107 protein-coding genes and 1 tRNA gene (2 of these 108 cut by a window edge) are annotated in these 112,379 nt (G+C 64.9%); 54 read left to right on the top strand and 54 right to left on the bottom strand.

The genetic code is table 11. The features are described 5' to 3' along the window. Positions 1-1,109: the 3' portion of a threonine ammonia-lyase gene (locus CO669_RS23730; RefSeq protein WP_097662354.1), read on the top strand. 136 nt of this gene lie to the left of the window's left edge; the window shows 1,109 of its 1,245 coding nt (coding positions 137-1,245); its start codon lies off the left edge, out of view; the stop codon is at positions 1,107-1,109. 17 nt (positions 1,110-1,126) lie between these two features. Here the strand turns inward: CO669_RS23730 and CO669_RS23725 are convergent, their stop codons facing one another. The 5 genes from CO669_RS23725 to CO669_RS23705 all read right to left on the bottom strand — a co-directional run bounded on the left by CO669_RS23725 (position 1,127) and on the right by CO669_RS23705 (position 5,858). Beyond that, positions 1,127-2,305: an aminotransferase class V-fold PLP-dependent enzyme gene (locus CO669_RS23725; RefSeq protein WP_097662353.1), complete on the bottom strand. Its 1,179-nt coding sequence runs from the start codon at positions 2,303-2,305 to the stop codon at positions 1,127-1,129. Positions 2,306-2,380: 75 nt separating this feature from the next. After that, a complete protein-coding gene (locus CO669_RS23720; RefSeq protein ID WP_198964231.1) occupies positions 2,381-2,953 on the bottom strand; it encodes a CAP domain-containing protein in 573 nt (190 codons plus the stop codon). Positions 2,954-3,048: 95 nt separating this feature from the next. After that, a complete protein-coding gene (locus tag CO669_RS23715; protein WP_198964225.1) occupies positions 3,049-4,143 on the bottom strand; it encodes an AMP-binding enzyme in 1,095 nt (364 codons plus the stop codon). Positions 4,144-4,150: 7 nt separating this feature from the next. Continuing rightward, a complete protein-coding gene (trmFO, locus tag CO669_RS23710; protein WP_097662351.1) occupies positions 4,151-5,578 on the bottom strand; it encodes a methylenetetrahydrofolate--tRNA-(uracil(54)-C(5))-methyltransferase (FADH(2)-oxidizing) TrmFO in 1,428 nt (475 codons plus the stop codon). Between the two features lie 127 nt (positions 5,579-5,705). Continuing rightward, positions 5,706-5,858, bottom strand: a complete 153-nt coding sequence (locus tag CO669_RS23705) for a DUF1127 domain-containing protein (RefSeq protein ID WP_007590701.1) — start codon at positions 5,856-5,858, stop codon at positions 5,706-5,708. Positions 5,859-6,494: 636 nt separating this feature from the next. Between CO669_RS23705 and CO669_RS23700 the strand changes: the two genes are divergently transcribed. After that, positions 6,495-6,803 (top strand): hypothetical protein, encoded by a 309-nt coding sequence (locus CO669_RS23700; protein WP_198964224.1) that lies wholly within the window; start codon positions 6,495-6,497, stop codon positions 6,801-6,803. Between the two features lie 76 nt (positions 6,804-6,879). On the opposite strand, the gene CO669_RS23695 is transcribed toward CO669_RS23700, so the two are convergent. Beyond that, positions 6,880-7,704, bottom strand: coding sequence for a lytic murein transglycosylase (locus tag CO669_RS23695; RefSeq protein WP_097662349.1), 825 nt, complete (start codon positions 7,702-7,704; stop codon positions 6,880-6,882). A gap of 130 nt (positions 7,705-7,834) precedes the next feature. Further along, complete coding sequence (locus CO669_RS23690; RefSeq protein WP_097662348.1) at positions 7,835-8,743, bottom strand: DUF2189 domain-containing protein; 909 nt, start codon at positions 8,741-8,743, stop codon at positions 7,835-7,837. 336 nt (positions 8,744-9,079) lie between these two features. Between CO669_RS23690 and CO669_RS23685 the strand changes: the two genes are divergently transcribed. Further along, on the top strand, positions 9,080-9,478 hold the full coding sequence (locus tag CO669_RS23685) for a DUF3597 domain-containing protein (protein WP_181769987.1): 399 nt from the start codon (positions 9,080-9,082) through the stop codon (positions 9,476-9,478). A 64-nt stretch (positions 9,479-9,542) separates the two neighbouring features. On the opposite strand, the gene CO669_RS23680 is transcribed toward CO669_RS23685, so the two are convergent. Beyond that, entirely contained in the window at positions 9,543-9,812 is a 270-nt protein-coding gene (locus CO669_RS23680) for a GNAT family N-acetyltransferase (protein ID WP_097662346.1), read from the bottom strand. 104 nt (positions 9,813-9,916) lie between these two features. Between CO669_RS23680 and CO669_RS23675 the strand changes: the two genes are divergently transcribed. Further along, positions 9,917-10,852 (top strand): tetratricopeptide repeat protein, encoded by a 936-nt coding sequence (locus tag CO669_RS23675; protein WP_097662345.1) that lies wholly within the window; start codon positions 9,917-9,919, stop codon positions 10,850-10,852. A 195-nt stretch (positions 10,853-11,047) separates the two neighbouring features. Further along, positions 11,048-11,443: an SPW repeat protein gene (locus tag CO669_RS23670; RefSeq protein WP_198964223.1), complete on the top strand. Its 396-nt coding sequence runs from the start codon at positions 11,048-11,050 to the stop codon at positions 11,441-11,443. Between the two features lie 49 nt (positions 11,444-11,492). On the opposite strand, the gene CO669_RS23665 is transcribed toward CO669_RS23670, so the two are convergent. From CO669_RS23665 to CO669_RS23655, 3 genes are all read right to left on the bottom strand, one after another. After that, positions 11,493-11,768 (bottom strand): GNAT family N-acetyltransferase, encoded by a 276-nt coding sequence (locus tag CO669_RS23665; RefSeq protein WP_097662344.1) that lies wholly within the window; start codon positions 11,766-11,768, stop codon positions 11,493-11,495. Between the two features lie 11 nt (positions 11,769-11,779). Beyond that, positions 11,780-12,295 carry a DUF3828 domain-containing protein gene (locus CO669_RS23660; protein ID WP_097662343.1) on the bottom strand — a complete coding sequence of 172 codons (516 nt, stop codon included), beginning with the start codon at positions 12,293-12,295 and terminating at the stop codon, positions 11,780-11,782. A 97-nt stretch (positions 12,296-12,392) separates the two neighbouring features. After that, positions 12,393-12,848: a hypothetical protein gene (locus CO669_RS23655; protein ID WP_245444452.1), complete on the bottom strand. Its 456-nt coding sequence runs from the start codon at positions 12,846-12,848 to the stop codon at positions 12,393-12,395. Between CO669_RS23655 and CO669_RS23650 the strand changes: the two genes are divergently transcribed. The 3 genes from CO669_RS23650 to CO669_RS23640 all read left to right on the top strand — a co-directional run bounded on the left by CO669_RS23650 (position 12,847) and on the right by CO669_RS23640 (position 15,927). Beyond that, positions 12,847-13,344 (top strand): hypothetical protein, encoded by a 498-nt coding sequence (locus CO669_RS23650; RefSeq protein ID WP_097662341.1) that lies wholly within the window; start codon positions 12,847-12,849, stop codon positions 13,342-13,344. The genes CO669_RS23655 and CO669_RS23650 overlap by 2 nt on opposite strands. Positions 13,345-13,449: 105 nt before the next feature. Continuing rightward, positions 13,450-15,057 (top strand): acyl-CoA synthetase, encoded by a 1,608-nt coding sequence (locus CO669_RS23645; RefSeq protein ID WP_097662340.1) that lies wholly within the window; start codon positions 13,450-13,452, stop codon positions 15,055-15,057. A 9-nt stretch (positions 15,058-15,066) separates the two neighbouring features. Beyond that, on the top strand, positions 15,067-15,927 hold the full coding sequence (locus tag CO669_RS23640; RefSeq protein WP_097662339.1) for a PCC domain-containing protein: 861 nt from the start codon (positions 15,067-15,069) through the stop codon (positions 15,925-15,927). 49 nt (positions 15,928-15,976) lie between these two features. Here the strand turns inward: CO669_RS23640 and CO669_RS23635 are convergent, their stop codons facing one another. Then, positions 15,977-18,058, bottom strand: a complete 2,082-nt coding sequence (locus tag CO669_RS23635) for a DUF1217 domain-containing protein (RefSeq protein WP_097662338.1) — start codon at positions 18,056-18,058, stop codon at positions 15,977-15,979. Between the two features lie 283 nt (positions 18,059-18,341). Between CO669_RS23635 and CO669_RS23630 the strand changes: the two genes are divergently transcribed. From CO669_RS23630 to CO669_RS23610, 4 genes are all read left to right on the top strand, one after another. Further along, the gene (locus CO669_RS23630) at positions 18,342-19,109 is read left to right on the top strand and encodes an AAA family ATPase (protein WP_097662337.1); all 768 of its coding nucleotides are present in this window, start codon (positions 18,342-18,344) and stop codon (positions 19,107-19,109) included. An 84-nt stretch (positions 19,110-19,193) separates the two neighbouring features. Further along, entirely contained in the window at positions 19,194-19,481 is a 288-nt protein-coding gene (locus tag CO669_RS23625; RefSeq protein ID WP_097662336.1) for a HigA family addiction module antitoxin, read from the top strand. 771 nt (positions 19,482-20,252) lie between these two features. Continuing rightward, the gene (locus tag CO669_RS23615) at positions 20,253-20,834 is read left to right on the top strand and encodes an SRPBCC family protein (protein ID WP_097662335.1); all 582 of its coding nucleotides are present in this window, start codon (positions 20,253-20,255) and stop codon (positions 20,832-20,834) included. Between the two features lie 2 nt (positions 20,835-20,836). Then, positions 20,837-21,790 (top strand): YVTN family beta-propeller repeat protein, encoded by a 954-nt coding sequence (locus tag CO669_RS23610; RefSeq protein ID WP_097662334.1) that lies wholly within the window; start codon positions 20,837-20,839, stop codon positions 21,788-21,790. Positions 21,791-21,839: 49 nt separating this feature from the next. Here CO669_RS23610 and CO669_RS23605 read toward each other — a convergent pair whose 3' ends face one another. From CO669_RS23605 to CO669_RS23580, 6 genes are all read right to left on the bottom strand, one after another. After that, positions 21,840-22,622, bottom strand: coding sequence for a hypothetical protein (locus CO669_RS23605; protein WP_143278713.1), 783 nt, complete (start codon positions 22,620-22,622; stop codon positions 21,840-21,842). A gap of 162 nt (positions 22,623-22,784) precedes the next feature. Continuing rightward, entirely contained in the window at positions 22,785-23,429 is a 645-nt protein-coding gene (locus tag CO669_RS23600; protein ID WP_198964222.1) for an HAD family hydrolase, read from the bottom strand. Positions 23,430-23,633: 204 nt separating this feature from the next. Further along, complete coding sequence (locus tag CO669_RS23595; RefSeq protein WP_097662331.1) at positions 23,634-24,665, bottom strand: hypothetical protein; 1,032 nt, start codon at positions 24,663-24,665, stop codon at positions 23,634-23,636. After that, positions 24,665-25,009, bottom strand: a complete 345-nt coding sequence (locus CO669_RS23590) for a co-chaperone GroES (protein WP_097662330.1) — start codon at positions 25,007-25,009, stop codon at positions 24,665-24,667. The genes CO669_RS23595 and CO669_RS23590 overlap by 1 nt, the downstream gene beginning before the upstream one ends. Before the next feature lie 186 nt (positions 25,010-25,195). Next, a complete protein-coding gene (uvrA, locus tag CO669_RS23585) occupies positions 25,196-28,174 on the bottom strand; it encodes an excinuclease ABC subunit UvrA (RefSeq protein WP_097662329.1) in 2,979 nt (992 codons plus the stop codon). 280 nt (positions 28,175-28,454) lie between these two features. After that, positions 28,455-29,147 carry an outer membrane protein gene (locus CO669_RS23580; protein WP_097662328.1) on the bottom strand — a complete coding sequence of 231 codons (693 nt, stop codon included), beginning with the start codon at positions 29,145-29,147 and terminating at the stop codon, positions 28,455-28,457. Positions 29,148-29,791: 644 nt separating this feature from the next. On the opposite strand from CO669_RS23580, the gene CO669_RS23575 reads away from it, so the two are divergent. Together CO669_RS23575 and gyrA are read left to right on the top strand one after the other, a co-directional pair. Beyond that, complete coding sequence (locus tag CO669_RS23575) at positions 29,792-30,283, top strand: single-stranded DNA-binding protein (protein WP_097662327.1); 492 nt, start codon at positions 29,792-29,794, stop codon at positions 30,281-30,283. 356 nt (positions 30,284-30,639) lie between these two features. Beyond that, positions 30,640-33,384 (top strand): DNA gyrase subunit A, encoded by a 2,745-nt coding sequence (gene gyrA, locus CO669_RS23570; protein ID WP_097662326.1) that lies wholly within the window; start codon positions 30,640-30,642, stop codon positions 33,382-33,384. Positions 33,385-33,591: 207 nt separating this feature from the next. Here gyrA and CO669_RS23565 read toward each other — a convergent pair whose 3' ends face one another. Both CO669_RS23565 and CO669_RS23560 read right to left on the bottom strand, forming a co-directional pair. Then, on the bottom strand, positions 33,592-35,445 hold the full coding sequence (locus tag CO669_RS23565; RefSeq protein WP_097662325.1) for a potassium transporter Kup: 1,854 nt from the start codon (positions 35,443-35,445) through the stop codon (positions 33,592-33,594). Between the two features lie 200 nt (positions 35,446-35,645). Next, positions 35,646-35,903, bottom strand: a complete 258-nt coding sequence (locus CO669_RS23560; protein ID WP_097662324.1) for a hypothetical protein — start codon at positions 35,901-35,903, stop codon at positions 35,646-35,648. A gap of 259 nt (positions 35,904-36,162) precedes the next feature. On the opposite strand from CO669_RS23560, the gene coaD reads away from it, so the two are divergent. The 5 genes from coaD to queA all read left to right on the top strand — a co-directional run bounded on the left by coaD (position 36,163) and on the right by queA (position 39,372). Beyond that, positions 36,163-36,660, top strand: coding sequence for a pantetheine-phosphate adenylyltransferase (gene coaD, locus CO669_RS23555; RefSeq protein WP_097662323.1), 498 nt, complete (start codon positions 36,163-36,165; stop codon positions 36,658-36,660). A 36-nt stretch (positions 36,661-36,696) separates the two neighbouring features. Next, positions 36,697-37,260 carry a peptidylprolyl isomerase gene (locus tag CO669_RS23550; protein ID WP_097662322.1) on the top strand — a complete coding sequence of 188 codons (564 nt, stop codon included), beginning with the start codon at positions 36,697-36,699 and terminating at the stop codon, positions 37,258-37,260. Between the two features lie 8 nt (positions 37,261-37,268). Continuing rightward, entirely contained in the window at positions 37,269-37,694 is a 426-nt protein-coding gene (locus CO669_RS23545; protein WP_097662321.1) for a UCP034077 family protein, read from the top strand. Further along, positions 37,691-38,155, top strand: a complete 465-nt coding sequence (locus CO669_RS23540; protein ID WP_097662320.1) for a peptidylprolyl isomerase — start codon at positions 37,691-37,693, stop codon at positions 38,153-38,155. The genes CO669_RS23545 and CO669_RS23540 overlap by 4 nt, the downstream gene beginning before the upstream one ends. Positions 38,156-38,298: 143 nt before the next feature. Further along, on the top strand, positions 38,299-39,372 hold the full coding sequence (gene queA / locus CO669_RS23535; RefSeq protein ID WP_097662319.1) for a tRNA preQ1(34) S-adenosylmethionine ribosyltransferase-isomerase QueA: 1,074 nt from the start codon (positions 38,299-38,301) through the stop codon (positions 39,370-39,372). Between the two features lie 106 nt (positions 39,373-39,478). Here queA and CO669_RS23530 read toward each other — a convergent pair whose 3' ends face one another. The 4 genes from CO669_RS23530 to CO669_RS23515 form a co-directional block, all read right to left on the bottom strand. Beyond that, positions 39,479-40,516, bottom strand: coding sequence for an aspartate-semialdehyde dehydrogenase (locus CO669_RS23530; protein ID WP_097662318.1), 1,038 nt, complete (start codon positions 40,514-40,516; stop codon positions 39,479-39,481). 290 nt (positions 40,517-40,806) lie between these two features. Then, a complete protein-coding gene (locus tag CO669_RS23525; RefSeq protein WP_198964230.1) occupies positions 40,807-41,412 on the bottom strand; it encodes a PepSY domain-containing protein in 606 nt (201 codons plus the stop codon). 253 nt (positions 41,413-41,665) lie between these two features. Next, complete coding sequence (locus CO669_RS23520) at positions 41,666-42,412, bottom strand: TetR/AcrR family transcriptional regulator (RefSeq protein ID WP_097662316.1); 747 nt, start codon at positions 42,410-42,412, stop codon at positions 41,666-41,668. A 135-nt stretch (positions 42,413-42,547) separates the two neighbouring features. Beyond that, on the bottom strand, positions 42,548-43,729 hold the full coding sequence (locus tag CO669_RS23515; RefSeq protein WP_502694509.1) for a patatin-like phospholipase family protein: 1,182 nt from the start codon (positions 43,727-43,729) through the stop codon (positions 42,548-42,550). Positions 43,730-43,946: 217 nt separating this feature from the next. Between CO669_RS23515 and tgt the strand changes: the two genes are divergently transcribed. After that, positions 43,947-45,092, top strand: coding sequence for a tRNA guanosine(34) transglycosylase Tgt (tgt, locus tag CO669_RS23510; RefSeq protein WP_198964221.1), 1,146 nt, complete (start codon positions 43,947-43,949; stop codon positions 45,090-45,092). 12 nt (positions 45,093-45,104) lie between these two features. Here the strand turns inward: tgt and CO669_RS23505 are convergent, their stop codons facing one another. Further along, entirely contained in the window at positions 45,105-45,323 is a 219-nt protein-coding gene (locus tag CO669_RS23505) for a hypothetical protein (RefSeq protein ID WP_094890388.1), read from the bottom strand. A 222-nt stretch (positions 45,324-45,545) separates the two neighbouring features. Between CO669_RS23505 and cysK the strand changes: the two genes are divergently transcribed. Both cysK and CO669_RS23495 read left to right on the top strand, forming a co-directional pair. Continuing rightward, the gene (gene cysK, locus CO669_RS23500; protein ID WP_097662313.1) at positions 45,546-46,523 is read left to right on the top strand and encodes a cysteine synthase A; all 978 of its coding nucleotides are present in this window, start codon (positions 45,546-45,548) and stop codon (positions 46,521-46,523) included. 3 nt (positions 46,524-46,526) lie between these two features. Next, a complete protein-coding gene (locus tag CO669_RS23495; protein WP_097662312.1) occupies positions 46,527-46,769 on the top strand; it encodes a BrnA antitoxin family protein in 243 nt (80 codons plus the stop codon). A 102-nt stretch (positions 46,770-46,871) separates the two neighbouring features. Here CO669_RS23495 and CO669_RS23490 read toward each other — a convergent pair whose 3' ends face one another. Both CO669_RS23490 and CO669_RS23485 read right to left on the bottom strand, forming a co-directional pair. Next, positions 46,872-48,308 carry a caspase family protein gene (locus tag CO669_RS23490; RefSeq protein ID WP_097662311.1) on the bottom strand — a complete coding sequence of 479 codons (1,437 nt, stop codon included), beginning with the start codon at positions 48,306-48,308 and terminating at the stop codon, positions 46,872-46,874. 201 nt (positions 48,309-48,509) lie between these two features. Further along, positions 48,510-49,385, bottom strand: coding sequence for a DMT family transporter (locus CO669_RS23485; RefSeq protein ID WP_097662310.1), 876 nt, complete (start codon positions 49,383-49,385; stop codon positions 48,510-48,512). Between the two features lie 164 nt (positions 49,386-49,549). Between CO669_RS23485 and CO669_RS23480 the strand changes: the two genes are divergently transcribed. Next, positions 49,550-49,948 (top strand): RidA family protein, encoded by a 399-nt coding sequence (locus CO669_RS23480; RefSeq protein ID WP_097662309.1) that lies wholly within the window; start codon positions 49,550-49,552, stop codon positions 49,946-49,948. 50 nt (positions 49,949-49,998) lie between these two features. Here the strand turns inward: CO669_RS23480 and CO669_RS23475 are convergent, their stop codons facing one another. From CO669_RS23475 to CO669_RS23465, 3 genes are all read right to left on the bottom strand, one after another. After that, complete coding sequence (locus CO669_RS23475; RefSeq protein ID WP_198964220.1) at positions 49,999-50,544, bottom strand: hypothetical protein; 546 nt, start codon at positions 50,542-50,544, stop codon at positions 49,999-50,001. Beyond that, a complete protein-coding gene (locus CO669_RS23470) occupies positions 50,489-50,839 on the bottom strand; it encodes a hypothetical protein (RefSeq protein WP_097662307.1) in 351 nt (116 codons plus the stop codon). The genes CO669_RS23475 and CO669_RS23470 overlap by 56 nt, the downstream gene beginning before the upstream one ends. A gap of 172 nt (positions 50,840-51,011) precedes the next feature. After that, positions 51,012-51,599, bottom strand: a complete 588-nt coding sequence (locus CO669_RS23465; protein WP_097662306.1) for a formyltransferase family protein — start codon at positions 51,597-51,599, stop codon at positions 51,012-51,014. Between the two features lie 297 nt (positions 51,600-51,896). Between CO669_RS23465 and CO669_RS36420 the strand changes: the two genes are divergently transcribed. From CO669_RS36420 to CO669_RS23450, 3 genes are all read left to right on the top strand, one after another. After that, positions 51,897-52,076: a hypothetical protein gene (locus tag CO669_RS36420; protein WP_245444451.1), complete on the top strand. Its 180-nt coding sequence runs from the start codon at positions 51,897-51,899 to the stop codon at positions 52,074-52,076. 338 nt (positions 52,077-52,414) lie between these two features. Continuing rightward, positions 52,415-52,633 carry a hypothetical protein gene (locus tag CO669_RS23455; protein ID WP_097662305.1) on the top strand — a complete coding sequence of 73 codons (219 nt, stop codon included), beginning with the start codon at positions 52,415-52,417 and terminating at the stop codon, positions 52,631-52,633. A 146-nt stretch (positions 52,634-52,779) separates the two neighbouring features. Continuing rightward, the gene (locus CO669_RS23450; RefSeq protein WP_097662304.1) at positions 52,780-53,112 is read left to right on the top strand and encodes a hypothetical protein; all 333 of its coding nucleotides are present in this window, start codon (positions 52,780-52,782) and stop codon (positions 53,110-53,112) included. A 27-nt stretch (positions 53,113-53,139) separates the two neighbouring features. Here the strand turns inward: CO669_RS23450 and CO669_RS23445 are convergent, their stop codons facing one another. From CO669_RS23445 to CO669_RS23435, 3 genes are all read right to left on the bottom strand, one after another. Beyond that, positions 53,140-53,442, bottom strand: coding sequence for a hypothetical protein (locus CO669_RS23445; protein WP_097662303.1), 303 nt, complete (start codon positions 53,440-53,442; stop codon positions 53,140-53,142). 92 nt (positions 53,443-53,534) lie between these two features. Then, positions 53,535-55,583, bottom strand: coding sequence for an acetoacetate--CoA ligase (locus CO669_RS23440; protein ID WP_097662302.1), 2,049 nt, complete (start codon positions 55,581-55,583; stop codon positions 53,535-53,537). A 106-nt stretch (positions 55,584-55,689) separates the two neighbouring features. Continuing rightward, a complete protein-coding gene (locus CO669_RS23435) occupies positions 55,690-55,917 on the bottom strand; it encodes a hypothetical protein (protein WP_097662301.1) in 228 nt (75 codons plus the stop codon). A gap of 255 nt (positions 55,918-56,172) precedes the next feature. Between CO669_RS23435 and CO669_RS23430 the strand changes: the two genes are divergently transcribed. Further along, on the top strand, positions 56,173-56,892 hold the full coding sequence (locus tag CO669_RS23430; protein ID WP_198964219.1) for an outer membrane protein: 720 nt from the start codon (positions 56,173-56,175) through the stop codon (positions 56,890-56,892). Positions 56,893-56,919: 27 nt separating this feature from the next. Here CO669_RS23430 and CO669_RS23425 read toward each other — a convergent pair whose 3' ends face one another. Continuing rightward, positions 56,920-57,144 (bottom strand): hypothetical protein, encoded by a 225-nt coding sequence (locus tag CO669_RS23425; RefSeq protein ID WP_097662300.1) that lies wholly within the window; start codon positions 57,142-57,144, stop codon positions 56,920-56,922. Between the two features lie 142 nt (positions 57,145-57,286). On the opposite strand from CO669_RS23425, the gene CO669_RS23420 reads away from it, so the two are divergent. After that, entirely contained in the window at positions 57,287-58,372 is a 1,086-nt protein-coding gene (locus CO669_RS23420; protein WP_097662299.1) for an AI-2E family transporter, read from the top strand. A gap of 141 nt (positions 58,373-58,513) precedes the next feature. Then, positions 58,514-58,903, top strand: a complete 390-nt coding sequence (locus tag CO669_RS23415) for an NUDIX hydrolase (protein WP_097662298.1) — start codon at positions 58,514-58,516, stop codon at positions 58,901-58,903. Position 58,904: 1 nt separating this feature from the next. Here the strand turns inward: CO669_RS23415 and CO669_RS23410 are convergent, their stop codons facing one another. After that, entirely contained in the window at positions 58,905-59,150 is a 246-nt protein-coding gene (locus CO669_RS23410) for a hypothetical protein (RefSeq protein ID WP_502694507.1), read from the bottom strand. Positions 59,151-59,345: 195 nt separating this feature from the next. Then, positions 59,346-59,585: a hypothetical protein gene (locus CO669_RS23405; protein ID WP_097662296.1), complete on the bottom strand. Its 240-nt coding sequence runs from the start codon at positions 59,583-59,585 to the stop codon at positions 59,346-59,348. A gap of 781 nt (positions 59,586-60,366) precedes the next feature. Here CO669_RS23405 and CO669_RS23400 point away from each other — a divergent pair. The 3 genes from CO669_RS23400 to CO669_RS23390 all read left to right on the top strand — a co-directional run bounded on the left by CO669_RS23400 (position 60,367) and on the right by CO669_RS23390 (position 68,128). After that, entirely contained in the window at positions 60,367-63,468 is a 3,102-nt protein-coding gene (locus CO669_RS23400) for a DEAD/DEAH box helicase (protein WP_198964229.1), read from the top strand. Between the two features lie 335 nt (positions 63,469-63,803). Further along, a complete protein-coding gene (locus CO669_RS23395) occupies positions 63,804-64,475 on the top strand; it encodes a hypothetical protein (protein WP_097662294.1) in 672 nt (223 codons plus the stop codon). Between the two features lie 572 nt (positions 64,476-65,047). After that, on the top strand, positions 65,048-68,128 hold the full coding sequence (locus tag CO669_RS23390) for a S8 family serine peptidase (RefSeq protein WP_097662293.1): 3,081 nt from the start codon (positions 65,048-65,050) through the stop codon (positions 68,126-68,128). Positions 68,129-68,230: 102 nt separating this feature from the next. On the opposite strand, the gene CO669_RS36110 is transcribed toward CO669_RS23390, so the two are convergent. Both CO669_RS36110 and CO669_RS23385 read right to left on the bottom strand, forming a co-directional pair. Then, a complete protein-coding gene (locus CO669_RS36110; protein ID WP_198964218.1) occupies positions 68,231-68,401 on the bottom strand; it encodes a hypothetical protein in 171 nt (56 codons plus the stop codon). A 641-nt stretch (positions 68,402-69,042) separates the two neighbouring features. Next, positions 69,043-69,438, bottom strand: a complete 396-nt coding sequence (locus CO669_RS23385) for a response regulator (RefSeq protein WP_097662292.1) — start codon at positions 69,436-69,438, stop codon at positions 69,043-69,045. A 420-nt stretch (positions 69,439-69,858) separates the two neighbouring features. On the opposite strand from CO669_RS23385, the gene CO669_RS23380 reads away from it, so the two are divergent. Then, positions 69,859-70,377, top strand: coding sequence for a protein phosphatase CheZ (locus tag CO669_RS23380; RefSeq protein ID WP_097662291.1), 519 nt, complete (start codon positions 69,859-69,861; stop codon positions 70,375-70,377). A gap of 85 nt (positions 70,378-70,462) precedes the next feature. Here the strand turns inward: CO669_RS23380 and CO669_RS23375 are convergent. The 3 genes from CO669_RS23375 to CO669_RS23365 all read right to left on the bottom strand — a co-directional run bounded on the left by CO669_RS23375 (position 70,463) and on the right by CO669_RS23365 (position 74,378). Further along, a tRNA-Lys gene (locus CO669_RS23375) sits at positions 70,463-70,538 on the bottom strand. Between the two features lie 350 nt (positions 70,539-70,888). Beyond that, positions 70,889-73,552, bottom strand: a complete 2,664-nt coding sequence (locus CO669_RS23370) for a glycosyltransferase (protein WP_097662290.1) — start codon at positions 73,550-73,552, stop codon at positions 70,889-70,891. Positions 73,553-73,784: 232 nt separating this feature from the next. Beyond that, a complete protein-coding gene (locus tag CO669_RS23365; RefSeq protein WP_097662289.1) occupies positions 73,785-74,378 on the bottom strand; it encodes a beta-1-3, beta-1-6-glucan biosynthesis protein in 594 nt (197 codons plus the stop codon). A 358-nt stretch (positions 74,379-74,736) separates the two neighbouring features. Here CO669_RS23365 and CO669_RS23360 point away from each other — a divergent pair, with 358 nt between their 5' ends. Continuing rightward, positions 74,737-76,296 (top strand): glycoside hydrolase family 17 protein, encoded by a 1,560-nt coding sequence (locus CO669_RS23360; protein ID WP_245444449.1) that lies wholly within the window; start codon positions 74,737-74,739, stop codon positions 76,294-76,296. On the opposite strand, the gene CO669_RS23355 is transcribed toward CO669_RS23360, so the two are convergent. Next, positions 76,256-76,636 carry a hypothetical protein gene (locus tag CO669_RS23355; RefSeq protein WP_097662287.1) on the bottom strand — a complete coding sequence of 127 codons (381 nt, stop codon included), beginning with the start codon at positions 76,634-76,636 and terminating at the stop codon, positions 76,256-76,258. The two genes, CO669_RS23360 and CO669_RS23355, sit on opposite strands and share 41 nt — an antisense overlap. A 136-nt stretch (positions 76,637-76,772) precedes the next feature. On the opposite strand from CO669_RS23355, the gene CO669_RS23350 reads away from it, so the two are divergent. Beyond that, on the top strand, positions 76,773-76,991 hold the full coding sequence (locus tag CO669_RS23350; RefSeq protein ID WP_097662286.1) for a DUF7660 family protein: 219 nt from the start codon (positions 76,773-76,775) through the stop codon (positions 76,989-76,991). A 76-nt stretch (positions 76,992-77,067) separates the two neighbouring features. On the opposite strand, the gene CO669_RS23345 is transcribed toward CO669_RS23350, so the two are convergent. Next, positions 77,068-78,447, bottom strand: coding sequence for a hypothetical protein (locus CO669_RS23345; protein WP_097662285.1), 1,380 nt, complete (start codon positions 78,445-78,447; stop codon positions 77,068-77,070). Between the two features lie 172 nt (positions 78,448-78,619). Between CO669_RS23345 and glmU the strand changes: the two genes are divergently transcribed. After that, entirely contained in the window at positions 78,620-79,987 is a 1,368-nt protein-coding gene (gene glmU, locus CO669_RS23340; protein ID WP_097662284.1) for a bifunctional UDP-N-acetylglucosamine diphosphorylase/glucosamine-1-phosphate N-acetyltransferase GlmU, read from the top strand. A gap of 43 nt (positions 79,988-80,030) precedes the next feature. Then, on the top strand, positions 80,031-80,207 hold the full coding sequence (locus CO669_RS35730) for a hypothetical protein (protein WP_158228785.1): 177 nt from the start codon (positions 80,031-80,033) through the stop codon (positions 80,205-80,207). 8 nt (positions 80,208-80,215) lie between these two features. On the opposite strand, the gene CO669_RS23335 is transcribed toward CO669_RS35730, so the two are convergent. Next, complete coding sequence (locus tag CO669_RS23335; RefSeq protein WP_097662283.1) at positions 80,216-80,434, bottom strand: hypothetical protein; 219 nt, start codon at positions 80,432-80,434, stop codon at positions 80,216-80,218. Between the two features lie 220 nt (positions 80,435-80,654). Between CO669_RS23335 and glmS the strand changes: the two genes are divergently transcribed. The 3 genes from glmS to CO669_RS23320 all read left to right on the top strand — a co-directional run bounded on the left by glmS (position 80,655) and on the right by CO669_RS23320 (position 84,288). Then, the gene (gene glmS / locus CO669_RS23330) at positions 80,655-82,481 is read left to right on the top strand and encodes a glutamine--fructose-6-phosphate transaminase (isomerizing) (RefSeq protein WP_097662282.1); all 1,827 of its coding nucleotides are present in this window, start codon (positions 80,655-80,657) and stop codon (positions 82,479-82,481) included. A gap of 84 nt (positions 82,482-82,565) precedes the next feature. Further along, positions 82,566-83,336 carry a DUF502 domain-containing protein gene (locus CO669_RS23325; protein WP_097662281.1) on the top strand — a complete coding sequence of 257 codons (771 nt, stop codon included), beginning with the start codon at positions 82,566-82,568 and terminating at the stop codon, positions 83,334-83,336. Between the two features lie 103 nt (positions 83,337-83,439). Then, entirely contained in the window at positions 83,440-84,288 is an 849-nt protein-coding gene (locus CO669_RS23320; RefSeq protein ID WP_097662280.1) for an NAD(P)-dependent oxidoreductase, read from the top strand. Between the two features lie 10 nt (positions 84,289-84,298). Here the strand turns inward: CO669_RS23320 and CO669_RS23315 are convergent, their stop codons facing one another. Beyond that, the gene (locus tag CO669_RS23315) at positions 84,299-84,820 is read right to left on the bottom strand and encodes a P-loop NTPase family protein (RefSeq protein ID WP_097662279.1); all 522 of its coding nucleotides are present in this window, start codon (positions 84,818-84,820) and stop codon (positions 84,299-84,301) included. A gap of 142 nt (positions 84,821-84,962) precedes the next feature. Here CO669_RS23315 and panE point away from each other — a divergent pair, with 142 nt between their 5' ends. Then, positions 84,963-85,892: a 2-dehydropantoate 2-reductase gene (panE, locus tag CO669_RS23310; protein ID WP_097662278.1), complete on the top strand. Its 930-nt coding sequence runs from the start codon at positions 84,963-84,965 to the stop codon at positions 85,890-85,892. Here the strand turns inward: panE and recG are convergent. Beyond that, complete coding sequence (recG, locus tag CO669_RS23305) at positions 85,889-87,997, bottom strand: ATP-dependent DNA helicase RecG (protein WP_097662277.1); 2,109 nt, start codon at positions 87,995-87,997, stop codon at positions 85,889-85,891. The two genes, panE and recG, sit on opposite strands and share 4 nt — an antisense overlap. A 184-nt stretch (positions 87,998-88,181) precedes the next feature. Between recG and CO669_RS23300 the strand changes: the two genes are divergently transcribed. The 4 genes from CO669_RS23300 to CO669_RS23280 all read left to right on the top strand — a co-directional run bounded on the left by CO669_RS23300 (position 88,182) and on the right by CO669_RS23280 (position 93,053). After that, entirely contained in the window at positions 88,182-88,472 is a 291-nt protein-coding gene (locus CO669_RS23300; protein ID WP_097662276.1) for an FAD assembly factor SdhE, read from the top strand. Next, positions 88,469-91,987 (top strand): transcription-repair coupling factor, encoded by a 3,519-nt coding sequence (gene mfd, locus CO669_RS23295; protein ID WP_097662275.1) that lies wholly within the window; start codon positions 88,469-88,471, stop codon positions 91,985-91,987. Before CO669_RS23300 ends, mfd begins: the two co-directional genes overlap by 4 nt. 245 nt (positions 91,988-92,232) lie before the next feature. After that, the gene (locus CO669_RS23290; RefSeq protein WP_028144554.1) at positions 92,233-92,442 is read left to right on the top strand and encodes a cold-shock protein; all 210 of its coding nucleotides are present in this window, start codon (positions 92,233-92,235) and stop codon (positions 92,440-92,442) included. A gap of 374 nt (positions 92,443-92,816) precedes the next feature. Further along, a complete protein-coding gene (locus CO669_RS23280) occupies positions 92,817-93,053 on the top strand; it encodes a hypothetical protein (RefSeq protein ID WP_097662272.1) in 237 nt (78 codons plus the stop codon). Positions 93,054-93,080: 27 nt separating this feature from the next. On the opposite strand, the gene CO669_RS23275 is transcribed toward CO669_RS23280, so the two are convergent. From CO669_RS23275 to CO669_RS23265, 3 genes are all read right to left on the bottom strand, one after another. Next, positions 93,081-94,304, bottom strand: coding sequence for a hypothetical protein (locus tag CO669_RS23275; RefSeq protein WP_097662271.1), 1,224 nt, complete (start codon positions 94,302-94,304; stop codon positions 93,081-93,083). Positions 94,305-94,390: 86 nt separating this feature from the next. Further along, complete coding sequence (locus tag CO669_RS23270) at positions 94,391-95,893, bottom strand: class I adenylate-forming enzyme family protein (RefSeq protein WP_097662270.1); 1,503 nt, start codon at positions 95,891-95,893, stop codon at positions 94,391-94,393. A gap of 4 nt (positions 95,894-95,897) precedes the next feature. Then, positions 95,898-97,763: an extracellular solute-binding protein gene (locus CO669_RS23265; RefSeq protein WP_198964217.1), complete on the bottom strand. Its 1,866-nt coding sequence runs from the start codon at positions 97,761-97,763 to the stop codon at positions 95,898-95,900. A gap of 261 nt (positions 97,764-98,024) precedes the next feature. Between CO669_RS23265 and CO669_RS23260 the strand changes: the two genes are divergently transcribed. Beyond that, positions 98,025-98,843 (top strand): invasion associated locus B family protein, encoded by an 819-nt coding sequence (locus CO669_RS23260; RefSeq protein ID WP_097662269.1) that lies wholly within the window; start codon positions 98,025-98,027, stop codon positions 98,841-98,843. Positions 98,844-98,920: 77 nt separating this feature from the next. Here CO669_RS23260 and hspQ read toward each other — a convergent pair whose 3' ends face one another. Beyond that, positions 98,921-99,253, bottom strand: coding sequence for a heat shock protein HspQ (gene hspQ, locus CO669_RS23255; RefSeq protein WP_018317973.1), 333 nt, complete (start codon positions 99,251-99,253; stop codon positions 98,921-98,923). 106 nt (positions 99,254-99,359) lie between these two features. Between hspQ and CO669_RS23250 the strand changes: the two genes are divergently transcribed. Then, the gene (locus CO669_RS23250) at positions 99,360-100,313 is read left to right on the top strand and encodes an AEC family transporter (protein WP_097662268.1); all 954 of its coding nucleotides are present in this window, start codon (positions 99,360-99,362) and stop codon (positions 100,311-100,313) included. 6 nt (positions 100,314-100,319) lie between these two features. Here the strand turns inward: CO669_RS23250 and CO669_RS23245 are convergent, their stop codons facing one another. Beyond that, a complete protein-coding gene (locus CO669_RS23245) occupies positions 100,320-101,504 on the bottom strand; it encodes a UbiH/UbiF family hydroxylase (protein WP_097662267.1) in 1,185 nt (394 codons plus the stop codon). An 86-nt stretch (positions 101,505-101,590) separates the two neighbouring features. Between CO669_RS23245 and pcsA the strand changes: the two genes are divergently transcribed. The 3 genes from pcsA (at position 101,591) to CO669_RS23230 (ending at position 104,140) form a co-directional block, all read left to right on the top strand. Continuing rightward, positions 101,591-102,358, top strand: a complete 768-nt coding sequence (gene pcsA, locus CO669_RS23240) for a phosphatidylcholine synthase (RefSeq protein WP_097662266.1) — start codon at positions 101,591-101,593, stop codon at positions 102,356-102,358. Beyond that, positions 102,355-103,089: a TerC family protein gene (locus CO669_RS23235; protein WP_097662265.1), complete on the top strand. Its 735-nt coding sequence runs from the start codon at positions 102,355-102,357 to the stop codon at positions 103,087-103,089. Before pcsA ends, CO669_RS23235 begins: the two co-directional genes overlap by 4 nt. Positions 103,090-103,165: 76 nt before the next feature. Beyond that, on the top strand, positions 103,166-104,140 hold the full coding sequence (locus tag CO669_RS23230) for a quinone oxidoreductase family protein (RefSeq protein WP_097662264.1): 975 nt from the start codon (positions 103,166-103,168) through the stop codon (positions 104,138-104,140). A 144-nt stretch (positions 104,141-104,284) separates the two neighbouring features. On the opposite strand, the gene CO669_RS23225 is transcribed toward CO669_RS23230, so the two are convergent. Further along, positions 104,285-105,475, bottom strand: coding sequence for an acetylornithine transaminase (locus tag CO669_RS23225; protein ID WP_097662263.1), 1,191 nt, complete (start codon positions 105,473-105,475; stop codon positions 104,285-104,287). A 267-nt stretch (positions 105,476-105,742) separates the two neighbouring features. Next, on the bottom strand, positions 105,743-106,384 hold the full coding sequence (locus CO669_RS23220) for a hypothetical protein (RefSeq protein ID WP_198964216.1): 642 nt from the start codon (positions 106,382-106,384) through the stop codon (positions 105,743-105,745). A gap of 259 nt (positions 106,385-106,643) precedes the next feature. Between CO669_RS23220 and CO669_RS23215 the strand changes: the two genes are divergently transcribed. Then, positions 106,644-107,585, top strand: coding sequence for a hypothetical protein (locus CO669_RS23215; RefSeq protein ID WP_097662261.1), 942 nt, complete (start codon positions 106,644-106,646; stop codon positions 107,583-107,585). A gap of 41 nt (positions 107,586-107,626) precedes the next feature. Here the strand turns inward: CO669_RS23215 and rimO are convergent, their stop codons facing one another. Further along, a complete protein-coding gene (gene rimO / locus CO669_RS23210; protein WP_097662260.1) occupies positions 107,627-108,952 on the bottom strand; it encodes a 30S ribosomal protein S12 methylthiotransferase RimO in 1,326 nt (441 codons plus the stop codon). A 111-nt stretch (positions 108,953-109,063) separates the two neighbouring features. On the opposite strand from rimO, the gene CO669_RS23205 reads away from it, so the two are divergent. The 3 genes from CO669_RS23205 to CO669_RS23195 all read left to right on the top strand — a co-directional run. Further along, complete coding sequence (locus CO669_RS23205) at positions 109,064-109,654, top strand: ANTAR domain-containing response regulator (RefSeq protein ID WP_097662259.1); 591 nt, start codon at positions 109,064-109,066, stop codon at positions 109,652-109,654. Further along, on the top strand, positions 109,651-110,814 hold the full coding sequence (locus tag CO669_RS23200) for a CmpA/NrtA family ABC transporter substrate-binding protein (RefSeq protein ID WP_097662258.1): 1,164 nt from the start codon (positions 109,651-109,653) through the stop codon (positions 110,812-110,814). The genes CO669_RS23205 and CO669_RS23200 overlap by 4 nt, the downstream gene beginning before the upstream one ends. A 336-nt stretch (positions 110,815-111,150) precedes the next feature. After that, a protein-coding gene (locus tag CO669_RS23195; protein ID WP_097662257.1) for a NirA family protein crosses the window boundary here: on the top strand, positions 111,151-112,379 show its 5' portion. It continues 553 nt past the right edge of the window; only the first 1,229 of its 1,782 coding nucleotides appear in the window; its start codon is at positions 111,151-111,153; the stop codon falls past the right edge of the window.

Below are 112,379 nucleotides of genomic sequence, written 5' to 3'. Positions count from 1 at the left end.
GCATCTGCGGCTGCGAGATCTGGCTCAAATTCGAGAACCTCCAGTTCACCTCGTCCTTCAAGGAGCGCGGCGCGCTCAACCGCCTGACCGCGCTGACGGCTGAGGAACGTGCACGCGGCGTCATCGCCATGTCGGCCGGAAACCACGCGCAGGGCGTTGCCTATCACGCCAAGCGGCTCGGCATTCCCGCGACCATCGTCATGCCGGTCGGGACGCCGATGGTGAAGGTCGAGAACACGCGGCATCACGGCGCCGAAGTGGTCGTCACCGGTGCGACGCTGGAGGAGGCGGCGGCGTTCGCGCGCAGCCATGGCGAAGCGAGAAGCATGATCTTCGTCCACCCCTACGACGATCCGCTCGTGATCGCGGGGCAGGGCACCGTCGGTCTGGAGATGATGAGGGCGGTGCCGGAGCTCGACACGCTGGTCGTGCCGATCGGCGGCGGCGGCCTGATCAGCGGCATCGCCATCGCGGCGAAAGCGATCAAGCCGTCGCTGCGGATCCTGGGCGTCGAGGCCTGGCTCTATCCCTCGATGTACAACGCCATCCATGACGGCAATCTGCCGGCGCGCGGCGATACGCTCGCCGAAGGCATCGCGGTGAAATCGCCCGGCAAGATCACCACCGAGATCGTCCGCCGCCTCGTCGACGACATTGCGCTCGTCAACGAAGCCGAGCTCGAGCGTGCGGTAGCGACCCTGATCTCGATCGAGAAGACGGTGGTGGAGGGCGCCGGCGCCGCCGGCCTCGCCGCGCTGATGTCCGATCCGACCCGCTTTGCCGGCCAGAAGGTCGGTCTCGTCCTGAGCGGCGGCAATATCGACACCCGGCTGATCGCATCCGTCCTCACGCGCGAACTCGCGCGCGAGGGGCGGCTGACCCAGCTCTCGCTGGATATCCCCGACAGGCCGGGACAACTGGCCGCCGTGGCCGCGCTGCTCGCCGAAGCCGGCGCCAACATCATCGAGGTCTCGCACCAGCGAACCTTCTCCGAGCTGCCGGCCAAGGCGACGCTGCTGCAGCTCGTCATCGAGACCCGCGATGCCGCCCATCTCGACGAGGTGATGGCCAGGCTTAGCGCATCCGGATTGAGCGCGCGCTGCACCTGAGCACGGCGCGCTTCCCGCTATAGCCGTGCCAGCCCCGCGAGATGTTCGATCAGCCGGTCGACCTCGGCTTCCGTATTGTAGTAGTGCGGCGAGGCCCGCACGAGATTCGGCAATGAACGCATTTCGGCGTCGATGCGGGTGCTCGCAGGATCCGAGATGCCGATCGTGATGCCGGCCGCGGCGGCACTGCGGACGATATCCTCGGCGTCGTACCCTTCCACCGTGAAGCTGACGATCGCGCCCGGCGTGCGTCCGAGGTCGCGAATGGTGGCGCCGCGAATGCCGGCAAGGCCCCCGCGAAGCCGGCCGGCGAGCAGGCGGCAGCGCTGCTCGATCGCGCCGATGCCGATATCGAGGGCGTAGTCGACAGCCGTGCCCAGGCCGAGCCGGCTCGCGTAATTGTTCTCCCAGGTCTCGAAACGGCGGGCGTCGTCTCGCAATTGATAGGTGCCTCGCGAGACCCAGGGCGCCGCAAAATGGTCGATCATCGGCGGCTCGAGCTGTCGCAGCAGCGCGCGGCGGATATAGAGAAAGCCGGTGCCGCGCGGGCCGCGCAGGAATTTGCGCCCCGTGGCCGACAGCATGTCGCAGCCGATCGCTTCGACATCCACCTCCATCTGGCCGACCGCCTGGCAGGCGTCGAGCAGATAGGGGATGTCGTGCGCCCGCGCGATCTTGCCGATCGCTGCCGCCGGATTGACCAGCCCGCCATTGGTCGGAACCCAGGTCACCGCGATCAGCTTGACGCGCTCGTCGATCATGCGCTCGAGCGCGCCGACATCGAGCTCGCCGGTGGCATCGCTGGGCACGACATCGACGACCGCGCCGGTGCGTTTGGCGACCTGAAGGAAGGCGACATAGTTGGCGGCGTATTCCGCCTCGGCGGTCAGGATCCGGTCGCCCTTGCGAAACGGAAGCGAATAGAACGCCATCTGCCAGGCGACCGTCGCGTTCTCCACGAGCGCGATCTCGTCGGGCGCGGCATTGAGCAGGCGTGCCACCGAGCCGTAGACCGCATCGAGGCGGCGCGCCTCACGGTCGGACGCCGCATAGCCGCCGATCTCGCTTTCGAGATCAATGTGGTCCTTCATCGCCGCGACGACCGGTATAGGCATCAGGGCGGCGCCGGCGTTGTGCAGATAGGTGAGGCGGGAGGTGGCCGGCGTGTCGGCGCGAATTCGGTCGAGGTCGATCACTCATGCCTCCGCTGCTTGCGAGCTCGTGCATGAATTAGGCGCGTTGCCGGGCGCGAGCAAGATGGGCTGGCCGCCTCAGATGCAGAGGCTGAGCAGCTTGATGTGACAGCTGGTGGATTTGGGCTTGGATTCGGATTTCGGCTTGCTCGGTGGCGCGGCCTCGCGCTTCACGGCGACGACGGGTTCCTTGTCCTTTTTCCTGTCCTTGCCCTTCGGCTCGTAATCGCCCGCGATGACCATCGCCCAATAGGTGCGCTTGCCGCTGGCGTTCTTGGCGCTGGCGATGCCGACGCGCGAGGCGTTGTGCAGCAACAGGTTCTTGCGGTGCCCGGAGGAGTCGATCCACTGGCCCAGCGTCTTCTCGAAATTGTCATAGCCGTAGGCGATGTTCTCGGCGGCGCGGCCCGCGCCGGCCGGAGCGACGCGCTTGTTGAACGGGCCGAGTGCGTCGTGACTGAGGTCGTCCTTCGCCGCCATGGCGCGGGCCTGGTCCATGGCGATGCGGTCGAGGGTTGAATCTCTGGTGACGCGGACCTCACCGTGCTTGAGGCGGAAGCTGGAGATCAGTTCGGCCGGAGAATCCGCCATCGCGGGCGCAGCCATCAGCAGCAGGACGCCGGCGATCATTCCGCCGACCCCACGACGCATCATCGTCCCCCGAATCCCCATCATCTCCGCCACGCTCGAATGATCCGACCGCTTCTCTATCGCCAATGTGGACGCTTCAAGGCGCTGCCGGCCCGTCAGCCGGTCGGCAGGTCCGCCTCGAAATTGAAGCGGTCGCGCAGGTTTTTGCGCTGCTCCAGGATGTCCTTGAGGAAGGCGCGATCCTGGTCGTTCTTCATCATGGGCTCGATCAGGTCGAGCTGGTTCATGGCGACCAGTTGCAGGATCTCGGTGCGCGGCTTGCCGCTGGTGTCGCGCGGCAGCGCGTGCACGACCTGGATGTGTTCCGGCGGTTTCGGGCCCTTGGCGGCGGCGAGCTCGTTCCGCAACTCGCCCTCGAGCGCGGTCTGATCGGCTTCGACGAAGGCGTAGAGCCCGACGCCGGAGCGGCGGTCGGCAAAAGCGACGATGGCGGTGTCGCGCACGGCCGGATTCTTGCGGATCAGCTCCGCCAGCACCGGCGCGTCGTTGACCAGCCGGCGACCACCGCCTTCGCGGTCGGTGAAATTGAACAGGCCGCGCGTGATGGCACGATAGACCTTCTTGCCGGTGACAAGCCACAGGCTCGCCGCGAACGATTTCTTGGCGAGGATTTTTCGCTCGCGCGGCGTCAGCGCTTCCGGCGCGTAGGAGCGTTTGTGCTTGAGCAGATGGCGCAGATCTTCATAGGCGAGGATCCGATAGAGCCGGCCGCGGCGGTTGAAGCAGGCCGCGAGCTGGAAGTCGGTCACATAGGCGCGGCCGTCGCGGCCGACCAGCCAGTTCTGTTCCTTGGCGAGGTCGTTGTGGCAGATGCCGGCGCCGCGCAGCCGGCGCAAAGCCGCCTTGGCCGAGCGGAAATAGGCGAGGTCACCGTGCGGCTTGGCCAGATGCAGCGCGACACCGTCGACGAAGCCGCGCACCAGCGCGCGGCGTCCGGCCCATAGCAGCTCGGGGCCGACGTTCAGGCCCTTGGCGAGCCGCAGTGCATGCGTCTCGCGGGCGAACAGATGGCGCGCCAGCAGGAATGACCACCACGGCACCTCGTCGAGCCGGCGCAGCACGGCATCGACCTCACCGGTCTCGCCGCGGAAGCGGCCGCGCTCGACGGTCGAGAACACGTCGCGCTTGAGCAGCACGCCCTCGGTCCAGCGCGCCGACAGCGTCGCGGCGTCGTCTTTGGGGAGGCTCATCTTGAACTCACGCAGCCGCGGCAATGCGCAGGTGATCGGCGATCCAGCGATCGAGATCGGCAAGCGCCCGTGCGCTCATCGCCTGCTTCTTGGCCACCGTCTTTTCGTTGCCGCGCAGCCGCGTGCCGTCGGGCTTCTTGGTCGGCACGGTCGCAAGCGGCGGGAACAGGCCGAAATTGATGTTCATCGGCTGGAACGAGCGGGTGCCCGGCTCGATGGTCTCGATATGGCCGCCGGTGATGTGGCCAAGCAGAGATCCCAGCGCGGTCGTCCCCGGCGGGCTCACAAGCGTCTCGCCGCGCGCATCCGCCGCCGCATACAGGCCGGTGATCAGCCCGATGCTGGCGGATTCCACATAGCCCTCGCAGCCCGTCATCTGGCCGGCAAAGCGCAACCGCGGCTGCGCGCGCAGGCGCAACTGACTGTCGAGCAGCTTTGGCGAGTTCAGGAAGGTGTTGCGATGCAGGCCGCCGAGGCGGGCGAATTCGGCCTTCTCCAGGCCCGGAATGGTGCGGAAGATGCGCTGCTGCTCGCCGTATTTCAGTTTCGTCTGGAAACCGACGATGTTGTAGAGCGTGCCCAGCTTGTTGTCCTGACGCAGCTGCACGATCGCGTAGGCCTTGGTGGCGGGATCGTGCGGATTGGTGAGGCCGACCGGCTTCATCGGGCCGTGACGCAGCGTCTCGGGGCCGCGCTCCGCCATCACCTCGATCGGCAGGCAGCCGTCGAAATAGGGCGTGTTGGTCTCCCATTCCTTGAATTCGGTCTTTTCCCCCGCGATCAGCGCGGCGACGAAGCCGTCATACTGCTCCTTGGTCATGGGGCAGTTGATGTAGTCGGCGCCGTTGCCGCCGGGGCCGACCTTGTCATAGCGCGACTGGAACCAGGCCACCGACATGTCAATGGATTCGCGATGAACGATCGGCGCGATCGCGTCGAAGAAGGCGAGCGCATTCTCGTCCGTGAGCGCGCGAATGGCATCGGCCAGCGGGGCGGAGGTGAGGGGGCCGGTGGCAACGATGACGTTGCTCCACTCGGCCGGCGGCAGGCCTGAAACCTCGCCGCGGGCGATCTCAATCAAGGGATGATCGTTGAGGGCCTTGGTGACGGCCGCCGAGAAGCCGTCGCGGTCGACCGCCAGCGCGCCGCCTGCGGGCACCTGGTTGGCGTCGGCTGCGCGCATGATCAGCGAGTCGAGCCGGCGCATCTCCGCATGCAACAGACCGACGGCGTTGTTGGCGGCGTCATCCGAACGGAACGAATTGGAGCAGACGAGCTCGGCGAGCCCGTCGGTGCGGTGAGCCTCGGTCATGCGGTCTGGCCGCATCTCGTGCAGCACCACGGGCACGCCGGCCTTCGCGACCTGCCAGGCAGCTTCCGAGCCGCCAAGGCCGGCGCCGATCACGTGCACACTATTGGAATGGGGTCCTGTCATGGGGCGGACAGGTAGCGCTTTTCGACGGGGAGTGGAATCGCCGAGATCGAGTTTTCTGCCTCCGGAAACGAGAACGCCCGCACGAGGCGGGCGCTATCGGTCCGTTCCGGTGAAGGGCTGAAGGATATCAGCCCTGATACTGGCCGGCGGCAACGCGCGGGATGTCCGAGCGATCGAGGCCGATGTCGGCCAGTTCACGATCGCTGAGCTGGGACAGCTCGGCAACATTGCGCTGATAGTCCCGGAAGGCCTGGATCATGCGGATGAGCGAGAGCAGCATTGGTAGTCTCCTGTAGTTCGATTCAGCCCTTGCCCGGGCCGCATCGTTGAAATGAATATACGTGAGAGTAGTGCAGTGCGAAAGTTCCGATGTTGCGATGCAGCTAAGCGATCAGTGCATAGCGTAGGTAAGAGACGCTTAACCTCTTGGCGATCCCGCCCAGAACCCGCGTCGGGAGTATCAGGTTCGGAGCTAAAGCTCCGTGAAATCACGGGTTTAGCAATGGATATTTGATCTCGATCATCGTGGAAATATGTTGCGCCGCCGTTATCGGCAAGCCGATCATTCAGCTTCTAGACCCAAGTCGTGCATGCGCGAATCGCATGAGAAGATATCACGCAATTGAATATAGATTCATTGGTTGGGTGGTCTTAGCGTCCCCGCAGGGCTGCTCAGTGACCCTTGGCGGGAGCAGATTTCGCGGCGTGAGGCGGCGCTAGGCCGCTCCAGGCTTTGCCCGCAACTCCTCGTGGCCCAGCACGCACGCCAAGCGTGTGACTGGATGACAAGGATGTAATGACAAACAGAGTTTCTGCATGGCGCTCTGTACCTTGTGCAACATCACGCAAATCTCGCGAGGAATTTATTGCGTCAAGTTGCCGCACTCAGAGGAAAGTCAGGTTGCAGAGTCCAGCAATGTCGCTGGGTCTGTCCCAGGAACCAGAGAAGGAAAGTAACATCATGACGAAGTTACTCGGGGTTATCGCCATTGCCGCCGTTGCGTTCGCCGTAGCGCCGGCCCAGGCCGCCAAGCATGCCATGGGCGGCTGCAGCTCGGCCAATCTGGAAAAGACCGAGACCGCGATCGAGAACATGGCCGACGGCGACAGCAAGTTGGTTGCGCAGAAGGAGATCGCGGCGGCTCAGGATTCGCTGCTCAACGGCAAGATGGGCGCATGCGGCGCACATCTGAACAAGGCAATGCATTCCACCATGGGCAAATAGAAACGTCGGGATGTAGACGCACACAAGAGAGGGCCGGTCGCCAGAAGATCGGCCCTACGCGCCTTGTCGAGGGCTGTTACGGCGCGCGTGCCAGCTGGGTGGCAAAATAGGCGACGGTCTTGGAATAGACCTCGCTCTTGTTCCACTGCTGCAGCACCGCGAAGTTCGGACTGCCCGGCTGCCAGTCCTTGCCCTTCTGCCAGCCATAGCCGGCGAGATAATTGGCGGTGGAAGCGAGCACGTCGGGTGCGTTGTGCAGGAGATCGCGCTTGCCGTTGCCGTCGAAATCGACGGCGTATTTCATCCAGGACGACGGCATGAACTGGGTCTGGCCGAGCTCGCCGGCCCAGGCGCCCTTCATTTCGGCGGGTGCGAGATCGCCGCGCTGGACGATACGCAGCGCGTCCAACAGTTCGGCACGAAACTGCTCGGCGCGCCGACAGTCATAGGCCAGCGTTGCCAGCGAGCGGATCGTGGCGAACTTGCCGGTGTTGACGCCGAAATCGGTCTCCAGGCCCCAGATCGCGACCAGGACCTCGCCGGGAACGCCATAGGCCTGCTCGATGCGCGACAGCACCGAGCCGTATTGCTTCATCATGTTGGAGCCGCGCTGCATGCGCGGCGGCACCATGCGGCCGGAAAACTCCTCGAAGGTCTGGGTGAAGACCTTTTGCGACTTGTCGCGGTTGAGCACGCTCTGATCGAGCGTCACGCCGGCCAATCCGGCGGTGATGGCCTGCTGCGAGATCCCCTTGGCCGCGGCGTCGGTTTTGAAATCCGCAAGCCAGGCGTCGAAATTGCCCGAACCGCAGGCAACCGCGGCGAACGCGGGCTGGGCGGACAGGATTGACGCGGAGAGGGCGAAGGCTGCGAGAGCGAGACGAGAAATCGTCGAGGTCATTCGAGGTAATGAATTCCGTGAAGCGATCTGGCCGGCGGGTGCAATCTCGGTTGGAACCGCGGCCAAAGCAAGGCGTGCGAGAAGGTGCGATCCTGCCCGAGCCGGGGCAGGATCGCATGTCACGATATCGTCAGGCGTCCGTCCTGTTACGCCAGGGGAAGAGGTTCGCCGGGAAGTCGGCCGCGGGCTTGCGCGGACGCTGCGGCGGGGGCGGCACCGGACGTGCACCGGGTTCCGAGACGATCACCTTGCGGTAGAGATGCCAGGTGGCATGGCCGAGCAGGGGGATCACCACGGCAAGGCCGAGGAAGGCCGGGATCGTACCGAGCGCAAGCAGCACAGCCACGATCAGGCCCCAGGCCGCCATCGGCACCGGGTTTCTCGCCACAACGCGCAGCGAGGTGCTCATGGCCTCGAACGCGCCGGCATGGCGGTCCAGCATCAGCGGGAACGACACCGCACTGATGCAGAGCGCGGCGAGCGCGAACAGGAAGCCGGTGCCGCAGCCGACCACGATCAGCCACCAGCCTTGCCGCGTCGTCAGCACGCGCGTCATGAAGTCCGACATGCCGCTCACGCCCTCATAGCCGAACGCGGCGACATAGATCGCCTGCGCGGTCGCGACCCAGGTCACGAACAGAGCGAGCAGCAATGTGCCGAGGCCGAGCATCGCCCCGAACGAAGGCGAGCGGAGCACCTCCATCGCGTCCCAAGCGCTGGCTTCTTCATAGCGTTCGCGCCGGCTGGAGAGCTCGTAGAGACCGAGCGCCGCGAAGGGGCCGATCAGGGCGAAGCCCGCGGCCAGCGGAAACAACATTGGCAGCACCGAATAGCCCATCACCACGCGGGCGAGCACGAGGCCGAGCACCGGGTAGATCACGCAGAGGATGATGGCGTGGCTCGGCAACGCCTTGAAATCTTCCCAGCCGCGCCTGAGCGCATCGTGCAGATCGGACAGCTGGATGGTTCGGATCACCGGTCCAGCCGCATCCGCGTTCTGGGCCATCGTGGGGACATTGCCCTGGTAGAGTGTAGCCATGGTCGCTAGCTCCCTTGCCGAGCAGCCGAATCCGGCGCCGGCAAACGGCGCGAGCGGCCGCCATTCTCTGAAGTCCCGCGATCCCAAACAGACGCGAATTCCGGATGGCATCGCGAGCTGAAGCGCGAGCGTACGCCTATTTCCGAGTCCTGTCCCTCACGCTTGGGTGAGATTCGATGCCGCATCGCAACCTCGACGATGTCATTCGGCCGTCATTTCGCCGCAGATAAGCTGATGCTGGTTGACGGTTCGCAGAACTTCGCGGGCGCAACGCAGGAACTTCGTCTATAAGTGCCACTCAAGGCCCTTCCAACGGATCCTTTTCGGGGAGCAGATATGAGCATTTTCGGGAAAATCATGAGCGCGATCTTCGGTAGCCAGCCGGCTTCCGCCGCGCCCGCCGGTGGCGCAGCGCCGGGCAGTGCGCCCGCAGGAGGGGCCGCCCCGGGAGCGCCGGCGTCCGCGCCGATGGCCGCCGTCGATGTGGCTGCGATCGTCGACAAGGCCGTGGCCGCGCACAAGGGCGAGAAGCTCGAATGGCGCACCTCGATCGTCGACCTGATGAAGGCGCTCGACATCGATTCCAGCCTTGCCGCGCGCAAGGATCTCGCCAAGGAGCTCGGCTACACCGGCGACATGAACGACTCGGCCAGCATGAATGTCTGGCTGCACAAGCAGGTGATGTCCAAGCTCGCCGCCAATGGCGGCAAGCTGCCGCCGGAGATCAAGCACTGACGCAAGCACGGACCGGACACCGGTCGTGCCGGAAGGGCCCGCGATCTCGCGGGCCCTTTTGCTTTCAGGCCACCAGATCCGCATCCTCCGGATGCCGGTCGAGATAATCGACGACGAAGCCGCAGCCAGCGATCACCTTCCTGCCGTCGCGACGGATCAGATCCAGCGCGCCCTTGACCAGCTCGGAGCCGATGCCGCGGCCGCGCAGCGCGCGCGGTGTCTCGGTGTGAGTGATGATGACGGCCGACGGCGTCATCCGGTAATTGGCGAAGGCGACCTCGCTGCCGACATCGAGCTCGAAGCGGCTCCTGTCCTTGTTGTCGCGTACCGCCATGCCAAGTCTCCTCGAAGCGCTGTGTCTTGGCTGATCTAGGCGCCTGAACCGGCCCTTGCCAAGGTGCGACCAAGGGAGGTTGCCGCAGAGGAGATATCTCGAAAATGCGTGTCCCGCTCAGCCTCTTTGCGCTGTTCGCTGTACTCGCTTCGACCGCGCCTGTCCCTGCTGCGGCCGAAGGCGGTCCGGCCTGGGAGGCGTGCTTTGCGCCGGCCAGCACACCGGACGAGCGGGTCAAGGCTTGCTCTGCCGTGATCGACACCAAAAGCGAGACCGGCAAGCGGCTCGCCGGCGCCTATTGCAGCCGCGGCCACGGCCTCACCGAGAAACACGAGCTCGAGGCCGCGCTGTCCGATCTCGACGAGGCGGTCAGGCTCGACCCGGACTATGCCTGCGCCTACAACAATCGCGGCCGCGTCTACAGCTTCAAGCGCGACTATGATCGTGCCATTGCCGAGTACGATCAAGCCATCAAGCTCGATCCGTCGCTGGCGATGGCCTACAACAATCGCGGCGAGTCCCGCTTCAACAAGGGCGACCTCGATGGCGCCTTGGCCGATTTCGATACGGCGATCAAGCGCAAACCGAACTACGCCATGGCCCATAGCAACCGCGGTCTCGTCTATTACCGCAAGCGCGACATGGCCCACGCGCTCGCCGATTATACGACGCGGATCAAGCTTGCGCCCGATCTGCTGGCCTATATCGATCGCGGCAACGTCTATCGTGACACCGAACAGCTTGAGCGTGCCGCTGCGGACTATGGCGAGGCCATTCGCGTCGCGCCGACTGACGCGCGCGGCTGGCGCAATCGCGGCATGATCCGTCTCTTCCAGGGGGACTACAAGGGTGGTCGGTCCGACTACGACAAGGCGCTGCAATACGATCCTTCCGACGTCTATTCCTGGAATAATCGGGGGCAGGCCCGCCTGCGGCTCGGTGACAAGCAGGGCGCGATCGCCGATCTCCGGAAGGCGCTGGAGCTGGAGCCCGGCTTGTCGTCCGCGCAGGACTCCTTGCGAAAGCTCGGCGCGCTCTAGCCGCGGTGCGATAGCTCATGACCGCCGAATACCGCTGGTCATCGAAATAATCCTCAAGTCCGGTCTTGCGCCGCCGCCGGCGTTTCCCACGTCCCTTGCAGGACATGCGTCCGAATGCGGCCGGCAGGTCGCTGAGACATTCGGAGTGTCGGGATCGCCAGCCGCCGACGTGTGCCTCTGTCACAGGAGGGTACGATGTCGGACTTTGGTTTCTTGAATACTCATCGGACATGGGAAGACTGGTGCGGGATGCTGCTCGGCGCGGCGATCGTGGCTTCGCCGTGGTTTCCTGTCCAGGAGGCGGCGATCACCGGCGACCAGACGGTGATCCTGAATGCGGTCGCAATCGGCCTGGTCGTCTTTGGCATCAGCCAGCTCGAATATGTCGCCCTGCAACGCTGGCAGGAGGTGACGACGATCCTGGTCGGGCTGTGGCTGATCGGCTCGCCCTACGTGCTCGGCTATTCCGGCGAGGGTTTTCTGCGCATCTATCACACCGGCCTTGGCGCCGTGCTCGTGCTGCTCGGCATGCTGCAGCTGTGGCAGGACTGGGACATGACCGACCAGGACATGCTCAGGCATGGACAATAGGCCGTAGGGATCGGCAGGCCCGTCGGCAGCGGGCGGCGGGCCTGTACGCTCAGTTCGTCACGAGATCCGCATAGTCCGGGTGCTTCTCGATCCACGCCTTTACGAATGGGCATTGCGGGATCAACTTCAATCCGGCGGCGCGGACCTGGTCGAGCGCGCCCTGCACCAGCTTCGAGCCGACGCCCTTGCCGCCGAGCTCCTTCGGCACGTCGGTGTGCTCGAACGTGATGACGTTGCCGTCACGCTTGTAATGCTCGGTCGCGAGGTGACCGTCGACCTCGAGCTCGAACCGGTGATGCGCCCTGTTGTCGATGATTTCGCTCATGTCGTCTCCGCTCAGCTCTTCAGCGAGTCCGTCAGCATCTTACGGATCGACCAGGCCTCGCCGCCGGAGGAGCCCTTGATGTCGTCGATCTTCCAGCCATTGGCCTCGCGCACGAAGTCGTAGCGCACGATCAGGTCGGCGGGTTTCCGGTCGTTGCGATGGCCTGTGATGGTGACCGCGATCGTGGCCTTGTCGGCTTCCATCTTCTCCGCGTCAACCTTGAACGATTTCACGTCCGGTTCTTGCGAATTGGTGACTGGATCGAAATCGACCGGCCCGACATCGCCCTTCGGCGTATGGGCATCCGCCTTGGCCCACAGCGCGACCAGTCCTTTGGAGAGGTATTTTGCCTTCGCAGCCCTGTTCTCGATGATGAAGGCGCCGCCGCCATCGCCCTTGCCCTTGGCCGCGCGGGTGTAGATCGCCGTCAAAATCGCGACGGGATCGCTCGCGGCCGGAGTCTCGGCGAAGGCGGGCGCGATGCCGGCGAACAGAGCGGCTGCGACGAGGGTGCGGCGGGTGAGCATGGAATGTCCTGGAGATGATGTCTTGGGAGGATGCCGAGCGCGACCGCCCGGAGCGGCCGGCGTCTATCCCTGTAGACCGATGTGAACGCAGCTCAGTTCAATCGGCGGCTTTGGCGAGCCTGGAGTCTTCGGGCTGCTGCTGCGGACGCAGGCATCCTCGGCAGATGACGAGGGAGCGGTTGAGCCTGGCATCCTGCTCGGCCTCGTTGGCGTCCTGCGCCTGCCACCATTCCTTCGATTGGGGCTGAAGTCCGGCCTGCGATCGGGTCCCTTCGGATCGGGCCAGATTGCGCGTTGGCTGTGAAGCGGCACGCGGCCGATTGGGATCTTCACCGGCGCCATCCCAGGCATAGCGGCCAGGCTTGAAGGCGGGATCGGACGCCAGATGCGCCTGAGGGCCCACGGCACATCCGGCGAGCGCCAGCGACAACAGGAGGAAGGCGGGCGCTTTGACCATGATGCGGAACTCTGTCGGCGAGAACTGAGCGAGGTTGCGCTGATCATGTTTAAAATTCCCTGAACGGTTGCCGCGGCAGCGGCGACCAACGCCCATGCGCCATCTGATACTTCTGCTCGCCCTGATCGCCTCCGCCGCGCGCGCCGAGGATGCAAAGCCCTTCAATCCGTCCGACCATCCGCCCGGCGTCCAGCAGGCGCTGCGTTACGCCAATGAGGAATGCACCAGCCAGGACGGCGGCGAGGTGACCTTCGCGCCCGGTACGGTGCGCAGGATCGACCTCACCGGTGACGGCCGCGACGACTACATCGTGGATTTCAGCGAGACCAAATGCGGAGATCGCGAGACCACCTATTGCGGGACCGGCGGCTGCGTCATGAACATCCTGGTCACGCTGCCCGATGGCGGCGTGCGCAAGGTGTTTGACGGCTATGTTCGCAGCTACACGATCATGGCCCCGCCGGTGAAGCGCGGGGCCGCGCGAACGGTTCGCTTCGATCTTCATGGCAGCTATTGCGGCGGCTTTGGTGCGCAGGCCTGTGTCAAGCAGAAGGCGATCACGGCGACGCCGTTCGCGTTCGCGCAGCCGTAGAGCAGGTTTGCGGCCGGCGGCCTTGCAGGGGCGCGGGCGATAGCGATAAATGGGCTGCAATGAGCGGATGGCCAGCGCGCTGTCCGCCCTCGAAGAGGAAGCCCGATGCAGCCCCTGCGCATGTCCCGCCGCGTCATGAATCTCGCTTACATGCTGACCCAGAATGCGCGGCGGCACGGTGCGCGTCCCGGCTTCGTCTGGGGTGACAGATCCTGGACCTGGCGGCAGATCGATGCGCAGGTCTCGGCGCTGGCGGCTGCACTTGCCGCGCGCGGCATCGCCAAGGGCGACCGCATCCTGGTCCATTCCAAGAATGGCGACGAGATGTTCTTCTCGATGTTCGCCGCATTCCGGCTCGGCGCGGTCTGGGTGCCCACCAATTTCCGCCTGATGCCGGATGAGGTCACCTATCTCGCACAGGCCTCGGGGGCGAAGGCGTTTCTGTGTCATGTCGATTTCCCCGAGCATGCCGCGGCCGTGAAGGGCGGGGCGCTGGAGTTCACCTGGAGCCTCGACGGCAAGGGTGCGTTTGGCGAGACGTCGGTTGCGGAGGCCATCGCGTCGCGAGCCGGAGAGGTGGTCGACAACGTCGCCGTCGAGCACGACGATCCCTGCTGGTTCTTCTTCACCTCGGGCACGACGGGCCGCTCCAAGGCCGCGGTGCTGACGCATGGCCAGATGGGCTTTGTCGTCACCAACCATCTCGCCGATCTGACACCTGGCGTCACCGAGGACGACGCCTCGCTGGTGGTGGCGCCACTGTCGCACGGGGCTGGCGTGCATCAGCTGGTGCAAACCGCGCGCGGCGTCTGCACTGTTCTCTTGCCGACCGAGAAATTCGACATCAACGAGGCGTTCCGCCTGATCGAGACGCATCGGGTCGCCAATCTCTTCACCGTGCCGACCATCCTGAAGATGATGGTCGAGCACCCCGCAGTCGACACATACGATCATTCCTCGCTGCGTCACGTCATCTATGCGGGTGCGCCGATGTACCGCGAGGACCAGAAGGCCGCGCTCAGGAAGCTCGGCAAGGTCATCGTTCAGTATTTCGGCCTCGGCGAGGTCACCGGCAACATCACCGTGCTGCCGGCGGCGCTGCACGATCCCGAGGACGGCCCGCATGCGAAGATCGGCACCTGCGGCTTCGAGCGCACCGGCATGCAGGTCTCGATCCAGGACGACGAGGGCCGCGAGCTCGCGGCCAACCAGAGCGGCGAGATCTGCGTGATCGGGCCTGCGGTGCTCGCGGGTTACTACGACAATCCCGAAGCCAATGCGAAAGCGTTTCGCAACGGCTGGTTTCGCACCGGCGACCTCGGCCACATGGACGAGGAGGGCTTCGTCTACATCACCGGCCGCGCCTCCGACATGTACATCTCCGGCGGCTCCAACATCTATCCGCGCGAGATCGAGGAGAAGATCCTGACGCATCCGGCGGTCGGCGAGGTCGCCGTGCTCGGCGTGCCCGATGCGACCTGGGGCGAGGTCGGCGTTGCCGTCTGCGTTGCGCGCGAGGGCGAGAAGGCGGTGAGCGAGGCCGAGATGGCGGCGTTCCTCTCGCCCAAGGTGCCGCGCTACAAGATGCCGAAACGTTTCTTCTTCTGGGAGGCCTTGCCGAAGTCCGGCTATGGCAAGGTGCCGAAGCGCATGGTGCGCGACGAGCTCGAGGCGCGCGGGCTGCTCGATCTCGACAAGACCAAGGCCGGCTGAGCGCAGCCGATGCGGAATATCAAGCAGCCGGGCACGCCGATCGTCGAACGTATCCAATGGGTCGAGGCGAGGGGGCGCGCCTTTTCCTTCACGCTTCAGGCGGGCCTGCCGTTGCTGGAGGCCGCGCGGCGCGGCTTTGAAGCCGAAGGCTTTGCGGCCGGTGTGCTGAGATTCGGGCGCGGCGCGCTCGGGCCGTTCGCCTATGTGATGCCGGCCCTGTCGAAGACGGGCGAGAACGCCGCGTTCTACAGCGAGACGTACCGGCCCGGCGGCCTGACGCGCACGAAGCTCGGCAGCATGACGCTCGGCATGCGCGACGGGGAGCCGTTCTTTCACTGCCACGGGCTGTGGACGGAAGCGGACGGCAAGGCCGGCGGCGGCCACATGATGCCTGACGAGACCATCGTCGCCGAGCCGTTCGAGGTCGAGGCCTTCGGCCTTGACGGCGCGATGTTCACCGCAGAGCCGGATCCCGAGACCAATTTCAAGCTGTTCGGGCCGGTGGCCGTCGCGCGCACTGACGCGCGCACGACGAGCCGTGCTTTCGCGCTGCGGCTGCGGCCCAACCAGGATTTTGCCGGCTCGCTCGAAGAGTTCTGCCGCGCGCACGGCATTGCGCGCGCGAGGGTTCACGGCGGTGTCGGCTCGACCATCGGTGCCCGCTTCACCCATGGCGGCGTGACCGAGCCGTTTGCCACCGAGCTGGCGATCACGGCCGGGGCGATCGCGTCCGGACCTGCCGGCACGCTGGAAGCAGCACTCGACGTCGCGCTGATCGACTATACTGGCGGCATCGCGGAGGGCCGTCTGATCCGCGGCGACAATCCCGTGTTGATGACCATGGAGCTGGTGCTCGAGGTGCTGGGCTGAAGCGCGCTGCGCCCTTTTCCGATCATGCTTTGGTATCGGCGAGTGATCGTCAGTGAGCGCGCAATCTGGCGATCGCCATGTACGTGGATTCACTCATGCCCGATAGGCCCGAGCTCGATCCTTGAAACAGGTTGAGCAAGGGAGATTGAGCCTGGCCGGTGCTCTGGTTGTTCTTGACGTCATACATGGCGGAGAAGCGGTTCAGCAGCTTGGCGACTTTCGCAGGGTCGGACAGTTCCTTGATCTTCATGAACTTGTCCACGTACTTGGCCTGCTGGTCGATCGGCATCGCCGCCATCTGATCGGGTAAGTTGAAGGTGGTCCTGAACACCTCCGAAAGAGCCTTGTCGGCGAGGATGTCGTATGCCGACGTGATGTCGCCCGCCTTGCGCTGGAAGTAGAGCGCCAGGCGTACGCCGGGATTGGTGTCGCCTTGCTGCTGCTCGAGGCTTTGCTGGACATAATTTGCCTGTGTGTCCCGCAATTGATCCCGCTTCTGGGGACCCATCATCGGCAGGCGCGCGACGTTGCCCTTGCTGTCGAAATTGAACGACGCCACGATGTCGGCAAAGCGAGGATCGCTCTGCGTGTTGGCGAAGCTCTTGGGATCGTTCAGATCGGAGGCGAAGATCTTCTTGAGAAAATCGGTGCTGACCTTGCTGGGGTTCAAGCCCTTGGCCAGGAGAACCAGGTCGACCATCGGCCTGTTTGCCAAAAGATCGGAAACGCTGTCGATGCCCGCGATCGCTTCCTGATATGCCGTCGCGTCCTTGGCGGCTTGTGCCCGAACCGCGGCCTGCTGCTTGGTGCTCAACGTGCTTGCGCTCTTCACCGCTTGAATGACGTAGTCCCTCGAGATCTGGAGGACCTCCGCCGCGTCCTGCGCCAACAGGGGGGTCGTCAGATTGCCTTTTGCATCGAAGTTGAACGCGCGTGCGAGCTGAACGTATCGATTGTCCTTGAGAGTATACACGTAGCTCTTGGGATCGCCGAGGTCGCTTTCGAGGACAGACTTGATGGTCGCCTGCGAAACCTTTTTGGGGTCGAGGCCGACGGCGCCGAGCGCAAAATCATACACGCTCGACGTCGACACGAACGCGTCGACCGAGTTGAGTTTGAGGATGGCCGTTCTGAATTGATTGATTGCAAAGGCTTCGTTCAGGGGGCTTGCCGCCGAATAGACTGCGGCCTTGCTGTCGTCGAACCGCTTCTTCGTGAGTGCGATATTCGCGGCTGTCTGCGCGGGCGTACCCGCCGGAAGCGACCCGTCGGGCAAGAACGCGAACGCGCCGGCCATATCCACAAATCCGCCGATCGTTGCGATCTGGTCGTCGAGACTGGAGATGCTGCTCCTAGACGTCTCCAGGTGATGCTTCTGGACCAGGATCTGGACTTGGAGCTGAGGCACGTTTGCGCCCGGCTGCGAGAGTTGGGCCGTGTAGTTGGCGATGTTCGAGCTGGCCGTGCTGGCATCTGATTGCGCTTGGGCGCGCGCTGCGTTGAGGCCGCTCAGCTGGGACGCGAAGGTGGTGTTGACGTAGCTGGTTGGATCGGACGGGTCGCTGCGCAGGACCTGGCTGATCGTGGCCGGCGGCCACTTGCTTTCGTCGATCCCGAATGCCGAATAGACATAGTTGCGCAGGCGATCGTTGTTCAGGATGTCGTCGGCGCTGCTGATGTTGCCGATCTGGGCGCTGTAGTAATTCGAGTCGCTGGCGAGTGCATCGACCTGGCTCTTCTTGGTCGCGGTGTACAGGCCGATCATCTCGTCGGTCTGGTTGTCCGACTGGGCAACCGGCCTTGCGGCGTCGTTGAAGGAGAACGCCGCGGCAAACTCCCGGTAGCGTTTGTCGACCAGCTTGTTGACGAAGCTCTTGGAGTCGTTGAGGTCGCTCTCCAGCACCTTCTTCATGAAGGCGTTGGCGTATGCCATGTCTTCCAGACCGTATGCCTTCAACGCATAATGATACAGGCGATAGTCCTTCATCAGGTCGTCGACGGTCTTCACCTTGCCGATGTGGGCTTTGTAGTAGGCGGCCTCCCGAGCGACATCGGGTTGCTGTTCGACCCGGGTCAGGGACTGCTTGAGATTGCGCGTGATGTAGTTGTAACCGAAATACGTTGATACCATCGCGCATTCCTCGCGGCTTCTTAACGTCCCGGACGTCCGTCAATCATTGCGGGGTCGCGGGCAGGGGAGCCGGCCTCATGCCAGCAGGCAGTCTCTCAGTTGCGTTTCCTTCGGGCCGTGTCGGCTTACAATCTGACGTTTCAACGGGCCTGCGGGTAACGCAGGCCGCGTTTGTTTCGAGTTGTTTCCGTATGTTTCCAAGATGCAGCTTACGCGGAGGTTGTGTTCCCTGTATGTTCATGTTCAGATCGAAGGATCGGTCAGAATGGACTCGAGGCGGGGTATGAGCCGAAGAAGCGGTCGAACGATCAATTTGCCGGCGCCTTACCTGAAACGGGTCTGGCTCGACCCGTCGCGCGTCCACGATCGCGAGGTCTATCCGTTCTGCCTGCCCATCTTCCCGGATGAGTTCGAGCTCAACTTCGACGCCGCCATCACCATCATCGTCGGTGAGAACGGCACCGGAAAATCGACGATCCTCGAAGGGATCGCAGCGCTCGCCGGCTACGACGATGCCGGCGGCGGCAAGGGTTACATGCCGGTCGATCATTCCGAGGCGCGCGAGAAGATGGGCGGCCAGCTCGGAAAGGCCCTGCGCGCAAGCTGGCTGCCGAAGATCACCAATGGCTGGTTCTTTCGCGCCGAGAGTTTCTTCTCGGTCGCGCGGTATCTGGACAAGGCCGCGCGCGATGCCAGCCAGGCTGGTCCCGATTTCCTGTCGCACTCCCACGGCGAAGGCTTCCTGCGCTTCTTCGAGGAACGCTGCCAGCGCCAGGGCATCTTCATCTTCGACGAGCCGGAATCGGCGCTGTCGCCGGCGCGGCAGATCGAGTTCCTGAAGCTGCTGCGGCGCATGGAAGCGTCCCGGATCTGCCAGGTGATCATGGCGACGCATTCGCCGATGCTGATGGCTTATCCGAACGCGCGGCTGCTGCGGCTGGCGAAATATGGGCTGGAGCCGGTGACGGTGGAGGAGACGGATCATTATCGGTTGATGCGCGAGTTTTGTGCCGATCCGCGCGGGTTCGTCGAGGCGACGCTGGGGGAGTGAGTGCCGTATTCATTTCTGCTTCGAGTTCACCAAGGGCGACGCCCACGAGGTTGAAATCGTCGACTATCATAAGGGCTGACATCCATGCCTCCTCTCGTGCACCCCGGTCGTTTGCTCAAGCGCGAAATCACGGCGCGTGGGCTTAGCGCCAACAAGCTTTCCATCGACATCGGCGTCCCCTCGGGCCGGATCACTGATATCTTGAACGGGCGTCGCGGTATCTCTGCGGACACGGCGGTGCGTCTCGGACGCTATTTCGGCAACAGTCCCCAGTTTTGGCTGGACTTGCAGGGACAGTACGACATCGGCGTCGTCGAGCGCGAGAAGGGGGCGGAGATCGCGCGTCGGGTGAGGCCGGCCGACGCTGCGTGACGGAGTTTTGGTCCAGGCTTAATCGGAGCAACTTGCGAACGATGTGGACACGGCCTGACCTCCTCGCGGCATGAACTGCCCGAGCTTTGCGGCATTCTCCGCCCTCTGAAGTGCCGAGGGCGCAGGGAAGGCCGGGTGCCGGCTGGCACCCGCGGTCCACTGTGCGAAACCTGCGTGACGAGAAGCTGCACAGCGGCATACAGGTGTAGCCAAACATCCGGCCTTCCCTGCGCAGTGGGTTTACGGCTTATGTCGCGCTCTCCTCGGGGAGCGATGCGCTATTGCCCCCGTCGCCTTCTCGGATAGCTGATGCGCGCGGCCCGGTTGGGCCGCGACATCACCGCAAGGCTTGGCGCACAGACTGCGGGCGCCGGGACCACACGATTTTGCCGTACGGAGGCTGCGCCGGTCGTATGCGCGACACCCTCGCTCACGGTTGCCCGCCCTGCGAAGCCCTTCGCGCCGACGCCGCCTACGTCCACCACGTCCCACCCCGCGTGTCGTGACGATCGCGATGCGCCCCTCGGCCGGGGTGGGATGGCTCTATATACGATAATCCGAAGTTCTGATAAAGAGAAATATTTCGGTTCGGTGGCGTTGACCCGCCCGTGGGTGTTTTGCCTCTCGGGCGGCGCAACAGCTTGTGGGTTGCGCTCAGCTCCGCCGCAACGGCGCCACGAACCGGTCTCCCCTCGGCCCCAAAATGCGCTAGGATGGCCGCAGCGCGCACTCCAAGTCGCGCACGATCAACTGGACGTAAGAGGAAACGAGATGAGGGTGACGATTGGACGGCGCACGGCCGTGGCCGGCGCGCTGGCTGTGTGTGGGGCGGCAGGCTTGACGGCGGCCTTTGGGCCGGTTTTTTCACCGGCCGCCTGGGCGCATGGGCCGACCCGGCAGAAGGTGCGTGAATCCATCGAGATCAACGCGCCGCAGGACAAGGTCTGGGCCGCGATCCGCAACTTTCAGGACATGAGCTGGCTTCCGCCCGTCACCAAGACCACGGGCGAGAAGGGCAACGAGGTCGGCGCGACGCGGACGCTGACCCTGCAGGGCGGCGCCACGGTCGAGGAGGAGCTCTACAAATACGAGCCCGACATGATGAGCTATTCGTACCGGATCACCAAGGTCGACGTGAAGGTGCTGCCGGTCACCAATTATTCCTCGACGCTGACGGTATCGCCGGCTTCGGACGGCAAGGCGAAGCTGGAATGGGCCGGCGCGTTCTACCGCGGCTTTCCCAACAACGATCCGCCGCCGGAGCTGAGTGACGAGGCCGCCAGGACCGCGGTGAGCGGGCTCTACAAGACCGGGCTCGAAGCGCTGAAGAAGAAGATCGAGAGCGGCAGCTGACCGTGCGGGTGCTGGCTCTGGCGGCGCTCGCCGCCAGCCTTTGCCATGCCGGCCTCGGCAGCGCGGCTGCCGAGGAGGCGTTCGTCACTAACCAGCTCAGTGACGATCTGATGGTGGTGGACCTCGCAACCTCGCGCAGCGTCGCGACCATTCCCATCGGCGGCAAGCCGGCGGGGGTGGCCGTCAGCGCGGACGGGCGCTTTGCCTATGTCACGAGCCCCGACGCCAAGGCGGTGACGATCGTCGACGCCGCAACCCGGCAGGTGGCCGGCCGCATCGAGGTCGGCGGCGGCCCGCTCGGCATTGCCGCCGCGCCTGATGGCAAGACGGTCTATGTCGCGGACTGGTATGCGGCGGCGGTGCGGGTGATCGACACCGCCGCGCGCAGCGTCACGGCCAGCATCGCGGTCGGTGCCTCGCCGTCGGGCCTGGCGGTGACGCCTGACGGCAAGCTGCTGCTCTCGGCCGACCGCGACGACGACAGCGTCTCGGTCGTGGACACGACGACGCGTCAGCGCAAGGCGACCATCAAGGTCGGCACCCGTCCGTTCGGCGTCACCATCGATGCCGAGGGCAGGCGCGCCTACACCGCCAATGTCGGCTCCGACGACGTCTCCGTGATCGATCTTGCTGAAGGCAAGGAGGTCGGCCGCGTGAAGGTCGGCATGCGGCCCTATGCAGTGGCGCTGACGCAGGGGCGCGGCTTCGTCACCGACCAATATGGCGGCACGGTCAGCGTGTTCGATCTGGCGAGCCTGACGCCGCTCAAGCGCATCAATGTCGGCGACTATCCGGAAGGCATCGCGGCGACCGCCGACGGCAAGCGCGTCATCGTCGCCTGCTGGGAGAGCAACACGCTTGTCATCATCGATGCGGCCGAGCTGAAGGTGATCGGCGAGGTCAAGACCGGGGACGGCCCAAGGGCATTCGGAGCGTTTCTGCGCAGGACGGAGTAGGGGCGCGGGAACGCCCCCGGATTTCGCTCACGTCATCCGAGCTATGGCGCTAGGCCGGCGTGGTGTTCAGAACCTCCCACAAGGCCATCGGCGCACCAGCCCAATGCCAGAACGAATAGCTCTGATAATCCCGGTCCTTGCAGAGCTGGATGAAGATGGTCGCGCGTTCCGCGCAGGCCTGGGCCGACGCACAGCCGCCGCCATCCCCGACATAACCGGCGCCAACGGGAGCGAAGGGGATCGTGAGATGTGCATTGCCGGTGACCGCGCGATCGATGCGCGACGCGACGCTCGGACTGGAGCCGTAGTAGGTTTGAGGAAAGTTGAAATCGGCGTGCTGAGCGATCTCGGTGAATCGCGGAAGCCAGCCAGTGATGTTCTGCGGGATGTCGTTGCTCGACATTCCCAGGGGTTTGCTCAGCGCGTTCGCCGCCTGCCGCATCGCAGTGCCATAGGCTCTCGCCTCATTGAGGCCGCCGTGAAAGAATTCCGCGCCGCCTTCGGCATCCATGATCATGCCGTCCAGATCGAATTGCTGCGCCAGATTCCTGAACGCCGTCGCTTCGGCCTGAGCAGCCTGCGTCGTCGGGCAATGCGGGACCTGCCAACCCCAGACCTGCAAATTGCTGTCATGGGCCTTGTTGACGAGATTGGTCATCGTGGCGGCCATCGCCCCGGTCACATTGCGGTACGGCGAGGCCCCATCCGCGACCTTGACCCAGATGGCCGAGAGCTTGGCACGGCGCGCCTTCTCGACGAGCTTGTTGACGCCACCTTCAGCTGCGAGAACCGGTTCGAGCTTCCAAATATACATGCTTCGGCTTCGGGACATGCCAAGGCTCCTGAAAATGTTTGCCGGATAATGATTGCGAGATGTAAAGACGCAATCTGAGCATGTGTCCGAGGAAAATCAATCTGTAATTTTTGTCAGTGATCGGCATCCGCACAGATTGCGCGTTCCGCTAGCCCACTGCGTCGAACCGAAACCGGCGTCCTATCGACTAATACTGTCCGTAATTTCATCCATCCGCTCGAACACATGGTCCGGCCCCAGCGCCCGCAGCGCTGCCGGCGCCGCATAACCCCAGCACACCGCGCCGCAGGCGATGCCGACGGCGCGTGCGGCTTCGATGTCGCGCACCTCGTCGCCGATCGCGATGACCTGGCTCGGCGGGACACCGGCGCGGCGGATGACGCGGCGGAATTTCGCGGGCTTGCCGAAGATCGATGCCGCGCAATCGAAATGCGAAAACAGCGCCGCGGCATCCCCGAGCTTCTCGCGCGCATTGGCTTCGCTGTCGGACGTCACCAGCGCGAGCTGCACGTCGTTCTCGGCGAGCGTCCGCAGCATCGCCTCGACGCCCGCGAACAGTGCAATCTCCGCCGCCGCTTCGCCCTTCAACCGCCGCGCATGCCGCGCAATCGCCGGCAGCTTCCACAAGGGTACTTCGAGCCGGGCGAGGATTTCGCGCGTCGATGCGTGCCGCAGGCTCTCGATGTCCTCATCGGCGACCCGGCGAAAGCCGAAGCGGTCGGCGATGTCGTTGATGGTGCGCAGGAACCAGGGGAAGCTGTCGGCGAGGGTCCCGTCGAGATCGAAGATGGCGAGGGTGTAGGGGCATTTGGCGCGAGCAAGCAAAGGTCGATGCCGGTAGTTTTCAAGAACCAAGGTGGGAAGCCCATAGCAGAAGAGTCCGAAGACTGTTGGAGTTGCCTCAAATTCTCCCCCGGTTCCGCTGGCTCTGATCAGAAAGATAAAGTGATGTTGGATTGAGGGTTGCTGGCTTCAGTTTGTTTTTCCGCTTTCAGTAGCTTTCAACGGCTAACAACAATACGGGACTAGCTATCCGTTTTCCTTCTTGTCGTCTTCTACCGAGTCTTTGACGTCTTCCGAGTCTGATTCCGACCCGCCTCCCTCACCCTCGCTCGTCAACACCCGAGGGAAAGCTGAAGGATCCATTGGCTGCGAATAAAGCGCCATCAAACTAAAGGCGGTCCAAAATTCTCGCTGCCGATCGAGCGTATCCGGCAAGCAGTACCCGAGAGTGTTCGCGAGTTTGGGCAACACTAGATCAAAAGCACTTTTCACATGCTCGCCCCACGCTACCGCGCGAGCAATAGCCCCCTCATAGGACAGAAACGAGATGATCCCACATCCGCACGCGCAAACGAGTAGGGACCATTGCATTTCATTAAAGTGGCGATCTCCATAAATACTAAGAGCCAGACGCCCAAGAGCTGAAAACGCGAGGATGAAACTCAAGACAAAAGTGTTCAAAAAGAAGTCCACTTCCGCTCTAGCATCAGCGATCGCCGTAACTAACTGCTTCGGTGCAAGTGCAGCCAATCGTATCCAGGTCGGTATCGAATCCACTCCATATACTATGGGAGGATAGGACTCGAATGCACGAACGGCATTTCCGAAGCGAGTTGGCAGGACTGGGAAGTCTGCGTGCGGATAGTAGGAAGAAAGCGTCTGGTCGATTGAATCGATGCGCTTGCTTAGCAGCGTTCTTGCCTCCAAATCAGGTTCATCCGGCTCCTTTTTGACAAGCTCTTCTCGCTCGTCGATTAGCGCCTTTCGCCGTTGACTGAGTCTCTTGTTTCCAATCCACGCCATTGGACCAGCATAACCCTCGGCTACGCGATACAATTGATGATTTATAAGCATCAATAGCATTGCGAATACCCAGACGCTCAGGGCGAACACAGTGATTTCTTCCCATTTTTTCTCCTTCCATACGGCTTCATAAATCAGCCGAGGAGAATCGAGATCACGAAATATCCACAGTGCGATAAGCGCTGCCAAAAGCGTGGGTACAAAAAATCCGATGATGAAGTTGCGATCAGCGAGCTTAGGCAAACTCGAGAGCATTAGCGGGCTCTGCGCGGTTTCTTAATAAACGGGTCTCCGGGCAGAGCAGTTGCCGACACTCCTAGGACGCCGAGAATATCTGACTCCTTGAGGATGAGGAGCTCTTGTCCGTCGATGTTGATCTCGGTGCCTGACCACTTGCCAAATAGCACGGAGTCGCCAACTTTGAGATCGATTGGGAGGACCTTACCAACCTCATCCCTGCCACCGGGTCCTACGGCGACAACTTCTCCGTGCTGTGGTTTCTCCTTCGCCGTGTCGGGAATGATAATCCCTCCGGCGGTCGTCTCATCAGCCTTGAGTCTGCGGATCACCACGCGATCATGAAGAGGTCGAAATCTCATTCAAATACCCGCTTGGAATTACGACAGTGCAGTACGCCTAAGTTTTCAAAATGGCCGTCAAACTACTTGACGTCAACATCCACTCAACTTCTAGTATAGGGTCAAATCCGTCAATCCGGCAAGGTCAGCTTTGGCGCAAATAGGGGCTCACGTTAAGAGGTGAGTGCATTTTTCCCAAAGGGCCCATCACTCCGCCGCCTCGCTCGTGCTCCTTCGCTTCGGCTTTCCCGCCTTCTTCAGCACCGGCGCCAGGAACTTCCCCGTGTAGCTCCTTGGCGCCTTCGCAATATCCTCCGGCGGCCCCCACGCCACGATCTCGCCGCCGCCGTCGCCGCCTTCGGGGCCGAGGTCGATGACCCAGTCGGCGGTCTTGATGACTTCGAGATTGTGCTCGATGACGACGACCGTGTTGCCCTGCGCGACCAGCTCGTGCAGCACCTCCAAGAGCTTCTTGACGTCATGGAAGTGCAGGCCGGTGGTGGGCTCGTCCAGGATGTAGAGCGTGCGGCCGGTGGCGCGCTTTGACAATTCCTTGGCGAGCTTGACGCGCTGGGCTTCGCCGCCGGAGAGCGTCGTCGCCTGCTGGCCGACATGGATGTAGTCGAGGCCGACGCGGTGCAGGGTCTGGAAGGTTTCGCGCACGCGCGGCACCGCCTTGAAGAACTCGGCGGCTTCCTCGACGGTCATGTCGAGCACGTCGGCGATGCTCTTGCCCTTGAACAGGACTTCCAGCGTCTCGCGGTTGTAGCGCTTGCCCTTGCAGACGTCGCAAGTGACGTAGACGTCGGGCAGGAAGTGCATCTCGATCTTGATGACGCCGTCGCCCTGGCAGGCCTCGCAGCGGCCGCCCTTGACGTTGAAGGAGAAACGGCCGGGTTCGTAACCGCGCGCCTTGGACTCCGGCAAGCCGGCGAACCATTCGCGGATCGGCGTGAAGGCGCCGGTGTAGGTGGCGGGGTTCGAACGTGGCGTGCGGCCGATCGGCGACTGGTCGATGTCGATGATCTTGTCGATGTGCTCGAGGCCCTCGATGCGGTCGTGCGGGGCGGCGCCTTCGCTGGCATTGTTCAGCTTGCGGGCGATCGCCTTGTAGAGCGTGTCGATCAGCAATGTCGACTTGCCGCCGCCGGAGACGCCGGTGACGGCGGTGAACAGGCCGAGCGGAATCTCGGCAGTGACGTTCTTGAGATTGTTGCCGCGTGCGTTGACCACCTTGATGGTGCGGCGATGGTTCGGCGGGCGCCGCTCCGGCACCTCGACCTCGAGCTCGCCGGTCAGGTACTTGCCGGTGAGCGATTTCGGATTGCGCATGATCTCGGCGGGCGTGCCTTCGGCAATGATGTTGCCGCCGTGCATGCCGGCGCCGGGGCCGATGTCGAGCACGTGGTCGGCGAGCAGGATGGCGTCCTCGTCATGCTCGACCACGATCACGGTGTTGCCGAGGTCGCGAAGGCGCTTGAGGGTGTCGAGCAGGCGGGCGTTGTCGCGCTGGTGCAGGCCGATCGAGGGCTCGTCGAGCACGTAGAGCACGCCGGTCAGCCCCGAGCCGATCTGCGAGGCCAGGCGGATGCGTTGGCTCTCGCCGCCCGACAGCGTGCCGGAGGAGCGGGACAGCGTGAGATAGTTGAGGCCGACGTCGAGCAGGAAGGTGAGGCGCTCGCGGATTTCTTTCAGGATGCGGCCGGCGATCTCGTTCTGTTGCGTGTTCAGCGCCGCAGGCACGGTCTCGAACCATGCGCCGGCGCCCTTCACCGACATCTCCGAGATCTCGCCGATGTGCTTGCCGCCGATCTTGACGCAGAGCGCTTCGGGCTTGAGCCGGAAACCGTGGCACGCCTCGCAGGGGACGTCGTGGAAATACTTCGCCAGCTCCTCGCGCGCCCATTCGCTCTCGGTCTCGCGGTAGCGGCGGTTGATGTTGGTGATGACGCCTTCGAACGGCTTCTTGGTGTCGTAGGAGCGCACCCCGTCCTCGTAGGAGAACTTGATCTCGTCCTCGCCGGAGCCGTGCAGGATCGCGTTCTGCGTCTTCTTGGCCAGATCCTTCCACTTCGTGGTCAGCGTGAACTTGTAATGCTTGCCGAGCGCGGTCAGCGTCTGCACGTAATACGGCGACGACGACTTGGCCCAGGGCGCGATCGCGCCCTTGCCGATGGCGAGCTCTTTGTCGGGAATGACGAGGTCCTCGTCGACATGCTGCTCGACGCCGAGGCCGCCGCAGGCGGGGCAGGCGCCATAGGGATTATTGAACGAGAACAGCCTGGGCTCGACCTCGGGGATGGTGAAGCCGGAGACCGGACAGGCGAACTTCTCCGAGAACAGGATGCGCTCGGGGCCGCTCTTGTCGTGGATTTTTGCGGTCTTCTTCTTATCTTCGGCAGACGCCGCAGCAGCCGGCGCGTCGGCATACTCGATGACGGCAAGGCCCTCGGCGAGCTTCAGCGCGGTCTCGAAGCTCTCGGCGAGGCGCTGGCCGATGTCGGCGCGCACCACGATGCGGTCGACGACGACGTCGATGTCGTGCGGGAATTTCTTGTCGAGCGTCGGGGCTTCGGCGAGCTCGTGGAAGGTGCCGTCGACCTTGACGCGCTGAAAGCCCTTCTTGAGCCATTCGGCGAGCTCCTTGCGGTACTCGCCCTTGCGGCCGCGCACGACCGGCGCAAGCAGATAAAGGCGGGTGCCTTCCGGCAGCGCCAGCACGCGGTCGACCATCTGCGAGACGGTCTGGCTCTCGATCGGCAGGCCCGTGGCCGGCGAATAGGGCACGCCGACGCGCGCCCACAAGAGGCGCATGTAGTCGTAAATCTCGGTGACGGTGCCGACGGTGGAGCGCGGATTCTTCGAGGTGGTCTTCTGCTCGATCGAGATCGCCGGCGACAGGCCGTCGATCTGGTCGACGTCGGGCTTCTGCATCATCTCCAGGAACTGGCGCGCATAGGCCGACAGCGATTCGACGTAGCGGCGCTGGCCCTCCGCGTAGATGGTGTCGAAGGCGAGCGAGGATTTGCCGGAGCCGGAGAGGCCGGTGAACACCACGAGCTTGTCGCGGGGAATCTCGACGTCGATGTTCTTGAGGTTGTGCTCGCGCGCGCCACGGATCGTGATTGCGCGCAGGCTTGAGCCTGCGTTCTGTTGTTGGCGCTTCGCCTTGATCACTTCATCCATCCGAGTTGCCCTCAAGGAAGCCCATGGGTGCGCGACCGCGCCAGCAAGAGAGGCGCGCTTCGCCCGGAACCGGGATCGGCGCCGATGGGGTTGACAGCGAACGTAGGAAGAACGGGGGCGGATTTCCAGAGGGAGATGCGACTCGTCAACGGAATGTTGGCGCGCTGGCGGCATCTGGCAGCAGGAGGGTGAGGAACTGCGGAACGCGTACGGCCAGGGCCAAACAGAAAGGCCGGCGCGAGGCCGGCCTTTCGTAACGCTGATGCGTAGGAGCTAAAGCTCAGTACTTGGCGACGACGGGCGCGCCGAAGTGATAGTTCACGCCGACCTGCACGGTGTGGAAGTTGAGCGTGCCGGTGGGCACAGCGCCCGAGAAGTAGGTCTCGCCGCCGAGGCTGCGATAGAGGTACTCGCCCTTGACCGACCACTGCGGAGCGAAGAACGCCTCGACGCCAGCGCCGACGGTCCAGCCCGAGTGGAACTTGCTGTCGGAGGCCGAGAGGCCGCCGAGGGTGGCGGTGATCTTGTTGTCGATCCAGGCGTAACCACCGGTGCCGTAGAGCAGCACGTTGTTGACGGCCCAGCCGATGCGGCCGCGCACGGTGCCCATCGCATCGGTCTTGGAGCTCACCGAAGCCGGGATGCCACCGACGCCGGGGACGAAAACCACGCCAGCGGCCGAAGCGCTGACGTCAGCCCAGGCGCCATCCGCCTCGAGGCCGAACACGACGTTGCCGGTCTGCCAGTTGTAGCCGGCGGTGCCGCCGACGAAACCACCCTGCATCTTCGGATCACCCGACGAGGCTTCCCAGGCGCCGCCACCGACGATACCGAGATAGAAGCCGGTCCAGTTGTAGACCGAAGCCATCGGAGCGACGGGAGCCTTGGTGTAGGGGCGCGCTGCGAGGTCGGCCGCCGAGGCGGGCGCAGCGAGAGCGAACAAACAGGCCGAAGCCAACAAAACCTTTTTCATCTTACTTAATCCCAGTCCCAGTTTCTGTTGTTGCCTTCCGTGACCGGAAGGGCAGCGGACTCAACGGCCCAACTAATGCCGTGCTTACACCACTGAAGCCGCAAGTTGTGTCTCCGAGAAGCCACAGTGGCCGAAAAGGTGATGGTTGCTGACTTGTTAATCGCGTCAACATGGCGCCAAAAGCGAAAGGCCGGCACACCGCCAGTAAGTTTAAATAGTACAATGATATCAAATAGATATCAGTATTTTTCACCAATCAGCCGCCAAGGCGGCCGTTCACGCGGATCACCCCGATATCGACGCCCCCCGCTGATGCGCTCGGAGCGTGTGACTGCGCCCAGCGCGGCCGCCGCAAGGTTCCCCGAACAGATGAAGGGCATGGTGCGGTTGGAGGAAGAAGTGGCCGTACGCGAAGCCTACGGTCCGGTTCGGCGCCAGCCCGAAACGGACGCCGGCGCCTATGGTCGCGCAAGAACAAATCTGGAACGAAGCGGACGTCGATGCTATATATGTTGATAACCTTGAGGGTGACGGGCTGAGCAGTGCCTGCAAGCGTATAGGGTCGCCTCGACAGGGCACCGAGGAACGCGGGCAGCGCGCTCGGCCTTTTTGAAATTCAGTGGCATTCGGAGTGGAGAGCGGCGATGGCGGGAAGCGTCAACAAGGTCATTCTGGTTGGAAATCTCGGCAAGGACCCTGAAATCCGCCGCACCCAGGACGGGCGGCCGATCGCGAATTTGAGCATCGCCACCTCGGAGACCTGGCGCGACAAGAACAGCGGCGAGCGCAAGGAGAAGACCGAGTGGCATCGCGTCGTGATCTTCAATGAGGGCCTCTGCAAGGTCGCCGAGCAGTACCTGAAGAAGGGCGCCAAGGTTTATATCGAGGGCGCGCTCCAGACCCGCAAATGGACCGACCAGAGCGGCGTCGAGAAGTACTCGACCGAGGTCGTGCTCCAGGGCTTCAATTCGACGTTGACGATGCTCGATGGCCGTGGCGGAGGCGGCAGCTTCGGCGACGAGCCCGGCGGCGATTTCGGCTCCTCAGGTCCGGTCAGCAGCGCACCGCGCCGTCCCGTTGCCGCTGGCGGCGGTGGTGGCCGCAACAACGACATGGACGACGATATCCCGTTCTGAGGACGGACGGGACGATAAGCAGGGCGCTGCCGTGTTGAGCAGCGCCTTCCATGTCGTGTCAGCAAACTTTACTAATCGACGGGAAGCGCTCGGGATTCCGGGCCCTCTTCATGTTCGGGGTGAACTCGGATTGCGCCTTGCGAGGTGGCCGATTGGGCGCCTGCGCGGGTGATTTAACGGGAGCCGCTGAGGCGGTTTCGCAGGGCCGGTTCCAGGCTCATCCAGGATGCTCGCTGCAGGGCCTTAAGTTATTGGAAAAATAGACGGAAAAAGCGCTTCCCAGCTTCCGCCAAGGGTGGTTATCAGGGGCACGATGCGCTATATGATTCCCAGACAAGAACTCACCGGATTCCCCCTTGGCTGACGACGACAACAAGCCCGGCGACCAGCCGGCGCAACCCTCGGACATTCGCCCCGTCTCCATCTTCGAGGAGATGAAGAAGTCGTACCTCGACTACGCCATGAGCGTGATCGTGGCGCGCGCGCTGCCCGATGCCCGGGACGGCCTGAAGCCGGTGCATCGCCGCATCCTGTACTCGATGAACGAGCAGGGGCACACGCCCGACAAGAAGTACGTCAAGTCCGCCCGCGTGGTCGGTGACGTCATCGGTAAGTATCACCCGCACGGCGACCAGTCGATCTACGACGCCATGGTCCGCATGGCGCAGGACTTCTCGATGCGGGTGCCGCTGATCGACGGCCAGGGCAATTTCGGCTCGGTCGACGGCGATCCCGCGGCTGCCTATCGTTACACCGAAGCGCGGCTGACGAAGGCGGCGCTGGCTCTGCTGGCCGACATCGACAAGGACACCGTCGACTTCCAGCCGAACTACGACAACAACGAGACCGAGCCGTCGGTCCTGCCGGCCAAGTTCCCGAACCTGCTCGTCAACGGCGCCGGCGGCATCGCGGTCGGCATGGCGACCAACATCCCGCCGCACAATCTCGGCGAGGTCATCGACGCCTGCGTCGCGCTGATCGACAACCCCGCGCTCACCATCGACGAGCTGATCAACATCGTCCCGGGACCGGATTTCCCCACCGGCGGCGTCATTCTCGGACGCGCGGGCATCCGCGCCGCCTACCACCTCGGCCGCGGCTCGGTCGTCATGCGCGGCAAGGTCGCGATCGAGACCATCCGCAAGGAGCGCGAGGCGATCATCGTCACCGAGATTCCCTACCAGGTGAACAAGGCGACGATGGTCGAGCGTATCGCCGAGCTGGTGAAGGAGAAGAAGATCGAGGGCATCGGCGACCTGCGCGATGAATCCGATCGCGAAGGCTACCGCGTCGTCATCGAGCTGAAGCGCGATGCCGTGCCGGATGTGGTGCTGAACCAGCTCTACAGGTTCACGCCGCTGCAGACGAGCTTTGGCGTCAACATGGTGGCGCTCGACAGCGGCCGTCCGCGGATCATGCATCTGAAGGACCTGCTGGCGATCTTCGTCGACTTCCGTGAGCGGGTCGTCACGCGCCGCACCAAGTACCTGCTCGCCAAGGCGCGCGATCGCGCCCATATCCTGGTCGGTCTCGCAATCGCGGTCGCCAATATCGACGAGATGATCCGCGTTATCAGGACTTCGCCGGATCCGACCACCGCCCGCGACACCCTGATGTCGCGCGACTGGCCGGCCCGGGACGTCCAGGACATGCTGACGCTGATCGACGATCCGCGCCACCGCATCAGCCCTGACGGCACGATCCGGCTGTCGATGGAGCAGGCGAGGGCCATTCTCGACCTGCGGCTTCAGCGCCTCACCGCACTCGGTCGTGACGAAATCCGCGACGAGCTCGACAAGCTCGCCGGCGAGATTGCCGATTATCTCGACATCCTGCGCTCGCGCGAGCGCGTGCTCGGTATCATCAAGTCCGAGCTTGCCGAGGTGAAGGCCGAGTTCGCCACGCCGCGCCGCACCGTCATCATCGAGCAGGAAGGCGAGGTCGAGGACGAGGACCTGATCCAGCGCGAGGACATGGTCGTCACCGTCTCCCACGCCGGCTATGTCAAGCGCGTGCCGCTGTCGGCCTATCGCGCCCAGCGCCGCGGCGGCAAGGGCCGCGCCGGCATGCAGACCCGCGACGAGGATTTCGTCTCGCGCTTGTTCGTGGCCTCCACCCACACGCCGGTGCTGTTCTTCTCCTCGCGCGGCCAGGTCTACAAGGAAAAGGTCTGGCGTCTGCCGATGGCAGCTCCCAACGCGCGCGGCAAGGCGCTGATCAACATCCTGCCGCTGGAGCAGGGCGAGCGCATCACCACCATCATGCCGCTGCCCGAGGACGAATCGACCTGGGGCGAGCTCGACGTGATGTTCGCGACGACCGGCGGCAACGTCCGGCGCAACAAGCTGTCCGACTTCGTCGACGTTCGCCGCTCCGGCATCATCGCGATGAAGCTCGACGACGGCGAAGCGATCGTCGACGTGCAGATCTGCACCGAGCGTGACGACGTGCTGCTGACCGCCTCCGGCGGCCAGTGTATCCGCTTCCCGGTCACCGACGTGCGCGTGTTCACCGGGCGCACCTCGATGGGCGTGCGCGGCATCGCGCTCGGCGACGGCGACAAGGTGATTTCGCTCGCGATCCTGCGTCACGTCGAGACCACCTCGGACGAGCGCTCGGCTTACTTGAAGATGCGCCGGGCCGTGGCCGGCGAAGCCGCGGCTGAAGAGGCGCCGGCGGATGCCGAGGCCGAGGAGACGTCAGGCAGCTTCCAGCTCCCGCCGGAGCGTTATGTCGAGATGTCGGCGGCCGAGCAGGTCGTGCTGACCGTCTCCGTCAACGGCTACGGCAAGCGGACCTCGTCCTACGAGTACCGCACCACCGGCCGCGGCGGCAAAGGCATCGTCGCCATGAGCGTCAACAACCGCAACGGCAATCTGGTGGCGTCCTTCCCCGTGGAGGATGCCGATCAGATCATGCTGGTGACCGACAAGGGCCAATTGATCCGCTGCCCGGTCGAAGGCATCCGCATCGCCGGCCGCTCGACCCAAGGCGTCATCGTATTCGACACCGCCGAGGACGAGCACGTGGTGTCGGTCGAGCACATCACGGAAGAAGCGGAGAGCGGCAACGGGACGAATGGCGAAGCGAACGGGGAGTGACCGCTACCCCCGTAGCCCGGATGGAGCGCAAGCGAAATCCGGGACCTCTGTACGCCCGGCAAGAATCCCGGATTACGCTTCGCTCGATCCGGGCTACGAACGCGGCTAGAGCCTTTTCCGTTGCGATGGAATCGGAACGGGGCTCTAGACTCTAGTTGTGACGCGTTTTCTTGACGCGAACCGGTCCCCATTTCGCTCGAAAACGCTCTAAATCTCCAGCTCCGTGCCGAACTCCACGACCTGCTTGGTCGGCACGCCGAAGAACGCGGCGGAGCGTTCGGCGTTGCGCTGCAGGAAGGCGAACACGCCTTCGCGCCAGACCCACATGCCCGGAACGTCCTCGCGCGGGATGATGGTCTCGCGGCCGACGTAATAGGTGATGTCGGAGAGGTCGATGCCGGGCAGCTTGCTTTGGCGGCAGACGAGGTTCAGTCCGTCATAGATCGTCGGGTTCTGCATGAAGCCGTAATGCAGGATCACGCGGGTGATGCCCGGGATGATCTCGATCACCTCGGCGCGGTCCTCGTCGGCGATGTGGGGAAGCTCCTCGATCAGCACGGTGACCAGCAGCACGCGTTCGTGCAGCACGCGGTTGTGCTTGACGAACTGGGTCAGCGCGAGCGGCACGCCGCGCGGTGCGGACGCCAGGAAGACGGCGGTCCCGGGCAGCCTTGCGCTGCATTTGTTGACCGCGGTCTCGATCAGATCTTCCTCCGGCTGGCGCAGCCGCGCGCGCGCCGCCTCGACCAGCTTCACGCCGGCGCGCCAGGTCAGCATCAGGAAGGCGACGAGGCCAGCGAGCAGCAGCGGAAACCAGCCGCCCTCGAACAGCTTGACCGAATTGGCCGAGAAGAAGATCAGATCGATCACGAAGAAGAAGCCGTTCACGGCAACGACAAGCCAGGGCGAAAAGCCCCACTGAATCGCGACCAGCGCGGCCAGCAGCGTCGTGATCGCCATCAGCAGCGAGACCGCGATGCCATAGGCGCCGGCAAGGGCGTCCGAGGAGCCGAAGCTCACGACGGCGCCGAGCGTGGCCGCCGCAAGCAGCCAGTTGACCAGCGGCACGTAGATCTGGCCGATCGCATCGCTGGTGGTGTGGCGGATCTGCATGCGCGGCAGGAAGCCGAGCTGGATCGACTGCTGGGTCAGCGAGAACACGCCGGAGATGATCGCCTGCGAGGCGATCACGGTCGCCACGGCCGAGAAGGCCACCAGCGGGTAGTGCAGGGCGTCAGGGCAGAGCTGGAAGAACGGGTTCTCGATCATCGTGGGATCGGTGATCAAGAGCGCGGCCTGGCCGAAATAGTTCAGCACTAGCGCGGGCAGGCAGATGGCGAACCAGGCAAGGCGGATCGGCAGGCGGCCGAAATGGCCCATGTCGGCATACATGGCCTCGCCGCCGGTCACCGCGAGGAAGGCCGCGCCGAGAATTCCGAAGGAGACGTGGAAATCCTGATGGATCAGGAAATTGAACGCATAAAACGGGCTGAGCGCCGCCAGCACCGCCGGCGCCTTGACGATGCCGTGGATGCCGAGCGCGGCGAGCACGACGAACCAGGCCAGCATCACCGGTCCGAAGATGCGACCGATGAAGCCGGTACCCTGCTTCTGCATCATGAACAGGCCGATCAGGATGGCGACGGTCAGGGGCACGACCACGGGGGCGAGCGATGGGGCGTCGACCTTGAGTCCCTCGATGGCTGAGAGCACCGAGATGGCCGGCGTGATCGCGCCGTCGCCATAGAGCAGGGCGGCACCAATGAGGCCGACCACCAGGAGATGGGCGCGCCAGGTGCCGGGCTGGGCATGGCGGGCATGGAGCAGGGCGAGCAACGCCACGATGCCGCCTTCGCCGCGGTTGTCGGCCCGCAGGATCAACAGGGCATATTTCAGCGAGATGATCAGCAGCAGCGCCCAGAGGATCAGCGAGGCGACCCCGAGGACCGCGTCATGATGAAGCGTGCCGCCATGGGCAGCCGCCTTGGCGGCTTCCTTGAGGGCATAGAGCGGGCTGGTGCCGATATCGCCATAGACGACCCCGAGGGCGCCCATGGTCATGGTCAGCGGGAGTGGATCGGGATGGTGGCCGGAAGCGGCTGCTTGTGTGCTGGACAACGGCACCCCCAATGGGATCGCGCCCGACGGGCCATTCCGACGGGCGCGACCAACACTCAGTCTGCGACGGGACGTCGCAAATTTCCATGGGATTCCGATCCGGAGTCCGCTTGGGGAAGCTGACGCGGACCTGACAGGCCCGACTACGGGGTGCGGTTCGCAGTGACGAGGCGTGCCTCGCGGACATCCGCCTTGGTGCCGGCCTTGCGCAGGCAGGAGGCCTCGAAATTCGGCCAGGCCTGATGCGAGCAGTCCTTGCCGATGGCACGGATATCGAGCCGGTCGCTCTTGGCCAGCGGCTGCGGCACGCTGGCCTCGACGCTCGGGGCAAAGCCGGGCAGCAGGGTGAGGGCGGCGGCGACACACGCAGACAGAGCGATCGCTGAAAGAGCCTTGATCATTTGACAGTCCCCTGTGATGCGGCCGCCTACGCCCAGTGTGCGGCCCGTCATTCGTTGGCTGGATTAGTAACCATGGCCAGTTTCCGGACGTCTTCGCCGGCACGGGAAATGGTTTCGTGTCCGCGCCCATGTGTTTCATCGGCTCCCGAGGGACGAAACAAACCGGCCATCGCCGACCGGCCGACGGGGCATTTTGCCGGAAATTGCCGGGGAACCCGTCCGGCTTGCCGGGCTGCGCCGGGCGCGGTAGGAGGGGGCCATGCCGCGCATCGCCTTTTACCCCGGTTCCTTCGACCCCATCACCAACGGCCATCTGGACGTGGTCCGGCACAGCGTTTCGCTGTGCGACCGGCTCGTGGTCGCCATCGGGGTCCACCCCGGCAAAAAGCCGCTGTTCTCGACGGAGGAGCGGCTCAAGATGCTTCATGACGTCTGCGGCCCGATCGCGGCGCAGGCCGGCTGCGTTCTGGAAGCGGTGACCTTCGACGATCTGGCCGTCACCGCGGCGCGCAAGCACGGCTCCACCATCATGATTCGAGGCCTGCGTGACGGCACCGACCTCGACTACGAGATGCAGCTCGCGGGCATGAACGGCACCATGGCACCCGAGGTGCACACCGTCTTCCTGCCGGCCTCTCCCATGGTTCGCCCGATCACCGCCACTTTGGTGCGCCAGATCGCCGGCATGGGCGGGGACGTCTCGGCCTTCGTCCCGCCGCAGGTTGCGGCACAGCTCAAGGCAAAATTCGCCGGATAACGGCGCACGCTTTCTCTCATCTGATCCGGAGTTGTCATGATCCGAATTCTCGCAGTTCTTGCCGCGCTCGTGTTCGCGGTGCCGGCGGTGGCGCAGCAATTGCCGGCCAATCTCGACAAGGCCAACGCCATCGTCATCGACAGCACCAAGGGCCGCATCGTCATCAAGCTGCGCACCGACATCGCGCCCCAGCATGCCGAGCGCATCAAGCAGCTCGCGCGCGAGGGCTACTACAACAACGTGCCGTTCCATCGCGTCATGGACGGCTTCATGGCTCAGACCGGTGACGGCCAGAATTTCAACGGCACCGGCGGATCGAAATATCCGAACCTGAAGCAGGAATTCTCCAAGGTGCATTTTGCCCGCGGGATCGTCGGCATGGCCCGGCGCGGCGACAGCGTCGACAGCGCCAACTCCCAGTTCTTCATCATGTTCGCCGACGGCGGCAGCCTCGACGGCCAGTACACCGTGGTCGGCGAGGTCGTGCAGGGCATGGACGTCGTCGACAAGCTCAAGAAGGCACCCCCTGGCTCCGCCGGCGGCGCCGTGACCGATCCCGACAAGATGGTGAAGGTGCAGGTCGCCTCCGACATCAAATAGGAGCCGCGATGGCGCGCTGTGGCGACAAGCTCCTGCTGGTTGCCGCACTGCTGCTGCTCGGTACCTCGGGCGCGGCCGCCGAGGACGGGCCGGTCAACACCATCCAGGACGTGTTCCGGCACCTGCGCACCTGCTGGAGACCGCCGCCGCCTTCCAAGGCACGCCCACTCGACATCACCGTCGTCGTGAGCTTTAACCGCTCCGGCGACATTCTGGGCCATCCGAGGATCTCCTATGAGTCTCAGGAGGCCTCCGACAATGACCGGCTGCAATACCGGATCGCGGTGATGGAGGCGTTGCAACGCTGCACGCCGATGCCATTTACCGATGCAATGGCGGGCGCTGCCGCGGGACGTCCATTCGCGATCCAGTTCCGCAACCGCAAAACGTCACCCGACAAGACTTCACCTCCAACGCAAGAGAGACGAGCATGAGCGTCACCGAAAACACCCTGATCCTCGAGACCACGCAAGGCCCCGTCACCATCGAGATGCGTCCTGACCTCGCGCCCGGCCACGTCGCGCGCATCAAGGAACTGGTCCGTGAGGGCTTCTACGACGGCATCGTGTTCCACCGTGTGATCGAGGGCTTCATGGCGCAGACCGGCTGCCCGCAGGGCACCGGCACCGGCGGCTCGGGCAAGAAGCTGAAGGCCGAGTTCAACAAGGAGCCGCATGTGCGCGGCACCACCTCGATGGCGCGCGCGGCCAGCCCCGATTCCGGCGACAGCCAGTTCTTCATCTGCTTCGACGACGCGCGCTTCCTCGACAACCAGTACACGGTGTGGGGCAAGGTCACCGACGGCATGGAGAACGTCGACAAGATCAAGCGCGGCGAGCCGGTGCAGAACCCCGACAAGATCGTCAAGGCGCGGATGGCGGCTGACAAGGAATAGGGACACAACCCTCATCCTGAGGAGCGCGGAACGCGCGTCTCGAAGGATGAAGGCCCCGCTGCTGCAGTTCGGCCTTCATGGTTCGAGACGGCGCTACGCGCCTCCTCACCATGAGGGTCTGACTGTGCGGCGCTGAGCCCGACATGCGCACCGATCTCTTCGATTTCGATCTGCCCGCCGAGCGCATCGCGTTGCGCCCGGCGAGCCCGCGCGACTCCGCGAAGATGCTGGTCGTCGAGAACGGAGGCTTGCGCGACCAGACCGTCGCCGAGCTGCCGTCATGGCTGAAGCCGGGCGACCAGCTCGTCGTCAACGACACCAAGGTGATCGCAGCGCAATTGAAAGGCCGCCGCATCGGCCGCGAGACCGAGCCCAGAATCGAGGCGACGCTGATCAAGCGGCTCGACGGCTCGCGCTGGCAGGCGCTGGTGAAGCCCGCGAAGAAACTCGTCGCCGGCGATCGAATCCGCTTCGGCAATGAAGGCAAGGTCTGCCTGCTCGGCCATCTCGATGCCGAGGTCGAAGCCAAGGGCTTCGAGGGCGAGGTGACGCTGTCGTTCTCGTTCCATGGCCCGGCGCTCGACCAGGCCATCGCCGATCTCGGCAGCCCGCCGCTGCCGCCCTACATCGCGTCCAAGCGCACGCCGGACGATCAGGACCTCGCCGACTACCAGACCATGTTCGCCGCGAACGAAGGCGCGGTCGCCGCGCCGACCGCGGGCCTGCATTTCACGCCCGCGCTGGAGCAGGCGCTGCACGCGCGCGGCGTCGGTCTCAACCGCGTCACGCTGCATGTCGGGGCAGGGACCTTCCTGCCGGTGAAGGTGGACGACACCGACGGCCACAAGATGCATGCCGAGTGGGGCACGATCTCGGCCGAGACGGCCGAGCGGCTCAACAGCGCGCGGAAGAACGGCGGCCGCATCGTCGCCGTGGGCACCACGTCATTGCGTCTGCTGGAAAGCGCGGCGAGCGAAGACGGCACGATCGAGCCATTCACCGCGGAGACCTCGATCTTCATCACCCCCGGCTATCGCTTCCGCGCGGTGGATGTCCTGATGACGAACTTCCATCTGCCGAAGTCAACGCTGTTCATGCTGGTGTCGGCGTTCTCGGGGCTCGATACGATGAAGCAGGCCTATGCGCACGCCATCGCGAACGGCTATCGCTTCTATTCGTATGGCGATGCGTGCCTGTTGTTTCGGGCAGTGCCGTAGGGTGGGCAAAGCGAAGCGTGCCCACGTCTTTCTTGATGAGGGGTGAGAGTGGTGGGCACGGCGCTTGCGCGCCTTTGCCCACCCTCCGACACCCGTTGCTGCGCCGTTACGCCATCACCCGCTGCGGCAACAGCTCGGCGATCTGCACGGCGTTCAGCGCCGCGCCCTTCAGCAGCTGATCGGCCGCCACGAACATCGAGATCGAATGGCCCGAGGGATCGCTGAGGTCCTTGCGGATGCGGCCGACCAGCACGTCGTCCTGGCCCGAGGCGTCGATCGGCATCGGGAAGTAGTTCCTGGCGCGGTCGTCGACCACCTTCACGCCGGGCGCCTGCGCCATGATGGCGCGGACCTGGTCCTCGGTAATCGGCTTCTCGCATTCGAAGGTGATGGCCTCGCAATGCGCGCGCAGCACCGGCACGCGGACGCAGGTGACGCCGATCGCGATCTTCTCGTCCTCGAAGATCTTGCGGGTCTCCTTGATGACCTTGGTCTCTTCGTCGTTGTAGCCGGTCTCGGGATCAACAGCGGTGTTGTGGTTGAAGAGGTTGAAGGCGTAGGGGTGCGGCATCACCTTGGGCGTATAGACCTGCCCGTTGAGATTGGCGCGGGTGGATTCGACCAGCTCCTCCATCGCGGCGGCGCCGGCGCCGGACGCGGCCTGGTAGGTCGAGATGATCACGCGCTTGATGCGGTTCTTCTGGTGGATCGGCCACAGCGGCACCAGCGCGGTGATCGCGGCGCAGTTCGGATTGGCGATGATGCCCTTGTGATCCCTGATGCGGTTCGCGTTGATCTCGGGGATCACCAGCGGCACGTTCGGGTCCATGCGGAAGGCGGAGGAATTGTCGACCACGACCGCGCCCGACTTGACCGCGATCGGCGCGTACTTCTTCGAGATGCTGCCGCCGGCGGAGAACAGGGCGATGTCGACGCCCTCGAAGGAACGCTCGGTCAGCTCCTCGATCACGACCGGCTGGCCGCGGAACGATACCGTCTTGCCGGCCGAGCGGGCGCTGGCGAGCGCCTTGAGCTTGCCGACGCGAAAGCCGCGCTTGTCCATGGTGGCGATGAATTCGGCGCCCACCGCACCGGTGACGCCGACAATCGCGACGACGGGATCGTTACTCACTTTGTCCTCCATTCCGTTTCAGTTGAGCATGATCTGATCGGAAAACCGGATTCCACTTTTCCGGATCATGCAGTTGCGATTCAGACAACAAAAAAGCCCCGGACCATCGAGGGCGGGGCTTCGGTAGAGATGATGCGTTTAAGTCGACGACCTACGCGCGCACGCCTCCCCGGGCCCCTGGGGCCGTGGTGGTTTTGGTCGTGCGTTTGGTGGTCGTGAACATGGCGGCGACTTATGCGGGAGAGTCTGGCAGCCGTCAATGGCTTTTCGCCCCGGTCAATGCCGGGGACCGAGTCCCGTTGCTATCTCGCCCGCGCGCCGGGCGGCTCCAGGATGACCTCCTTGAGGTCGTCCCCGCTGATCACGACGATCGCAAAATTGAGCCGGCCGCGTTCGCGCACGAGGCCACCGCTGATCGCCTTGCCGGAGGCGGCGCGTTCGGCGACCTGGACGGCGTCGGCGAGGCGGTGCCTGATCGCGCCGAGCGCTGCGAGGTTGTCGCGGTCCTCGTGATCGAGCTCGGCAAGGGGGAGGGCGGCCTCTCCGCCGACGAACTCGCCGGTCGCAGCATTGATGGTGTGGCGCCAGATCCGGTCGTTGTGCAGGGTCTTCACCCGATACACCGGCACGCCGGCGGCCCCGTCAAAACTCACATCCGCCGTGGTGGCGCCGGCGTGCCGGCCTTCGGCAATTGCCATGGCCTGGCTGATCGAGATCGACGAACTGCGGAAGCGTTCGATCTCGCGGCTGACGGCCTGGCGGTCAGCCGCGGCGTCACCATCCGTTTCGCTGTGCAGGGCGGCCGGCGTGCTGCCCGCGGTCACGATCGCCTGCGCGGGCGCCGCGAGGAGCAGCGCGGGCAAGGCGATTGCCAGCAGTCCTGAGGTCCATCGTTTGGCTGTCGTCATGCTCGAAACCCTCGGCCAGCGAGTGTGCCGGATGATCGTAAAGAATTCGCGGCCGGCCTTGGGCATCGGCCGGCCGCGGAGCGCCGCCCCGGGCTGTACCCGGTGCGGCGATCTCAGCGGGACGGGCCACCTTTGGGGCTGGTGAAAAAGGGCAGCCCGTATCGCTTATAACTAAACCATACCGTATCGTTTTATTTCGGTCAATGGAGCCGGCGGCGTCCCCCGCGGGGAAAGCGGGCATCTCACGGAATTGTCAGCGGGCGGGGCGCCGGCGTGGCGCGGCTTTGGCGGCGCTTTGGACGCGATCGGCAGGTCCCAGAGCACCGGCGAGGAACAGCTTGATGGCCGTGCGCATGCGCTTTTCCGCGGCCTTCATCTCGAGTGCCGTTCCGAACGTCGCCAGGCGGTGGGTGTGACCGACGACGACGTCGAGGAACACTTCCGCTGCGATGGTGGTGTCCTCGATGTCGAGCGCGCCTTGCGCCACCAGGCGGTCGAAGAAGCGTGCCGTGGTGGCGACGGCCTTGAGCCAGCCTTCCTCCTTGCCGAGCTTGGCGACGTCGGGGAAGTTGATGGCCTGCGACGTCATCATGCGGCTGAAGGCGACGGCATCGGGACCGCAGGTGAAGGTCAGCATCTCGCGTCCGATCTCGATCAGCCGCTGCTCGACGGAGATGTCCGAGGCACTGGAGAGTTGCGTCTCCGCCGCCGCCGAGAGCGGCGCAAGCCAGCGCGCGATCTCGCGCCGGAGCACGGCGGCGAACAGGCCGCGCTTGTCGCCGTAGCGGGAATAGACGGTGGGCTTGCTGACCCGCGCCGCTTCCGCCACCGCGTCGAGCGAGGTGGCGTCGAAACCGCGATCCAGGAACAGGCGGGTGGCGACCTCGATCAGCCGCTGGTCGCGCTCGATGGCTGCGGATTTCGTCGGCCGGCCGCCGCGCGATTTCTGCACCTCGCGCCGCGGCGCTGCCGGTCTCGTCCTGGTCGCAGTCAATCCCATGCCCAATGATTCGTGCGCGTTTCCGACAGTCGTCATTCGCTCTATATCGCGCAGGAGGCGAGGCGTCATCGCGAATCTGGCCGAACTGGCCGTATCGTCAACGGTTTCAGCAGACCGGCGTTCCTCCACCAAACCTCACGGCACCGTGGAGGTCCAGGCCTGCCCGGACGCGGCCTTGTCATATCCGTATTGATAGAGCGCCCGCATATAGGCGGTGTCGAACCCTTCCGACGGCGGCGCCGGATATTCGCGCGCGATGTAGGAAAGATGAAAGCCGAGACGGTTTCGCTTGGCGAAATCGTAGGTCGAGTAAATGATCGAGCGCGTTTGCGATTGCGTGATCGCCGACAGGCTGCGCGAGGCGACGTCGATGGTGCCGTTGGAGACGAGCTCGAAATTGCGTTCGATCTTTTTGTTGACGAGGATGTAGATGTCCATCTTTGCGCTGCCCGGCAGTCGGCTGCCCTGGAAGAGCAGGGCTTCCGGCAGCGTCAGCACCGGCGCGGTCACGCCGCCGTCGACATGCATCTCCTGAAACTTGCGGCCCTCGCCCTCGGCGTCGATCATGATCGGCGGAAACACCAGGGGAATGCTGGCAGAGGCCGCCATCACGTCGCGAAACAGCTTGAGCGCCTCGGGCGTGCCGACGGCGGCGATCTTGCCCATGTCCCAGATCGCGGTGCGCTGGGTGTCGAGATCGGTGGTCACGATCAGCAGCTTGCGTCCCTTGGCGTTCTCGCGCGCGACCTGCGCCAGGATCTCAGACCCGACATAGCGGGCGACGAGCTCGCGCAGCCGCGTGTTGCCGAACAGGCCGGATCCGAACAGCACGCGCATGATGCTGGGGTCGCTCAGCAGGCTTTCGGCGATGCCGCTGGTGTAGACCTCCTTCAGCGTGTCGTCGTATTGCGGGCCGAGAAACGCGAACGGCGCGATCAGGCCGCCGGTGCTGACGCCCGAGACGACGGAGAAGGCGGGGCGGGTTCTCGCCGCGGTCCAGCCGTTGAGCACGCCGACGCCGTAGGCGCCGTCGGCACCGCCGCCGGAGAGCGCCAGATAGGACCTGGTCGCGGTGCTGGTGTCCTTCTCGAAGCTGAACTTGGTGACGGGGTCGTCGGCGTAACGCCTGAGGCCATCGATCGCGAGCACGCGCGACGTGCTGGCCTCGGCGGCGGTGTACGGCGTGCGGGGCAGGGACGTACAGGCGCCGAGCGCGAGGCTCACGGTCAGGGCCAGGGCTGCGGTCAGCCGGCGGGCCGGTCTGATCCGGTCCTGCAAATGGCCGAAGGCGTCAGTCGAACACGAAGGCAGAGGCATTGTCGGTGGCTGGCGATCACGCAATTCCCGCCGCCGGCAAACCTCGCCGCGGCATCTCGTCCAACCCCTGTGATAAAACTACACGGTATCGTTTTGTTTAACAAGGGCGGAGGCGCGGATATCCGCCGCGATTGTGTCCCAGTCTGAGGCAGAAGCCGGCTCGCGGCACGACATGGGCGGGTTGATCGGCCTCTTCCAACACGCAATAAGCACCGCCATGACTCCCGACAATGACCTTCCCAATCACTTTGAGTTGCTCGCCACCGATGGCGCCGCGCGCACGGGGCGCCTGACCACACCGCATGGCGTGGTTCGGACGCCAGCCTTCATGCCGGTCGGCACAGCCGGTGCCATGAAGGGCATGCACTGGCGCGAGGTGCGCGATGCCGGTGCCGACATCGTGCTCGGCAACACCTATCATCTGATGCTGCGCCCGAGTGCCGAGCGGATCGCAGCGCTCGGCGGCCTGCAGAAGTTCACCGGCTGGAACGGCCCGATGTTGACGGATTCCGGCGGCTTCCAGGTGATGTCGCTGTCGGACCTGCGCAAGGTCACCGAGAACGCTGTCACCTTCCGCTCGCATATCGACGGCGCCAAGGTCGAGCTGTCGCCGGAGCGCTCGATCGAGGTGCAGCGCCTGCTCGGCTCCGACATCGCGATGCAGATGGACGAGTGCGTGCGGCTGCCGGCCGAGCACGCCGACATCGAGCGTGCGATGCAATTGTCGCTGCGCTGGGCCGAGCGAAGCAAGCGTGCCTTCGAGAGTGCGCCAGACGGCTACATGCTGTTCGGGATCGTGCAGGGCGGCGACGTGCCGCAGTTTCGTCATGCGAGCGCGCAGGGCCTGGTCGCGATCGGCTTCCACGGCTATGCGATCGGCGGCCTTGCCGTCGGCGAGCCGCAGGCGGTGATGCTGGCCATGATCGACGAGACCGCGCCGCTGCTGCCGAAGGAGCGCCCGCGCTATCTGATGGGCGTCGGCACGCCCGACGACATCCTCGAAGCCGTGAAGCGTGGCATCGACATGTTCGATTGCGTGATGCCGACGCGCAATGGCCGGCACGGCGTCGCCTTCACGCGCTTCGGCCAGGTGAATTTGCGCAATGCGCGGCACGCCGACGATCCTCGTCCCCTCGACGAGGAGAGCGCGTGGCCGTCGGCGCGCAACTATGCGCGTGCCTATCTGCACCATCTCGTCAAGGCGGGCGAGACGCTGGGAGCGATGCTGCTGTCCGAAATCAATATCGCCTACTACCAGTTCCTGATGCAGGGCATTAGAGACGCGATTGTGCAGGGAACGTTTGACGAGTTCTATCGGCGTACGCGCGAGGACTGGGCGAGGGGCGATATCGCCCCGCGCTAGGTCAATCAAGGATCAATTGCACACGATCCGCTGCTTGACGGCGTGCTTGGTGACGAAGCCGTAGCCGCAATTGTCGCAAGTCCAGAGATAGCTGATCACGTGGTCCGAGACGTAGGCAGATGCTTCGGCTGCGACCATGGAGTCGGCGCAGACGGGACAGGTCGGCAACTCGCTGCAACGCGGATCACGCCTAAGCGCTACGGTCGACATCACTTCAGCAACAGCTGACATCGTGGTGACCTCCCTGCTTTGAGACCTAAGTCTAACATAAGCAGAATCAGTTGACGATGTCGCAACACAAATGCGTTGGTTTTCTGCTAATTAAAGCTCACGCGATTTTGCGATGCAGCGTATTTAACATGTACCGCATTGTCGCTTGCGTGTCGTCGCAGGCTATCCGTAACTGCGCATGGGCCGCGCAGACGCGCCAATTGTCGCCACAGGGAGTTCATCATGGACGCATCGTCCACCACGGGTGCAGCGCACCAACCCGGCCGCGGCCGGATCTATGACTCGATTGTCGACGCCTTCGGCAATACGCCGATCGTGCGGTTGCGCCGGCTGCCCGGCATGCACGGCGTGAATGCGACGATTCTGGCAAAACTTGAATATTTCAATCCGGCCGCAAGCGTGAAGGACCGCATCGGCGCGGCCATGATCATCGCGATGGAGAAGGCGGGTATCGTCAAGCCGGACACAGTCCTGATCGAGCCGACCTCCGGCAACACCGGCATCGCGCTCGCCTTCGTGGCGGCTTCGCGTGGCTACCGCCTCAAGCTGGTGATGCCGGAATCGATGTCGATCGAGCGGCGCAAGATGCTGGCCTTTCTCGGCGCCGAGCTGGTGCTGACGCCGGCGGCGCAGGGCATGAAGGGGGCGATCGCTGCCGCCGAGGAGCTGTTGAAGACGACGCCGAACTCGGTGATGCCGCAGCAGTTCAAGAACCTCGCCAATCCCGAGGTGCACCGCCGGACCACGGCGGAGGAGATCTGGAACGATACCGGCGGTAACATCGATTACTTCGTCGCCGGCGTCGGCACCGGCGGCACGATCACCGGCGTCGGCCAGGTGCTGAAGCCGCGCAAGGCCTCATTGCGTGTGGTCGCGGTCGAGCCGGAGGAGAGTCCGGTGCTGTCGGGCGGGCAGCATACGCCGCACAAGATCCAGGGCATCGGCGCCGGCTTCGTGCCTGACATTCTCGACCGCTCGGTGATCGACGAGATCGTGAAGATCAATTCGACGACGGCGATCGAGACTTCGCGCGCGCTGGCGCGGCATGAGGGCATTCCCGGCGGCATTTCCTCGGGCGCGGCGATTGCGGCTGCGCTCGAGATCGGCAAGCGGCCGGAAGCGGCGGGAAAGACCATCCTGGCGATCGTGCCGTCGTTCTCGGAGCGGTATCTTTCCACGGCGCTGTTTGAGGGAATCTAGGACATGGCCGATCAACCCACGAGGCGGCCGCGTACGCTCGGCGATGCAAGGACCGAAGCTGAGGCGGCGTTCAAGAAGGTGACGGCCAAGGTCGCCGCCGCGCCGCCGAAGCAGAACGTGGCGCCGGGGATCAAGGAGCAGGTTACGCTCCGGATCGACCAGGACGTGCTGGAGTTCTTCCAGGAGGGCGGGCCCGGCTGGCAGGACCGTATCAACGAGGCGCTGCGGAAAGCGGCTGGGAAGTAGAGATCGACTGCGCTCGCAGTGACGGAGTGTGTGGCACCACCTTCGCACCAAAGGAAAAGCCCGGCGCGAGCCGGGCTTTTGTGTTTTCGATCGCGCCGCGGCTCAGCGGCGGAACATGCCGCCCATCATGCCGCCGACGACACCGCCCACGAAGGCTGCACCGGCCGCATCGCCGGGATTGCTGCGGTGTTGCGGAGCCGGCGCAGGCGCGCTGCTCTGAGCCGGGGCGCTGCTGGCGGCGCGCCGGGCCGGCTTCTGGCTGGTGTCGCTCGCGGTCGCCGGGGCAGCCACGATCTCCGAGAGCAGGGCCTTGTGCTGAAGCTTGTTGAGGTAGCCCGACGAGGGGTAGCCGCGCGCCGTCTGCCAGCGCTTGAGCACGGATCGCGTTTCGTCGTCGAACACGCCGGTCTGCTTGGTGTCGAAGCCGAGCGCCGTCAGTCGACGCTGCACGTCGCGGCGCTTGTTCTTGTCGAGGCCGATCTGGTCTTCAGTGACCTGGGTGGACTCATCGGTGAAGGTGGCCGGATCGACGCCGGCGTTGAGGGTACGCGTCGCGGTCGACGGGCCGCTCTTGATCGCGGCGAGGCGCGCCAGCGCCAGCGCCTTGAACTGGCCGTTCGGATAGGCGGAGAGATAGGCGTTGAGCTCTTCCGGCTTGTTTGATTCCTTCACCGAGCGCCAGTATTCGAGCTCGACGCCGTCCGAGCCGCCGGTTGCTGCCGGCACGATGCCGGTCGCGGTCGGGGCCGCGTTGGCGACCTGCGCGGTCGGAGCCTGGTTGAGATAGACCGAGCCGGTCAGGTTGGTATGGCCCCAGGGCAGCTGGCCCTTGCGGGTCTCTTCATTGACCTGGGCGCGCACCGACGTCATCGCCTGCTGGATCTCGACGCCGGGCTTGGTGATGTTGTCGATCAGCGCGCGGGTGAACGGGCTGTTGTTGCCCTCCTGACCGTCGAGCGCGGTCTGGCCGGGGCCGGTGGCGAATGCGATCAGGGTGCCTTCGCCGGACTTCATCTCGGCGAGACCGCTCTGCACGTTGACGCTGCGGGTCGCCGAGTTCGACTTGATCTTGGCGGCGAACGGATTGTCGCGGCAGGCATCGAGGAAGACGAGCTTGACCTTGGCATCGCCCATGGTCTGCTCGAGCGTCAGGTCGATGTTGATGGCGGCGCCCAGCTTGACGTCCATCTCCGACTTGATGTCGGCGTCGACAGGCAGCAGGTAATTGGTGCCGCTGACGGCGATGCCGTGGCCGGCATAATAGAACAGCGCGATGTCCGAGCCTTGCGCCTTGCGGCCGAAGTCGAGCAGCTTCTCCGTCATCTGGTCGCGGCTGAGATTGGACCCTTCGATGACCTCGAAGCCGACATTGCGCAGCGTCGATGCCATCGCTTTGGCGTCGATCGGCGGGTTCGGCAATTGCGCGACGTTCTTGTAGGAGCCGTTGCCGACGACGAAGGCGACGCGGCGGTCAGCCTTCGCGGCACTGACCGACAGAGCCATGCACATCAGCGACGCGAGGAGGGTGAGATAGCGCATTCTGAAATCCCCAGAATCGAATTGCAGGCAGCATCAGATTGGCAACGAACGTACACGAAGTGCCCGACGTCGTGCCACCAAAACGGCAGTCCGTTGCGTTCAACCCGATGCTGTGTGGCCGAATGTGCACGGTGGGTTGATTCCCCAACGTGATCCAAATCACACGGCCACTTTGTTTTGTCGCGCAAGGCGGCGGGAGGTTCAGCGCGCGCGGGCGGGAACCGAGGGGGCCGGCTTCAAATTCAGGAGATTGCCGCACAGGATCAGCACCGCGCCCAGCACCGTCCAGGCGTCGAGCCGTTCGGAGTAGAGCAGCCAGCCCGCGGTCGCCGTCAGCGGAACCCGCAGGAAGTCCATGGGAACCACGATCGTCGCGTCGGCGTATCGGAGTGCGCTGGCAAGGCAATAATGCGAGAAAGTGCCGCAGACCCCGATGACGAACAGCCAGCCCCAGAGATAGGCCGACGGCCAGGTCCAGACGAAGAGCGTCGGCAACAGGCCCATCACAAATTGCACCACGATCATCCAGAACAGGATCGACAACGCGCTCTCGGTCCGGGTCAAAGATTTCGCAAGAATCATGGAAATGCTGAAGCCGATCGCGGCGCCGAGCGCGATCAACTGACCTGGATTGATCTCGCTGGTGGCGGGCCGCACGATCATGACGACGCCGATGATGCCGAGCACGACAGCGGCGATCTTCCAGATCGTCATGCGCTCGGACAGGAACGTCGCAGCCAGCACGGCGGTCCAGATCGGCATGGTGAACTCGATTGCGACGACCTGGCCGATTCCGATCAGCGTCAGTGCGTAGAACCAGCCGAGCTGTGCGAAATAATGCACACCGTTGCGTGCCAGGTGCTGGTGCAGGCGCTGGGTTGCCACCGCCTTGAAGCCGCCGGCGCGGAAGATGATCGGCAACAGCAGCGTGAACCCGATCACCGAACGCACTTCCATGATCTGGAAAACGTTGAGCTCGCGCGTGGTCTCGCGGCCGGCGACCGCCATCACAAGCATCAGCGCCAGCCAGCCGGCCATCCAGAATGCAGCCATCGTTTTGGACGGTGTCGCGCTCATCGGGGCAGGATGCTGGGGCAGGGTGCTGGAGGATGGAAAGTGCGAAGGGACGGCCGGTATCGGCGACATCGCCGCCGTTTGCAACGGCCAAATCTGCGGATGCAGCGATGCAGGCGGACGTGCTAAGGCTGCATCGAACAACAAGAAAAGGGAGAGCTTCGCTCATGCGCATCTTGCAGCCAGCCGAATGGACGAAACCGCGCGGCTTTTCCCATGGCGTCGTCGTCGAAGGACCGGGCCGCTGGGTGGTTCTGGCCGGCCAGACCGGCGGCGACGAGACGGGCAGCTACGCGCCCGACATGGCGGCGCAGGTCGGAGCTGCACTGAAGCGGATCATCAAGCTGCTGGGCGAGGCGGGCGCCGGCCCCGAGCACATCGTCCGCCTGACCTGGTATCTGACCAGCCGCAGCGAATATGAAGCCGCCGGTGCCGGCATTGGCGCGGCCTGGAAGGAAACGCTCGGACGCAATTTCCCGCCTTCGACGCTGCTCTACATCGGTGGCCTCGTGGACGACCGGGCCAAGGTCGAGATCGAAGTCACGGCGTTCGTGCCGAACGCATAAAAAAACGATCCGGCGAGGTCGCCGGATCGTCTCTCGGATCGCCTGTTGTTTTACTTCGACATCGAGATGTTGGCGCCGCGGAACTGGCTGTCGGCGCGTATCGTGACGTTCTGCTTGTTGCCGCTCGTGCGCAGACCAATGTTGGCGTTGAAGCCGGCGGCGGAGGCCACCACTTCGAAGTTCCCGCCGCCGCCGCGGCCCTGGAGCGAGCCGGAGATGTTGCGGCTAGCCTCGGACCAGCTGCCGGTGATGGCGCTTCCCTCAGCCTTGACGCTGGCCGCGAGGTTGAACTTGTAGGCGTCGCTGGCGCAGGTCAGCGACATCTCCATGGTGGGACCGATCGGGGCGTATTTGGCCCGACAACGGATCCGTTCCGTCGAGCCATCGTCCAGCGTCACGGTGCCGCTGCCGCTCCAGCTCCCCGCCATCGGCGCGAACGGGCCGGACTGCGCGTTGGTTTCGGTGTTCGCGAACGCTGCCACAAACAAAACGGCGGCCGCAGTCAGCAGCCGCCGATTCCGGGCGCGAGCCTCAACTGGTTTATTGGCGCGATGCTTCCCATCGCCCGCTGCACGGTATGCCTGCAGATGCTCCATTCCACTTCCCCGATCCGGCGTTGCCGTTGAGTTGACCGTTGGCATATGCACCATTGATCGAAACTTTCACAAGTCCCCCGCTGCCGATGGTGCCGGAAACGTTAGCGCCGGGCGCTGTGATCTTGCCGTCGGCGACCGTCAGCATGGAACTCGCAGTGGGTTCGCAGGTGCCGCTCTTGGTTACGATCGTGACCTGCCAGTTGCCGTCATAAGGGGTCTGGGCAAAGGCGGACGCGGCGAGGGTGCCGGTGAAAACTGAAGCGGCACAGAACACCGCAATGCGAGCAAAACGCATAAATTCCGTCCTTGAATGTGTCTGATATGCTGTCGCTTATCTGGACCAAATGTGACGGAAATTTGTTGCAATGCCAAATCGAAAATTGTTCCAGTGGAAACAATGGTTTATTTGCATTTCCGGCGACGATTTTCGAAGCGGAATCAACACCCCCTCGCGTTAAGGGTAAACGTCAGGAGAGACTCGGCGCGGAGGTCGCGAACTGCTCGTCCTGAGTCTTGGCGGGCAACGCCTTATGGACTTTGGCATAGTCGATCACGTCGGCGAGCAGCTTGAGCCCGAGGGGCGCCAGCGCGCGCTCCCAGAGCTCCCGCGCCGTCTCGCCCTTCTTGACGAAGCACCAGTCCTGGGCGGCGATGGCGCCGGCATCCATGCGGTCGGCGAGATGGTAGATCGTGCCGCCGGCGATCGGATCGCCTTCCTTGATGGTCCATTCCACGGCGGCCTTGCCGCGATGGCGCGGCAGCAGCGAGGGGTGATAGCCGATGCCGCCGAGCTTGGCGGCGGCGAGCGCATCCTTGCCGATCCGGGCGTGGCTGTGCGCCGTGATGATCAGATCAGTGTCAGGCGCGATCTCGGAGGCCACCACCAGCTTCGGATTGGCCTGGACCACAACCTCGATGCCGGCCGCCTTGGCGGTCGCAGCGAGGCGATCCTCGGCATCGGCGACCACGACCCTGACGATCGTGACGCTGTGCTCCCGGAGCATGTTCAGGGTGGTCACGCCAAAATGGCGGGAGCCGACGAGGGTAATGCGCATGGGGGTCCGATCCGGTCTCGCAACTGCGTCATCCCCCGATAACACGTCCGGACGCCCTGTCACCACCCGCGCCACGATTGCGTGGGTTATCAACAATGCGCCGAGGCGCCGGGCGCGACGAACGCCGTGATTGCGCAGCCGGGCGTTCCGGTGCTTCCATGGCGGGCATTGCGCCGGTTCGGGAGCGAGCTCATGCGAAGCGCCTGGTTTTTCCTTCTCACGGCATTGCTCATAACCGTTCCCGCCCATGCCGGCGGGCCGTACCCCGTCGTGCCGCCCGAGACCGGGATCGCGCCCTTGGTGGGGCCAACCTGGGACGGCTATCGCTGTGCCCGCGGGCCGGTGTTCAATTTCTATCATCGCACCTATTACGGCGAGGAGCCGCCGGCACTTGATCGCGGCTACGCCTACCGGCCGTATTACCGTTACAGCGCCTATCGCAGATTGCCGCGCACGTATTTCTGCGTCACCGACTAGCGTTGCCGCGCGGCCACGGTGGAGCGGCAAGCGTCGGATAAGTCGGTTCCTGTGTTTCGTTTTTAACAGAGGTTGGCTGGCCCGGCTGATAAGAGTGCGCCCACCGGGGCTGGCGACATTTCAATCCGCATCCGTTTTTAAACCCGGCCTGGGCCGCTGGCGCGTTCGTCAGCGGCCTTTTCAATCCCGCTCATCGAGAAATCATCGCATGGTAACGCGATCTCAACCAGCCGGGCGTATCGACGAATCCGTCGCGGATTTGTATTGCGTACCGCGACATCGAAAATGTCCCGCCGGCGCGGGTGCGCCGCGCGGGCCTTTTCGCCGGGACACATTTCATGCCGCGCGCCATTGAGCAGATCGTCGACAGCTACGTGCGGCTGAAGAACCGGCGCGGCCTCGACGAGCTGATGATGCACAGGCAGCGGCTCGCAGTCGATCTGAAGAGCAAGTCCGGCTACGATTTCAGTCTCCCGATCGGCCAGATCGACGAGGAAATCGCGATCATCGAGGCGGGCCTCAACCGGCTCAAGGCGGAAAATTCCACCGCGATCTAGCCGGTTCTCGGACATCAGGGACGACGCATCGTCGCAGTCCGCGACCGGTTCATGCGTGGTTCAGGCCTGCGATGTCTCAATCTCGGGATCGTTTCATGGGACGTGAATTCTGCTAGGCTTTGTCCCCGTGATTTGGAGGAGACGTCATGATCGTTCTTGCGCTGGCTGGTCTGCTTGGCTTCGCAACCGTGCCTGCGGCATCGCCGGCACCCATGGTGGAGCAGGTTCAGTTCAGGGCTGCTCCGGGCGGACGCTGCCCGGACGGCTATGATTTCAACCACTCGAACGGCCGCTGCTATCCCAACGACTACCATGCGCCGGGCGTCTATACGCGGAATCCCGGGCCGCACGAATACTACGGAAATTATGGTGGCTATCAACGACGCGGCGGGCTCTGCCCGGACGGCTTCGCGTACAATTACGCGGACGGTCAATGCTATCGGAATGGCCGGCAACCGCCCGGACTGTACGGGCGATAATCGATCGTCCTGCCAGGGCGGGCGCGCTCAGTCGCGCCTGCCGCCGTCGATCACCGTGAACAGCGGTCGTGCCGGCGTCGGCTCGACCAGCAACTCTTCCACCAGCGCGGCGGCTGCATCGACATATTTGCGCGTCGGCTTGTCGAGTTCGCGTCTCGCCTCGTCGTCGAGCGCGACCTTGGCGGCTTCGACCAGCTTGCGCATGCGCGCCGCATGGTCGTCGCCCGCCGTCAGCGTCGCGCGCGCCAGCGAGCGCAGCACGAACAGCTCGCCTTCGAGGCGGAGCAGGCGGTCGTTGAGCCTTGTGAGAACGGCGTTGAGGTCGGCCATGTCTGCGGTTCGGCGCGAAGGATCTGTCCTGATCTAGCGGCGATCGGTGAACGGAGTCCAAACGACACCGGCGCAATTGGGGCGATCTTCCGTCACGCCGCGGTCCGCGCCAGATAGTCGCGTGCGAAGGCCAGATACCAGTCGAGGCAGGCGGGGTTGGCCATCGCTTCCTTGTTGATGACCTTTTCGACGGGATGGCCGAGCAGGAGCTTCTTGACCGGCAGTTCCTGCTTCTTGCCGGACAGCGTGCGCGGGATCTCGGCGACGGCAAAGATCTCGTTCGGCAGGAAGCGGCGCGACAGGCCGGCCTCGATCGCCTTGTTGATCTTCGCCTCCATCGCGGCGTCGAGCATGACACCCTCGCGCAACACCACGAACAGCGGCATGTAGCTGTCGCGGCCGAGATATTCGAGGTCGACGACGAGGCTGTCGAGCACCTCCGGCAGCGCCTCGATCGCGGAATAGAGCTCGCTGGTGCCCATGCGCAGGCCATGGCGGTTGATGGTGGCGTCGCTGCGGCCGTAGATGATGCAGGAGCCATCGGGGTTGACCTTGAGCCAGTCGCCGTGCCGCCACACCGGCCCACGTCCGCTGCCGTCGAAATTGTCGGGATAGGTCTCGAAATAGCTGGCGCGATAGCGCGCGCCGTCCTTGTCGTTCCAGAAATACAGCGGCATCGACGGCATCGGCTCGGTGCAGACGAGCTCGCCGACCTCGTCGGTGACGGCGCGGCCCTGTTCACTGAAGGCCTCGACGGCCGCCCCCAGCAGGCGGCATTGCATCGCGCCCGGCGTCTGCGGCAGCTCGCGATTGCCGCCGATGAAGGCGCCGGCGAAATCGGTGCCGCCGGAGATGTTCGCCCACCAGATGTCCGCCTGCGCCGTGCTGCCGTTGGTCTTCGAGAGCGTTGCAAAGCGATCGTTGAACCAGCCTTGCGTGTCGGCGCTGAGCGGGGAGCCGGTCGAGCCGAGACAGCGCAGCCGCGACAGATCGCCGGCCGCGGCCAGATCGATCTCGGCCTTGGCGCAGTTGGCAAAGAACGCCGCGCCCGCGCCGAAGAAGGTTGCCTTCGCCCGCGCCACGAAGCGCCACAGCGTGGTCCAGTCCGGCTTGTCCCTGGCGCCGCCGGGGCTGCCGTCGAAGATGCAGCAGGTGGTGCCGCTGAGCAGGCCGCCGACCTGGCTGTTCCACATGATCCAGCCCGTCGACGAGTACCAGTGATAGCGCTCGCCCAACGAGTTCGGATGGTACGAGCAGCCGATGTCGTTGTGCAGCCCGAGCAGCGCCAGCACCACGATGACGATGCCGCCATGGCCGTGCACGATCGGTTTCGGCAGGCCCGTGGTGCCGCTGGAATAGACGATCCAGAGCGGATGGTCGAACGGCAGCCACATCGGCTCGAACGCGTCGATCGCAGCACCGGTCTTTGCCGTGATCTCGGAGAGCCGGGCATCGGGTGCAGCGACCGCGCCGGCCTCGCTGTGCAGGATGACATGCGCGACTGATGGCAGCGATCGCCGCAGCTCGGCAACGACGTCCTTGCGATCGTGCTGCCGGCCGGCATAGGTGACGGCGTCGCAGGCGATCAGCACTTTGGGTTCGATCTGCTTGAAGCGGTCGATCACGGCGGGCGCCGCCATGTCCGGCGCACAGACGCTCCAGACCGCGCCGATGCTCACGGCTGCCAGAAACGCGACAATGGTCTCGGGAATGTTGGGCAGATAGGCCGCGACGCGGTCGCCGGGCCTGATGCCCTTCTCCTTCAGATGCAGCGCAAGCGCCGCGGCCTTGCGCCGCAGCTCGGGCCAGCTCGTCTCCGTGATCCTGCCGTCCTCGCCGCTGCTGACGATCGCGGGCAGGCCGGCGGCATCGGCCGCGTCGACGTGCCGGAACACCTGCCGGGCATAATTGACTTGCGCACCCGGAAACCAGACCGCGCCGGGCATCTTGCGCTCGGTGAGTACGGCCTCGAACCGCGTCGGCGACTGCAGATCGTAATAGTCCCAGATGCTGCGCCAGAAGCCGTCGAGATCACGCACCGACCATTGCCGCATCGCCTCGTAATCGGCGAAGGAGAGGCCGCGCTGCTCGGCGAGCCAGTTTTGGTACAGGGCGATCTGCGGAACGAAGGGAGCGGTCATTGGCTATCGGCTTCGGTTGCGGGGGCCGGAAATCTAACCGGTGCCGCAGGGAAGCAGAAGCCGCAGTTCACGCAGGCCGCAATGACGAAGGCGCCGTTGTTCCGGCCTACCAGCCGGCGCCGGCCCAGCGCCGTCCGAACACAGGCGGCGTTGTTTTCACCGCCTGCCAACCGAAGAAGTGGTGCTTGCCGGACCAGGCATGCACCACGCCGCTGCAGATGGTGCACTTGAAGGAGCCGGCATGCGCTTCGCTGTGCTCCTCCCTGGTCGCGGTGTAGTTCATGCTGCAACCGGTGCAGGTGAATTCTTCGATCGTCCAGATGCTGTTGGCCATTGCACGCAGTGTTTTTGGGGACCTCGATGCAGGGTAGTTGCGGGCCTTTGCAGTGGGGTAAACCGATCGGCTGAAATCCGGTTAATCGCCGTTAGCCAAAGCGGGCCGGGTTCGCGGCCGTCGCAGGATTGTCCTGGTTCGCGCAGCGCCGGTCAGTCCAAATCGTGCCGCCGGCAGGTCCAAGCGCGCGCCTGATCCGGCAGCTAGATTTCCCCCGGTCGCCTCGGTCGAGAGGCGCGTCAACGGGGGGAGACCATGGGGACGAAGCTCGTCTTGACGGCTGCACTGCTGTCGCTGGCAACGCCGGCATTTGCCGCTGACATGATCGCGCCGGTATCGGTGAAGGCGCCGGTGGCGGCTCAAATCTTCAGCTGGACCGGCTTCTATATCGGCGCGCATGGCGGCGGTGCCTGGAGCAAGTGGACCGGCATCGATCCGACCGATCCGACCTCGACCTGGAGTTCGGTCACCGCCAGCGGCGGTATCGTCGGCGGCCAGATCGGCGGCAACTACCAGATCGGCAATGTTGTGATCGGACTCGAGGGCACCGGCGCCTGGTCCAGCGTCACGTTGAACGCCGGCGGTCCGTTCGGTGGCGGCGCCGGCTTCAACCTGTCGCTCAAGAACGACTACGTCGCCACGGTCGCCGGACGCTTCGGCGTCGCGTTCGACCGCGTGCTGCTCTACGCCAAGGGCGGCGCGGCCTTCACCCGTGACAAATATGACGCGAACAACGGCCTGGCCGGTCCGCTCGCCGGCTCCGCCTCGGGCAGCTTCAACCGCACCGGCTGGCTCGCCGGCGGCGGCATCGAGTGGATGTTCATTCCGAATTGGTCGGTGCGGGCCGAGTACAATTACATGGGCTTCGGCGCGATCACCGAGCAGCCTGTGACGACGGGCAATCTGGCGGCAACGCCGGCCAATGTGAAGCTCAACATCCAGACCGGCACGATCGGCGTGAACTATCACTTCTAGCGGTGCAGGTCTCGCCGGCAGTGCTCGTCACGAACTCCCGCGCCCCAGGGCGCGCATGTCGCGGTCGATGCACATCTGCACGCGCCGGATGGCGAGCAGCGGGAGCCTGCCTTGCACCCGCCCGGCGCGAACCCTGTCGCTGATGGCATAGGCATAGCGCCAATAGCCGGGCGCGGCGTTCCGCCTCAGCGAATAGTGGACGCCGCGGTGAATTCCCGCGTGCGCGTCAGGCTCTCCGGGGCGGCGTGTCATCGTCTCGGAATGCCGAAGGGGCCAAAGCGTTCCTAACGGCGGGGCAGGGAGCCCGCGCCTCGTCTTGACGGCTGATGCGCGGCTGGCAATAACCTCGGGGGGTGCCAGCGCCGGAACCCGCGTCCATGCCGCAAGGAAAGCAGTGCCCGTGAAAAGTCTCCGTCAACTCCTCACGGGAGAGGACGTCATCCAGCTCGTGATCCGGCTCGGCCTGTTGGCCCTGCTGATCATCTGGACCTTCCTGATCATCCGCCCCTTCGTGCCGATCCTGGCCTGGAGCGGGGTGCTCGCGGTCGCGTTCTATCCGGCCTTCAGCTGGGTCGCCAAAGTGCTTGGCGGCCGGCCCAAGACCGCAGCGGCCATCCTGACGCTGATCACGCTCGGCATCGTCATCGGTCCGGCGACCTGGCTCGGCATCAGCGCGGTGGATGGCGTGCGCGAGCTGGCAAACCAGCTCGGCACCGGCGATCTGGCGCTTCAGGCAGCGCCCGAGCAGCTCAAATCGTGGCCGCTGGTCGGCCCCTGGCTCTACGATCTCTGGGACCAGGCCTATACCAATGTCCGCGCGGTGGTGCGCGAGGTCGCCCCGTATCTCCAGCCGCTGGCCGGCCCGATGCTGTCGCTGGCGGGCGATGCCGGCGTCGGCACGCTGCAGTTCCTGGTCTCGGTGTTCGTGGCCGGCTTCCTGTTTCCGCATGGGCCGAGGTTCGTCGCGGCCGGCCGCGGCTTCCTGTTTCGCATCGTGCCCGAGCAGAGCGAGCATTTCCTCGGGCTCGCCGGCGCGACCATCCGCGCGGTGGCGCAGGGCGTAATCGGCGTTGCGATCGTGCAGGCGTTGCTCGCCGGCATCGGCTTCAAGCTCGCGGCGGTGCCGAGCGCCGGCCTTCTCGCCTTCATCGTGCTGCTGCTCTCGATCGTGCAGATCGGCGCCTTCCTCGTGCTGCTGCCGGTGATCATCTGGATCTGGACCGCCAAGGACGTCACCACGGCGCTGCTGCTCACCGTGTTTCTCGTCGTCGTCGGTTTCATCGACACCATGCTGAAACCGCTCGTCATGGGGCGCGGCCTGACCACGCCGACCATCGTGATCTTCGTCGGCGTGATCGGCGGCACGCTCGCCCACGGCATCGTCGGCCTGTTCATCGGGCCGATCATCCTGTCCGTGGCCTGGGAGATGATGATGGCCTGGATCAGGACCGAGGACCGGGCAGGGGCGGGCAAGAGCTGATCTCGCCCCGATCTGCGCGATCCGCCCGAGGCGCCGCGCCAGCACCCGACGGCGCGCAGCTGTGATCAAAGCACGCCGCGAACTTGTCTGTTCGACTAGACAAGTTACGATCGGGACGATTCTGTTTCAATGACGGCAGCGATGGCGAAGTCTTCCAAGCTGGTTGCCGCGAGGCGCGGCAAGGTATTGTTGGTCAGACGCCGGTCGGACGGCCTGTGGATGTTCCCGGGCGGCCGCAAGCGGGCGCGCGAGTCCGACAAGGACTGCCTGCGTCGGGAGATCAAGGAGGAGCTGCCCAAGCTGAAGCTCGGCAGGATCAGCCTCTGGAAGGAAGTGAAAGCGAGGAACAAGCGTTCCGGCCGCAAGATGAGCGATGCGATCTTCATTGCCAAGACGGCCAAGGGCAGGCTGGCGATCGGCGACAAGAAGGAGATCGACCGCGCCGCCTGGCAGAAGCCGCGCGGCCTCCGCCTGACGCCGACCTCGCGCTACATCCGCGACCGCCTGTTTCCGAGGAAGCAGAAGCGGTGAGCTAGTCCTCGCGTTCCGCCGATCGCGTCCGCCCGGCGAACCTCCTCGACTGCGTGCCCCGCGGTTCGGGCGCAGCAAGCTTCGCGGCCTCGAGCTCGCGCACCTCCTTGCGGACCTTGCGCGCATCGCGCATCGCGCGCTTGATGAAGGGATGTTGGGAGTCCTCGGCGAAGAACAGCACCACTTCGCAGCTTGGACATTGCCTGGAATAGCCGTCCTGCAACCGCCCGGCGCGATCGCGGAACACGTTCTTGCACCGCGTGCATTGAATTTGGACTGAACTCATGCGCGGACAACAATGACTTTTGAAAATGGATCGCCAGCACATCCCAAATGTCTGAAGAAAGCCTGAAGGCTTTCGCGGCCGGATGTCGCAGAACGCGCGCGGCCAAGCACCGTCCTGCGGTCGCAGACGATGCTGTTTGAAAGCGGCCGCCCGCCGCTATTGCTTGGCCGCCATCGCGTCCAGGCAATGGTTCAGAAAGGCGGTGCGATCCCTGGGCAGCACCTTCTCGAGGTCCGCCTTCAATGCGCATTCGCGCTGCCGCAACTGCTCGGCCCGGCGCTTCTCGGCGGCCTCGCGATATTCAGGGGCAACCTTGTTCGGATCGACCAGTGGCTGCGAGCGGGCCGGCGCCGTCGCAAGCACCGCGATGGCGGCGATGAAAATCAATGGTTTCAAATGAGCCTCCGTAAAAGGAACATCGTAGCGCGAGGTGCGTGCGTGCTCAAACAGGGAATGCGGTATTCCGCTCCGGCGTGGTGGGGGCGGGATGTGCCGGCCCCGGCCAACGCCCGGCCGGGAGTTTTGGAACGACCGGGCCTGGCAGGCGTCGAATCCTGGCTCTCGGTCCATCCCCAAGCCCCAAAGCCCCAGGGGCCGCGAGTAAACCTTCCCCGCAAGGGCTGGCGACCTCAGCCCCCGCGCTGAGGTCGTTTTTGTTTGCCGGATGATGTGTGATCCAGTTCACAAGCGCGCGGCGAAGTTGCTGCTATGAAGACGTCATTGCTTGACCAATTCATTTTGAACGAAACGCCCCAGCGTGGCTCCAAGCGCTGGGGTTTTTCGTATCTTCTTGCGCGCAGGGTGTTTACAATCGCGCCAAGCGTCGCGTCGACAGACGCAGATCCCGCGCCGCGTCAGTTCCCATCCACAGCTCGATCAAACGACCCTCGTGGCGGGATCGCAGCGCCGTGCTGAACGTTGCCACCGGGCGTGCGTTCCCCGGGCAAATCTCATATGCAAGGCGCGACGTCGCCGAATCGGAATGAGGGCGACTGGCGTTCAGTTGACGACGGTTTACGACCAGAAACGGATTCACGTGAGGCAGACCAAAAAGGCGCGGGTGGCCAAGACGCCGCCGAAGAAGGCGTTGCCGAAAAAGACGTCGCCAAACAGGACATCGGCAAGGAAAAGCAAAGGGACGCAGCGCGGCGCGGTCTCGTCTTCGTCGCCGCTCGGGGTGCTCGCTCTGCACCTGCTCGGCCAATGGAGAGAGTCCGGGCATAACGGCATCGTCTTTCTCGCCGAGAACGAGAACAGGGCGGAACGGCTGGGCAGTGTCATTCACGCGCTCGATGCCTCCTGCGAGGTCCTGGTGTTTCCGCGCTTGAACACCTTGCCGTTCGATCAGCTGGAGCCGTCGCACGAACTCGCGGGGCGCAGGGCCTCCGTCTTGAGGCGTCTTGCGAAATCCAAGAAGCCGCTGTTTCTGGTCTCGACGGCGGAAGCCGTGATGGAGCGCCTGCCGCCGCCGGCGAGCCTGTCGCGCCTGAGCGTGAGCTTGAAAGTGGGCGGCGCGTTCTCCGAGAGCGAGCTCGAGGCGCACCTCGAATCCCTCGGATACGATCTGGACGACGAGCCGGATTATCCGGGCGGAGCGCTGTTCCACGGCCAGACTTTCGAGATCTTTCCCGCGGGCGCACTGGGGCCGTTCCGGATCGAGCATTCGGATCGCGCGATCAGAAGGATCGTGGCGTTCGATCCGAACGAGCACAGGATCATCTTCGAGACCAAGGAGCTTCTCGTCGACCCCATGTCGGAGCGGCTCGGCCTTGCCGGCAAACGCGGCAAGCGCGCGAGCCTCTTCGACTATTGCGGGCGCGCCAAATGGATCGCCGATGCAGGCGTCCCGGCGCACGCCGACGGCTGGCTCGATACGATCGAGGAGGCCGCGCCGCGCGCGGAACGTGAGCGCGAATATCTCGGACGGCGCGACTGGAAGCAGCTCTGCAAGGGCATGAAGGTGCTGCCGCGCGCCTCGTCGTTCCAGACCATCCCGGAATTTTCGAAGCTGACGGCCACCCGGAAGGCGCTGCGTACCTTCGTCGAGGAGACACGCCGGGCCGGATCGCGGCTGATCCTCGTCGCGGCGCAGGAGGACGATCTGCGCGTGATGGAGCGGATGAGCGGCGTCAAGGCGCCGCGCTGCGAAGACTGGGACGAGGCGACGCGGAGCCGTGGCGGCGAGGCGGCGCTGCTGGCCGATTTCGATGCCGGCTTCGTCGTGCCGGGGAAGAAGCCGCTTGTCGTCGTGACCGCCTCCGACGTGCTCGGCAGCCGGGCGCATCATCCGCAGCCGATGGCGCGCGCCTGGACCGCGGCCTTCGACCATGCCGATGTGCCCGAGCAGGGTACGGTGGTGATCCACCTGCAGCGCGGCCTCGGCGTGCTCGACGGCTTGCAGAGCGTCAACACCGGCGGCGGCTTGCGGGAGATGATCCGCCTGAAATTCGCAGGCGACAACGCGGTGTTGGTGCCGCCGTCCGATCTTGCCATGATGTGGCCCTACGCGACCGAGCTCGGCAAGCTCGCGCTCGACAAGGCCGATGGCAGCACATGGTGGGCCCGCCGCACGGCGGCCGAGCGCGAGATCCAGGTCGCGGGCAAGGCCCTTGCCAAGCACATCAGCCAGCGCCGCAAGCGGCGCGGCGAAAAGCTGGTGCCGCCGGGATCGGCCTACGAGAAGTTCGTCGCGCGCTTTCCGTACTTCACGACGATCGACCAGGCCAAGGCGATCCGCGACGTGCTCGACGATCTTGCCTCGGGCCATCCCATGGACCGCGTGATCTGCGGCGACGTCGGGTTTGGCAAGACCGAGGTGGCGCTGCGCGCGGCGGCCGCTGTCGTGCTGTCGGGCAAGCAGGTGGCGATCGCGGTGCCGACGACGGTGCTGGCCCGCCAGCATGTGGCAACTTTCCAGAAGCGCTTTGCGCCATTCGGCATCGAGGTGGGGAACCTGTCGCGGGCAACCTCGGGCGCGGAGCTGCGGGAGACCAAGGAGGGTCTGCGCAGCGGCCGGATCAAGGTCGTGATCGGCACGCAGGCGCTGACGGCCAAGGACGTCAGGTTCGACGATCTCGGCCTCGTCATCATCGACGAGGAGCAGCATTTTGGCGCGGCCGAGAAGGCCAAGCTGTCCGGCCTTGCCAGGAACGTCCATGTGCTGATGATGAGCGCGACGCCGATCCCGCGCACGCTCGCCGCGGGCCTTGCAGGCTTCCGCGACCTCAGCGTGATTGCCTCGCCTCCGGTGCACCGGCTGCCGGTCGCGACCCGGATCGCGCCGCTGTCGGATGCGGCGATTGCGTCCGCGCTGCTGCGCGAGCAGCGTCGCCATGGCCAGAGTTTCCTGATCTGTCCGCGCATCCAGGATCTCGATCCGATGCTGGCGCGGGTGCAGGCTGTGGCGCCCGACTTACGCATCGTCTGCCTGCACGGCAGGTTGGCGGCCGACGAGATCGACGACCGCATGATGAGCTTCGTCGAGGGCAGGGCGGACGTGCTGCTCGCGACCAACATCGTCGAGAGCGGGCTCGACATTCCCCGCGCGAACACCATCGTGGTCTGCTGGCCCGAGAAGTTCGGCCTCGCGCAGCTGCATCAGTTGCGCGGGCGTGTCGGTCGTGGCGGCATCCGCGCCTTCGCCCATCTGTTGACCGAGACGGCATCGGGACAATCCGAGAAGCGGCTGGCCGTGCTGGAAGAGTTCAGCCGGCCCGGCGCGGGCTTTGCGATCAGCGAGCGCGACCTCGACCTCAGGGGTGCGGGCGATCTGTTCTCGGAGCAGCAATCCGGCCACGTCCAGGTGTTCGGACCCGTGCTCTACAGCCACCTCCTCAAGATGGCGTCCGAGAAGCTCGACGAGGGCCAGGCGGTGTGGGTGCCGGACCTGAACCTGCCGGTCGCGGACATGCTGCCCGGGACCTATGTGCAGTCCGAGCCGGTACGCCTCGAGCTCTATGCGCGCGCCGCACGATGCACTGACGAGGACGACCTCGAAGACCTCGAGGAAGAAACCGCACGCCGCTTCGGCCCGCTGCCGCAGGTCGCGCGCGACTTCTTCGCCGCCGCCAGGCTCAGGCTCGAATGCAAGCGCAGGGGCATCATCCGCCTCGACGTCGGCCCCGAGGCGGCCGCCGCGACGTTCCTGCCCGGGCGCTTGCGCAAATCGCGGGGCAAGTCGCTGCAGCGCGACGGGGATCGCGTCGTCTATCACGCCAAGATGCAGGACGCGCCGTTCGCGCGGGTCGAGGAATTGTTCGAACTGCTGGACGAAGGCTAGGGCGCCGGTTCAAAAACGCGAAAACAACCCCATGCACAGTAGCTAAGTGGCACTGGCGCAAGGCATTTTGAAGCTGACGAAACCGCCGGTTTGCTTCGTCGGGCAAAACAGTTGCTCGATGCGATGTTCCGTTGCCCGGGGATGTCGAGCTGGGAATGGCTGCACCGCCCCCGTAATCGGCCGGGGACGCCAGCCCGGCAGGCCGGCCGGGCCGCTAACGTGGAATTAATTCAAAATGCCCACAATTTTAGACAGTTGTAGTTGGGTGCTGCGTACAAGGACTCGTCGCGAGGACGTTCCAGGGGCGGCCGCCTGTTGCTCGCTCATTGGGGTCCATGCACGTGACCACGACATTCGAAACGGCAAGCTTCGCCGAAGAGCTCGACGCCGCAGCGCTGGCAGCTGCCGCATCAGCCGATGAACCCGAAACGCTCGAAGCGCCTGAGCCGGTCAAGCGGTCCAGCCGCAAATCGATCCTGGCCTTTGCGGTGTGTGCCCTGGCCATCAACGGCGCGGCGGCCGTCTACACGTCGCCAGTTGGTTTGCCGTCGTTGAATGTCAGCCGCCTGGCCGAACTGTTCCCGCGCTTCGAGGCATCCGAGCCAAAGCCGGATCCCGTTGTCGCGGCGTTGAAGGATATTCAGGCGGCCCAGCTGCAACACACCGCGTTGCTGCAACAGAGCAATCAGGCCGCGGATCAAAACTCGGTTTTGCTGCAGCAGGATTCAATGGTGCTGCTGTCGCTGCGACAGAGCATCACGGACGAGCGGGTCGATGTGAGGAAGATGTCCTCGCAACTGTCGTCGCTGATCGCGAAGATCGATGCGCTGCAGAGCACGATGACGATGTCGGACGTCACGTCCTCCATCCGAAAGGCGCATGCGCGCTATGGATTGTCCCCCGCGATGCGAAAGCGGATCGTGCGGGACGTCAAGCCTTTGGGGCCGGTCTCCGTTGGAGGCGCTCCACTGAGCCTGCCGATTGCGTCGTCGGCTCCGGAAAGCTGAGGCGCCGGACCCGCCTGCCTCTTCACCGATGAGGCAGGGTCATCGCGTGTGTCCTTCCATCAGATGTCGTCATGCCAGGGCTTGTTCCTGGCATTCACGTTCGTCCTGCTTCATGCATGCGCAAACGGCGTCTCCGTCGGTGGCGAAATGCCCGATCGCGCCCTGCGATCCCGATTGATCATTCCGCCTGATCGCCGATCGACCTCATGTGACCTCTGCGGGTCCTGCGCACGACGCACGATGTCTCTTTGACCATCAATCGCCATTGATCGTTGCAGGCGATGTCCCAGTGTTGCGCGAAATGAGAATGGCGTATGGGAACTGACGGAGGGCCCGCTCGGTCTCCAGAGCCGTAGCCGCGATCGGACACGATCTGCTGCATGGTCCTGCCTGAACGGGTCCTTCGCGTTCAGCACATTGCACGCGCATTCATGCGCTGCGACGGGCGCCATCTATTGCCCGTTGCCAGGCAGGAGAGGTCCCCCCACTCCTGCCTGGTAACTCCTGGATGTCTTCGATCACGCAGTGATGGAACGCTGAAAAATACTTTGCAACACTAGGAATGATTTTCGATGGTGAAGAAGATTGGCCGGCAAGAAGCTTCGCGCTGGCGCACTGCATTGCCCGCCGCTGCCCTGACGATTTTCCCCACGGTGGCGGCGACGCCCGCCGCGGCGCAATCTGCGGCGTCGTTTCAGACGCCGGAATATCTCGCCTCGGGCGCCCTCAACCAGATCAACGCAGCTGCGGCCTATGCGGCCGGCTTCACCGGCAAGGGCGTGACGGTCGGTGTCGTCGATTCCGGCATCGATCTCAGGAATGTCGAGTTCTCGACGGCGGGCAAGTTCGCCGGCGGCGTTCGCTTCACCACCGCATTCGATGCGACCGCGACCGACCCGAGCGCGTTTTCGGTGATGCCTGCCGGCCAGAACAGCGATTCCGACACGACCGGCAGCCACGGCAGCATCGTCTCCAGCCTGATCGCCGGCGCGCGCAACGGCTCCGGCATGCACGGCTCGGCCTTCGACGCGAGCCTCTACGTCGCGGCCATCAATACGAATGGCAGCCCTCCCGGAGCTTTCGACGAGCAGCTCAGCGTGGCCGTGACCGGCCTCGTCGACGAGGGCGTCAAGATCATCAATCTCAGTCTCGGCAACAACAATTGCGCGACGGGCACGAACTCGGCGCAAAACGGCGGCGCGAAATGCAACGTCGACGACTACACGCCGGCGGCCGCCGTGGCCGAGCTTCCGAAGTTTGCGGCCGCCGCGCAAACCGCAGTGGCGAACGGCGCGCTGCTCATCTTCGCCACCGGCAACGAGAAGCAGCCGTCGCCGGATATTCTGGCCGGCATGCCCAAGGTCGTCAGCGGCATCCAGAACGGCTGGCTCGCCGTCGGCGCCGTCGACGCGAACAATGTGACGACGTGGTACAGCAACGCATGCGGATCGGCGGCGGCATGGTGTCTGGTCGCTCCGGGCGATCTCACCGGCGCAACGACGGTCGGCACTGGCAATCTCAGGGGAAGCACGCTCGCCGGCGCCGATGGCGCGAACTACTCCTCGGGCTCCGGCACGTCCTACGCCGCGCCGACGGTCGCCGGCGTCGCTGCGCTGGTCAAGCAGGCCTTTTCCTGGTTCACCAATTACGACCTGCAGCAGACGCTGCTGACGACGGCGACAGGGCTCGGTACCCGCACCGCCGGCAGCATCACGCCAGATGCGACCTACGGCTGGGGCCTCGTCAACGCGGGCGCGGCCGTCAAGGGCTACGGCGCCTTCGTCACCACCGCGACGCTCGATACGCGCGGCTACAACTCGACCTTCGGCAACGACATCTTCGGCCCGGGCGGTCTCACCAAGACCGGCGCCGGCATGCTGATCCTGTCGGGCAACAGCACCTACACCGGTGCGACGACGGTCCAGGGCGGTGCGCTTGCCGTCACGGGCTCGATCGTCTCGCAGGTCACGGTGGAGCAGGGCGGCATCTTCGGTGGTTCCGGCCAGGTCGGCACGACGATCGTCAACGGCAGGCTCGGTCTCGGCACGCCGCAGACGTTGACCGTCAATGGCGATCTCACCTTCGGTGCGACCGGCACTTATTTTGCCAGCGTTCACGGCGCGACGTCCGACCTCGTCAGGGTCACCGGCACGGCCGATCTCGCCGGTACGTTGAAGGCGCAGACTCTCGGCGGCTCCTATTCGTTCAGCACGCCCTATACGCTGCTGTCCGCGACCGGCGGCGTCAACGGCACCTTCGGCAGCTTCGATCGCTCGCTCGTCGGCGCGGGGCTCGTGACCTCCGTGACCTATAGTGGCTCGCAGGTGCAGATGACTCTGACGCCGGGCCGGCTCGCCACGCTGTCGGAGAATCCGACCAAGGCGGTGACGCCGACCTCGACCACGACGACATCAGGCGGCACGACGACGGTGACGACGGAAGTCACCACGCCGACCCCGGCCAACTCGGTGGCGAGGACCGACAGGGACAAAGTGGCCGTGGCGATCGACAACGCGGCCGCTGCCGGTGCCAACATGAATCCGCTGTTCGCGCTCTACAATTCGACCGACGACATGCTGGATTCCGAGCTCAACCAGCTCACGGGCGAGGTCCATTCCTCCGTCCAGCGGATGGGGGTTCAGGTCGGGGGCCAGTTCCTCGGTGCGATGACGGACATTCACGGCGAGGGGAGCGATCCCTCGGCCAACCCGGCGCTCGCCTATGCTTCGATGTCGCGTCCGGCTGGCGTCGGGGCCATCGACAAGGCAACCGGTGCAACGGCGGGCGTGCGCGGCTATGGGCCGACCTACAGCGTGTGGGGCGGTCCGGTCACCTCGTACCGGACGACGAACGGCGATGCCGATGTCGGCTCGGCCCGCTCTTCGACGCGCGCCACGCAATTCGTCAGCGGGATCGACATCCGCTTCAGTCCCGCGACGATGATCGGCATTGCCGCGGCCGGCGGTTCGGCGTCGAGCTCGCTCGCCAGCGGTCTCGGCTCGAGCTCCGCGAACGTGGCGCAGTTCGGCACCTATGGCACGACGCGGACCGGCGCGCTGACGCTGACGGCGGCGGCCGCCTTCTCCTGGATGGACGTGACGACGCATCGTGCCATCCCCGTTCTCGGGCTCACCGACGTGACCGGCCGCTATCGGCCGACGGTGTGGAGCGGACGCATCGAGGCGGCCTTCGAGGTGGCCCGTCTTGCCCGCGTCGCCTTCTCGCCCTATGCCGCCTTCGACGCGCACAGCATGCGCACGCCGGGCTTCAGTGAGCAGGACGCGATTGCCGGCGGTGCTGCGGTCGGCGGCCTCACGGTGCAGGGCCAGACCGGCGCGACCACGCGCTCGACCCTCGGCCTCGACACCCGCGGCACCATGGAGTTCGGCGGGCTCGCCATGCAGGGCTTCGCGAAGGCGGGCTGGGCGCATTACTACACGCAGGCCGCCCAGACCACGGCCTTCCTGACCGGCATTCCCGGCTCGGACTTCACCACCACGGGCGCCAAGTCCAAGCCCGACGCGGCCGCCGTCTCGCTCGGCCTCACCACCTGGTTCACGCCGAGCCTGACACTGACGACGACCTTCGACGGCGAGTTCGCCGCCAATAGCCAGGCCTATACCGGCGCGGCGCGGGTGCGCTTCACGTTCTGACCTTCGCCGTCATTCCGGCGCAGGATCGCGCCCGGGCCGCTCCGCGGGGGCTGCCCGGGCGTTGTCGTTTCAGCTGATTTTGGAAAGCGTGCCGAAGGAAGGCTAGGCCGCTTGTTCCTCGAACGAGGTGTAGACCCGGCCTGCGGGATCAACGACCTGAACGTCCCAGCACCCGTCCTCGACCAGTTCCCTGGCCTTCTTCAGGGCCGCAGCCAGTGAAGGCCGCTTCAGGCTGACGACGCCAGCCGTGTCGAAACCGTTGATTTCAAACATGCCGTTCCTCCGGTTTTGGGGAATCCTACACGTTTCGGGCGGGATGTCAGCGGGGTTTTTGGGGTTGGGGCGGCTGGAATAGTCGCAGATGCCAGGCAGGAGCAGTTGGAATGCGCGAGCAGGGCAAGACGGGCTCAACCCAGAGGGATGGTGTCCACGCGCAGACAGGGACGGCACTGGTAGGCATGCGCGCCGGGCAGCGTGAAGATGGCCGGCAGCGTGGCGAGGAAAGTCATCGGCCGTCTGCACGCGGTGCAGATCAGAACGGGCGGACTGTCTTTCGCTGCGCAAACCATCGCCAAAATGCCCGGGAGAGGTCAGGCACAATAGGAGCGCGCTGCGGGGAGTTCATCTCGGGGCGACTACTGGAGTCTATCGGAATCTGGCGGGCTCACTTGCGAGGAAGGGGCCGTTGCATGCGCGTTGACGAAGTCGGCGTCGCATGAACGGCGCTTCGGATTGATTGAGCTCTTCGAAACCCACGCGCGTAAACTCACCGCCGAATAGTGCCAAGTTTGCGTAACGCGATTTGTTAACGCTGCGCGGAAAAGCCGTTCAAGTAGCTTTGCAGCCGACGGCGGCTTGGAGTGAGCTTCCAGCTCCGGGAACGGCTCATGGAAGCGCCTCCAGCATTGGCAGGACTAGACGCCTGCCATCTCGGGGAAGACCGCCTCGATCTTGGTTTTCAGCGTGGCGGCGTTGAACGGCTTGACGATATAGTTGTTCACGCCCGCCTTTTTGGCGGCAATGACGTTCTCGGTCTTCGATTCCGCCGTGATCATGATGAACGGCGTGGTGGCGAGATTGGTGTCGGCGCGGACCTCCCGTAGCAGGTCATAGCCGGTCATCGGCTCCATGTTCCAGTCCGAGATGACCAGGCCGTATTTCTTGGCGCGCATCTTGTTGAGTGCGGCCGATCCATCGCTGGCGTCGTCGACATTCTCGAAACCGAGCTGCTTGAGCAGATTTCGGATGATACGGATCATGGTGCTGTAGTCGTCCACCACCAAGACAGGCATCGACAGATCAACTGCCATCTTGCTCTCCTACGCAACGAAAACGCACATTCGGGACGGATTGTTCAGGCCCCGGTCAGTCCGCTCCGAGGACTAACATCGGCGCTTAAACAGGGCGTTAACTGCTGTATCAGGTCGCAATGCCAAGTGGTTAGGGCGCACCAGATGCGCGGCGCTCCGCGGTGACTGTTTTGCCGCGATCGACAACGGTCTCGATTTTCAGCTCGCTCCGGGCGCCTCGTGCTCGAAAGGCGTATTGATCCGGAAACGTTTCTCTTTCGCAGGGGGGCGGCCTTACCGCTTATTTAACGATCGCTTGCTTTGCTGGTCCACGAAAGTTGAACGCGCGAAAAGGCGTCCACTCATTCGAAGCTTCCTTTCGAAGCCGCCGTAGATTGCTGTGGCACACGAAGGGCAAGTCGCCACCGTCGGGGATTTTTGATGATTACGTCGCAAGAAGAGACGGTGCTGAAAACGCATTTGGTCGAGATGTTCGGCCACATTAGCAGCATGCGGCGGGAATTCGCCGCACTTCAAGGCAACAGCAAAGGCAGTTTCGCGACGATGGCAGACACCCTCGACGCGATCGTCGAGAATACGGAGGCGGCCGGGAACGCGATCCTCGAAAGCATGGAGGCGATCAGCGCCAGCGTCGCGAAGTTGCAGGGCGTCGACGAGCCGACTGTCGCAGCGGTATGCGGCGAGATCGTCGATAGCACGAACAACGTGTTCGAGGCCTGCGCGTTTCAGGACCTCACAGGTCAGCGAATCACGCGAGTGGTCAAGTCGCTGCAGTTCATTGAAGAACACATCAACAGGCTGGTCCGGATGTGGGGAAAAGAGGAGCTGGCGCGGATGGCCGCCGAGCTTGCCGTTCCAAGCGAACCGAACTTGATGGAGGGGCCGAAGCGGCCGGGCGTGGCGATTTCCCAGGACGACATCGACAAGCTGTTCGCGTGAGCTGCAGCATCCTTCGAGCTGCGGCGCTGTAACCCGGGCTACGCGAGCTGGATAGAAGCTTAACCCCGAAAATACGGTCAGTGTTTGGTGAGCGCGCTGGGGCTCGAACCCAGGACCCCGTGATTAAAAGTCACGTGCTCTACCGGCTGAGCTACGCGCTCCCATGGCCGCTGATGGCTTCGTCGGAAATCGCCATCGTGATCGGACATTCGAGAAGCATGTCTTGCCGCTGCGCTTAGGCTTGCGCCGCGGGGAAAACCGGCTGTTTCCGGATCATGCTTTCGGCTCGGGCTGTGTAGGGGGATGGGGCGCTGAGGTCAATAGCGGGCATCGCTGCCGAAAGTCCTGGCAGGGGCGGGGATTTGCTCGCGGAATCTGTGGCTTAAGCGAGGACTTTCGACTCGATTGGCGGGGCGTCGTCCACGCCGAACTGTGGGAGGTTGCTGCACCATCCCGGCCTTTCATGGTTCGAGACGCCCGCCTTTGGCGGGCTCCTCACCATGAGGGGCGATTACTTCGTCTCCCGCCGCACCTCGTTCGGCACCGGCTGCGGCGTGCCGCCCGGGTGGGGCAGCGCGACCGGGCGCAGGCCGATCAGCTCGGCGGTGCGGATCGCGCTGTCGTGCCAGAACTGGAACGAGTTGATCCGGCTGAGCTCGAGGATGGCGATGGCGACGGCGGCCAGGAACGGCAGGCTCTGCAGCACCAGCACGCCGGCGAAGATGTAGATCTCGGTGATCTGGCGGAAGCTGTTGGTCACGATCAGCACGCCGGCGCCGACCAGGAGCAGGGTGCCGATCACGGCCTCCCAAAACGCCTGGAACTCGATCGACATCCTGCTGAGGCCGCCCTTGGAGGTGCGGGCGAAGGCGATGTGCTCGGTGATCAGGCCCTGCGCCACCGCGCGCGACACCGTCCATTGCACGCTCATCGCCGCGATCATGGCGCCCAGCATCTGGCCGGGCTTGATGGCGACGCGGGCGCGGTACATCGACAGGAAGTGCGCCAGCGAGACGATGAAGGCGCCGATGATCGGCAGCGTCAGGATCTTGTCGGGGATGGCGATGTCGGCAAACGCGACGATCGGCACCCAGACGAGGTTGAGCAGCGCCACGACGACGCCGAGGCTCTCGGCGCCCAGCCAGTTCAGCCAGCCGAGGCCGTATTCGCGCTTCTGGTCGGCGGTCAGCCGGCTCGCGCCGGGCAGGAAGCGGCGCCAGTGCTTCTTGACGATCTGCAGGCCGCCATAGGCCCAGCGATGCCGCTGCTTCTTGAAGGCCTCGTAGGTGTCGGGCAGCAGGCCTGCGCCGTAGCGGGTGTTGGTGTAGTGGGTGGTCCAGCCGAGCTCCTGGATCGCAAGGCCGAGATCGCTATCCTCGCAGATCGTGTCGGACGACCAGCCGCCGGCCATGTCCATCGCGGCGCGGCGGATCAGGCACATCGTGCCGTGCACGATGACGGCGTTGAGCTCGTTGCGCTGGACCATGCCGATGTCGAAGAAGCCGGCATATTCGCCGTTCATGATGTAGTGCATGATCGACAGGTCGCCGTCGCGATGCTCCTGCGGCGCCTGCACGAGGCCCACGCGCGGATCGGCGAAGGCGGGGACGATGTCCTTCAGCCAGTCGGGCTCGACGACATAGTCGGCATCGAGGATGCCGATGATCTCGGCGTCCGCCGCGGTGCGGTCCATCGCAATGCGCAGCGCACCGGCCTTGAAGCCCTGCACCTTCTCGGCGTTGATGAACTTGAAGCGCTCACCGAGCGCGCGGCAATGGTCCTGGATCGGCTGCCAGAACGCGGGATCCGGCGTGTTGTTGATGATGACGACGCATTCGTAGTTCGGATAGTTCAGCCGCGCCAACGCATCCAGCGTCTGCTTGAGCATGTCGACCGGCTCGAAATAGGCGGGGATGTGGATCGAGACCTTCGGGCAATAACCCTCGGGCACGTTCTCGACCGGCTTGTCCTTGGTGATCAGCCGTTGCGGCGGCCGGCCGAAGGCGACGGCCGCGATCTCGTCGATGCGCGCCATCGCGATGAGGACGAGGGGAACCAGCAGGATCATGCCGAGGGTCAGCGCGAAGGCCGAGCCGAAGAGGAAGTAGTGGCTGTTCCAGAAGGCGAACACGGTCGCGACCCAGGCGCCGACGCCGTTGGCCGTCGCCGACAGCAGGAAGGCCTGCTTCGCGGTTGGCTTTTCGATCCGCAGGATCGGCAGCGACAGCAGGATGCCGACCAAGAGGGCGATCGCCATCAGCTTCCAATAATCGGGATTCTCGACCGGACCGGTCCAGGCGAATTTCGGCTCGCGGCTGGCGTTGAGGATGCCCCAGTACGGACCGACGCCGCCCTCGTTGAACTTCCAAGGCTGATCGATGGCTTCGACGATGTTGTAGTCCATGCCCATCGCTTCGGCGCGGCTGACGAAGTTGCGCAAGGTCAGGGCTTGCTTGAATGGACCGGGGTCGGCGCTACGCAGGTTGTAGCCCGCGCTCGGCCAGCCGAACTCGGCGATCACGATGCGCTTGCCGGGAAACAATTTGCGCAAGAGTTCGTAACGATCAACCGCTTGATCCACCGCCTGGTCGGAGCGGAAGTTTTCCCAATAAGGCAGCACGTGCGCGGCGATGAAATCGACGCTGGAGGCAAGGTCCGGAAAATCGCGCCAGATGTTCCAGATCTCGCCCGTCGTGACGGGAACGCGGACCGCGCCCTTGACCTTCTTGATCTTGTCGATGAGGTCCTCGACCTTCTGCTCGCCGCGGAAGATCACCTCATTGCCGACCACGACGCCGATCACGTTGCCATTCTTGCGGGCGAGCTCGATGGCGGCCTTGATCTCACGCCCGTTGCGATCCTCGTCCTTGTCGATCCAGGCGCCGACCGTGACCTTGAGGCCGAACTCGGCGGCGATCGGCGGCACCAGTTCGTTGCCTTCGGTCGCGGAGTAGGACCGGATCGCTCGCGTGAGAGTCGAGAGCTTCTTCATGTCCGCGCGAATCTTGTCGGGGTCGGCGTTGATGTCGACGACATGGCCCGGTTCGAACGGCGTATAGGACAGGCTCGGGATCAGGCCCTTGAAATCCGGCGCGGGTTCCTTGTCGCGCAAGACTCCCCAGATGCCGGCGTGAAGCGCGGACACGAGCAACAAAACGGCGGCGACAACGCGCATCGCGGCTAAACCAAAAGGGGCTGAGGGGGCAGGGAAGCGGATCCGACCCCGAGATCCGACCAAGTCCGCGGCAAAGGGAGCATACCTCTGCCGCGCGGTTTCTCAACTGTCATGGCCTCATGTCCTTATCAGGGCATGGCCTTTTCGAGACGACGCGTGGCAGTGCCAACCGCGTCTATGGCCGATCGTTCCTGAACGACAGCTGAAACGAGCAGGGACTTAAGACCTTGCGCTATTTCGGGGGCGCCGGGGACGGGCTGGCCGCAGGCGAGGGGCTCGCGGCCGGCTGCGGAGCCGGCGGATTGCCTGAGGCCGGTGCTGCCGGCTGCGACGCCGCGGCCGCCGCCTGCTGCGGCTGGGCCGCCGGATTGATCCAGCAGGCGTGCACACGGCTGTCGAGGGTCTCGGCGACCTTGGGATCGATCTGGCCGCCGAACCGGGTCAGGCAGCGGAACGCGGCCTGGATGTGGCCGCCGGGGCAGCCAAAGCGGTCATAGAGGTCGAGGTGGCGGAACGCGGTATCGAGGTCATCCCGCCACATCAGCCGCACCACGCGCCGGCCGAGCCAGACGCATTCGGGATTACCGGCCGGGCCGTTGATGACCTGGGCGGCCTCGGCGAACTCGTCGGTGCGGCGCTGGTTCTGGGCGGCGTCCTTGGCGGCGTCGGCGGGCTGGGCGGCGGCCTTGCCCTGGTCGGGGGCCGGCGTGCCGCTCTGGGCCGAGGCGCCACAGAGACCGGCGAGAAGGAGAAGGGAGGAAACGGCCAAGGTGGCGGCGAACTGCCGCAGGACCGCATTTCGTGACTCGAACACCCGTTGCCGCATGAATTCCCCAATGTATCCGCTGCCCGTCCGCGTCAGGAGGATCCCGCGGACGCACCGGTGATGGCGTCCAAATGGGTCTCCAATGCGGCGGAAAAGTCTTTCGGAGTCCATGACCTGTATTTGGAATTTTGTCCAGCAAAGTCACGATGCTAGGTCCCGGTCGAACCGCCGCAGCCCCATTCCTTTGGGACAGGAGCGGATCCGCAGGAATGGATCGGCATTCGGACACCCGCCCCGACACCCCCTTGGCAGACGGCGTGCAAGCAGGTAATCGACGGACCCTTCGCGGAGGACGGAACCGATTTCACTTCGTACGCCACTGGCGCTTCTGCTCGTTTCACTGGGTGCGATTGCTGCCGTGTGGTGGTGGCTGGCGACGCCGATCACGCTCGCGCGCGCTCCGATCGATCCCGCCGACAAGGTTCAATGCGTCTCCTACGCGCCGTTCCGCGGCGAGCAGACGCCGCTGGAGGCGTGGACCCATATCGAGGCCGAGCAGATCGAGCAGGACCTGCGCCAGCTCAAGGAGATCACCGACTGCGTCCGGACCTATTCGATGGAGAACGGGCTCGACCAGGTGCCGGCGATCGCCGCCAAGGTCGGCGGGCTAAAGGTGCTGCAGGGCATCTGGCTCTCCAGCAACCGCGCCAAGAACTACGAGCAGGCGGGGCTTGCCATCCGCCTCACCAAGCAATTCCCCGACGTGATCACCGCGGTCATCGTTGGCAACGAGGTGTTGCTGCGCGGCGAGATGACGACGGCGGACCTCGTCTCCATCATCCGCCTGGTGAAGACACAGGTCAGCGTGCCCGTCACCTATGCCGACGTGTGGGAATACTGGCTGAAGAACCGCGAGGTCTATGACGCCGTCGACTTCGTCACCATCCACATCCTGCCGTATTGGGAGGATTTCCCGGTCAAGGCGAAATTCGCCTCCGCTCATGTCGAACAGATCCGCGAGCGCATGGTGGTGGCGTTTCCCGGCAAGGAAATCCTGATCGGCGAAACCGGCTGGCCGAGCGAAGGACGAATGCGCGACGGCGCGCTGCCGTCACGCACCAACCAGGCGCGCGTGGTCTCGGAAATCCTCGGCCTTGCCAAGTCGCAGAAGTTCCGCGTCAATCTGATCGAGTCCTACGACCAGCCCTGGAAGCGCAGGCTGGAGGGCACCGTCGGCGGCTATTGGGGCCTGTACGACTCGGTGCGCCGGAGCCTGAAATATCCGCCCGGCGAGCCGATCAGCAATTTCCCGTACTGGAAATGGTACATGGGCGCGGGCATGGGCCTTTCCGTGCTGGTATTCGCGGTCGCGCTCGTCACGCTGCGCCGGAGGCCGTGGACGCCGCGCTTCTCGGCCTGGCTCGGCGTCGGCATCTCGGCGACGACGGCGGGCAGCCTGCTCGGGATCGGCGCCGACAAGATGTATTACGAGAGCTACGGCATCGCCGGCTGGCTGCTCTGGGGCGCGCTGCTTTTGGCCGGCATCCTGTCGCCGATCTTCTGCGCGCAGGCGATGGTGATCGGCCGCAGCCTGCCGACCTTCCTCGATCTGCTCGGCCCGCGCGAGGGCCGCAAATGGTCGAAGCTCACCGCCGTGCTCGGCCTGACGCTGGCGGTGACAGCCGTGATCGCGGCCGCGACCGCACTCGGCTTCGTGTTCGACCCGCGCTACAAGGATTTCCCCTACGCCTCGCTGACGATGGCGGTGGTTCCGTTCGCGCTTCTGATGCTGAACCGGCCGCAGATCGGCCAGCGTCCGATCGCGGAATCGGTGTTCGCGGGCGTGCTGGCGCTGTCGGCCGTCTTCGTGCTGTTCAACGAGGGCCGCGACAATTGGCAGTCGCTGTGGACCTGCGCGATCTACCTCTTGTTCGCGCTCACGCTGTGGCGGGCGCGGGCCGAGCAAACCCAAGAATGAACAGGCCGATCGCAAGGCCCGACAGCACGACGTTGTAGAGCACGATGCCGAGCCCGGCGGCGACAATGCCGACGGTGAGCAGCACGATCGACGGCCGCATCAGGTTCAGCGTCGCAACCACCAGCGCGACGATTCCGAACACCGAATTCTTGAACAGCACGGTCGAGACCGCGCGCCCCTTGCAGAGCAGCGTCTGAAGCCCGGCGTCGCAGGCGAGCGCGGTCTGCGACAGCTCGATCGCGAGATAGCGCAGATAAAGCGCATAGCCGACGGACGCGAAGCCGACGACGAGCAGGAACTGCACCTGATAGGGCGTGAGGCGGAAGGGCTTTTTTGTCATGGGCGCAATATGGTCGGGATGGGAGAGGGGGGCAACAGGGCAGACGAACTTTTCTGTCCATCGCGCGTATGCCAGCCGGACTGGTTCAATCAGGATCGTTGATCGCGCGCTGTCCTTCGCAGAAGAGCGTGCTGAAATGTATGTGGAGCAGGTTCAAGACCGGGTGAGCTCTATCGAGTTCGTGGCGGCGATGCGCAACGAATTGCAAACGGGTGCAAAAGGCGGTGCGAATGTCGATCTCGCCGACTTGCTCGAAGCAATGGCGGCGTGGGCGCGCGACTCGCATCATCCTGCTGACGGAAACCCGTGGCGACACGCGGCTGCCTTGATGCGGGCGGGTATGCTGTACGAGTAGGCGTTCTCAAGATCGTATCCGCGCAAGAGCGATACTGTCGCCGGAAGCGATCTGATCCGAGCCGCGCGAACCTTTCCTACCGCCTGAAAAAGGACGTCAGGGTCGATGCCGCCGAGGCCGTCTCCGGCTTGGCGGGCGCCGGCTGCGCCGCGGGGGCGGGCGCGGGCTCCTCGCGTCTCGACGAGCGCTTCGAGGAATAGCTGCGGCGGCGCTTGTCCGGCTTCTCGGGCTTTGCGACGGGCGCGGTTTCGGCTTGCGGAGCCGCGTCCTGGTTCTTCTCGGAGTTCTTCTCCTGAACCCTGTCCTGGGACTTCTCCTGTCCCTTGTCCTTTTCCGAGCCGCGCATCGACAGGCGCTGGCCGTCGAACACGGTGGTCTCGCAGTGACGATCGTTCTCGGCGAGGGTCGCGCAGAACTTTGCGGCCGCGGCGGCGTTGACCAGGGGGCCGGCACCCAAGCGTAGCTGCATGCCGAGCCCGGTGGTGCCTTCCTTGATCATGATGATCGGCCGCAGCGCTGCGACTTCCGGATTCGATTTGGTCACGCCGCGCCAGAGCGCGCGCAGGCCGTCGACCGAATTGGCGCCGCCGAGATCGATCGCGAAACGCGTCTGCTGAACCGCGATCGCGGGGGATTCGCTCTCGGCCGCTTCCGGCGGCTTGGCGGCGGCCATGACTGCTTCCGACGGCGCGGGTGCCGACTCGGCCTTCTTCTCGGCGGCCTTCTCGTTTGCCTCGGGCTGCATCAATTTCGACGCGGCCGGATCGGGCGGCGCCATGATCGACTTGGACGGCACCAGCGGCATGGTCGGCAACGCCGAATTCATGGCCTGCGATTGCTGCACGAGCGAGGCTGCCGCGGCTGTCTGCGCCGGCGGGCTCGGCGGCTCCTTTGCCGCTTCCTTCACGGTTTCCTTCGACGTTTCCTTCAACGCTTCCTTGGACGCGGGTGTGTCCTTTGCAGCCTCGGTGCGTGGCTTGTCGGTGGCGGGTGTCGAGGCGACCGGCCCGACGCTGGGAGCTGCGGGCACAGCATCCTGTGGCTTGCCGGCCTGCGGCGGCGGATTGGTCTGCTTGGCGATGGCGCCGGTGACGGAATCGAGCCCTTGCTCCAGCACGGTGACGCGCGAATAGAGCCGGTCGCGATCGCTGTTCAGCGTCTCGATGGCGGCGGCGAGCCGTCGCGCCTCGTTCTGGCTCTCCTTGGTCAGCATCTGGAGACGGTCGGCCTGGCGCGCAAGATCGGCCGAGGCGACCTGGTCACGCCGCCAGCCGAGCTGGGCCTGGTTGGCCATCACTGCGATGGTGACGGCGCCGACGGCCGCCACGCCCCACGAGCCCAGCCGCCACATCAAGCGGCGGTCGAACGCGCTTTCCTCGGCCAAGAGTCCGGAGAACAGCCCGCCGGTCTCCTTGGCGCCGAAGGCATCCGCCAGTGGGTCGGAATCCTTTGCCATGAACGTTAAGTGCCCAGCCCCGAAGCTTCCCCGAATCAATCAAGGAACATTAACAGGAAAAGCGTGTCGCACTTGAATTCCGGGCGTTTGCGGGGGTAGCAAGGCGAGAGCATTTCAGGGTGGCCTGCCGCCCGTCACGCCAATTGATTCGGCCGAATCTGACAGGATTTCGATGACCGCCCGTTCCAGCCTCACGATCGTGCTCGCCGCCGGCGAAGGCACGCGCATGCGCTCGAGCCTGCCGAAGGTGCTGCACCCCGTCGCTCAGCAGACGCTGCTGGGCCACGTGCTCGCCGCGGCCCCGAAGGGAACCGGCACCTCGCTCGCGGTCGTGATCGGTCCCGACCACCAGGCGGTCGCGGACGAGGCGAAGCGGATCAGGCCCGACGCACTGACCTTCGTGCAGTCCGAGCGGCTCGGCACCGCCCATGCAGTGCTGGCGGCACGCGAGGCGATCGCGCGTGGCGCGGACGATCTGCTCATCGCCTTCGGCGACACGCCGCTGATCTCGGCCGAGACTTTCGCGCGGCTGCGCGCGCCGCTCGCCAGGGGCGCCGCGATCGCCGCGCTTGGCTTTCGTGCCGGCGATCCCACCGGCTATGGCCGCTTCATCGTCGAGGGCGAGCGTCTGGTGGCGATCCGCGAGCAGGCCGATGCCAGCGCGGAGGAGCGCAAGATCGATCTGTGCAATGCCGGCGTGATGGCGATCGACGGTCGCCGCGCGCTCGAGATCCTCGAGAAGATCGGCAATGCCAATTCCAAGGGTGAATATTATCTGACGGACGCGGTCGAGATCGTCCGCAAGCAAGGATGGGAGTCCGTGGTGATCGAGACCGGCGAGGACGAGGTACGCGGCATCAACACCAAGGCACAGCTCGCCGAGGCCGAAGCCGTGATGCAGACCCGCTTGCGCAAGGCGGCGATGGAGGCCGGCGTCACGCTGATCGCGCCGGAGACGGTTTATCTCGCCGCCGACACCGTGTTCGGCAGGGACGTCACCGTCGAGCCGTTCGTGGTGATCGGTCCCGGCGTGTCGATCGCCGACGGCACCGTGATCCATTCCTTCTCGCATATCGTCGAGACCAAGCTCGGCAAGAACGTCTCGATCGGCCCCTATGCGCGGCTTCGGCCCGGCACCTCGCTCGGCGACGGCGCGCGGATCGGCAATTTCGTGGAGACCAAGGCGGCGACGCTGGAGGCAGGCGTCAAGGTCAATCATCTCTCCTACATCGGCGATGCCACGGTCGGCGCCAATTCCAACATCGGCGCCGGCACCATCACCTGCAACTACGACGGCTTCAAGAAGCACAAGACGGTGATCGGGCAGGGCGCCTTCGTCGGCACCAATTCCTCGCTGGTCGCCCCAGTGAAGATCGGCAATGGCGCCTATATCGGCTCGGGCTCGGTGATCACGAAGGACGTGCCCGACGACGCCATGGCGCTGGAGCGCAACCAGCAGACCATCCGCGAAGGCGGCGCGGCGCGCTATCGCGAGATGAAGACGGGCGGCAAGAAAACCGAGACGAAGCCGCAGACGTGAGCGGCCGAGTGCCAGCGCCCGACCGGTGTTGGACGGCGCGCTGATGGACGACGACGATGTGATCTCGTTCCTCGTCAATCGCGTCGTCATGCCGCCGGGGCGATGGGTGCTGCAACAGGTGGGCGAGCCCAGCCCAAGCGACATCGCGTCGCTGGTCACCGGATTGGCGTTCTGGGCGTTCGTCGTCTTCCTCGTGTTCGCCCTGGTTCGGGGCTGGTGAGGCGTCCGCTACTCGTCGTCGGCGAATTCGGAGAAGATCGCGCGGGTCAGGCGCCAGCCGCGCGGCTTGGCGCGCTTGACCGGCTCGCCTTCGGGATGTTTCACGAAGACCGGCTTGCTTTCCTTGCCGCGCTGGGGTGGCGGCCAATGCGCAAGGTGCGTGCCCGTGGTCTCGTTGGCGCGCACGTACATCGATGACAGACCTTTGCGGTCGGACGAGCCCTTCATGGCTTTGCTCTCCTGAAGGGGAATCGTTGGTCAAACATGTTGACAACAAGTTAACGCGCGCGGTTTAAGGCCGGCCAATTCGACGCAGGCCAGATCTGATGTGACGAGGCGCTGTCTCAATCAGCAATAATTATTGAGTATCTGGTTCCTTAGGAACTTCGCTAAAAACCGGACGCGTCGTTTAGGCGATTTTTCGACGATTTGGGGGATAGTGATCCGCATGTGCGGGATTGTCGGCATTCTCGGGCGCGAGCCGGTTGCGGAGCAGCTGGTGGATTCGCTCAAACGTCTCGAATATCGCGGTTACGACTCCGCGGGCGTCGCCACGCTCGAAGGCAAGCACCTCGAGCGCCGCCGCGCCGAGGGCAAGCTGAAGAATCTGGAGAAGCGGCTGGAAGCCGAGCCGCTCCAGGGCACCACCGGCATTGGCCACACCCGCTGGGCCACCCATGGCAAACCGACCGTCAACAACGCCCATCCGCACGCGACCGAGCGTGTCGCCGTGGTCCACAACGGCATCATCGAGAATTTCCGCGAGTTGCGCGAGGAGCTCGAGAAGAAGGGCACGGTGTTCCACACCGAGACCGACACCGAGATCGTGCTGCATCTCGTCGACGATCTGCTGACGCGCGGCAACAAGCCCGCGGAAGCGGTGAAGCTGGCACTGGGACGCCTGCGCGGCGCGTTCGCGCTCGGCTTCATCTTCGCCGGCGACGACGACCTCATGATCGGCGCCCGCAACGGCCCGCCGCTGGCGATCGGCTATGGTGACGGCGAGATGTATCTCGGCTCCGACGCCATCGCGCTCGGCCCGTTTACCGACACGATCAGCTATCTCGAGGACGGCGACTGGGTGGTGCTGACTCGCAAGAGCGCGACGATTTTCGACAAGGACGGCAACACCGTCCAGCGCGACAAGATCAAGCATGCGGCCTCGACCTCGCTGGTCGACAAGGCCAATTATCGCCACTTCATGGCGAAGGAGATCCACGAGCAGCCGGAAGTGGTCGGCCACACCCTGGCGCGCTACGTCGACATGGCAACCGAGCGCGTTTCGCTGCCGGTCAAGCTTCCGTTCGATTTCAAGACCATCCAGCGCATCAACATCACGGCCTGCGGCACCGCGAGCTACGCGGGTTTCGTCGCCAAATACTGGTTCGAGCGCTTCGCGCGCGTGCCGGTCGAGGTCGATGTCGCCTCCGAATTCCGCTACCGCGAGGCGCCCTTGCGCAAGGGCGATCTCGCCATCTTCATCTCGCAGTCGGGCGAGACCGCCGACACGCTGGCGGCGTTGCGCTACGCCAAGGCCGAGGGCGTGCACACGATCGCGGTCGTCAACGTGCCGACCTCGACGATCGCGCGCGAGAGCGAGACCGTGCTGCAGACGCTGGCCGGCCCCGAGATCGGCGTCGCCTCGACCAAGGCCTTCACCTGCCAGCTCATGGTGCTGGCGAACCTTGCGATCGCGGCCGGCAAGGCGCGCGGCGAATTGTCGGACGAGGACGAGACCAAGCTGGTCCATGGCCTCGTCGAGGTGCCGCGCCTGATGGCGGACGCGCTCACCACCGAGCTGCAGATCGAGAAGCTCGCGCATCGCATCGCCAAGTCCAGCGACGTGCTTTATCTCGGCCGCGGCACCAGCTACCCGCTGGCGCTCGAAGGCGCGCTGAAGCTGAAGGAGATCTCCTATATACACGCCGAAGGCTATGCCGCCGGCGAGCTCAAGCACGGGCCGATCGCGCTGATCGACGAGACCATGCCGGTCGTCGTGATCGCGCCGCACGACCGGGTGTTCGAAAAGACGGTCTCCAACATGCAGGAGGTTGCGGCCCGCGGCGGCAACATCATCCTGATGACCGACGCCAGGGGCGCGGCGGAGGCGACGGTGGATTCGCTCGTCACCATCGTCCTGCCCGACATGGCCGCAGCCTTCACCCCGATGGTCTATGCTGTTCCCGTGCAGTTGCTCGCCTATCACACGGCTGTCGTGATGGGGACCGATGTCGATCAGCCTCGCAACCTCGCGAAATCGGTGACTGTGGAATAGGCAGAAGGGATATCGATCGGTCGCGGTCTTCCAAAACCTGCTAGAAGACCCTAGCTTGTGTGCTGCGACCGACCTGGAACCCGAATGACCCCCCGCGACGACGCGCCTGCGCCTCTCGATCCCCTCCCGGAACCGCATACCGGCCTGATGGGCCGTTTCCGCAATTATTTCCTGACCGGCCTCGTCGTCACGGGGCCGATCGCAATCACGCTGTATCTGGTCTGGTGGTTCGTCACCTGGGTCGACGGCGTGGTGCGGCCGTTCGTGCCGCTGGCCTATCGTCCCGAAACCTATCTGCCTTACGTCGTTCCGGGCTGGGGACTGGTTGTCGCATTCTTCACGCTGACGCTGGTCGGATTCCTCGCGGCCAATCTGATCGGCCGCACGCTGGTCGATGTCGGCGAGACCTTCCTCGGCCGGATCCCGGCGGTGCGCGCCATCTATCGCGGACTCAAGCAGGTGTTCGAGACGCTGTTCTCGGGCAAGGGCTCGAGCTTCCGCAAAGTGGGCCTGGTCGAGTTTCCCTCGCCGGGCATGTGGTCGATCGTGCTGATCTCGCAATCGCCGAACGAAGAGGTCGCGCGCAGCCTGCCGGGGCAGGAGGAGCATGTCTCCGTGTTCCTGCCGTGCTCGCCGAACCCGACCACCGGGTTCTTCTTCTACGTGCCCAAGAGCAAGATCGTCGAAGTCGACATGAGCACCGAAGACGCCGCGACATTGATCATGTCGGCCGGCGTGGTGCAGCCGGGCTCGGCGCCCGATCCGAAGAAGGCTGCGGCGCTCGCGGGCATGGCGAATGCCGCGCGCATCGCCAATGCCTCGACGCTTCGGCCCGAGCCTGCGAAGGTGGAGTAGGGCCATTCCCTTGCGGGATGGCCTCGGCTACGCGCGCGCCGGTATCCTCTGCTAGTCTCCGGTGATCCGGGCGCCTTGCCCGGATTTCGACCTGGAGTGCACGATGTCCAAGACCATTGCGATCCTCGCGCCCGGCGCCATGGGCAGCGCCGTCGCCCGCCGCCTCAGCGATCATGGCGCGCGCGTGCTGACGTCCTTGACGGGGCGGAGCGAGGCGACGCGGAAACGCGCCGCAGACGCCGGCATGATCGGCGCCGACGACGATGCGATCGCAGCTTCCGACATCATCCTTTCGATCGTGCCGCCGGGCGAAGCCGTCGCGCTGGCCGAACGGCTGGCCGCGCTGATCGTCAGGCGCGAGAAGAAGCCGATCGTGGTCGATTGCAACGCCGTCAATGTCGACACCGTGAAGAGAATTGAAGAGATCATCGGCTCGGCGCAGGCACCGTTCGTCGATGGCGGCATCATCGGTTTCCCGCCGCAGCCAGGCGGCAAGAGCCCGGCCTTCTACATGTCCGGCGAGCACGCCGGGGACGTCGCGGTGCTGAAGGATTTCGGGCTCGACGTGCGGATCGTCGAGGGGCCGGTCGGAGCGGCGTCGGCTTTGAAAATGTCCTACGCCGGCATCGTCAAGGGCCTCGCCGGGATCGGCTCGGCCATGGTGATCGCGGCGACGAAAGCAGGTGCAGCGGATGCGCTCCGCAACGAGCTCGCGCTGAGCCAGCCCGCGATCCTGGCCCGGCTCGAGGTCGCGCTGCCGGACATGATCCCGAAGGCCTATCGCTGGGTTGCCGAGATGCGTGAGATCTCGGGCTTCCTGGGGCCGGACCATCCGGCCAGTCAGATCTACGAGGGCTTTGCGCGCTGGTTCGAGCATCTCGCCGAGGATGCGAACGGCGAGGCGGTGGACGCCGAGCTCATGAAGGCATTCGCCGCGCGGACAAGATCCTGATGGTCTGGCCTCACTCGCCGTTCACGGAAACCGAGTCCACGAAGCCCTGAATGTCCCGGTCGCGTCGCAGGCGCACGACCGGGACGCCGGGGCCGAATTGCAGGCGCTCGGTCTCGATGGCGGGCACGCGCTCGGTGTTGTAGCGCCAGGCTTCCTTCATCAGCTTCCAGTCGAACTGTTCCGGACATCCCTCCGGCAGATCGGGCCGGGCCGTGTCGCGGTCGAACGCCGAGCGCCAGAGGATGCGCCACTGGCAGACCCAGCGGGGACGATCGATGACGACGAGAAGATCGGCGCGCGCGATGGTGAGATCGAACGCAAGCCCCGAGAAGCTGCCGTCAACGATCCATGCCTCGCCCGCGATCGCCTCGGTGACGCGCGCGCGAAAGCTCGGCTTGTCCGAGGGCTTCCAGCCCGGCCGCCAATAGAGCACGTCGAGGTGCACCACAGGCAAATCGAGCTTTCGCCCGAGAGCGAGCGCGAGGCTCGTCTTTCCGCTTCCCTGGGAGCCAACGACGATGATCCGGCGCATGATCGCAAGGTTTTCATAAAGTCAGCCGCGGCGAAAGGGTGAGTTCTGGGATCGGCTCCATCCGCAATGACGGGGAGGAGACGTCGCGAACTCCATCTGCTATTGCTCCTGCGGACGCAGTTGCTTTGCAGTCGGAGTTCGAATGAGAGTGTTGGTGATCGGTGCGGGCGCGCTTGGCGGTTATTACGGAGCTCGCATGGTCCGGGCCGGGCGTGATGTGACCTTCCTGGTGCGCGAGAAGCGGGCCGAGCAGCTGCGCCGGACCGGATTGCAGGTCGTGAGTCCACATGGCGACTTTGCCGTGCAGCCCAAAATCCTTCTGGCGCATGATTTGAAGGAGGCGTTCGACGTCGTGCTCGTCGGCGTGAAATCCTACTCGCTCGACGATGCCATGAACCAGTTTGCGCCGGCCGTTGGCCCCGATACGGTGATCCTGCCGATCCTCAACGGGCTAAAGCATATCGATGCCCTGACGGCGAGGTTCGGCGCCGCGCGCGTCCTCGGCGGCCTCGCGAACGTCAGTGCCGGGCTTGATGCCAATGGCCGTGTCGTTCAGTTCATGGCCAATCAAACCATCGTCTTCGGCGAGATCGAGGGCGCACTGAGCGAGCGCGTGCTCGCGCTGGAGACGCTGCTGCATGTCCCCGGGATCGACGTGCGCGCCAGCGAAGCGATCATGCAGGACATGTGGGAAAAGTTCGTGCAGCTCTCGACGCTTGCCGGGATCACCTGCCTGATGCGCGCGAGCATCGGCGACATCCTGGCCGTGCCGAACGGTGAGCAGTCGATCTTCCGCCTCTTTGCGGAATGCTGCGCCATTGCAACGGCCTCGGGTTTCGAGCCACGCGCGCCGTTCATCGAGTTCGATCGAAAACTGTTCACCACGCTGGACTCGCCGCTGAAGGCCTCGATGCTGCGCGATATCGAACGTGGTTCGATCACTGAGGCTGAGCATATCCTGGGCGATATGGCCAATCGCGCCCGTGCGCTCGGCATCGACACGCCGCTGCTGGACCTCGCCCGCGCGCATGTGGCGGCCTACGAGGTCGGGCGGCGGAGGGCTGCGACCTAACCCGCGCCGATCAGCGGGATCGCCTCGTCCCGCTCATAGAGATACAAAAGGCACCGCAGCGCCTCGCCGCGCTCGCCCTTCAGCTTCGGATCCTCCTTGAGGATCCGAAGCGCCTCGTCTCTGGCCTGGGTGATGAGCTGGCCGTGGACTTCCGAACGCGCGATGCGGTAGCCGGGCAGGCCGCTCTGGCGCACTCCGAGCACGTCGCCTTCGCCGCGCAGCTTCAGATCTTCCTCGGCGATCCGAAAACCGTCGGTGGTCTCGCGGATCACCTTCAGCCGGGCCTTCGACATTTCGCCGAGCGGCTCCGAGTACAGCAGGATGCAGGTCGAGGCTTCCGAGCCGCGTCCGATGCGGCCGCGCAGCTGGTGCAGCTGGGCAAGGCCGAAGCGTTCGGCATTTTCGATCACCATGATGGTGGCGGCCGGCACGTCGACGCCGACCTCGACCACGGTGGTCGCAACGAGGAGCCCGATCTCGTGCGCGGCGAACTGGCCCATCACGCGGTCCTTCTCGGTGCCCTTCATCTGGCCGTGGACGAGGCCGACACGGTCGCCGAAGCGCTTCTGCAGGCTCTCGAAACGCTTGGTCGCGTTGGTGAGATGCTCGGTGCCCTCGGCTTCGGACTCGTCCACCAACGGGCAGATCCAGTACACCAGCTTGCCGGACTCCAGCGCGCGGCCGACGCCGTCCATGACCTCGCCGAGCCGGCTCATGGCGACGGCGCGGGTGTCGATCGGCTGGCGGCCCGCTGGCTTTTCGCGCAGCTCGGAGATGTCCATGTCGCCGAAATAGGTCAGCACGAGCGTGCGGGGAATTGGCGTGGCGCTGAGCACCAGCACGTCCACAGCCTCGCCCTTGGACGTCAGCGCGAGGCGCTCGCGGACGCCGAAGCGGTGCTGCTCGTCGACGATGGCAAGCGCGAGGTCGTGGAAGATGACGTCGTCCTGGATCAGCGCGTGGGTGCCGACGAGCAGGTCGATCTCGCCGGCGGCAAGTTGCGTGATGATCTCGCGCCGCTCCTTGCCCTTCTCGCGGCCGGTGAGGATCGCGACTCGCATCCCCGCGCGCTCCGCAAGTGGGGCGATGGTCTTGATGTGCTGGCGCGCCAGGATTTCGGTCGGGGCCATCAGTGCGGCCTGCTTGCCGACTTCGGTCACAGCCGCGGCAGCCAGCAGGGCGACCACGGTCTTGCCGGAGCCGACGTCGCCCTGGAGCAGGCGGAGCATGCGCACCGGCTGCTGGAGATCGTTCGCGATCGCTGCGGCCGCCTCGCGCTGGGAAAGCGTCAATGCATAGGGCAGGGCGTCGATGATCTTGCTGCGGAGGTGCCCGTCGCCGGCGTTGCGGACGCCGGCGGGACGGCGCAATTGGGCGCGGATCAGGCCGAGTGCGAGCTGGCCGGCCAGAAGCTCGTCGAAGGCGAGGCGGGACCAGAACGGCCGGTCGGGCAGGATGTCCGTCAGCTCGACGGGCTGGTGCACGCGATTGAGCGCCTCCGCGACCGGCGGGAAATTGCAGCGGCGCATCACCTCCGGGCTGATCCATTCCGGCAGGGCCGGCAGCTTCAGCAGCGCTTGTGCGATCGCGCGCCGCAGCGAGCCGAGCGCAAGGCCTTCCGTGAGCGGATAGACGGGGTCGATGCCGGAGAGCTTCGAGATCGCCTCCTCGTCCAGCACGCGGTCGGGATGCACGATCTGCGGGATGCCGTCATACATCTGCAGCGTGCCGGAGACGAAACGCTTCTCGCCGACCGGCAGCAGCTTCTCGACATAGCCGGGCTTGGCACGGAAGAAGGTCAGCACCACGTCGCCGGTGTCGTCGCTGGCATAGACGAGATACGGCGCGCGGGCGTTGCGGGGCGGGGGCGGGCGGTGACGGTCGACGGTGACTTCCAGCGTCACCATGGTTCCCTGGGCGGCGTCGCGGATCTTGGGCCGGGCGCGGCGGTCGATGACCTGGCTCGGCAGATGCAGCAAGAGATCGACCAGCCGCGGCGTCTCGCTCCGGCTGAGCAGATATTGCAGCAGCTTGTCCTGCTTCGGACCGACGCCGGGCAGGCTGGTCACGGGAGCAAACAGCGGATTGAGCAGGCTGGGGCGCATGAGGGCGAATCTAGGATCGTTTCGACCCGTCATGCCCGGCTTTGTGCCGGGCATCCACGGCTTTTTTCCTCGTCCCACGCGGGCGGCAGGCCTGCCAAATCGTGGGCTGACACGACCGGTCCGAGTGGCTATATCACCCCCGCCCGGCACGTCCGGGCTTTCGGCGTTTGACTGGATTTGAGACATGACGGGAACGACACGATCGAGCGACGGCCTGGACGACCGCCGCAAGCGGCTTCTGTTCCGCTGCTGGCATCGCGGCACGCGCGAGATGGACCTGATCCTCGGCCGCTTTGCGGATGCCGAGATCGGCAATTTGTCGGACGACGAGCTGACCCAGCTGGAGACGCTGCTCGAGGTCAACGATCCCGATCTCTACGCCGCCATCACCGGCGACAAGGTGCTGCCGGCCGAGATTGCCGGCGCGCTGTTCGCCCGGATCAAGGCATTCCCGATCACGGACGGCGATCTATGAAACCGGGTTTGAAGTCGCCGGCCGAGCTGCTCACGCGCGGCCGCGCGGTGACGCTTGCCAATGTCGCGGAAGGCGCCGAAGGCCTCGTCATCTCCGATCTGGCGCGCGCCATCGCGGCGCGGCCGAAGAAGCCGGCGGTCAGCCTTGCCGTGGTCTGCCGCGACGGGCCGCGGATGCAGCAGCTCGAACGCGCGCTGCAATTCTTCGCGCCCGATCTGCCGGTGCTGACGTTCCCGGCCTGGGACTGCCAGCCCTATGATCGCGTCTCGCCGCATGGCGGCATCCTGGCCCAGCGCCTGACCACGCTGGCGCGGCTCGCCCCGCTCACCGGCAGCGACAAGCCGCTGATCGTGCTGACCACGGTCAATGCCGTGGTGCAGCGCGTGCCTGCGCGCGAGCTTGTGGCGGCGCAGGCGCTGTCGGTCGCGCCCGGCAACGTCGTGCCGATGGACACCATCGTCGCCTGGCTCGAGCACAACGGCTACAACCGCTCCTCGACCGTGCGCGAGCCCGGCGAATACGCCGTGCGCGGCGGCATCCTCGACCTGTTTCCGGCCGGCCTCGACCAGCCCGTCCGCTTCGACTTCTTCGGCGACAGCCTGGAGTCGATCCGCACCTTCGACGCCGAGACCCAGCGCACGCTGCTCGACATGCGCGCGCTCGATCTCGTGCCGGTCTCCGAATTCCAGCTCGTCACCGACACCATCAGGCGCTTCCGCATGGGCTATGTCGCCGAGTTCGGCGCGCCCGAGCGGGACGACGCGCTGTACGAAGCGGTCAGCGAAGGCCGCCGCCATCCCGGCATGGAGCACTGGCTGCCGCTGTTCCAGGACCGGATGGAGACGCTGTTCGACTATCTGCAAGGCGCGGCCGTCGCCATCGAGCCGCAGGCCGAGGACGCCGTCCGCGAACGCTTCAAGCAGATCCTCGATTATTACGAGGCCCGCCGCGAGGCGATGGAGCATCATGCCGGCGGCGCGATCTACAAGCCGCTGCCACCGGACCGGCTTTATCTGACCGACGAGGAGTGGACCAAGCGAGAGAGCGACATGCCGCTGGTGCGGCTGACGCAATTCTCGGTCCCTGCCGACGGGACGAGCGTCGTCGACGCCGGCGCGCGCAAGGGCCGCGACTTCGCGCCGGAACGCAACGACACCACGGTCAACGTGTTCGAGTCCGTGGTCAGCCACGTGATGGCGCTGCACGCGAGCCGCAAGAAGGTCGTGATTGCGCTCTGGAGCGAAGGCTCGCGCGACCGCATGACTTCGATGCTGCGCGACCACAAGCTCGCGCACACCACCAGCGTCAACTCCTGGCGCACGGTGCAGGCAACCCCGCGCAACGAGACCATGCTCGCAGTGCTCGGCCTCGAAAGCGGCTTCGAGACCGACGAGATCGCTGTGATCAGCGAGCAGGACATCTTGGGCGACCGCCTGGTGCGGCCGCGCAAGGCGAGCCGCAAGCTCGACAATTTCATCTCGGAAGTGACGAGCCTTGCCGCCGGCGACATCGTTGTCCACGTCGATCACGGCATCGGCCGCTTCATCGGCCTGCAGACCCTCGACGTCGCCGGCGCGCCGCACGACTGTCTCGAATTGCACTATGCCGCCGAGACAAAGCTGTTCCTGCCCGTCGAGAACATCGAGCTGCTGTCGCGCTACGGCTCCGACCAGACCACGGTCGAGCTCGACCGTCTCGGCGGCGGCGGCTGGCAGACCCGCAAGGCGAAACTCAAGAACCGTATCCGCGAGATCGCGGGGGAATTGATCAAGATTGCTGCCGCGCGCCATCTGCATGAGGCGCCGAAGCTCCTGGTGCAGCCGGGCCTCTACGATGAGTTCTGTGCACGCTTCCCCTATGACGAGACCGAGGATCAGCTGGGGGCTATCGAATCCACGTTGAAGGACCTCGAACTCGGCCGTCCCATGGACCGGCTGATCTGCGGCGATGTCGGTTTTGGCAAGACGGAGGTGGCCTTGCGCGCCGCGTTTGCCGTCGCGCTCGAAGGCAAACAGGTTGCGGTCGTGGTGCCGACCACGCTGCTGGCACGTCAGCATGCGAGAACCTTCACCGAGCGCTTCAAGGGCTTTCCGGTGAACGTGGCGCAGGCCTCGCGCCTGATCGCGGCCAAGGAGCTCAATTTGGTCAAGAAGGGCATCGCCGACGGTTCGGTCGACATCGTCGTCGGCACCCATGCCCTGCTCGGCAAGGCGATCAAGTTCCGCGACCTCGGCCTCGTCATCGTCGACGAGGAGCAGCATTTCGGCGTCACTCACAAGGAGCGACTGAAGGCGCTTCGCTCCGAGGTGCACGTGCTGACGCTGTCGGCAACGCCGATTCCGCGCACGCTGCAGCTGGCGCTCACCGGCGTCCGCGAGCTATCTATCATCGCATCGCCCCCGGTCGACCGTCTCGCGGTCCGTACCTTCGTCGCCCCGCACGATCCCCTGATGATCCGCGAGGCGCTCCTGCGCGAGCGCTATCGCGGCGGCCAGGCGTTCTACGTTGTGCCGCGCATCGACGATCTCGCCGAGGTCAAGGATTTCCTTGACAAGAACGTGCCGGAGATGAAGGTCGCGGTCGCGCACGGGCAGATGCCGCCCGCGGTGATCGAGGACATCATGACCGCGTTCTACGACGGCAAGTTCGACATCCTTTTGTCGACCACCATCGTCGAATCCGGCCTCGACATCCCCAACGCCAACACGCTGATCGTGCATCGCGCCGATATGTTCGGCCTTGCGCAGCTCTACCAGCTCCGCGGCCGCGTCGGCCGCTCCAAGCTCAGGGCCTATGCGCTGTTCACGCTGCCGGCGCAGCAGAAGATCACCGCGCAGGCCGAGCGCCGGCTCACTGTGCTGCAATCGCTGGAGACGCTGGGAGCAGGCTTCCAGCTCGCTTCCCACGACCTCGACATCCGCGGCGCCGGCAATCTGCTCGGCGAGGAGCAGTCGGGCCACATCAAGGAGGTCGGCTTCGAGCTGTACCAATCGATGCTGGAGGAGGCGATCGTCAACCTCAAGGCCGGCGTCTCCGAGCCCGCCGCCGACCGCTGGTCGCCGTCGATCACGATCGGCATGCCCGTGCTCATTCCGGAAGACTATGTCGGCGACCTCTCGGTCCGGCTGTCGCTGTACCGGCGGCTCGCCGATCTCGACACCGAGGAGGAGATCGAGAACTTCGGCGCCGAGATGCGCGACCGCTTCGGCGTGCTGCCGGACGAGGTGCGCTATCTGTTCAAGGTCGCCGCGATCAAGGCGTTCTGCCGCCGGGCCAATGTCGAGAAGATCGATGCCGGCCCGAAGGGCGCCGTCATCGTCTTCCGCGACAATTCCTTCGCCTATCCCGATCGCCTCGTCACCTTCATCCGCAGCTATGGCCAGGCCGCCAAGGTACGTCCCGACATGAAGGTGGTGTTCCTGCAGGATTGGGAGACGCCGGAAGAGCGTCTCGCCGGCACGACGGAGATCATGCGCCAACTGGCGCAGCTCGCGGAGAGCAAGAAGGCGGCGTGAGCGCCATTTTGCAGAGGCGATGCAGCTTGAATGGTTGCGTCGCCTCTGGATTCGAAAATAATGACATATGGCCACTTGCGAAATGATTGAGCAGGAGCCATATTCATTTTATCGAGTTTCGGCCGAACGACTTGGCCTCGCCGCTCACAAGCGCGCCTGACTGACGACCCTCCCTCCAGATCTCGACGACACCGAACGCGCTTTTCAGCGCGGTCAAACGCTTATCTATCTTAAAGGACGACCCCATGACGACGGGAACTGTGAAGTGGTTTAACAGCCAAAAGGGTTTCGGATTCATTCAGCCCGACCAGGGCAGCCAGGATGTGTTCGTTCACATCAGCGCCGTTGAACGCGCCGGCATGAATACTCTGAACGAAGGGCAGAAGGTTTCATTCGAAATCGTTGCAGACCGCCGGACCGGCAAGTCTGCTGCTGAAGATCTGCGCGCCGCATAGGCTGTCGCAATCGACATGACGTTGCTTTGACCACGGATGTACTGGCAGAGCTTCGGATCTCTTGGCCCGCGACCGTTCACCGGCCGCGGGTTTTTTGCACCTGTGACCGCCTGATCGCGAATGCCAACAGTGGCGTTTCGCGCGAAGATACCCATATAGATTTCATGACCAATTGGCAGAAGTCGACCACGCGGCAAGCACCCAAGACCAAGGCAGAGCTCCGCCTGATGCTGACAGAAGCGGTCTGCAATACGCAACCGAGGTCCGAGTCAGAGCGAAGATCGAAAGCCAGGAAGATCGCGGCCGGGGCGGCTCGTGCCGATCCAGCGTCCGGGGTCGCCTTACCGGTTCGCTGAGCCGCGAGAAAGAGCAGCATGCGCAAACTTCCCCAGCCCACCGAGCAAGAGCTTCGGGAGGGCCCTCAGGCGGTGTCCTTCCAGATCGCGAACGGGAACACGCGGCAGCGCTGTATTCTTCAAACAAATTTCCCGACCAAGGTGCAGGCGCAGAGATACCTTCTGACGAACTGGCCGGCCGTCGAGAAGATGGCGCGCGACGCTCTCGCGATGGGGATTGTCGAAGATGGCCAGATCAAGCTCATGATGGTCTGAGCGGTTGAGGCGCGACAGCTGCGGTTGCTACGACGCCGCCCGCGTCCCGTCCGCCGACAGCCGGGCCAGCAGCGACCTTGCCGTATCCGACGGCGACAGCGAGTCCACGCTGACCACGGGTTCGCTGCGCATCTCGTGCTTGCCGTTCGAGGTGTGGCGCATCACGGACGATAAGCGCCGCGCGATCATGTGCGCGGTGCGGAAGTCGGTTTCCGCGAACACGACGATGACCGAGCCGTCCTTCTGCGCCGCGCCGAAATCCATCTGCCGCATCAGGCGGCTGAGGATGCGCGCGGCATCGAGCTGGGCGCGGGAATTGCCGGGGTCGAAGGCGAAGCGCGCGACCGACAGACCGCCGCCGCGGGCGAGGGCCTGCTCGACCGCCTTGGCAAAATCGCGGGCGAAAGCTTCGACCGTCAGAAGGCCGCTGCGCGGATCGAGCCAGCCGCCGGCATCGATCGAGCGCAGCGTGCGGCTCAATTGGGCTTCCATGGCGTGCTGGCGGATCAGGGGCAGCGCATTGGCCGCGACCCTGGCTGGCTCGCCCGGGATCAGCTCGAGATTGGGCAGGTCGTAAGTCTGCGTCAGCTGGTGCGCGGTGACCACCACGGGCAGGCTGCGGAAGCGGGTGTCCTCGGCGAGCACGGTGAGAAAGGCATCGGTGACGCGCGCGGTAAACCCCTCGGCGAGGACGACGCCGTCGAGGTCGCGGGTGTTGAGGTGTTTCGCGGCAGCCTCGATCGAAAGCGCGCCGACCACGCCGACACGTTCACCCAGTGCGACGGAGAGTGCGGGATAGGCCGCGCCGCGGCCGATCAGGAGCACGGTGGCATCGCGTGCGGGATCGCCTTGGGGCAATGCGACCTTCACTTCAGGCAGCCGGCGCAGCACCGTGGCATGGAGCGTGCGCACGCGCAGCGCGGCGCGAAGCCGTGCGATCAGCCGTTCGGGATTGCCGCCGCGCGAGGAGAAGGGCAGGGCGTTGTGGGGCAGCGTGCCCGCCGCATCCACGGTCACGAAGGGCAGGTAAGGCGATTGGTCGGCGATCTTCCTTGCGAGCGGCGCGATATGCGGCTCGTGCCCGCCGGACATCTGGGCGAGAACCACGGCCGGCTGGACCTGCTCGACCGCGCGCGCGGCACTGGCCCAGTCGGTGTCGACGACGGGAAACAGCCGGGCTTCGTCCAGCGCCGCAATGAAAGGCGGCCGCTCGGCATTGGACACAAACAGGATCGGGCCCGCCTGGGACATTCGACAAACTCTGATCACGCGACAGATGCCGCGCAATCTAGTTTGGCCGCCTTAATGCAGCGTCAACGGAGGTGGCGAAACTGCGTCTAGACCTGGCCGGAGCGGTCGCGAAAAGCCTCGACCATCAGGGGGTTAAGCCCGAGCTCGCTGAGCGCCTCGCGGGCCCGGGCATTGTCCTGGGCACGCCCCGCCAGCCTGTGGCCGGACAGCCGGTCGGGCAGCGCGGTGAGCAGGGCACCCTGGCCGAGCCGGCGGGCCCATTCCTGGAGATCGTTGGAGAGGAAGCGATAGCCGCCGACGGCCATGATGCCGGAGGGTGGTGCGGTGATGCAGATCGCCCCGCTCGGACGGTCGAGCCGTGCGGCATAGCCGGTGTCGACATAGTCGCGCGGCGGCTGCGCCGTCAGGGTGTCGCCGACCGGCTGCGGCGGGGCATAGGCCGCGATCGGCACCATCGCGCCGCGGAGGCCGAGCGTGCCCTTCGGTGTCAGCAGGATTTCGCCGGCAATGGACGAGCCCGCCTGCTCGCGCGGGGCGCCGTGCGGCCCGGGCATGACCGGCACCGGCATGCCGTCCTCGCCGCGGCGGGCGCCGAACAGGCCGGCCTCGCCGAACAGATAGACGTCGGTCAATGGCGCATGCGGGGCGATCCAGGCATCGCTCGCCGCCACCTGCTCGGGTGCGCGCCACAGGCCGATGACGTTGCGCAAAGACGGCATCCGCGCCGCCAGGTCGGCATCGCCGAGGCGCAGGGCGAGCTGCGCCGGCGCGATCAGCACCTCGCATTCATGCTCGTTGATCTGCTGCTCCAGCACATCGTTGTCGAAGGGATGATGCAGCGCCAGCGCGCCGCCGGAGAGCAGCCACACCGCGAGCGAGGAGGCGAGGCCGGCGAACGACATCGGCGCGAGCGCGGCCATCAATGTCGCGCCCTGCCTGATGTCGGCTTCCAGCGACATCGCAAGACCGCCGGCGATCAGGCTGAAATGCGGCCGCGGCACCGGGCGAAAGCCTTCCGCCGTGACGTCGAAGGAGATCATCGCGGCCTTGCGGCCGTCCTGGATCACCGCACGCGTCAGGCCGGGCGGGCGGGCCAGCACCTCGTCGAGCGAAGCCATGCCTTCGGGCAGGTCGGTGCCGAAGCCGCAGACGTGACGGATCGAGAACGCTTCGGCGGCGGCGTGCATCGCGAGATCGGCATAGCTGACGCCGTCGACCGTGCTCATGGTGACGATGGCGCGCGCCGCGGTGCGGTTGAGCGCGGCAGTCAGCTCCGCGTGTCGCCACAGCAGCGGCAGCACTGCGACGACGAGGCCGGCGCGATGGGCGGCGAGCACGGTGAGCACGAACTCGACCGTGGCCGGCAATTGGATCGCGATGACGGAATTGGCCGGCAGGCCGGCTTCGACGAAATAGGCCGACAGCGCCTCGATGGCCGTGTCGGCCTCGGCATAGGTCATCCGTCGCGGCTGATGCCCGGTCACGCGGGCCTTGTTGAGGGGGTCGAGCAGGGCAGGCGCGTGCGGCTGCCGCATCAGCGTGCGCTGAAACAACGTGTCGAGCGTCGGTGATACGGCTGGCTGGTTCACGGCGTCACTTCGCTGGAATCGCTGGAGGCTGCCCCTTCGACCACCAGGTCTCCGGCAAATAGCCGGAGAGGGAGGTGGCCTTGGGTCGTTCTATCCGATTCCAGCGCGCGATCCATTGCTCCGATACGTTAAACAGGGGGATTGTGTAGAAGCCCGCGATCAAGGCGCGGTCGAGCGCCCGCACCGACGAGACGAAATCCGTATGTTCACGGGCTTCGAGCAGCGCGGCGATCATGGCGTCGACCGCCGGATCTTTAGCGCCCATGTAGTTGCGGGTTCCGGGATTCTCCGCGGCAGCGCTGCCCCAATAGAAAGATTGCTCGTTGCCGGGCGAGAGCGACTGGTCCCAGCGGTTCTGGATCATGTCGAATTCGAATGCGAGCCGGCGCTGGTCGAACTGCACGGGATCGACCGACCGCACGCTCGGCTCGATGCCGGCGCGCTTGAGGTCGCGCTGGAACGCGAGCGCGATACGCTCCTGGTCGCGGGTCGTGACCATGATCTCGAACGTGAAGGGCGCCTTGGTCGCGCGGTTGCGCAGCACCGTGCCGTCGAGATCGTAGCCGGCCTCGGACAGCAGCTTCAGCGCCGCGCGCAGCGTGGTGCGGTCGCGTCCCGATCCGTCGGTCACGGGAAGGCGGTAGCTGCCGTCCATGACGTCGGCTGGAATCTGGGCAGCGAACGGTTTCAGCAGCTCGCGTTCGCGCGCGTCCGCCGGCTTGCCATAGGCCGACAGGTCGGAGCCGGCGAAATAGCCGGCAACGCGCGCATAGAGCCCGAAGAAATAGCTGCGGTTGACCAGCTCGAAATCGAACAGCAGCGTCAGCGCCTGGCGCACGCGGATGTCGGCGAAGACAGGACGTCGCGTGTTGAACACCAGGAATTCGGATGGCTGTGGCATGCCCGGCTTGACGGTATCGCGGATCACCTCGCCGCTTTTGGCGGCCGGAAAATCGTAGCCGTCATGCCAGCGCAGCGGCTCGTGCTCGACGCGGAAATCGTAGAGGCCGCGCTTGAAGGCTTCGAACTGGCCGTTGGCCTCGCGAAAATAGTCGAGCCTGATCTCGTCGAAATTGTAGAGCCCGCGGTTGATGGGCAGGTCGCGGCCCCAATAGTCGGGATTGCGGGTCAGCGTCACGCTGGCCCCGGGCTTCACGGCCGTGACGCGGTAGGGACCGGAGCCGACCGGGCTCGCCAGCGTCGTCTCCTCGAAGGTCGCGACGTCGACGGCATGCTTCGGCAGGATCGGCATCAGGCCGAGGATCAGCGGCAGCTCGCGGTCATTGGCGCCTGCGAGGTCGAAGCGGACCGTGAGGGGATCGGGTGCCTCGGCCTTGGCGACCTTGGCGTAGTACTGGCGGTGGTTCGGCCTGCCGTGGTCGCGCAGCAGCTGGCAGGAGAACAGCACGTCCTCGGCCGTGACCGGCTTGCCGTCGGAGAAGCGGGCGTGCGGATCGAGGCGGAATGTGACGAAGCTCCGCTCGTCGTCGGTTTCGACGCTCCTGGCGAGCAGGCCGTAGAGCGTGAACGGCTCGTCGTTGCCGCGCGCGAGCAGGCTCTCGATCACGTAGCCCCGCATCTGCTGCACGGCCAGTCCCTTGACGATGAAGGGATTGAGGCTGTCGAACGTGCCGAGAACACCCCAGGTCAGGCGGCCGCCCTTGGGGGCTTCGGGGTTGGCGTAGGGCATGTGGGTGAAATCGGCCGGCATCGCCGGCCTGCCGTGCATGGCGATGGCATGGGCCTCCTCGGCCCGTGCGGCGCCTGTCGACACTCCGCCGCCGAGTGCCAGGACAAGGGCCGAGGCCAACGAGGCCAAGACGCGAACGCGGACACCGGGGCCCTCGAAGCGGCGTTGGAACATGAACATCAGCACACGTTGATTCGAGGACCGGCTCGTCTTGAATCCTATCACAGGGAATTTCCCCGGGCTCAGCTGCGGACGGGGCCAAAGGCGCTTGTCGGCATTGATCTTTTCGTCGGCCACGCTAAGAAGGCACGCAATCGCGCAAGAGCGTCGAGCCCGTCACTTATCCGCCTCAATTGACGGGGAGAGAGCCGCGCCCAAGGCGGCCAGGTTCGGCGCTTCGGAGCGGTTCGGGCACTTCCCGTTCAGAAAGGGTTTTCCGCAATGAATTTCCGTTACTTGGCCGCGTCCGTCCGGCCGCGCGGGCGACTTCTCGCCTTGTTGACGGCGACGGCGTTGGCCGTCCCGTTTGCCGCCGAGGCCCAAACCCCGGCACCGGCCCCCGGCGCGCCCAAGGCGGCTCCGGCCCCGAAGGCGGCCCCCAAGGCGGCCCCCAAGGCTCCGGCGCCGGCCGCTCAGGCCCCCGCCCAGCAGGCTCCCGCTGCAGGCGCTCCGGCGCAGCAGGGCGCAGCCCAGCCGGCCGACCAGCAGATCCAGCTGATCTATGCCCCCTGGACCAAGTTCTGCCTCAAGGGCCAGGACGCCAACGCCAAGCAGGTCTGCTTCACCGGCAAGGACGGCCGCATCGAATCGGGCCAGCCGGTCATCGCCGCCGTCATCATCGAGCCGGAAGGCGAGCCCAAGAAGATCCTGCGCGTGACGCTGCCGCTCGGCATGCAGCTCGTGCACGGCACCCGCATCATCGTGGACAGCAACGCGCCGCTGCAGCAGCCCTATGTGATCTGCTTCCAGAACGGCTGCATGTCGGACTATGAGGCGACGCCCGAGCTCATCAACAGCATGAAGAAGGGCCAGAATCTCGTTGTCCAGGCGATCAACGCCAACGGCGCGCCGCTGACCCTGCCGCTGCCGCTCGCCGGTGAATTCCAGAAGGCCTATGACGGTCCGCCGACCGATCCGAAGGTGTTCGAGGAAAACCAGAAGAAGCTCCAGGAAGAGCTTCAGAAGAAGGCCGACGAGCAGCGCAAGAAGCTCGAGCAGGGCGGTGGTGCCCCGGGCGCCGCTCCGGCAGGCCAGAAGTAATCGGAGTCAGGCTCCGGACATGAAAAAGGCGCTCGTTTCGAGCGCCTTTTTTGCTGGCCGTTGGCCGGCGACGAATGTCAGTTCAGCGAGGGATTGCGCGGGCGATAGCCGCCATCCTTGTTCTTGATGAAGATCTCGGCCACCTGGGAATGCCGGATCGGTTCACCGGACTCGTCGGGCAGCAGATTCTGCTCGGAAACATAGGCGACGTACTCGGACTCCGCGTTCTCCGCGAGCAGGTGGTAGAACGGCTGGTCCTTGTGGGGCCGGACCTCCTCGGGGATCGACAGCCACCACTCTTCGGTGTTGTTGAATTCCGGATCAATGTCGAAGATCACGCCCCGGAACGAGAAGATCCGATGGCGTACGACCTGTCCGATCTGGAATTTGGCGGTCCGCGCTTTAATCATTCCCCGTCGATAGACCAGGATTGTGGCCGATGCTAGTGGCCTCATTTGGAATTGACGTTCACGTCAGGGGCAGATAGCCCCCAAATCTTCAGAAAACGCTTCATCAATGGTCGATATCCTCAATCTGGCGCTACCTTATTTCGGCTTAATCTTCGTCGGGTTTGCCTGCGGCAAGGTCAAATCGCTGCCGGAATCAGGCCTCGCCTGGATGAACTTCTTCCTGCTCTACGTGTCGCTGCCGGCGCTGCTGTTTGCGATCATGTCCAAGACGCCGTTCTCGGAATTGAACAACCCGCCATTCCTGGTGGCGACCACGCTGTCCACCGTCGCCGCGTTCACCCTGGCGTTGGTCGTGGGCAAGGTCTTTGGCCGGCTGACATTGCGCGAGGCCACGCTCGCAGGTCTCTCCGGCGGCTACGGCAATATCGGTTACATGGGGCCCGGGCTGGCGCTCGCCGTGCTCGGGACCAAGGCTGCGGCACCGACCGCGCTGATCTTCTGCTGCGACAGCATCTTCCTGTTCACGATCGTGCCGCTCTTGATCGAGCTGTCCGACCGCGACCATCCCTCGATCGTGCACGCCTTCGGCGTCGTGGTGAAGCAGATCGTGCTCAACCCGCTGATCATGTCGGCCTGCTTTGGCGCGGCCTTCGCTTCGCTGCACATCGAGATGCCTGTCGCGCTCGATCGCACCATTACCTTCCTGCAGAATGCGGCGGCCCCGACTGCTCTGTTCGTGCTCGGCGTGACCGTGGCGCTGCGGCCGTTCGACCGCGTGCCCTGGGAAGTCCCCGGCGTGATCGCGGTGAAGCTGCTGTTCCATCCGCTCGCGGCGTTCGGCCTGATGCTGGCGTTCGGGCCGTTCGCACAGCCCTGGGCCGCGACCGCCGTGCTGATGGCCTCGCTGCCGCCGGCGCTGAACGTGTTCGTGATCGCCCGGCAGAACGATGCCTGGATCGAGTCCGCCTCCGTGGCGGTGCTGCTCGGGACGTTTGCGTCGGTGGTCACGCTGACCAGCGTCATGTGGGCGATCCAGACGGGACGGCTAGCGTTTCCGTGAGAGACGTTACCGTCGCCAGGTCGGCGTCAGGCCCTCGCGCATCGCAAAGCGGCGGAGCGGGCCGATGGCGCCGAGCAGGTGCATGCCGACGGCGCGGACCGGCTGCAGCGGCAGGAAGTCGTTGAGCAGGGAACGGTTGGCGATGTCGATCGCAAACGTCCGGCTCAGAATGTCCGGGCGCCGGGCGCGGTCGTAGCGCTTGAGCACCGCATCCGCGCCGGGATCCTCGCCGGCAGCGACGGCTTCGCCCGCGAGGCGGGCGATATCGGCGGCATCGCGCAGGCCGAGATTGAGGCCCTGGGCGCCGATCGGGGGAACCACATGGGCGGCTTCGCCGACCAGCGCGATACGGTCGCGGCCGAAGGATTTTGGACGTTCGATCGCCAGCGGGAACAGGTTGCGGCCGGGCTCCACGCTCATGCGGCCAAGGATCGAATGCGACTGCTTCTCGATCGCTGCAGACAGCTCCGCATCATCAAGGCTCCGCAGCCGTTCGGCCTCCGTCGGGGCCGAGACCCACACGACGCTGGAGCGGTCGCCGGGCAGAGGCACGAACACACAAGGCCCGTGGGGCGTGTGGAACTCGGTCGAGACGTTGCGATGCGGCCTGGTGTGGCCGACGTTGAAGGTCAGCGCGGTCTGCGTCAGCTCGCGCCGCGTCACCTCGATCCCGGCAGCCTCCCGGCACAGCGAATGCCGACCGTCGGCGCCGACCACGAGGCGGGCCGTGAGAAACTGTGCGGAGGCCGTGCGCACCGCGACGTCGTCGGCCTCGATGACGACGCTTTCGGCCTCGTCGTCGAAACGAACGAGACCGGGCAGCTCGGCCGCGCGCTCTTCCAGCGCCAGCATCAGCGAGCGGTTGTCGATGTTATAGCCGAAGGCGTCGAGCCCGATTTCGTGGCAGGAGAAACGGACCTCGGGGCTGCGGAACAGGCGGCCGGTGTCGTCGACGAGACGCATGGTTTCGAGCGCGGCCGCCTTGTCCCTGCAGCGGGACCAGACGTCGAGCGTCTCCAGGAGGTCGACGGAAGCACCCAACAATGCGGTGGTGCGATTGTCGGCATAGGGCACGCGCCGCGCCACCAGAGCGACCCGGGCACCGGTCTGCGCCAACGCGATCGCCGCCGCTAGCCCAGCCGGTCCACCGCCGATCACGGCGGCGTCATGGAGTGTCGATGCCTCTGTCATGGAACGACAAATGACACGCCCGGCGGCAAATTCAAGCCCGCTGATCGTGCCTGATGTGATGATCGATTGTACGACCGGGCGGCACCATGGCGGATGTGCAAAGCGGCCCCATTCTGATAGCAGGAGCCATGGACAGCCAAGAGGATTCCCTGAAGCCCACGCCCGCGATCCGCGCCGCGGCGTTCTCGGTGCACATCTTCACCGCTTTCGGTGCGGCGATCGCGCTATTGGCGATGCTGGAGGCCGTGCGCGAGCACTGGGCGGCGATGTTTCAATGGCTGGGCGTCGCCCTGATCATCGACGCGATCGACGGTCCGATCGCGCGTCGGCTCGACGTCAAGAACGTGCAGCCGAACTGGTCGGGCGACGTGCTCGATCTCGTGGTCGATTTCGTCACCTATGTCTTCGTGCCGGCCTATGCGATCGTGGCCAGCGGCTTGCTGCTGCCGGTCGCGGCTCCCTTGCTCGGCATCGCCATCATCGTCACCAGCGCGTTATATTTCGCCGATCTGCGCATGAAGGCGGACGACAATCATTTCCGCGGCTTCCCGGCGCTGTGGAATGCGGCGGCGTTCTACCTGTTCCTGCTGCACTGGCCGCCGCTGTGGTCGACGCTGCTGGTGGCCGCGCTCGTCGTGCTGACCTTCGTGCCGTTCCACGTGCTGCATCCGGTCCGCGTCGTGCGGCTGCGCTGGCTGACGATGTCGCTGATCGCGGTCTGGGCGGTGCTCGGCCTTTACGTGCTGGAGATGGATTTTCGCGTCGGCACCGCCGTCACGATCGTGCTCTGCGCCATCGCGCTCTGGATCAGTTTCAGCGACGCCTTGATCCGATTGGTGCGGTCGTTCGCATGATGCATCTGCTGACCAGCCCCGAAGCCTGGGCGGCGCTGCTCACCCTGACCGCGCTCGAAATCGTGCTCGGCATCGACAATGTCATCTTCCTGTCGGTGATCGTCTCGCGCATCCCGGAGAAGCAGGCGTACCGCGCCCGCCAGATCGGGTTGGCGCTGGCGCTGATCTTCCGCATCGTCCTGCTCAGCCTGCTGGTCTGGCTGATCGGCCTGACCGCTCCGGTGTTTTCGTTTTCCGGCTACGATTTCTCCTGGCGCGACCTCATCCTGATCGGCGGTGGCCTGTTCCTGATCGCGAAGGCGACCCACGAGATCCATGCCGAGGTCGAGGCGGATGACGGCGAGGGCGGTGGGAAATCCGGCGGCAGCGCCTTCTTCTGGGTGATCGTCCAGATCATCGTCATCGACATCGTGTTCTCGCTGGACTCGATCATCACCGCGATCGGCATGGCGCAGGATATCGAGATCATGATCGCGGCGGTCGTGATCGCCTGCCTGATCATGTACATTTCGTCAGGGCCGGTGTCGCGCTTCGTCGCGGAGCACCCGACCACGAAGATGCTGGCACTGGCCTTCCTGGTGCTGATCGGCGTCGCGCTGGTCGCGGACGGATTCAAATTCCACATTCCGCGCGGCTACATCTATTTCGCCATTGCGTTCTCGGCAGCGGTGGAATTCTTCAACGTTTTGGCGAAGCGCAACCGCAGGAAAACCGGCAAGCCGTCCGCCTAGCCGTTCCAGCACCCATCGAGTTGACAAGGCGGGCGTGATGTCTTTCGCTCAGCCTCGAAGAAGAGGAGGTCAGGTGATGACCAAAGCGGTCCGTGTGCACAAGGTCGGGGGCCCCGAGGCCCTGGTCTACGAGAGCGTCGACGTGCCGGCGCCCGGTCCCGGCGAGGTGCGCATTCGCCAGCATGCGGTCGGCCTGAACTTCATCGACGTCTATTATCGCACCGGGCTCTACAAGGCGCCGGGGCTGCCCTTCATTGCCGGCAACGAGGCTTCGGGCGAGGTCGTCGCGGTCGGGCCCGGCGTGACCAATTTCCATCCCGGCGACCGCGTCGCCTACTACCACAATCTCGGCGCGTATACCGGCGAACGCAACATCCCCTGGGAAAGGCTGGTCAAGCTGCCCGACCACATCACGCACGAGCAGGGCGCCGTGCTGATGCTGAAGGGGCTGACGGTCTGGTATCTCCTGCACAAGACCTTCAAGGTCGAGCCGCATCACCGCGTGCTGATCCATGCCGCCGCCGGCGGCATCGGTCTCTTGGCCTGCCAATGGGCGAGGGCGCTCGGGGCGCACGTCATCGGCACGGTCGGCTCGCGCGAGAAGGCCGAGCTTGCGGAGGCCAATGGCTGCGACCACGTCATCCTCTACAACGAGGAAGACTTCGTCGCGCGCGTCAAGCAGATCAGCCGCAACGAAGGCTGCGACGTCGTCTATGACGGCGTCGGCAAAGCGACCTTCCCGGGCTCGCTGTCCTGCCTGAAGCCGCGCGGCATGTTCGTCTCCTTCGGCAACGCCTCGGGTCCCGTGCCGCCGTTCTCGATCGCCGAGCTCAACAATCACGGCTCGCTGTTCGCGACGCGGCCGAAGCTCAACGACTATATCGGCACGCGCAAGGAGCTGCTGGAAGGCGCCGACACGCTGTTCGCCGCCGTCATCAACGGCAAGCTGCACGTACCGATCAACCACGCCTACGCCCTCAAGGACGCCGCGAAGGCCCATATCGATCTGGAAAGCCGCAAGACCACGGGCGCGTCGATCTTGAAGCCGTAGTGCGCCGTTACGGTCGAGATCTCGTAGGGTGGGCAAAGGCGCGGAGCGTCGTGCCCACGATCTCTTCATAGTGAAGAAAACGTGGGCACGCTTCGCTTTGCCCACCCTACGCCGCGGCGCTGTGTCCGGGGCACGAGACCGTCTCTACGCGACGCGTCTTGCCGCGCCGGCCCTGGTCAAAATTCCGTCGAGACAATCGATCATCTCGGCGATCTCTGCCTTCGCGACGTTCAGCGCCGGCATGAAGCGCAGGGTGTCGACCTGCGGGGCATTGAGCAGCACGCCGGCTTCGAAAGCCTGCGCGACGATGCCGGGCGCGATCGGCAGCTTGAGGTCGAGCGCGAGCAACAGGCCGCGTCCCCGCACGCCGCCGAGCCCGTGCCGGGCCGAGACCTTCTGCAGCTCGCTTTCGAGCAGCAGGCCGGTCTCGACGACCTGTTTCAGGAAGCCCGGCTTCGTGACCTCCTCGAGCACCGCGAGGCCCGCCGCGCACATGATCGGGTTGCCGTTGAACGTGCCGCCCTGGTCGCCGTGCTCGAAGCAGGAGGCGCGTTCGGTTGCGAGCAGGGCCGCGAGCGGGACGCCGCCGCCGATGCCCTTGCCGAGCGTCATGATGTCGGGCGCAACGCCTGCGTGCTCGTAATGGAAGAGCTTTCCGGTCCGGCCCATGCCGGTCTGGATCTCGTCGAAGATGAGCAAGAGGCCGTGCGCCTCGGTGAGCGCGCGCAGTTCTTGCAGGAACGCATCGGTCGCGGGCCACACGCCGGACTCGCCCTGGATCGGCTCGAGCATCACGGCGACGGTGTTGTCATTGATCAGCGCCTCGACCGAGGCGATGTCGTTGAGCTTGGCCTTCTTGAAGCCTGCAACCTTCGGCTCGAACAGCGGCTCGAATGCCTTCTTGCCCGATGCCGACATCGTCGCCAGCGTCCTGCCGTGGAAGCCGCCTGCGAAGCTGATGATCTCGAACGCGCCGCCCTTGTGCAGGCTGCCATACTTGCGTGCGAGCTTGATCGCGCCCTCGTTGGCTTCGGCACCCGAGTTGGCAAAGAACACCTGGTCGAATGCGCTGTTTGCGACCAGCGCCTCGGCCAGCTTCAGGCTCGGCTCGTTGTAGAAGGCCGGGCTCGGCGTCAGCAGCCGCTTGGCCTGCGCGCCAAGCGCGTCGGCGACCGTCGGCGGAGAGTGGCCGAGACAGTTGACGGCCCAGCCCTGCACGAAGTCGAGATAGCGCTTGCGGCTGTCGTCCCAGAGGTAGGAGCCCGCGCCGCGGACGAACACGGCCTTCGGCCGTGCGGTGATGTCCATCAGCGCGTCGTACGGATGCGTCGTCATGTCGAACTCCTCTGGAGGCGGGTGGAAAAGGGGCGCAAAAAGCAGAAAGGCCGCACCTTGCGGGTGCGGCCTTCTCGAAAACTTGGGCTGAATTCAGTGGTTCAGCGGCGTCGTCGGACATGGCGCACCCTCTCGTCGTCGCGGGAGCGACGGCGGAGCATTTCGGTGCGCTGGTTGGTCCGGTTGATCATGGGGCGCGTCCGTACAGCCGAATGGCAGGGTTTGTCAAGCGGGTGTTTTGCAAGACACAGCCCTCGCGTGCATCGCTCAGGTCAGATGCGGCGCTTCCTCGGCGTCGTCGCGGCCCCAATCGGCAGTCGCAATCGAGCTGTCGATCAGCTCGCCGCGCAGCAGCTTCAGCGGTGAATTCCAGTACAGCGCGATGTTGTGGAAGGGATCGGTCAGCACCTTGAACACCCAGACGAGGCCGGTGGCGACGTCACGCGTGGCGAACAGCTGGAGCATGCGGGCAAGACCGCCACTGACGCCGATCGCAAGCCAGAGCGTGCCGACGTGACGGACGAAATCGAGACGCGAGACCGGCGGATCGAACAGCCCGAACAGGGAAGGGAACGCGTATAGCGCGACCGGCGCGCTGCCCCACACCAGCAGCAGGATGATCTTGCGGGTCTGGTTGTAGCCGACCTTGACCGCTTCCTTGTAATCGTTGCTGACGTCGTTGACGGAATCATAGCCGTTCGGCTCGAAGAAGAAATGTCCGGTCTGCCGCGTCAGCATCGCGAGCCAGCCGACCAGCCCGGCGAGGGCAGGGTCCCTGAACAGCAGTGCGTAGCAGCCGAGAAAGATCACGGCGCTGAGGAGATGCAGCGTCTGGTTGACCGTGCTCTGGTGATAGAAGCGGTAATCGTCGAAGCGCTGCGTGCGCAGCATGGTCGAGAGGCGGCTCATCCTCATTCCTCGCTCGCGTTGAAGACGGGGGAGAGTTAGGACGAGTCCGTGACCCCCGCGTGAATGCACTATAGTGTCACACGGTGCGGGCGCGGACCGTCCGTCACCCGATCCCTGCCGTTTCCGTCCCATTTCATCCATGCCCCACAGAACCATCGCGCCGCTGGCGCGTTTGTGATCGAGGTCCGCGAATTGGTTCGAACCGGACGCAACTCCGCTCAGACCAAGATGGGCGGGACCAACCAGATAGTCTTGAACCTTGTCCGATACGCCTTACCCGATTGACCTCGACAGTATTCGCGGCGCCTTCCCGCCAGGCATCGAAGCACCGCCGCTGCTGGTCGACTTTGCCGCCTGGCTCGACGGGCGCCCCTGGGGCAGCGTCGGCTGCTTTTCGCTGCAGGGCCAGTTCTCCGATTCCGCGCCGATCGTCGACGGCAGCCCGTTGCGGGACAGGTTCTCGCTGTTCATGCGGCTGCCGGACGGTTCGGCCGTGGGCGGCTGGTATGGCGCAGGTCTCGACCGCGACAATCCGCCGATTGTCGGACTGGGCTCCGAGGGCGATTACGAATTGCTGGCGCCGAGCCTTGATGCCTTGCTGACCAGGCTGACGTCGCAAACCTTCGACCGCGCCTGGAGCGACCTGCGCCCGCACGAAGACGTCGAGGCCCAGACGGTCGAGCTAGCGCAATGGCTTGCCGGTCAGCCCGCCGGCGACAAGGCGGCATGTGACGACACAGTTTCCGATCTGCCCGACTTTCGCGGCTTCGTCGAAAAGTGGAGCAGGGATCGCGAGGACTATTGGGCCAACCACCGCCTGATGGCCGAGCTCGGCTGGCGTCTTGCCGCCCATCTGCCGAAGGGCAAGAACCCCTGGGACAAGACCCGTTTCGAGGTCGCCATCGTCGGTAAGCAGTATCAGGCACGCGTGCTGTCACGGGGCCCGCAGCCGTTTGAGGAAGCCGCCGCGATCGAATCCCTCTTGCGCGATCTGCGCGAGGAGATGCGCAAGGCCCAGCCCGAGCTCGGGTTATGGTACGCGATGAAATTCGGCCTCTATGCCGATGGCCGCGTCATGCCGAGCTTCGAATACGATGTGCACCCGACCATCGACGGCGAGCCGGCGCGGCTCTCCGAGGCGAAAGCCGATCTTGCGCGGGCACCGCGCCCCGAGCGCTGGGTGCCGAAATGGCTGGCCTGACGACGCCTACGCCGTCATTGCGCTGTCAATGACAGCGGGCGTCAGAACCCCGCCACACTCCCGTGCAGATCATACTGGTCGGCGCGCTCGATCTTGGCGGTGACGATCTCGCCGACGCGCAAGGGGCGGCGGCTCGTCAGATACACCGCGCCGTCGATCTCCGGCGCATCGGCCTTGGAGCGGCCCTTGGCCACGGTCGGACCGACCTCGTCGATGATGATCTGCTGGCGCGTGCCGACCTTGCGCTTGAGTCGCCGCGCCGAGATCTTCTGCTGGCGGGCCATCAGCGCGTTGTAGCGCTCCTGCTTGACCTCTTCCGGCACCGGGTTCTCGATCGCGTTCGACGTCGCTCCGGCAACCGGCTCGTATTTGAAGCAGCCGAGACGGTCGATCTCGGCTTCGTCGAGCCAGTCGAGCAGATAGGCGAAATCGGCGTCGGTCTCGCCGGGGAAGCCGACGATGAAGGTCGAGCGAAGTGCGAGATCGGGGCATTCCTCGCGCCAGCGCTTGATGCGCGCCAGCGTCTTGTCCTGGGCGGCCGGGCGCTTCATCGCCTTCAGCACGTCGGGGCTTGCGTGCTGGAACGGGATGTCGAGATAGGGCAGCACCTTGCCCTCGTTCATCAGCGCGATGACTTCGTCGACATGCGGGTAGGGGTAGACATATTGCAGCCGGACCCAGGCCCCGAGCTCGCCGAGCTCGCGGGCGAGGTCCAGGAATTTGGCGCGGACCTGACGGTCCTTCCACGGGCTCTCGGCATATTTGAGATCGACGCCATAGGCCGAAGTGTCCTGCGAGATCACCAGCAGCTCTTTCACGCCGGCGCCGACGAGGCGCTCGGCTTCGCGCAGCACGTCGTTGGCCGGACGCGAGACCAGGTCGCCGCGCAGCTTCGGGATGATGCAGAAGGTGCAGCGGTTGTTGCAGCCCTCGGAAATCTTCAAGTAAGCGTAGTGGCGCGGCGTCAGCTTGATGCCTTGCGGCGGCACCAGGTCCACGTGCGGATTGTGGGCGGGCGGCAGCGCGCGATGCACGGCATCGAGCACGCTCTCATATTGCTGCGGGCCGGTGATGGAGAGCACGCCGGGATAGGCCTGCTCGATCTGCTCCGGCTCGGCGCCCATGCAGCCCGTCACGATCACCTTGCCGTTCTCGGCCATGGCCTCGCCGATCGCCGAGAGCGATTCCTGCTTGGCGCTGTCGAGGAAGCCGCAGGTGTTCACGATGACGATGTCGGCCCCGTCATGCTTGCGGGCGAGCTCGTAGCCCTCCGCGCGGAGACGCGTGATGATGCGCTCGGAATCCACCAATGCCTTGGGACACCCGAGCGACACGAAGCTGACCTTGGGCGCAGCCGTCTGATCCATATCCAAATCTGCCTGATTGACAGGCCTGAGCTAGTCCCAATTGCCCACAATTACAACCCTTTGCAGGGCGTTCCGGCGTGCTATGGATGAATCACCTGCCGTGAGTGAGCCATGAGCGCCGAACAGTCGCCCAAAATCGTGATCGTCGACGAAAGCCCGATCCGGGCTGCGATCCTGGAAGACGGGTTGCGGGAAGCCGGGTTCACGGAAGTCGTCCATATCCGCGAGATGCAGAGCCTGCTGGCCCGTATTTATGCGGTGGACCCGGACATCATCCTGATCGATCTGGAGAACCCCAGCCGCGACGTTCTGGAGGCGATGTTCCAGGTCAGCCGCGCCGTGAAGCGGCCGATAGCGATGTTCGTGGACCAGAGCGATTCCGCCTCGATCCAGGCCTCGGTCGAAGCGGGGGTATCCGCCTACATCGTCGACGGGCTGAAGAAGGAGCGCATCAAGCCGATCCTCGACCTCTGCGTGTCCCGCTTCAACGCCTTCGCCAAGCTCCAGGAGGAGCTCGAGCGCACCAAGTCGCAGCTCGAGGACCGCAAGATCATCGAGCGCGCCAAGGGCATCCTGATGAAGGTGAAGGGCCTCAACGAGGACGAAGCTTACGTGCTGCTGCGCTCGACCGCGATGCGCGAGAAGAAGAAAATCGGTGAGATCGCCCAGTCGATCATCACCGCGTCGGAGATGCTGAAATGACCGCCCCCCTTCGCATCGGGTTCATTCCGCTGGTCGACGCCGCCGCGCTGATCGTCGCGGTCGACAAGGGATTTGCCGCCGCCGAAGGGCTCGAGGTCGAGCTGGTGCGGGAGGTATCGTGGTCCAACGTCCGCGACAAGCTCAACATCGGCCTGTTCGATGCTGCGCATCTCCTGGCGCCGGTGGCGATCGCGTCCTCGCTCGGGCTCGGCCACGTCAAGGTGCCGATCGCAGCGCCCTTCAATCTCGGCATCAACGGCAATGCGATCACGGTGTCGCCGGCGCTTCACGCCGCGCTGATGGCGGAGATCGACGGCGATCGCTTTGACCCCATGGTGACGGCGAAAGCGCTGGCGAAGGTGGTGGCGAAGCGGCGCAAGGCGGGGGCAGAGCCGCTGACCTTCGGCATGACCTTCCCGTTCTCGACCCACAATTATCAACTGCGGTTCTGGATGGCGGCGGCCGGCGTCGATCCGGACGAGGATGTGCGCCTCGTCGTGTTGCCGCCGCCTTACATGGTCGACAGTCTCGCCAACGGCCATGTCGATGCGTTCTGCGTCGGCGCGCCCTGGAATTCGGTCGCGGTCGATCTCGGCATCGGTCACATCCTGCATTTCGTCTCCGACATCCTGGTGCGCGCCGCCGAAAAGGTGCTGGCGGTCCGCCAGGTCTGGGCCGACAAGAACCCCGACGTGGTCGCAAGCCTCGTGCGTGCGGCGGTGAAGGGCGCCGAGTTCATCGAGCAGCCCGCCAACCTCGCCGAGGCGGCGCGGATCCTGGCGCAGCCCGAGCGGATCGGCGTCGACGCCGAAGTCATCCAGCGCACCCTGACCGGGCGTCTCAAGATTTCTCCCGATGGCACCTTCCGTGAAAGCGGCCGCTACCTCCTGGTGGGACGGGAGGAGGCAGGGCGCCCCGATCCTGTCCAGGCCGCCTGGCTCTACGCGCAGATGGTGCGGTGGGGGCAGACCGCGCTCAGCCCCGAAGGCGTCAAGACGGCGATGTCCGTGTTCAGGCCGGACCTTTACGACGCGGCGCTCGGCCGCCGGCCGCCCGAGCAGGCTCCCGCGGCGTTCGGGGCATTCGCAGGCCCGGTCTTCGATCCCGACAACATCCGGGGGCATCTCGAGGCCTTCGGGGTCGGGCGCTGGAAGGCTTGATTCGGTTTGCCTAATTTCTATGCAGAATCCGACATCGGCTAGATTTTGAGCTGCGTGCTCGAATTTCGTGAGCCGTTCACGCCCTGGGATTTCCCGGGTATCCACCTAATCGCTTGAAATCATTGCATTTCCGATTTTGTCAAAGCTGGCACGCAACTTGAATGTTGCAGTGCGGCCAGCTTGTCACAGATGCCTGCTGAGCCGAGTCCCGCAGCAACGAAGCTGATCGGACCGTTGGGTACTGAAGCCGGCTTCTGAGCCAGCCCAGTCCCTCGCGGGTCGCGCCAATGTCCGTCGATGCCACCCCAGGCGGCCGCAGGAGCTTCGTTAACGACCATGAAAATCGATACGCTCGCAGTCGACTTTACCGACGAGCAGAAACGCTATCTCGAAGGATTTACGACCGGTCTTCAGATCAGCCGGGTCGGGCGCGGCCTTGGCGGCGGCGCGGGCAAGGCGAATGCCGAGCCCACCGGTCCCGATGCCGTGCATCTCAAGGCGCAGGACAAGGTGATCGCGTCGGGCAAGAAGCTCGCCGACCAGGAGAAGTTCAAGCGCGACGAGCATCCCTTCGACGCCTATCCGCGGCTGCGCCAGCAGGCGCTCGACAACAGCCCGCCGAGCCCGGCGGATAATTTCCGCTGGCGCTATTACGGCATCTTCTACGTCGCGCCGACGCAGGACTCCTATATGAGCCGCCTGCGTATTCCGAACGGCATCATGAAGCATTGGCAGCTGTCGGGCCTTGCCGATCTCGCCGACGAGCTGTGCGGCCCGTACAGCCACGTCACGACGCGCGCCAATCTGCAGCTCCGCGAGATCCCGCCGAAGCACGCGATCAAGCTGCTCGAGGGCATCCAGGAGCTCGGCCTGTGCTCGCGCGGCTCCGGCGCCGACAACATCCGCAACGTGACGGGCACGCCGACGGCGGGCGTCGATCCCCAGGAAATCATCGACACGCGGCCCTATGCACGGGAGTGGCACTACCACATCCTCAACGACCGCTCGCTCTACGGCCTGCCGCGCAAGTTCAACGTGGCCTTCGACGGCGCTGGCAGGATCGCGGTGCTGGAAGAAACCAACGACATCGCCTTCACCGCCTATGAGATCAAGGACGGCTTCGGTGTCGAGCCGGGTGTCTGGTTCCGGCTCGGCCTCGGCGGCATCACCGGCCACAAGGACTTTGCGAAGTACTCCGGCATCATCGTCAAGCCGGAGCAGGCGACCGCCGTCGCCGACGCCATCGTGCGCGTCTTCATCGACCATGGCGACCGCACCAACCGCAACAAGGCGCGGCTGAAATACGTGCTCGACGCGATGGGCCATGACGGCTTCCTCAAGCTGGTCGAGGAACGGCTGAAGACGCCGTTCACGCGCGTGCCGGAAGCGGCGTTCGCGCCGCGGCCTGCCGCGGACCGCATGGCGCATGTCGGCGTGCACAAGCAGAAGCAGGACGGTCTCAACTGGATCGGCGTGTCGCTGACATTGGGCAAGCTCAGCTGCGACCAGATGCGGGGGCTCGCCAAGCTTTCGCGCGACCTCGGCGACGGCGAGATCCGTCTCAC

Origin of the sequence: Bradyrhizobium sp. Y36, assembly GCF_002531575.1 — a bacterium.
Lineage (GTDB): Bacteria > Pseudomonadota > Alphaproteobacteria > Rhizobiales > Xanthobacteraceae > Bradyrhizobium.
Note: the sequence above shows the minus strand (reverse complement) of the source record. Positions and strands in the feature narration are given on the sequence as shown.

Bases quoted from the DNA above. Each gene is read 5' to 3' on its own strand.
- CO669_RS23520 (WP_097662316.1), bottom strand. From the start codon at position 42,412: ATGGGATTGACTGCGACCAGGACGAGACCGGCAGCGCCGCGGCGCGAG.
- CO669_RS23695 (WP_097662349.1), bottom strand. From the start codon at position 7,704: ATGACCTCGACGATTTCTCGTCTCGCTCTCGCAGCCTTCGCCCTCTCC.
- CO669_RS23455 (WP_097662305.1), top strand. From the start codon at position 52,415: ATGCCGCGCGCCATTGAGCAGATCGTCGACAGCTACGTGCGGCTGAAG.
- CO669_RS23595 (WP_097662331.1), bottom strand. From the start codon at position 24,665: ATGCTCTCGAGTTTGCCTAAGCTCGCTGATCGCAACTTCATCATCGGA.
- CO669_RS23325 (WP_097662281.1), top strand. From the start codon at position 82,566: ATGACCCCCCGCGACGACGCGCCTGCGCCTCTCGATCCCCTCCCGGAA.
- CO669_RS23290 (WP_028144554.1), top strand. From the start codon at position 92,233: ATGACGACGGGAACTGTGAAGTGGTTTAACAGCCAAAAGGGTTTCGGA.
- CO669_RS23565 (WP_097662325.1), bottom strand. From the start codon at position 35,445: ATGACCATGGGCGCCCTCGGGGTCGTCTATGGCGATATCGGCACCAGC.
- CO669_RS23440 (WP_097662302.1), bottom strand. From the start codon at position 55,583: ATGACCGCTCCCTTCGTTCCGCAGATCGCCCTGTACCAAAACTGGCTC.
- CO669_RS23680 (WP_097662346.1), bottom strand. From the start codon at position 9,812: ATGGCGGTACGCGACAACAAGGACAGGAGCCGCTTCGAGCTCGATGTC.
- CO669_RS23630 (WP_097662337.1), top strand. From the start codon at position 18,342: ATGAGCCGAAGAAGCGGTCGAACGATCAATTTGCCGGCGCCTTACCTG.
- CO669_RS23700 (WP_198964224.1), top strand. From the start codon at position 6,495: ATGTCGCTGGGTCTGTCCCAGGAACCAGAGAAGGAAAGTAACATCATG.
- CO669_RS23370 (WP_097662290.1), bottom strand. From the start codon at position 73,552: ATGCGCGTTGTCGCCGCCGTTTTGTTGCTCGTGTCCGCGCTTCACGCC.
- CO669_RS23475 (WP_198964220.1), bottom strand. From the start codon at position 50,544: ATGGAGCATCTGCAGGCATACCGTGCAGCGGGCGATGGGAAGCATCGC.
- CO669_RS23225 (WP_097662263.1), bottom strand. From the start codon at position 105,475: ATGACGACGCATCCGTACGACGCGCTGATGGACATCACCGCACGGCCG.
- CO669_RS23490 (WP_097662311.1), bottom strand. From the start codon at position 48,308: ATGCGCTATCTCACCCTCCTCGCGTCGCTGATGTGCATGGCTCTGTCG.
- CO669_RS23665 (WP_097662344.1), bottom strand. From the start codon at position 11,768: ATGAGCGAAATCATCGACAACAGGGCGCATCACCGGTTCGAGCTCGAG.
- CO669_RS23480 (WP_097662309.1), top strand. From the start codon at position 49,550: ATGCGCATCTTGCAGCCAGCCGAATGGACGAAACCGCGCGGCTTTTCC.
- CO669_RS23495 (WP_097662312.1), top strand. From the start codon at position 46,527: ATGGCCGATCAACCCACGAGGCGGCCGCGTACGCTCGGCGATGCAAGG.
- CO669_RS23470 (WP_097662307.1), bottom strand. From the start codon at position 50,839: ATGCGTTTTGCTCGCATTGCGGTGTTCTGTGCCGCTTCAGTTTTCACC.
- queA (WP_097662319.1), top strand. From the start codon at position 38,299: ATGCGCACCGATCTCTTCGATTTCGATCTGCCCGCCGAGCGCATCGCG.
- CO669_RS23445 (WP_097662303.1), bottom strand. From the start codon at position 53,442: ATGGCCGACCTCAACGCCGTTCTCACAAGGCTCAACGACCGCCTGCTC.
- trmFO (WP_097662351.1), bottom strand. From the start codon at position 5,578: ATGACAGGACCCCATTCCAATAGTGTGCACGTGATCGGCGCCGGCCTT.
- CO669_RS23250 (WP_097662268.1), top strand. From the start codon at position 99,360: ATGGTCGATATCCTCAATCTGGCGCTACCTTATTTCGGCTTAATCTTC.
- CO669_RS23230 (WP_097662264.1), top strand. From the start codon at position 103,166: ATGACCAAAGCGGTCCGTGTGCACAAGGTCGGGGGCCCCGAGGCCCTG.
- uvrA (WP_097662329.1), bottom strand. From the start codon at position 28,174: ATGGATGAAGTGATCAAGGCGAAGCGCCAACAACAGAACGCAGGCTCA.
- tgt (WP_198964221.1), top strand. From the start codon at position 43,947: ATGACTCCCGACAATGACCTTCCCAATCACTTTGAGTTGCTCGCCACC.
- CO669_RS23235 (WP_097662265.1), top strand. From the start codon at position 102,355: ATGATGCATCTGCTGACCAGCCCCGAAGCCTGGGCGGCGCTGCTCACC.
- CO669_RS23720 (WP_198964231.1), bottom strand. From the start codon at position 2,953: ATGCGTCGTGGGGTCGGCGGAATGATCGCCGGCGTCCTGCTGCTGATG.
- CO669_RS23395 (WP_097662294.1), top strand. From the start codon at position 63,804: ATGCACGTGACCACGACATTCGAAACGGCAAGCTTCGCCGAAGAGCTC.
- CO669_RS23615 (WP_097662335.1), top strand. From the start codon at position 20,253: ATGAGGGTGACGATTGGACGGCGCACGGCCGTGGCCGGCGCGCTGGCT.
- CO669_RS23505 (WP_094890388.1), bottom strand. From the start codon at position 45,323: ATGTCAGCTGTTGCTGAAGTGATGTCGACCGTAGCGCTTAGGCGTGAT.
- CO669_RS23205 (WP_097662259.1), top strand. From the start codon at position 109,064: ATGAGCGCCGAACAGTCGCCCAAAATCGTGATCGTCGACGAAAGCCCG.
- CO669_RS23580 (WP_097662328.1), bottom strand. From the start codon at position 29,147: ATGAAAAAGGTTTTGTTGGCTTCGGCCTGTTTGTTCGCTCTCGCTGCG.
- CO669_RS23675 (WP_097662345.1), top strand. From the start codon at position 9,917: ATGCGTGTCCCGCTCAGCCTCTTTGCGCTGTTCGCTGTACTCGCTTCG.
- CO669_RS23465 (WP_097662306.1), bottom strand. From the start codon at position 51,599: ATGCGCATTACCCTCGTCGGCTCCCGCCATTTTGGCGTGACCACCCTG.
- CO669_RS23640 (WP_097662339.1), top strand. From the start codon at position 15,067: ATGCGGAATATCAAGCAGCCGGGCACGCCGATCGTCGAACGTATCCAA.
- hspQ (WP_018317973.1), bottom strand. From the start codon at position 99,253: ATGATTAAAGCGCGGACCGCCAAATTCCAGATCGGACAGGTCGTACGC.
- CO669_RS23485 (WP_097662310.1), bottom strand. From the start codon at position 49,385: ATGAGCGCGACACCGTCCAAAACGATGGCTGCATTCTGGATGGCCGGC.
- CO669_RS23275 (WP_097662271.1), bottom strand. From the start codon at position 94,304: ATGTCCCAGGCGGGCCCGATCCTGTTTGTGTCCAATGCCGAGCGGCCG.
- CO669_RS23385 (WP_097662292.1), bottom strand. From the start codon at position 69,438: ATGGCAGTTGATCTGTCGATGCCTGTCTTGGTGGTGGACGACTACAGC.
- CO669_RS23380 (WP_097662291.1), top strand. From the start codon at position 69,859: ATGATTACGTCGCAAGAAGAGACGGTGCTGAAAACGCATTTGGTCGAG.
- glmS (WP_097662282.1), top strand. From the start codon at position 80,655: ATGTGCGGGATTGTCGGCATTCTCGGGCGCGAGCCGGTTGCGGAGCAG.
- CO669_RS23450 (WP_097662304.1), top strand. From the start codon at position 52,780: ATGATCGTTCTTGCGCTGGCTGGTCTGCTTGGCTTCGCAACCGTGCCT.
- CO669_RS35730 (WP_158228785.1), top strand. From the start codon at position 80,031: ATGGACGACGACGATGTGATCTCGTTCCTCGTCAATCGCGTCGTCATG.
- CO669_RS23315 (WP_097662279.1), bottom strand. From the start codon at position 84,820: ATGCGCCGGATCATCGTCGTTGGCTCCCAGGGAAGCGGAAAGACGAGC.
- CO669_RS23670 (WP_198964223.1), top strand. From the start codon at position 11,048: ATGTCGGACTTTGGTTTCTTGAATACTCATCGGACATGGGAAGACTGG.
- CO669_RS23575 (WP_097662327.1), top strand. From the start codon at position 29,792: ATGGCGGGAAGCGTCAACAAGGTCATTCTGGTTGGAAATCTCGGCAAG.
- pcsA (WP_097662266.1), top strand. From the start codon at position 101,591: ATGGCGGATGTGCAAAGCGGCCCCATTCTGATAGCAGGAGCCATGGAC.
- CO669_RS23625 (WP_097662336.1), top strand. From the start codon at position 19,194: ATGCCTCCTCTCGTGCACCCCGGTCGTTTGCTCAAGCGCGAAATCACG.
- CO669_RS23560 (WP_097662324.1), bottom strand. From the start codon at position 35,903: ATGATCAAGGCTCTTTCAGCGATCGCTCTGTCTGCGTGTGTCGCCGCC.
- CO669_RS23260 (WP_097662269.1), top strand. From the start codon at position 98,025: ATGAATTTCCGTTACTTGGCCGCGTCCGTCCGGCCGCGCGGGCGACTT.
- CO669_RS23365 (WP_097662289.1), bottom strand. From the start codon at position 74,378: ATGCGGCAACGGGTGTTCGAGTCACGAAATGCGGTCCTGCGGCAGTTC.
- CO669_RS23550 (WP_097662322.1), top strand. From the start codon at position 36,697: ATGATCCGAATTCTCGCAGTTCTTGCCGCGCTCGTGTTCGCGGTGCCG.
- CO669_RS23530 (WP_097662318.1), bottom strand. From the start codon at position 40,516: ATGGAGGACAAAGTGAGTAACGATCCCGTCGTCGCGATTGTCGGCGTC.
- CO669_RS23335 (WP_097662283.1), bottom strand. From the start codon at position 80,434: ATGAAGGGCTCGTCCGACCGCAAAGGTCTGTCATCGATGTACGTGCGC.
- CO669_RS23415 (WP_097662298.1), top strand. From the start codon at position 58,514: ATGGCGAAGTCTTCCAAGCTGGTTGCCGCGAGGCGCGGCAAGGTATTG.
- CO669_RS23705 (WP_007590701.1), bottom strand. From the start codon at position 5,858: ATGCTGCTCTCGCTCATCCGCATGATCCAGGCCTTCCGGGACTATCAG.
- coaD (WP_097662323.1), top strand. From the start codon at position 36,163: ATGCCGCGCATCGCCTTTTACCCCGGTTCCTTCGACCCCATCACCAAC.
- CO669_RS23245 (WP_097662267.1), bottom strand. From the start codon at position 101,504: ATGACAGAGGCATCGACACTCCATGACGCCGCCGTGATCGGCGGTGGA.
- mfd (WP_097662275.1), top strand. From the start codon at position 88,469: ATGAAACCGGGTTTGAAGTCGCCGGCCGAGCTGCTCACGCGCGGCCGC.
- CO669_RS23350 (WP_097662286.1), top strand. From the start codon at position 76,773: ATGTATGTGGAGCAGGTTCAAGACCGGGTGAGCTCTATCGAGTTCGTG.
- CO669_RS36110 (WP_198964218.1), bottom strand. From the start codon at position 68,401: ATGTTTGAAATCAACGGTTTCGACACGGCTGGCGTCGTCAGCCTGAAG.
- recG (WP_097662277.1), bottom strand. From the start codon at position 87,997: ATGCGCCCCAGCCTGCTCAATCCGCTGTTTGCTCCCGTGACCAGCCTG.
- CO669_RS23390 (WP_097662293.1), top strand. From the start codon at position 65,048: ATGGTGAAGAAGATTGGCCGGCAAGAAGCTTCGCGCTGGCGCACTGCA.
- CO669_RS23435 (WP_097662301.1), bottom strand. From the start codon at position 55,917: ATGGCCAACAGCATCTGGACGATCGAAGAATTCACCTGCACCGGTTGC.
- glmU (WP_097662284.1), top strand. From the start codon at position 78,620: ATGACCGCCCGTTCCAGCCTCACGATCGTGCTCGCCGCCGGCGAAGGC.
- CO669_RS23355 (WP_097662287.1), bottom strand. From the start codon at position 76,636: ATGACAAAAAAGCCCTTCCGCCTCACGCCCTATCAGGTGCAGTTCCTG.
- CO669_RS23645 (WP_097662340.1), top strand. From the start codon at position 13,450: ATGCAGCCCCTGCGCATGTCCCGCCGCGTCATGAATCTCGCTTACATG.
- CO669_RS23545 (WP_097662321.1), top strand. From the start codon at position 37,269: ATGGCGCGCTGTGGCGACAAGCTCCTGCTGGTTGCCGCACTGCTGCTG.
- CO669_RS23280 (WP_097662272.1), top strand. From the start codon at position 92,817: ATGCGCAAACTTCCCCAGCCCACCGAGCAAGAGCTTCGGGAGGGCCCT.
- CO669_RS23320 (WP_097662280.1), top strand. From the start codon at position 83,440: ATGTCCAAGACCATTGCGATCCTCGCGCCCGGCGCCATGGGCAGCGCC.
- CO669_RS23685 (WP_181769987.1), top strand. From the start codon at position 9,080: ATGAGCATTTTCGGGAAAATCATGAGCGCGATCTTCGGTAGCCAGCCG.
- CO669_RS23690 (WP_097662348.1), bottom strand. From the start codon at position 8,743: ATGGCTACACTCTACCAGGGCAATGTCCCCACGATGGCCCAGAACGCG.
- CO669_RS23200 (WP_097662258.1), top strand. From the start codon at position 109,651: ATGACCGCCCCCCTTCGCATCGGGTTCATTCCGCTGGTCGACGCCGCC.
- CO669_RS23715 (WP_198964225.1), bottom strand. From the start codon at position 4,143: ATGAGCCTCCCCAAAGACGACGCCGCGACGCTGTCGGCGCGCTGGACC.
- CO669_RS23650 (WP_097662341.1), top strand. From the start codon at position 12,847: ATGCGCCATCTGATACTTCTGCTCGCCCTGATCGCCTCCGCCGCGCGC.
- CO669_RS23515 (WP_502694509.1), bottom strand. From the start codon at position 43,729: ATGCCTCTGCCTTCGTGTTCGACTGACGCCTTCGGCCATTTGCAGGAC.
- CO669_RS23220 (WP_198964216.1), bottom strand. From the start codon at position 106,384: ATGAGCCGCCTCTCGACCATGCTGCGCACGCAGCGCTTCGACGATTAC.
- rimO (WP_097662260.1), bottom strand. From the start codon at position 108,952: ATGGATCAGACGGCTGCGCCCAAGGTCAGCTTCGTGTCGCTCGGGTGT.
- CO669_RS23590 (WP_097662330.1), bottom strand. From the start codon at position 25,009: ATGAGATTTCGACCTCTTCATGATCGCGTGGTGATCCGCAGACTCAAG.
- CO669_RS23265 (WP_198964217.1), bottom strand. From the start codon at position 97,763: ATGTTCATGTTCCAACGCCGCTTCGAGGGCCCCGGTGTCCGCGTTCGC.
- CO669_RS23635 (WP_097662338.1), bottom strand. From the start codon at position 18,058: ATGGTATCAACGTATTTCGGTTACAACTACATCACGCGCAATCTCAAG.
- CO669_RS23345 (WP_097662285.1), bottom strand. From the start codon at position 78,447: ATGGCAAAGGATTCCGACCCACTGGCGGATGCCTTCGGCGCCAAGGAG.
- CO669_RS23655 (WP_245444452.1), bottom strand. From the start codon at position 12,848: ATGGGCGTTGGTCGCCGCTGCCGCGGCAACCGTTCAGGGAATTTTAAA.
- CO669_RS23605 (WP_143278713.1), bottom strand. From the start codon at position 22,622: ATGTCCCGAAGCCGAAGCATGTATATTTGGAAGCTCGAACCGGTTCTC.
- cysK (WP_097662313.1), top strand. From the start codon at position 45,546: ATGGACGCATCGTCCACCACGGGTGCAGCGCACCAACCCGGCCGCGGC.
- CO669_RS23540 (WP_097662320.1), top strand. From the start codon at position 37,691: ATGAGCGTCACCGAAAACACCCTGATCCTCGAGACCACGCAAGGCCCC.
- CO669_RS23525 (WP_198964230.1), bottom strand. From the start codon at position 41,412: ATGACGACAGCCAAACGATGGACCTCAGGACTGCTGGCAATCGCCTTG.
- CO669_RS23425 (WP_097662300.1), bottom strand. From the start codon at position 57,144: ATGACACGCCGCCCCGGAGAGCCTGACGCGCACGCGGGAATTCACCGC.
- panE (WP_097662278.1), top strand. From the start codon at position 84,963: ATGAGAGTGTTGGTGATCGGTGCGGGCGCGCTTGGCGGTTATTACGGA.
- CO669_RS23430 (WP_198964219.1), top strand. From the start codon at position 56,173: ATGGGGACGAAGCTCGTCTTGACGGCTGCACTGCTGTCGCTGGCAACG.
- CO669_RS23300 (WP_097662276.1), top strand. From the start codon at position 88,182: ATGACGGGAACGACACGATCGAGCGACGGCCTGGACGACCGCCGCAAG.
- CO669_RS23660 (WP_097662343.1), bottom strand. From the start codon at position 12,295: ATGCTCACCCGCCGCACCCTCGTCGCAGCCGCTCTGTTCGCCGGCATC.